Source organism: Azospirillum sp. UENF 312511, assembly GCF_058780635.1.
In genome coordinates, this window is the sequence record NZ_JBSNCG010000001.1 from 567,386 (window position 1) to 678,918 (window position 111,533).

The 111,533-nt window shown below is 69.6% G+C and carries 103 protein-coding genes and 1 riboswitch (2 of these 104 running past the window's edge); of the genes, 46 read left to right on the forward strand and 57 right to left on the reverse strand.

Annotated features, from left to right (window positions below):
- A protein-coding gene (locus ACWPN7_RS02520; RefSeq protein ID WP_492273104.1) for an MMPL family transporter crosses the window boundary here: on the reverse strand, window positions 1-277 show its 5' portion. 2,423 nt of this gene lie to the left of the window's left edge; 277 of the gene's 2,700 nt are visible here — the first part of the coding sequence; the start codon lies at window positions 275-277; the stop codon falls past the left edge of the window.
- Window positions 278-436: 159 nt separating this feature from the next.
- Between ACWPN7_RS02520 and shc the strand changes: the two genes are divergently transcribed.
- Genes shc through ACWPN7_RS02535 form a run of 3 tightly spaced genes read left to right on the forward strand, consistent with a single transcriptional unit; the run spans window position 437 to window position 3,504 of the window.
- Entirely contained in the window at window positions 437-2,368 is a 1,932-nt protein-coding gene (gene shc, locus ACWPN7_RS02525; protein ID WP_200776223.1) for a squalene--hopene cyclase, read from the forward strand.
- Window positions 2,369-2,392: 24 nt separating this feature from the next.
- Complete coding sequence (locus ACWPN7_RS02530; RefSeq protein ID WP_247887752.1) at window positions 2,393-2,788, forward strand: DUF2141 domain-containing protein; 396 nt, start codon at window positions 2,393-2,395, stop codon at window positions 2,786-2,788.
- Between the two features lie 11 nt (window positions 2,789-2,799).
- On the forward strand, window positions 2,800-3,504 hold the full coding sequence (locus ACWPN7_RS02535; protein ID WP_200776224.1) for a phosphorylase family protein: 705 nt from the start codon (window positions 2,800-2,802) through the stop codon (window positions 3,502-3,504).
- Here ACWPN7_RS02535 and hpnH read toward each other — a convergent pair.
- Together hpnH and ACWPN7_RS02545 are read right to left on the reverse strand one after the other, a co-directional pair.
- A complete protein-coding gene (gene hpnH, locus ACWPN7_RS02540; protein WP_200776225.1) occupies window positions 3,445-4,572 on the reverse strand; it encodes an adenosyl-hopene transferase HpnH in 1,128 nt (375 codons plus the stop codon). The two genes, ACWPN7_RS02535 and hpnH, sit on opposite strands and share 60 nt — an antisense overlap.
- A gap of 214 nt (window positions 4,573-4,786) precedes the next feature.
- Window positions 4,787-5,398 (reverse strand): hydrolase, encoded by a 612-nt coding sequence (locus tag ACWPN7_RS02545; protein WP_200776226.1) that lies wholly within the window; start codon window positions 5,396-5,398, stop codon window positions 4,787-4,789.
- A 295-nt stretch (window positions 5,399-5,693) separates the two neighbouring features.
- Between ACWPN7_RS02545 and ACWPN7_RS02550 the strand changes: the two genes are divergently transcribed.
- The 5 genes from ACWPN7_RS02550 (at window position 5,694) to ACWPN7_RS02570 (ending at window position 10,773) form a co-directional block, all read left to right on the forward strand.
- Window positions 5,694-6,128, forward strand: a complete 435-nt coding sequence (locus tag ACWPN7_RS02550; RefSeq protein WP_459197836.1) for a response regulator — start codon at window positions 5,694-5,696, stop codon at window positions 6,126-6,128.
- A gap of 128 nt (window positions 6,129-6,256) precedes the next feature.
- Window positions 6,257-7,369, forward strand: a complete 1,113-nt coding sequence (locus ACWPN7_RS02555) for a cobalamin B12-binding domain-containing protein (RefSeq protein ID WP_459197837.1) — start codon at window positions 6,257-6,259, stop codon at window positions 7,367-7,369.
- Between the two features lie 38 nt (window positions 7,370-7,407).
- A complete protein-coding gene (locus ACWPN7_RS02560; protein ID WP_051658278.1) occupies window positions 7,408-8,616 on the forward strand; it encodes a sensor histidine kinase in 1,209 nt (402 codons plus the stop codon).
- 133 nt (window positions 8,617-8,749) lie between these two features.
- Window positions 8,750-9,442, forward strand: coding sequence for an exopolysaccharide biosynthesis protein (locus ACWPN7_RS02565; protein ID WP_149650213.1), 693 nt, complete (start codon window positions 8,750-8,752; stop codon window positions 9,440-9,442).
- Between the two features lie 26 nt (window positions 9,443-9,468).
- A complete protein-coding gene (locus ACWPN7_RS02570) occupies window positions 9,469-10,773 on the forward strand; it encodes a hemolysin family protein (protein WP_040134484.1) in 1,305 nt (434 codons plus the stop codon).
- Window positions 10,774-10,795: 22 nt separating this feature from the next.
- Here the strand turns inward: ACWPN7_RS02570 and rodA are convergent, their stop codons facing one another.
- From rodA to argH, 7 genes are all read right to left on the reverse strand, one after another.
- Window positions 10,796-11,968, reverse strand: coding sequence for a rod shape-determining protein RodA (rodA, locus tag ACWPN7_RS02575; protein WP_459197838.1), 1,173 nt, complete (start codon window positions 11,966-11,968; stop codon window positions 10,796-10,798).
- A gap of 305 nt (window positions 11,969-12,273) precedes the next feature.
- Window positions 12,274-14,877, reverse strand: a complete 2,604-nt coding sequence (locus ACWPN7_RS02580; RefSeq protein WP_459197839.1) for a TIGR02302 family protein — start codon at window positions 14,875-14,877, stop codon at window positions 12,274-12,276.
- A 72-nt stretch (window positions 14,878-14,949) separates the two neighbouring features.
- Window positions 14,950-15,369 (reverse strand): bacteriohemerythrin, encoded by a 420-nt coding sequence (locus ACWPN7_RS02585; RefSeq protein WP_051658277.1) that lies wholly within the window; start codon window positions 15,367-15,369, stop codon window positions 14,950-14,952.
- A gap of 90 nt (window positions 15,370-15,459) precedes the next feature.
- Window positions 15,460-15,972 carry a hypothetical protein gene (locus ACWPN7_RS02590; RefSeq protein WP_459197840.1) on the reverse strand — a complete coding sequence of 171 codons (513 nt, stop codon included), beginning with the start codon at window positions 15,970-15,972 and terminating at the stop codon, window positions 15,460-15,462.
- 84 nt (window positions 15,973-16,056) lie between these two features.
- A complete protein-coding gene (lysA, locus tag ACWPN7_RS02595) occupies window positions 16,057-17,322 on the reverse strand; it encodes a diaminopimelate decarboxylase (RefSeq protein ID WP_459197841.1) in 1,266 nt (421 codons plus the stop codon).
- Window positions 17,319-17,504 carry a hypothetical protein gene (locus ACWPN7_RS02600; protein WP_459197842.1) on the reverse strand — a complete coding sequence of 62 codons (186 nt, stop codon included), beginning with the start codon at window positions 17,502-17,504 and terminating at the stop codon, window positions 17,319-17,321. Before ACWPN7_RS02600 ends, lysA begins: the two co-directional genes overlap by 4 nt.
- The gene (argH, locus tag ACWPN7_RS02605) at window positions 17,501-18,919 is read right to left on the reverse strand and encodes an argininosuccinate lyase (protein WP_459197843.1); all 1,419 of its coding nucleotides are present in this window, start codon (window positions 18,917-18,919) and stop codon (window positions 17,501-17,503) included. The genes ACWPN7_RS02600 and argH overlap by 4 nt, the downstream gene beginning before the upstream one ends.
- Window positions 18,920-18,958: 39 nt before the next feature.
- Here argH and ACWPN7_RS02610 point away from each other — a divergent pair, with 39 nt between their 5' ends.
- Window positions 18,959-19,606, forward strand: coding sequence for a TlpA family protein disulfide reductase (locus tag ACWPN7_RS02610; protein WP_103041294.1), 648 nt, complete (start codon window positions 18,959-18,961; stop codon window positions 19,604-19,606).
- Window positions 19,607-19,648: 42 nt separating this feature from the next.
- Here ACWPN7_RS02610 and ACWPN7_RS02615 read toward each other — a convergent pair whose 3' ends face one another.
- From ACWPN7_RS02615 to ACWPN7_RS02640, 6 genes are all read right to left on the reverse strand, one after another.
- Window positions 19,649-20,245 (reverse strand): DUF4142 domain-containing protein, encoded by a 597-nt coding sequence (locus ACWPN7_RS02615; protein ID WP_103041293.1) that lies wholly within the window; start codon window positions 20,243-20,245, stop codon window positions 19,649-19,651.
- A 130-nt stretch (window positions 20,246-20,375) separates the two neighbouring features.
- On the reverse strand, window positions 20,376-21,254 hold the full coding sequence (locus tag ACWPN7_RS02620; protein WP_449227098.1) for a 3-hydroxybutyryl-CoA dehydrogenase: 879 nt from the start codon (window positions 21,252-21,254) through the stop codon (window positions 20,376-20,378).
- 54 nt (window positions 21,255-21,308) lie between these two features.
- On the reverse strand, window positions 21,309-22,247 hold the full coding sequence (locus ACWPN7_RS02625) for an electron transfer flavoprotein subunit alpha/FixB family protein (RefSeq protein WP_492273105.1): 939 nt from the start codon (window positions 22,245-22,247) through the stop codon (window positions 21,309-21,311).
- Window positions 22,248-22,282: 35 nt separating this feature from the next.
- Window positions 22,283-23,032, reverse strand: coding sequence for an electron transfer flavoprotein subunit beta/FixA family protein (locus tag ACWPN7_RS02630; RefSeq protein ID WP_103041830.1), 750 nt, complete (start codon window positions 23,030-23,032; stop codon window positions 22,283-22,285).
- Window positions 23,033-23,177: 145 nt separating this feature from the next.
- The gene (locus ACWPN7_RS02635) at window positions 23,178-23,747 is read right to left on the reverse strand and encodes a cob(I)yrinic acid a,c-diamide adenosyltransferase (protein ID WP_459196617.1); all 570 of its coding nucleotides are present in this window, start codon (window positions 23,745-23,747) and stop codon (window positions 23,178-23,180) included.
- 21 nt (window positions 23,748-23,768) lie between these two features.
- The gene (locus tag ACWPN7_RS02640) at window positions 23,769-23,963 is read right to left on the reverse strand and encodes a twin transmembrane helix small protein (RefSeq protein ID WP_014197605.1); all 195 of its coding nucleotides are present in this window, start codon (window positions 23,961-23,963) and stop codon (window positions 23,769-23,771) included.
- A gap of 143 nt (window positions 23,964-24,106) precedes the next feature.
- Between ACWPN7_RS02640 and ACWPN7_RS02645 the strand changes: the two genes are divergently transcribed.
- Window positions 24,107-25,555 (forward strand): GH1 family beta-glucosidase, encoded by a 1,449-nt coding sequence (locus ACWPN7_RS02645; protein WP_040134472.1) that lies wholly within the window; start codon window positions 24,107-24,109, stop codon window positions 25,553-25,555.
- A gap of 33 nt (window positions 25,556-25,588) precedes the next feature.
- Window positions 25,589-26,029, forward strand: coding sequence for a hypothetical protein (locus tag ACWPN7_RS02650; protein WP_201043541.1), 441 nt, complete (start codon window positions 25,589-25,591; stop codon window positions 26,027-26,029).
- 7 nt (window positions 26,030-26,036) lie between these two features.
- Here the strand turns inward: ACWPN7_RS02650 and ACWPN7_RS02655 are convergent, their stop codons facing one another.
- Window positions 26,037-26,297: a hypothetical protein gene (locus ACWPN7_RS02655; RefSeq protein ID WP_040134470.1), complete on the reverse strand. Its 261-nt coding sequence runs from the start codon at window positions 26,295-26,297 to the stop codon at window positions 26,037-26,039.
- A 253-nt stretch (window positions 26,298-26,550) separates the two neighbouring features.
- On the opposite strand from ACWPN7_RS02655, the gene ACWPN7_RS02660 reads away from it, so the two are divergent.
- On the forward strand, window positions 26,551-27,447 hold the full coding sequence (locus ACWPN7_RS02660; protein ID WP_103041643.1) for a peptidoglycan-binding domain-containing protein: 897 nt from the start codon (window positions 26,551-26,553) through the stop codon (window positions 27,445-27,447).
- Window positions 27,448-27,474: 27 nt separating this feature from the next.
- Here the strand turns inward: ACWPN7_RS02660 and ACWPN7_RS02665 are convergent, their stop codons facing one another.
- The 3 genes from ACWPN7_RS02665 to ACWPN7_RS02675 form a co-directional block, all read right to left on the reverse strand.
- Complete coding sequence (locus ACWPN7_RS02665) at window positions 27,475-27,717, reverse strand: DUF1178 family protein (RefSeq protein ID WP_040134468.1); 243 nt, start codon at window positions 27,715-27,717, stop codon at window positions 27,475-27,477.
- A gap of 107 nt (window positions 27,718-27,824) precedes the next feature.
- A complete protein-coding gene (locus ACWPN7_RS02670; protein ID WP_137117093.1) occupies window positions 27,825-28,517 on the reverse strand; it encodes an endonuclease III domain-containing protein in 693 nt (230 codons plus the stop codon).
- Between the two features lie 207 nt (window positions 28,518-28,724).
- Complete coding sequence (locus ACWPN7_RS02675; protein ID WP_459196618.1) at window positions 28,725-30,131, reverse strand: tetratricopeptide repeat protein; 1,407 nt, start codon at window positions 30,129-30,131, stop codon at window positions 28,725-28,727.
- Window positions 30,132-30,278: 147 nt separating this feature from the next.
- Between ACWPN7_RS02675 and ACWPN7_RS02680 the strand changes: the two genes are divergently transcribed.
- Window positions 30,279-31,520 carry an ABC transporter substrate-binding protein gene (locus ACWPN7_RS02680; RefSeq protein ID WP_247874831.1) on the forward strand — a complete coding sequence of 414 codons (1,242 nt, stop codon included), beginning with the start codon at window positions 30,279-30,281 and terminating at the stop codon, window positions 31,518-31,520.
- Window positions 31,521-31,587: 67 nt separating this feature from the next.
- Here the strand turns inward: ACWPN7_RS02680 and ACWPN7_RS02685 are convergent, their stop codons facing one another.
- Window positions 31,588-33,393, reverse strand: a complete 1,806-nt coding sequence (locus tag ACWPN7_RS02685; protein ID WP_459196619.1) for a tetratricopeptide repeat protein — start codon at window positions 33,391-33,393, stop codon at window positions 31,588-31,590.
- A gap of 74 nt (window positions 33,394-33,467) precedes the next feature.
- Between ACWPN7_RS02685 and ACWPN7_RS02690 the strand changes: the two genes are divergently transcribed.
- From ACWPN7_RS02690 to ACWPN7_RS02725, 8 genes are all read left to right on the forward strand, one after another.
- Window positions 33,468-34,421, forward strand: coding sequence for a L,D-transpeptidase family protein (locus ACWPN7_RS02690; RefSeq protein WP_459196620.1), 954 nt, complete (start codon window positions 33,468-33,470; stop codon window positions 34,419-34,421).
- Between the two features lie 98 nt (window positions 34,422-34,519).
- Window positions 34,520-35,389, forward strand: coding sequence for a branched-chain amino acid ABC transporter permease (locus ACWPN7_RS02695; protein WP_040134463.1), 870 nt, complete (start codon window positions 34,520-34,522; stop codon window positions 35,387-35,389).
- Window positions 35,386-36,375 carry a branched-chain amino acid ABC transporter permease gene (locus ACWPN7_RS02700; RefSeq protein ID WP_137104805.1) on the forward strand — a complete coding sequence of 330 codons (990 nt, stop codon included), beginning with the start codon at window positions 35,386-35,388 and terminating at the stop codon, window positions 36,373-36,375. The genes ACWPN7_RS02695 and ACWPN7_RS02700 overlap by 4 nt, the downstream gene beginning before the upstream one ends.
- Entirely contained in the window at window positions 36,375-37,100 is a 726-nt protein-coding gene (locus ACWPN7_RS02705) for an ABC transporter ATP-binding protein (RefSeq protein WP_456525144.1), read from the forward strand. Before ACWPN7_RS02700 ends, ACWPN7_RS02705 begins: the two co-directional genes overlap by 1 nt.
- 152 nt (window positions 37,101-37,252) lie before the next feature.
- Complete coding sequence (locus ACWPN7_RS02710) at window positions 37,253-38,965, forward strand: methyl-accepting chemotaxis protein (protein ID WP_200475724.1); 1,713 nt, start codon at window positions 37,253-37,255, stop codon at window positions 38,963-38,965.
- Between the two features lie 134 nt (window positions 38,966-39,099).
- Entirely contained in the window at window positions 39,100-40,221 is a 1,122-nt protein-coding gene (gene lptF, locus ACWPN7_RS02715) for an LPS export ABC transporter permease LptF (RefSeq protein WP_040135625.1), read from the forward strand.
- A gap of 16 nt (window positions 40,222-40,237) precedes the next feature.
- A complete protein-coding gene (locus ACWPN7_RS02720) occupies window positions 40,238-41,236 on the forward strand; it encodes a glycosyltransferase family 9 protein (protein ID WP_459196621.1) in 999 nt (332 codons plus the stop codon).
- Window positions 41,237-41,328: 92 nt separating this feature from the next.
- Complete coding sequence (locus tag ACWPN7_RS02725; protein WP_103041648.1) at window positions 41,329-41,805, forward strand: flagellar biosynthesis regulator FlaF; 477 nt, start codon at window positions 41,329-41,331, stop codon at window positions 41,803-41,805.
- Between the two features lie 103 nt (window positions 41,806-41,908).
- Here the strand turns inward: ACWPN7_RS02725 and ACWPN7_RS02730 are convergent, their stop codons facing one another.
- The 3 genes from ACWPN7_RS02730 to ACWPN7_RS02740 form a co-directional block, all read right to left on the reverse strand.
- Window positions 41,909-43,975: a flagellin N-terminal helical domain-containing protein gene (locus tag ACWPN7_RS02730; RefSeq protein ID WP_459196622.1), complete on the reverse strand. Its 2,067-nt coding sequence runs from the start codon at window positions 43,973-43,975 to the stop codon at window positions 41,909-41,911.
- Entirely contained in the window at window positions 43,972-45,378 is a 1,407-nt protein-coding gene (gene flgK, locus ACWPN7_RS02735; protein ID WP_459196623.1) for a flagellar hook-associated protein FlgK, read from the reverse strand. The genes ACWPN7_RS02730 and flgK overlap by 4 nt, the downstream gene beginning before the upstream one ends.
- A 78-nt stretch (window positions 45,379-45,456) precedes the next feature.
- Window positions 45,457-48,882, reverse strand: a complete 3,426-nt coding sequence (locus ACWPN7_RS02740; RefSeq protein WP_459196624.1) for a flagellar hook-basal body complex protein — start codon at window positions 48,880-48,882, stop codon at window positions 45,457-45,459.
- A gap of 328 nt (window positions 48,883-49,210) precedes the next feature.
- On the opposite strand from ACWPN7_RS02740, the gene ACWPN7_RS02745 reads away from it, so the two are divergent.
- Entirely contained in the window at window positions 49,211-49,429 is a 219-nt protein-coding gene (locus ACWPN7_RS02745) for a hypothetical protein (protein WP_247887751.1), read from the forward strand.
- On the opposite strand, the gene ACWPN7_RS02750 is transcribed toward ACWPN7_RS02745, so the two are convergent.
- The gene (locus tag ACWPN7_RS02750; RefSeq protein WP_456525147.1) at window positions 49,402-50,856 is read right to left on the reverse strand and encodes a tetratricopeptide repeat protein; all 1,455 of its coding nucleotides are present in this window, start codon (window positions 50,854-50,856) and stop codon (window positions 49,402-49,404) included. The two genes, ACWPN7_RS02745 and ACWPN7_RS02750, sit on opposite strands and share 28 nt — an antisense overlap.
- Before the next feature lie 66 nt (window positions 50,857-50,922).
- Between ACWPN7_RS02750 and ACWPN7_RS02755 the strand changes: the two genes are divergently transcribed.
- Window positions 50,923-51,255, forward strand: coding sequence for a DUF1491 family protein (locus tag ACWPN7_RS02755; protein ID WP_014197577.1), 333 nt, complete (start codon window positions 50,923-50,925; stop codon window positions 51,253-51,255).
- Between the two features lie 25 nt (window positions 51,256-51,280).
- Here ACWPN7_RS02755 and ACWPN7_RS02760 read toward each other — a convergent pair whose 3' ends face one another.
- Together ACWPN7_RS02760 and ACWPN7_RS02765 are read right to left on the reverse strand one after the other, a co-directional pair.
- Window positions 51,281-53,752 (reverse strand): ATP-binding protein, encoded by a 2,472-nt coding sequence (locus tag ACWPN7_RS02760; protein ID WP_492273106.1) that lies wholly within the window; start codon window positions 53,750-53,752, stop codon window positions 51,281-51,283.
- 7 nt (window positions 53,753-53,759) lie between these two features.
- Window positions 53,760-55,295 carry a bifunctional metallophosphatase/5'-nucleotidase gene (locus ACWPN7_RS02765; RefSeq protein ID WP_459196626.1) on the reverse strand — a complete coding sequence of 512 codons (1,536 nt, stop codon included), beginning with the start codon at window positions 55,293-55,295 and terminating at the stop codon, window positions 53,760-53,762.
- Window positions 55,296-55,736: 441 nt separating this feature from the next.
- On the opposite strand from ACWPN7_RS02765, the gene pdxR reads away from it, so the two are divergent.
- Window positions 55,737-57,182 (forward strand): MocR-like pyridoxine biosynthesis transcription factor PdxR, encoded by a 1,446-nt coding sequence (pdxR, locus tag ACWPN7_RS02770; RefSeq protein WP_459196627.1) that lies wholly within the window; start codon window positions 55,737-55,739, stop codon window positions 57,180-57,182.
- 15 nt (window positions 57,183-57,197) lie between these two features.
- Here the strand turns inward: pdxR and ACWPN7_RS02775 are convergent, their stop codons facing one another.
- Both ACWPN7_RS02775 and ACWPN7_RS02780 read right to left on the reverse strand, forming a co-directional pair.
- Entirely contained in the window at window positions 57,198-57,647 is a 450-nt protein-coding gene (locus tag ACWPN7_RS02775; RefSeq protein ID WP_459196628.1) for a carboxymuconolactone decarboxylase family protein, read from the reverse strand.
- Window positions 57,648-57,773: 126 nt separating this feature from the next.
- The gene (locus ACWPN7_RS02780) at window positions 57,774-58,373 is read right to left on the reverse strand and encodes a TetR/AcrR family transcriptional regulator (protein WP_040134451.1); all 600 of its coding nucleotides are present in this window, start codon (window positions 58,371-58,373) and stop codon (window positions 57,774-57,776) included.
- Window positions 58,374-58,446: 73 nt separating this feature from the next.
- Here ACWPN7_RS02780 and bdcA point away from each other — a divergent pair, with 73 nt between their 5' ends.
- On the forward strand, window positions 58,447-59,160 hold the full coding sequence (gene bdcA / locus ACWPN7_RS02785; RefSeq protein ID WP_103039595.1) for an SDR family oxidoreductase: 714 nt from the start codon (window positions 58,447-58,449) through the stop codon (window positions 59,158-59,160).
- Window positions 59,161-59,170: 10 nt separating this feature from the next.
- On the opposite strand, the gene bluB is transcribed toward bdcA, so the two are convergent.
- From bluB to cobA, 3 genes are read right to left on the reverse strand one after another with little or no spacing between them, the layout of a single operon-like run.
- Window positions 59,171-59,830, reverse strand: a complete 660-nt coding sequence (gene bluB, locus ACWPN7_RS02790) for a 5,6-dimethylbenzimidazole synthase (RefSeq protein ID WP_459196629.1) — start codon at window positions 59,828-59,830, stop codon at window positions 59,171-59,173.
- Window positions 59,827-61,173: a cobyrinic acid a,c-diamide synthase CobB gene (locus tag ACWPN7_RS02795; RefSeq protein ID WP_459196630.1), complete on the reverse strand. Its 1,347-nt coding sequence runs from the start codon at window positions 61,171-61,173 to the stop codon at window positions 59,827-59,829. The genes bluB and ACWPN7_RS02795 overlap by 4 nt, the downstream gene beginning before the upstream one ends.
- Entirely contained in the window at window positions 61,166-61,972 is an 807-nt protein-coding gene (cobA, locus tag ACWPN7_RS02800) for a uroporphyrinogen-III C-methyltransferase (RefSeq protein WP_200776401.1), read from the reverse strand. The genes ACWPN7_RS02795 and cobA overlap by 8 nt, the downstream gene beginning before the upstream one ends.
- On the opposite strand from cobA, the gene ACWPN7_RS02805 reads away from it, so the two are divergent.
- Entirely contained in the window at window positions 61,971-63,122 is a 1,152-nt protein-coding gene (locus ACWPN7_RS02805) for a cobalt-precorrin-5B (C(1))-methyltransferase (RefSeq protein ID WP_459196631.1), read from the forward strand. The genes cobA and ACWPN7_RS02805 overlap by 2 nt on opposite strands.
- A 185-nt stretch (window positions 63,123-63,307) precedes the next feature.
- On the opposite strand, the gene cobM is transcribed toward ACWPN7_RS02805, so the two are convergent.
- From cobM to cbiE, 3 genes are read right to left on the reverse strand one after another with little or no spacing between them, the layout of a single operon-like run.
- Window positions 63,308-64,069: a precorrin-4 C(11)-methyltransferase gene (gene cobM, locus ACWPN7_RS02810; RefSeq protein WP_200776801.1), complete on the reverse strand. Its 762-nt coding sequence runs from the start codon at window positions 64,067-64,069 to the stop codon at window positions 63,308-63,310.
- A complete protein-coding gene (locus tag ACWPN7_RS02815) occupies window positions 64,066-64,476 on the reverse strand; it encodes a cobalamin biosynthesis protein (protein ID WP_149650191.1) in 411 nt (136 codons plus the stop codon). Before ACWPN7_RS02815 ends, cobM begins: the two co-directional genes overlap by 4 nt.
- Window positions 64,473-65,699, reverse strand: a complete 1,227-nt coding sequence (gene cbiE, locus ACWPN7_RS02820) for a precorrin-6y C5,15-methyltransferase (decarboxylating) subunit CbiE (RefSeq protein WP_456525157.1) — start codon at window positions 65,697-65,699, stop codon at window positions 64,473-64,475. Before cbiE ends, ACWPN7_RS02815 begins: the two co-directional genes overlap by 4 nt.
- Before the next feature lie 23 nt (window positions 65,700-65,722).
- On the opposite strand from cbiE, the gene ACWPN7_RS02825 reads away from it, so the two are divergent.
- A complete protein-coding gene (locus ACWPN7_RS02825) occupies window positions 65,723-66,457 on the forward strand; it encodes a cobalt-precorrin-6A reductase (RefSeq protein WP_459196632.1) in 735 nt (244 codons plus the stop codon).
- 104 nt (window positions 66,458-66,561) lie between these two features.
- Here the strand turns inward: ACWPN7_RS02825 and cobJ are convergent, their stop codons facing one another.
- The 6 genes from cobJ to cobW form a co-directional block, all read right to left on the reverse strand.
- Window positions 66,562-67,341: a precorrin-3B C(17)-methyltransferase gene (cobJ, locus tag ACWPN7_RS02830; RefSeq protein ID WP_459196633.1), complete on the reverse strand. Its 780-nt coding sequence runs from the start codon at window positions 67,339-67,341 to the stop codon at window positions 66,562-66,564.
- Window positions 67,338-68,078: a precorrin-2 C(20)-methyltransferase gene (locus ACWPN7_RS02835; RefSeq protein ID WP_040134443.1), complete on the reverse strand. Its 741-nt coding sequence runs from the start codon at window positions 68,076-68,078 to the stop codon at window positions 67,338-67,340. Before ACWPN7_RS02835 ends, cobJ begins: the two co-directional genes overlap by 4 nt.
- Window positions 68,078-68,719 carry a precorrin-8X methylmutase gene (locus ACWPN7_RS02840; protein ID WP_407825333.1) on the reverse strand — a complete coding sequence of 214 codons (642 nt, stop codon included), beginning with the start codon at window positions 68,717-68,719 and terminating at the stop codon, window positions 68,078-68,080. The genes ACWPN7_RS02835 and ACWPN7_RS02840 overlap by 1 nt, the downstream gene beginning before the upstream one ends.
- A complete protein-coding gene (cobG, locus tag ACWPN7_RS02845) occupies window positions 68,709-70,094 on the reverse strand; it encodes a precorrin-3B synthase (RefSeq protein ID WP_459196634.1) in 1,386 nt (461 codons plus the stop codon). The genes ACWPN7_RS02840 and cobG overlap by 11 nt, the downstream gene beginning before the upstream one ends.
- Entirely contained in the window at window positions 70,091-73,477 is a 3,387-nt protein-coding gene (cobN, locus tag ACWPN7_RS02850; RefSeq protein ID WP_459196635.1) for a cobaltochelatase subunit CobN, read from the reverse strand. The genes cobG and cobN overlap by 4 nt, the downstream gene beginning before the upstream one ends.
- Window positions 73,478-73,633: 156 nt before the next feature.
- Window positions 73,634-74,707 (reverse strand): cobalamin biosynthesis protein CobW, encoded by a 1,074-nt coding sequence (gene cobW / locus ACWPN7_RS02855; RefSeq protein WP_459196636.1) that lies wholly within the window; start codon window positions 74,705-74,707, stop codon window positions 73,634-73,636.
- Window positions 74,708-74,746: 39 nt separating this feature from the next.
- Window positions 74,747-74,962, reverse strand: a riboswitch (cobalamin riboswitch).
- Window positions 74,963-75,252: 290 nt separating this feature from the next.
- Here cobW and ACWPN7_RS02860 point away from each other — a divergent pair.
- The 7 genes from ACWPN7_RS02860 (at window position 75,253) to ACWPN7_RS02890 (ending at window position 82,878) form a co-directional block, all read left to right on the forward strand.
- Window positions 75,253-76,017 (forward strand): ABC transporter ATP-binding protein, encoded by a 765-nt coding sequence (locus ACWPN7_RS02860; protein WP_040134438.1) that lies wholly within the window; start codon window positions 75,253-75,255, stop codon window positions 76,015-76,017.
- A complete protein-coding gene (locus tag ACWPN7_RS02865; RefSeq protein WP_145690030.1) occupies window positions 76,010-76,732 on the forward strand; it encodes an ABC transporter ATP-binding protein in 723 nt (240 codons plus the stop codon). The genes ACWPN7_RS02860 and ACWPN7_RS02865 overlap by 8 nt, the downstream gene beginning before the upstream one ends.
- A 58-nt stretch (window positions 76,733-76,790) precedes the next feature.
- A complete protein-coding gene (locus ACWPN7_RS02870) occupies window positions 76,791-77,993 on the forward strand; it encodes an ABC transporter substrate-binding protein (protein WP_040134436.1) in 1,203 nt (400 codons plus the stop codon).
- A gap of 126 nt (window positions 77,994-78,119) precedes the next feature.
- Complete coding sequence (locus ACWPN7_RS02875) at window positions 78,120-79,007, forward strand: branched-chain amino acid ABC transporter permease (RefSeq protein WP_040134435.1); 888 nt, start codon at window positions 78,120-78,122, stop codon at window positions 79,005-79,007.
- Between the two features lie 3 nt (window positions 79,008-79,010).
- Entirely contained in the window at window positions 79,011-79,997 is a 987-nt protein-coding gene (locus ACWPN7_RS02880; RefSeq protein WP_040134434.1) for a branched-chain amino acid ABC transporter permease, read from the forward strand.
- 47 nt (window positions 79,998-80,044) lie between these two features.
- The gene (locus tag ACWPN7_RS02885; RefSeq protein ID WP_459196637.1) at window positions 80,045-82,024 is read left to right on the forward strand and encodes an acetoacetate--CoA ligase; all 1,980 of its coding nucleotides are present in this window, start codon (window positions 80,045-80,047) and stop codon (window positions 82,022-82,024) included.
- Between the two features lie 68 nt (window positions 82,025-82,092).
- A complete protein-coding gene (locus tag ACWPN7_RS02890; protein ID WP_456525163.1) occupies window positions 82,093-82,878 on the forward strand; it encodes a 3-hydroxybutyrate dehydrogenase in 786 nt (261 codons plus the stop codon).
- A gap of 127 nt (window positions 82,879-83,005) precedes the next feature.
- On the opposite strand, the gene ACWPN7_RS02895 is transcribed toward ACWPN7_RS02890, so the two are convergent.
- Window positions 83,006-83,707: a glutathione binding-like protein gene (locus ACWPN7_RS02895; RefSeq protein WP_103039589.1), complete on the reverse strand. Its 702-nt coding sequence runs from the start codon at window positions 83,705-83,707 to the stop codon at window positions 83,006-83,008.
- A 168-nt stretch (window positions 83,708-83,875) separates the two neighbouring features.
- On the opposite strand from ACWPN7_RS02895, the gene ACWPN7_RS02900 reads away from it, so the two are divergent.
- On the forward strand, window positions 83,876-84,052 hold the full coding sequence (locus tag ACWPN7_RS02900; protein WP_014197549.1) for a hypothetical protein: 177 nt from the start codon (window positions 83,876-83,878) through the stop codon (window positions 84,050-84,052).
- A 24-nt stretch (window positions 84,053-84,076) separates the two neighbouring features.
- Here ACWPN7_RS02900 and ACWPN7_RS02905 read toward each other — a convergent pair whose 3' ends face one another.
- Window positions 84,077-84,295 (reverse strand): hypothetical protein, encoded by a 219-nt coding sequence (locus tag ACWPN7_RS02905; RefSeq protein WP_103039588.1) that lies wholly within the window; start codon window positions 84,293-84,295, stop codon window positions 84,077-84,079.
- Between the two features lie 214 nt (window positions 84,296-84,509).
- Here ACWPN7_RS02905 and ACWPN7_RS02910 point away from each other — a divergent pair, with 214 nt between their 5' ends.
- Entirely contained in the window at window positions 84,510-84,995 is a 486-nt protein-coding gene (locus tag ACWPN7_RS02910; RefSeq protein ID WP_040134430.1) for a response regulator, read from the forward strand.
- Between the two features lie 66 nt (window positions 84,996-85,061).
- Here ACWPN7_RS02910 and ACWPN7_RS02915 read toward each other — a convergent pair whose 3' ends face one another.
- From ACWPN7_RS02915 to ACWPN7_RS02935, 5 genes are all read right to left on the reverse strand, one after another.
- Entirely contained in the window at window positions 85,062-85,220 is a 159-nt protein-coding gene (locus tag ACWPN7_RS02915; RefSeq protein ID WP_175429737.1) for a hypothetical protein, read from the reverse strand.
- Window positions 85,221-85,398: 178 nt separating this feature from the next.
- Window positions 85,399-85,878 (reverse strand): cupin domain-containing protein, encoded by a 480-nt coding sequence (locus tag ACWPN7_RS02920; protein WP_459196638.1) that lies wholly within the window; start codon window positions 85,876-85,878, stop codon window positions 85,399-85,401.
- A gap of 5 nt (window positions 85,879-85,883) precedes the next feature.
- Window positions 85,884-88,652: a malto-oligosyltrehalose synthase gene (gene treY, locus ACWPN7_RS02925; protein ID WP_492273107.1), complete on the reverse strand. Its 2,769-nt coding sequence runs from the start codon at window positions 88,650-88,652 to the stop codon at window positions 85,884-85,886.
- A gap of 98 nt (window positions 88,653-88,750) precedes the next feature.
- On the reverse strand, window positions 88,751-94,402 hold the full coding sequence (treZ, locus tag ACWPN7_RS02930) for a malto-oligosyltrehalose trehalohydrolase (RefSeq protein ID WP_459196640.1): 5,652 nt from the start codon (window positions 94,400-94,402) through the stop codon (window positions 88,751-88,753).
- 80 nt (window positions 94,403-94,482) lie between these two features.
- Entirely contained in the window at window positions 94,483-94,797 is a 315-nt protein-coding gene (locus ACWPN7_RS02935; protein WP_094303269.1) for a hypothetical protein, read from the reverse strand.
- Between the two features lie 352 nt (window positions 94,798-95,149).
- Here ACWPN7_RS02935 and ACWPN7_RS02940 point away from each other — a divergent pair, with 352 nt between their 5' ends.
- Together ACWPN7_RS02940 and ACWPN7_RS02945 are read left to right on the forward strand one after the other, a co-directional pair.
- A complete protein-coding gene (locus ACWPN7_RS02940) occupies window positions 95,150-95,584 on the forward strand; it encodes a DUF983 domain-containing protein (RefSeq protein ID WP_040134426.1) in 435 nt (144 codons plus the stop codon).
- A gap of 54 nt (window positions 95,585-95,638) precedes the next feature.
- The gene (locus ACWPN7_RS02945) at window positions 95,639-95,779 is read left to right on the forward strand and encodes a hypothetical protein (protein WP_175428789.1); all 141 of its coding nucleotides are present in this window, start codon (window positions 95,639-95,641) and stop codon (window positions 95,777-95,779) included.
- A gap of 47 nt (window positions 95,780-95,826) precedes the next feature.
- Here ACWPN7_RS02945 and ACWPN7_RS02950 read toward each other — a convergent pair whose 3' ends face one another.
- The 7 genes from ACWPN7_RS02950 to ACWPN7_RS02980 all read right to left on the reverse strand — a co-directional run bounded on the left by ACWPN7_RS02950 (window position 95,827) and on the right by ACWPN7_RS02980 (window position 102,417).
- A complete protein-coding gene (locus tag ACWPN7_RS02950; protein WP_040134425.1) occupies window positions 95,827-96,078 on the reverse strand; it encodes a hypothetical protein in 252 nt (83 codons plus the stop codon).
- A gap of 102 nt (window positions 96,079-96,180) precedes the next feature.
- Complete coding sequence (locus tag ACWPN7_RS02955; RefSeq protein ID WP_167555917.1) at window positions 96,181-96,336, reverse strand: hypothetical protein; 156 nt, start codon at window positions 96,334-96,336, stop codon at window positions 96,181-96,183.
- Between the two features lie 65 nt (window positions 96,337-96,401).
- Window positions 96,402-97,580 (reverse strand): NAD(P)/FAD-dependent oxidoreductase, encoded by a 1,179-nt coding sequence (locus ACWPN7_RS02960; protein ID WP_459196641.1) that lies wholly within the window; start codon window positions 97,578-97,580, stop codon window positions 96,402-96,404.
- An 89-nt stretch (window positions 97,581-97,669) separates the two neighbouring features.
- Window positions 97,670-98,002, reverse strand: a complete 333-nt coding sequence (locus ACWPN7_RS02965; protein WP_040134423.1) for an HNH endonuclease — start codon at window positions 98,000-98,002, stop codon at window positions 97,670-97,672.
- Between the two features lie 35 nt (window positions 98,003-98,037).
- Window positions 98,038-99,399, reverse strand: coding sequence for an ATP-binding protein (locus tag ACWPN7_RS02970; RefSeq protein WP_200475509.1), 1,362 nt, complete (start codon window positions 99,397-99,399; stop codon window positions 98,038-98,040).
- 30 nt (window positions 99,400-99,429) lie between these two features.
- Entirely contained in the window at window positions 99,430-100,128 is a 699-nt protein-coding gene (locus ACWPN7_RS02975) for a response regulator (RefSeq protein ID WP_035676932.1), read from the reverse strand.
- Window positions 100,129-100,227: 99 nt separating this feature from the next.
- Window positions 100,228-102,417 (reverse strand): ATP-binding protein, encoded by a 2,190-nt coding sequence (locus ACWPN7_RS02980; RefSeq protein WP_459196642.1) that lies wholly within the window; start codon window positions 102,415-102,417, stop codon window positions 100,228-100,230.
- A 324-nt stretch (window positions 102,418-102,741) separates the two neighbouring features.
- Here ACWPN7_RS02980 and ACWPN7_RS02985 point away from each other — a divergent pair, with 324 nt between their 5' ends.
- Both ACWPN7_RS02985 and ACWPN7_RS02990 read left to right on the forward strand, forming a co-directional pair.
- Window positions 102,742-102,948 (forward strand): cold-shock protein, encoded by a 207-nt coding sequence (locus ACWPN7_RS02985; RefSeq protein ID WP_014197503.1) that lies wholly within the window; start codon window positions 102,742-102,744, stop codon window positions 102,946-102,948.
- 168 nt (window positions 102,949-103,116) lie between these two features.
- On the forward strand, window positions 103,117-103,383 hold the full coding sequence (locus ACWPN7_RS02990; RefSeq protein ID WP_459196643.1) for a hypothetical protein: 267 nt from the start codon (window positions 103,117-103,119) through the stop codon (window positions 103,381-103,383).
- 56 nt (window positions 103,384-103,439) lie between these two features.
- On the opposite strand, the gene ACWPN7_RS02995 is transcribed toward ACWPN7_RS02990, so the two are convergent.
- Window positions 103,440-103,952, reverse strand: coding sequence for a MarR family winged helix-turn-helix transcriptional regulator (locus tag ACWPN7_RS02995; RefSeq protein WP_035676767.1), 513 nt, complete (start codon window positions 103,950-103,952; stop codon window positions 103,440-103,442).
- 140 nt (window positions 103,953-104,092) lie between these two features.
- Between ACWPN7_RS02995 and ACWPN7_RS03000 the strand changes: the two genes are divergently transcribed.
- Entirely contained in the window at window positions 104,093-104,965 is an 873-nt protein-coding gene (locus ACWPN7_RS03000; RefSeq protein ID WP_137117131.1) for a branched-chain amino acid aminotransferase, read from the forward strand.
- A 216-nt stretch (window positions 104,966-105,181) separates the two neighbouring features.
- Window positions 105,182-107,320, forward strand: a complete 2,139-nt coding sequence (gene uvrB, locus ACWPN7_RS03005) for an excinuclease ABC subunit UvrB (protein ID WP_407824198.1) — start codon at window positions 105,182-105,184, stop codon at window positions 107,318-107,320.
- A gap of 63 nt (window positions 107,321-107,383) precedes the next feature.
- Here the strand turns inward: uvrB and ACWPN7_RS03010 are convergent, their stop codons facing one another.
- Complete coding sequence (locus ACWPN7_RS03010) at window positions 107,384-107,884, reverse strand: hypothetical protein (protein ID WP_459196644.1); 501 nt, start codon at window positions 107,882-107,884, stop codon at window positions 107,384-107,386.
- Window positions 107,885-108,115: 231 nt separating this feature from the next.
- Here ACWPN7_RS03010 and ACWPN7_RS03015 point away from each other — a divergent pair, with 231 nt between their 5' ends.
- From ACWPN7_RS03015 to ACWPN7_RS03030, 4 genes are all read left to right on the forward strand, one after another.
- Window positions 108,116-108,355: a helix-turn-helix domain-containing protein gene (locus ACWPN7_RS03015; protein ID WP_103039584.1), complete on the forward strand. Its 240-nt coding sequence runs from the start codon at window positions 108,116-108,118 to the stop codon at window positions 108,353-108,355.
- A 125-nt stretch (window positions 108,356-108,480) separates the two neighbouring features.
- Entirely contained in the window at window positions 108,481-108,744 is a 264-nt protein-coding gene (locus ACWPN7_RS03020; RefSeq protein WP_051658266.1) for a hypothetical protein, read from the forward strand.
- Window positions 108,745-108,908: 164 nt separating this feature from the next.
- On the forward strand, window positions 108,909-110,024 hold the full coding sequence (spbR, locus tag ACWPN7_RS03025; protein WP_459196645.1) for a SpbR family protein: 1,116 nt from the start codon (window positions 108,909-108,911) through the stop codon (window positions 110,022-110,024).
- A gap of 218 nt (window positions 110,025-110,242) precedes the next feature.
- A protein-coding gene (locus ACWPN7_RS03030) for an MFS transporter (RefSeq protein ID WP_459196646.1) crosses the window boundary here: on the forward strand, window positions 110,243-111,533 show its 5' portion. It continues 26 nt past the right edge of the window; the window shows 1,291 of its 1,317 coding nt (coding positions 1-1,291); its start codon is at window positions 110,243-110,245; its stop codon lies off the right edge, out of view.

The window sequence follows — 111,533 nt, forward strand, 5'->3', positions numbered from 1 at the left end:
GGCTGTCCACCACCACGACTATCTGATCGTCGGAGAAGGAAAAAGCCTGCCGGTATTCCTCCGTGTGTTGGCGGTAGGCCGCCTGCGACGAGATCATGTCCGCCGTGCTGGTGCTCATGGTCAGATTTTCGGCGGAGTACCAGCCGGCCAGCACGGACAGCAGCACGCCGAGGGCGAGCGTCACCCCAGGCCACTGGCAGGACAGGGTGCCGAGACCCCCGATCATGGCGCGGCCAAAGTCCGCCATGCGGTCAAGGACCCCTTGCTTCTCCGTCACGCTGTACGTCTCCTTTGGCAGCGTGCGCAGTCTGACAGGACAACCTGTGGCACCCAACGTACGCTACTGTATGTTACTTCCAACCAATGGGCGAAGTACGGCACCACAATACTCTGATACCTCCGCGGTGGGGAAATGGGGGGCAGAGCGGGAGCGCCGATGCAAGACCACAACGCAAGCACAACCTTGCGGGTTCGCCAAGCCGAGCCTTCGGGCAAGGCCGTGGGCGATGCTGTGGCGGACGCCACGGACGCCCTGATCCGGCACCAGCAGGACGACGGACATTGGGTGTTCGAACTGGAGGCCGACGTCGCTATTCCGTCCGAGTATCTGCTGCTGCACCACATCCTGGACGAGATCGACTCTGAACTGGAGGCCGGGTTGGCGGCCTTCATACGGGGGCGGCAGGGGAAGGATGGTGGCTGGCCGCTGTTCTTCGGCGGTGCCATGGACATCAGCTGCAGCGTGAAGGCCTACTTCGCGCTGAAGGCCGCGGGGGACAGCCTCGACGCGCCGCACATGCGCCGCGCCCGCGAGGCGATCCTGGCGCGGGGCGGGGCCGCGCGCTGTAACGTCTTCACCCGCATCCTGCTGGCCCAGTTCGGACAGATACCCTGGCGGGCCGTGCCGGCCATGCCGGTGGAAATCATGAACCTGCCGCCCTGGTCGCCCTTCCACATTTCGCGCATCTCCTACTGGTCACGGACGGTGGTGGTGCCGCTGCTGGTCGTCATGGCGCACCGGCTGCGCGCCCGCAACCCGCGCGGCATCGACATTGCCGAGCTGTTCATCGAGCCGCCCGAGCGGGTGCGCAACTGGCACAGCAACAACAGCCGTGGCGGCTGGGCCACGCTGTTCCGCGCGCTCGACGCGGCGTTGCACGCGGTGGAGCCCCGCCTTCCGGCCAACGGGCGCCAGACGGCCATCGACCGCGCCGTGCGCTTCGTGACGGAGCGGCTGAACGGCGAGGACGGGCTGGGCGCCATCTTCCCGGCAATGGTCAACGCGGTGCTGATGTTCCATTGCCTGGGCATGCCGCCCGACCATCCCGACGCGGCGATGGCACGCCGCGCGCTGCGCGGGCTGGTGGTGCGGCAGCCGGGGCGGGTCTATTGCCAGCCCTGCCTGTCGCCGGTCTGGGACACCGCAATCATCTGCAACGCCCTGCTGGAGACCGGCAGCCCGCGGGCCCGCGCCGCGGCCCGGCGCGGGGCGGACTGGCTGATCGACCGGCAAATCCTGGACGTCGAGGGGGATTGGGCGTGGCAGCGGCCGGGGCTGGCCTCGGGCGGCTGGGCCTTCCAGTACAACAACGCCCATTACCCGGACACCGACGACACCGCCATGGTGGTGATGGCCTTGCAACGGCTGGACGCCGACCGCTACGGCGAGCCGATCCGCCGCGCGCGGGACTGGATCGTCGGCATGCAGAGCCGCAACGGCGGCTGGGGCGCCTTCGACGCCGAGAACCAGCACGACTTCCTCAACCACATCCCCTTCGCCGACCACGGCGCCTTGCTCGACCCGCCGACCTCCGACGTGACGGCGCGCTGCGTCATGATGCTGGCCCGGCTGGGCGAGGGGCGCGACACCGTGCCGACCCGCCGCGGCCTGACCTTCCTGGAGCGCGAGCAGGAGAGCGACGGCGCCTGGTTCGGGCGCTGGGGCACCAACTACGTCTACGGCACCTGGTCGGCGCTGGAGGCCCTGAACGCCGCCGGGGTGCCGCACTCCGCGGTGGCCGTGCAGCGCGCCGCCCAGTGGCTGCTGGCGCACCAGCGCGCGGACGGCGGCTGGGGCGAGGACGGCGCCAGCTATTGGGCCGGCAACCCGCGCGGCGAGGGGCCGGTCTCCACCGCCTCGCAGACCGCCTGGGCGCTGCTCGGGCTGATGGCCGCCGGCAAGGGCAACCACCCGGCGGTCGACCGCGGCGTCGAGTATCTGCTGTCGGCCCGCGACGCCGAAGGGCTGTGGAGCGAGGAACCCTTCACCGCCGTGGGCTTCCCGCGCGTCTTCTATCTGAAGTACCACGGCTACGCGGCGAGCTTTCCGCTGTGGGCGCTGGCCCGCTACCGGGCCCTGAGGGCATGATGGGGCGGGCATGATGGGGCGGATGTGAGGGCAGCGGCGGCGGTCTTGGCCGCGGCGCTGACCGTGACCGTCCAGGGCGTGCGCAACGGCGACGGGCTGATCGTCCTCGCCGTTTGCGAGGAAGCGGCCTACCCGGCTGGGCGCTGCGCCTTCCGGGTCACCGCCCCGGCGGCCGAGGGTTCGGTGCGCGTCACCGTGCCCGACGTGCCTCCGGGGACCTACGCCCTGCGCGCCTACCACGACGAGAACGGCAACGGGCAACTGGACCGCAACCTCCTCGGCGTGCCGCGGGAGGGCTTCGGTTTCGGCAACGACGCCTCGGTGCTCCTGGCCCCGCCGAGCTTCCGCGACGCCGCCGTGACGGTGGGGGAGGATGGCGTGGAGACGGCGTTGACGCTGCGTTACTGGTTATCGCCATAGGGAGGCGCGTGATGGCTGCCGCGATCCTCACCGGCATGGCGTTGGAGGCCCGGATCGCCCGGCGCGGCGGGCTGCCCGCCGCCTGCGCCACGGGGCACGCCGCCGCCATGGCGGCGGCGCATCGCTTGCTGGAGGGGGGCACCGGCGGGATTGTCAGCTTCGGCATCGCCGGCGGCTTGGCGCCCGACCTGCGGCCCGGTTCGCTGGTCCTGGCGAGCGCCGTCGTCGATGAGGACGGTGCCGTCCATGAAACCTGCCAGTCTTGGCGGAATCGCCTGCGCAACGCCTTGCCGCAGGCCCATTCCGGCATGGTGGTGGGGGCGCGGATGCCCGCGGCGACGGTCGGGGACAAGGCCCGGCTGCGCGCTCTGACCGGCGCCGCGGCGGTCGATCTTGAAAGCCTTGCCGTCGCGCGGGCCTGCCAAGCCTGGGGGCGGCCCTTCGCCGTGCTGCGCGCGGTTGCCGACCCGGCGTGGCGGGCGCTGCCCGCGGCGGCGTTGGCTGGGCTGGACGGGGAGGGGCGCATGGCCCCCGGCGCCGTGCTGGCGCGGCTGGCCGCCGACCCCCGCGAACTCGTCGCGCTGGGCCGGCTGGCCTGGGACCTCGGCAAAGCCCTGGCGTCGCTGCGCGGGGCCGCCCGAGCCATTCCGGTGGATTTACTCGGCGGCGGTCCGCTCGGCCTCGATCCGGCGCAGCGTGTCCGCGACGTGGCGTGAAAAGACCTCCTCCGCCGGGCGCTGGCGGTCCAGCGGGATCTCCGGTGCCATCGGCCCGTCCGTGCGCGGCCCGCGCAGGCTGACCGCCAGCGCCGAAAGGGGATTGCGCAGCGTGTCCTCCACCGCGGTCGGCTCATAGCCGCTGTGGACCATGCAGTCGGCGCACTTCTCGTAATTGCCGGTGCCGTAGGCGTCCCAGTCCGTCTCCTCCATCAGCGCCTTGAAGGTCGGGGCGTAGCCCTCGCCCAGCAGGTAGCAGGGGCGCTGCCAGCCGAAGACGTTGCGCGTCGGGTTGCCCCAGGGCGAGCAGCGGTAGGTGCGGTTGCCGGCCAGGAAATCCAGGAAGAGGGACGATTGCGAGAAGCGCCACTTCCGGCCCCGCCCCCGCGCGAAGACCTCGCGGAACAGTTCCTTGGTCTTGCGGCGGTTCAGGAAATGCTCCTGGTCCGGCGCGCGCTCGTAGGCGTAGCCGGGCGACACGGTGACGGCGTCGATGCCGGCGGCCATGGCCTCGTCGAAGAAGGCGGCAACCTTCTCCGGTTCCGCCCCGTCGAACAAAGTGCAATTGATGTTGACGCGAAAGCCGCGCGCCTTGGCGGCGCGGATCGCTGCGACGGCGCGGTCGTAGACGCCCGGCTGGCAGACCGCCTTGTCATGCTCCTCCCGCCCGCCGTCCAGATGGACCGACCAGGTGAAGAAAGGGCTGGGGGTGAAGCGGTCGAGCCGCTTTTCCATAAGCAGGGCGTTGGTGCAGAGATAGACGAACTTGCGCCGCGCCACGATGCCGGCGGCGATGGTGTGGATTTCGGGGTGCAGCAGCGGCTCCCCTCCGGCGATGGAGACCACCGGGGCGCCGCATTCGTCCACCGCGCCCAGGGCGTCCTCCACGGACAGGCGACGGCGCAGAATCGGGTCGGGATAGTCGATCTTGCCGCAACCCGCGCAGGCGAGGTTGCAGCGGAACAGCGGCTCCATCATCAGCACCAGCGGGAAGCGCCGGTTGCCCTTGAGGCGCTGGCGCAGCACATAGGCGCCGACCAGCGCCGCCTGGATCGCAGGAACGGCCATGGTTACGCCTCTCCCGGACCGTGGTGGATCGCCGTCTGGTGGATCGCCGTCATGGACTCATCCCTGAAATTGCATCGCGCTCCAGTTTGGAGCGTCCGGGGACGCACGGCAGGTAGATTACTGTATGATACTTGCCGCGGTCCGGCGGGCAGAGAGGATTTGCGGGACGTACAGGGTGTACGTGCGCCCTTTCGGTGCGGTCTTGGCGTGGTGTTCAGGGCTGCGGCTTGCGCCCGCTCCGCGCGACTTTGGCCTTCTTAGGTTTGGTTTGCGGCTGGGCGAGGTGCTTCAACTCCTCGTATCGGCTCAGAAAGAGTGCGTAGGCCCGATCGGGGCCGACCGGGACGATCCTGTCCGGGTGGGCGGGCGGCAGATGCCCCCAATCCAGCCAGGCGGGCGGCAACAGGTCGCGCAGTTCCGTCGCCATGCAGACGAGGTCGGCCTGCTTGATGGCCGGCACCTCGTCGTCGAAGCCGAACCAGCGGCGCAGCGCGTCCTTGACCGGATGAAGCCGCTGTTTGACGTAGTCGCGGTCCAGCATCACCTTCACCGGCGACGGCCAGTCGCCGAGAAACTCCTCGCAGTCGTGCATCAGGGCCGAGTAGGCCAGGGGCGGCGGCACCAGACGCGAGACCATCACCGAATGCTCGGCGACTGAGTACCAGGGCCGGGCCGCCCCGCCCCAACGCGGCTGGGACGACAGGCACTGGGCGATGTCCTCGATCGGCATGCCTGTGGCGTCCGGCGTCAGCAGGTCGAGAACGAAGCCGGACGGCATCAGGATGGCGGTGCGCCCGTCCGGTCTCTTGAGAAGATCGAGTTGCATGGTGGGGACCGTTCCAAACCGCGGGCGGGGTGCGGGGCCATGCTCAAGAGCTGGCCCCGGCCGTCGACCCGATCGCTCGATCGGGCTGCGCGGGTTTAGCAGATCGCGGACGGGGCGGACAACGGCCCCCGGCGCAAGGCCGCCATCGACCGTGACGGCGCCGCGCTCACCCTCGCCATGGGTTGCATAAGTTACAAATTTTGCATCATTTACAGGCTTCTCCGGTCGTTCCGGGCGATGTAACGTATGCCTGCGTTTCTCCAGTGCAACGACACGGATAGGGATGGCCGCGCCGATGCTGAACGAGCCTGCGAAGGATGGGGTGCTGAACCGCAGCATCAACGATCTGCGCGTCCTGCTGATCGAAGACGACGACTTCACCCGCCGGCTGGTGAGCCGCCTGCTGCAGGATCTGAAGGTCCGCCAAGTGTGGGAGGCGTCCGACGGCGTGTCGGCGCTGGCCATCCTGCGTGACCATCCCGAAAAGGTCGACCTCGCCATCTGCGATCTGGAGATGCCGCGGATGAGCGGGCTGGACCTGCTGCACGCCCTGCGGACGGCCACGGGCAATCCCCTGGCCGACCTTCCGGTGATCGTCCTGACCGGCCACCGCGAGGCGGACACCGTCAAGCGGGCCATCGCCTACGGCATCTCCGGCTATCTGGTGAAGCCGGTGTCGAAGACCGACCTCGTGAAGCGTCTGAGCTTCGTCCTTCAGAAAGGCCGGTGACAGGGCTTTCGCAATCATAAGGAGTGATCGGTCGGAAACTGACCCATTTGGTGCAGTCAGGCGTTGCGGGAACGGATGCGAGGGGGCACCTTCTTTCCGACCACCCCTTTGACCGGAGACGCCGTGCCATGCCGGGGACCGTCCGGCCCATTCCAGGTCCGCTGCGGATCGCCTCGAATCCCATCGTGGACCGCCGCGAGGAGTTGGCGCGCGCCGTCGTCGCCATCCAGTTCAAGCGCTGGCCGGCGCTCTACGCCCGTTACGGCGAGGCCGGTCGGGAACGTTGCGTCGAGGATGTCGGCTTTCACCTTCTGTATCTGGCGGAGGCGGTGGCGAGCGACAGCCCGGCGCTGTTCCGCGAGTATGTGGCCTGGGTCAAGATCCTCTTCGCCGGAATCGGCATTCCGGACGAGGAGCTGGGCGAAAGCCTGGAAATCCTCCGCGACGTGGTGGCCGTCCGGGTCGATCCCGCCACGGCGGCGCGCGCGCATGCCTGCGTGGAGGAGGGGCTGTCGGCGCTGCCCGGTCTGCCGCGGGAGGCGCCGCCCTTCGTCCGGCCGGACGCGCCGCTCGGCGCGCTCGCGCGCTCCTATGTGGATGCGCTGCTGGCCGGGGACCGGCGCCGGGCGGCGGCGCTGGTGACGGAGGCCACGGCCGCCGGGGCGACGGTGCCCGACCTTTACCTGCATGTGTTCCAACCGGCCCTGCGCGAGATCGGGCGGCTGTGGCAGACGCGGGCGATCACCGTGGCGCACGAGCATTTCGCCACCGCCGCCACCCAGGCGATCATGGGCCAGCTCTACCCGGCGATCTTCGCCGCCGAGCGGCGCGGCCTGTCCATGGTCGCCACCTGCGTCGGCGGGGAGCAGCACGAGATCGGCATCCGCATGGTCGCCGACTTCTTCGAGATGGCCGGCTGGGACAGCCACTATCTCGGCGCCAACACGCCCGCGAGCAGCATCGTCCACGCGCTGCGGGAGCGGAACGCCCAGATTCTGGCGGTATCGGCCACCATCACCGCCCATGTCGGACGGGTTGCCGCCCTCGTCGCCGCGGTGCGCGCCGAACCGTGGGAGCGGCCGCCGCAGGTGCTGGTCGGCGGCTACCCCTTCAACCTCGTCCCGGATTTGTGGAGGACGGTCGGCGCCGACGCCTTCGCCCCCGGCGCGCAGGAGGCCGTCGCCATCGCGGAGCGGCTGATCGGTCCGGCCGTCCCCGACCGCGCCGCCGGTGTTGCCTGATGAGTATCGCTTGATGAGCGTGGCGTGAAGGAGGGGACATGGACGGCTTGGTCCTGACCTGCGACCACGACGGGCGGCTGCGCGCCTTGCACCGGGTGGGGGCCGGACTGCCAGGATTGACCGGAAAGCCCGGCACGCCCTTTCCGGCCCTGTTCGGCCCGGACGCGGTGGCGGGGGCGCTGGACCTGTTCAGCGGCCTGCGGAAGTCGGGCCGGGCGCTCGATCATCCCGTGCCCAGCCGGCTCGACCCTGCCGGGGTGCTCCATGTCAGCGGACTGAGCGACGCGGAGGGCATGGTGCTGGCCGTGACGCGGGCGCCCGGCGGGTTCCCGGCGCTGACGGAAGCGCTGGACGCGCTCAATCCGCGGCTGGCCCGGCGGCTCGCCCCCCTCGGGTCGGCGGTTGCGACGCCGGAGCTTCCCGGCGCGGACGCGCTGTTCGACGAGATGACCCTCCTCAACAACGAACTCGCCAACGTCCAGCGGGCGCTCGCCAAGGCCAACGCCGAACTGGCCGCCAGCAACGAGCAGAAGAACCGGCTGATGGGCATGCTGGCCCACGATCTGCGCACGCCGCTCCAGGTCGTCGTCGGCTTCGCGGAGCTGTTGGAGCAGCGGCTGGACGGGCGGCTGGAGGCGACGGAGCGCGCCTGCCTGGAGCGTATCCGGGAATCCAGCCTGTCGATGCGCCACATGGTGGAGGACGCGCTGTCCCTGGCGGCGCTCCAGGCGGGGCGGCTGCGGCTGGCGCGGCGACCGTCCGATCTGGCGGCGCTGGTCCGGCGGAACGTCTCGATGAATCGCGTGTTGGCCGAGGGCAAATGCATCACCATTGAGCTGTCCGTGCCCGAACGCCCGTTGCCCATGGCCGACGTCGATCCGGCCAAGCTGGATCAGCTTCTCAACAACCTCCTGTCGAACGCCGTCAAATACTCCGACCGGGGCGGGCGGGTTCGCGTCGCCCTCAGCGAGGCCGCGGGGGAGGTGGGCGGCGAAGGGGGCGGCCGGGCGCGCTTGCGCGTGTCCGACGACGGGCGTGGCATTCCTCCGGCCGAGCTGGCGCAGCTTTTCCAGCCCTTCGCCCGCACCGGCCGGCTGGGCACCGAGGGGGAAGGGACGGTCGGCCTCGGCCTGTACATTTGCCGCTCCATCGTCGAGGGGCATGGCGGGCGCATCACCGCCGATTCGGCGCCGGGGCGCGGCTCGACCTTCACGGTGGACCTGCCGTTGGTGGCATCATCCCCTTGAGAGGCGGGGCATTCCACAGACGGGCTGGCGCGCCGACCGGCGATGCTGTAAAAGGAGCCCTTACGATGTTGCGACGCGAAAGGTCCATGGGTTTACCCTTCCGCCGTTTCGGGCGGCCTCCGTGGGGAGCGCCGTGAGCGACGGCCGACCTCCCGACACGTCCCCGGACCTTCGGCCTCCGGAGGGCGTCGACCGCGGCGATGCCGCGACCACCGGTTTCCCGCCGGTGAACCCCGCTTCGGCGGTGCTGGACGATTTCCTGAACCACGACCATGGCGCGCGGATCGCGCTGGGCGACCTCGTGGGCATTCTGGGCGACCGCGCCTTCGGCGCCCTGCTTCTGATCCTGTCCATTCCGAACATCCTGCCGGTGCCGGGCCTGTCCACGGCGACCGGCCTGCCGATGCTGCTGATCGGCGCCCAGATCGCCGCCGGGCGCGACCGCCCCTGGCTGCCGCGACGGCTGGCCGCCCTCACGCTCGACCGCGACGCCTTCCTGCGCGTGATCGCGAAGGCGAAGCCCCACGTCGACCGGCTGGAGCGGCATCTCCGCCCGCGCCTTCCGGCGATGACCGCCCCGACGGCGGAGCGCCTGCTCGGCGTGGCCGTGATGATCCTGGCCGGAATCCTGGCCCTTCCCATCGTTTTCGGCAACCAGCCGCCGGCCTTCGCCATCGCGCTGATCGCGCTGGGGCTGATCGAGAAGGATGGGGCCTTCGTCATCGCCGGCCTGATTGCCGGGCTGATCGCCATCGTCATCGTCGCCGCCGTCCTGTTCGGTTTCGGGCAGGCCGGCATGCTGATTTTCCACAAACTGTTTTCATAAAAGGGAGCGCCCACGGGCTCGCCGCCATGATCTGGGAAGTTCTGGTCATCATTTTGCTGATCCTGCTGAACGCCTTTTTCGCGATGTCGGAAATGGCGCTGGTGTCGTCGCGACGCGCGCGGCTTCAGCAGATGGCCGAGGAAACGCGCAGCAAGGGCGCCCGCGCCGCGCTGAAACTGTCGGAGGACCCCGGCAACTTCCTCTCCACCGTGCAGGTCGGCATCACGCTGATCGGCATCATCGCCGGCGCCTATGGCGGCGCGACCCTGGCCGACCGGCTTGGCACCGTCCTGGACGCCAACGTCTCCTGGATCGCCCCCTATGGGCAGCAGGTCGGCTTCGCGCTGGTCGTCGCCGCGATCACCTACCTGTCGCTGATCATCGGCGAACTGGTGCCCAAGCGCATGGCGCTGGTCAACGCGGAGCGCATCGCCGCCGGCGTGGCCGGTCCGATGAGCGTGCTGTCGCGCATCGCCATGCCGCTGGTCTGGCTGCTGGGCGTTTCGACCGAGGGCGTGATGAAGCTGCTGCGCCTGCCCACCGCGCGCGAGCAGACCGTCACCGAGGAGGAGGTCAAGAGCCTCATCAAGGAGGGCACCCAGAGCGGCGTCTTCGAACCCGCCGAGCGGCAGATGATCGAGGGCGTGTTCCGCCTGTCCGACCGCACCGCGCGGTCGATCATGACGCCGCGCCCGGACCTCGTGTGGATCGACCTCGACGACCCGCCCGACGCCATCGCCAAGGAAATCCAGGCCAGCGGCTATTCCCGCTTCCTGGTCTGCCGCGGCGACGTGGACGAGGTGCAGGGCATCGTGTCCAGCAAGGCGCTGCTCAACCAGGCGCTCCAGGGCCGCCGCTTCGACCTGCGCGAGGCCATGGTGGAGCCGCTGATCGTCCATGACGGCACCCCCGTCCTGCGGCTGCTGGAGCTGTTCAAGCAGGCCAGCATCCACATGGCCGTGGTGGTGGACGAGTACGGCAGCGTCGAGGGTATCGCCACCGTGACCGACATCATGGAGGCCATCGCCGGCGAGATGCCCGAACAAGGGCAGGAAGGCGACGGCTTCGCGGTCCAGCGCGAGGACGGCTCCTGGCTGGTGGATGGCATGACTCCGGTGGAGGAGGTGGAGTCGCTGGTCGGCGTGAGGGGGCTGAAGGGCGAGGGCGATTACCACACCATCGCCGGCTTCATGCTCGACCGGCTGGGCCATGTGCCCACCGCCGCGGAGAATTTCCACTGGAACGGCTTGCGCTTCGAGGTCGTCGATATGGACGGTCGTCGCATCGACAAGGTGCTGATCCAGGAGAACGGCGAAATCTCGGAGGGCTGACAGAGCGCTCCGAAGGGCAGCGTCACAACTCGGTGACGCCGCTCTTGGGGATGCGGACCTCGCGGTGGACCGACATGCTGAGCAGAAGCCCCACGCCGATCATCAGCGTCATCATCGCCGACCCGCCGTAGGACACCAGCGGCAGCGGGATGCCCACCACCGGGATCAGGCCGGTCACCATCGACACGTTGACCATCACGTAGAGGAAGAACTGCGCGGTCATGCCGACCGCCACCAGCCGGGCGAACTGGCTGCGGCAGCTCAGCGCGATGACCACGCCGTAGATGAACAGCATCAGGTAGAGCGCCAGCAGGATCAGCGCGCCGACCATCCCGAACTCCTCCGCCAGCACCACGAAGATGAAGTCGGTGTGCTTCTCCGGCAGGAACATCAGCTGGCTCTGCGAGCCGGACATGAAGCCCTTGCCGAACAGCCCACCGGACCCCAGGGCGATCTTCGACTGGAGGATGTTGTAGCCGGCGCCGAGCGGATCGGTCTCCGGGTCGAGGAAGGTGTAGACGCGCTGCTTCTGGTAATCGTGCAGGAATTCCCAGGCGACGGGGATCGCCGCCAGCCCGCCGCCGATGACCAGCAGGAACTTCCAGATCCTCACGCCCGCCGCGAAGAAGACGGCCCCGCTGCCCATGATCAGCAGCAGCGAGGTGCCCAGGTTCGGCTGCATCAGCACCAGCGCCACCGGGACGAAGACCAGCAGCAAGGGCGGGATCAGCAGCAGCGGGCGGCCGATCTGGTCCAGCGAGATGCCGTGGAAGTAACGGGCCAGCGCCAGGGTCAGGGCCGGCTTCATCAGCTCCGACGGCTGGAGCTGGAAGAAACCCAGGTCGATCCAGCGCTGGGCGCCCATGCCGATGCGGCCCATCAACTCCACCGCGACCAGCAGGCAGAGTACGATCAGGAAGATGGCGTAGGCCGACTTCATCAGATGCCGCACGTCGACCAGCGCGATCATCAGCATCAGGACGAGGCCGGGGACGGCGCGCACGAGTTGCGGCTGCGCCCAGGGCTTCCAGTTGCCGCCGGCGGCCGAGTAGAGCAGGGCCACCCCGACCGACGTGATGACGCAGACCAGGAGCACCAGCCCCCAGTTGATCATGCGGAACTTGCTGCCGAGCGTCAGTTCCGGGCGCTGCGGGGCCAGCCCGCCCGACCCGTGGTTCGAAAGGACCGCGACCATGAGGAAACGTTCGTTGTGTCCGGGGGCGTCCGTGCCGGAAGGGCAAGCGGCGACGCCTTGCGCGGCGGATACTGCACCAGCGTCGCCCTCCGGTAAAGCCGCCCGGTCCCCCGGCCCCGCAAAAGGCACGGGGTCTGCTTACCATGCGGGACGCCTTTGTCCTCGACATTCGGGCAATGACGCTTGGGCTTCGACTCTGCCCCCTCCCTAACCCTCCCCCTCTCCGAGGTGGAGGGGACGGACGCCGCTTCGCTTAAGGCACCCTCTCCCTCGAAGAGGGGGAGGGCCGGGGAGGGGGCACACCCTCAGAACTGCTTCAGCAGGCGGTCGATGTACTCGCGCTCCATCTGCGGGCGGCCGTACTGGCCGGAGCGGCGGCGCAGCTCGTCGAGGATTTCGCGGGCGCGCTGGAGTTCGGCCTCCTCGGGGATCTTCACGTCCTCGTTGTTGTAGTTGCCGAAGCCCGAGGGACGGCGGCCCAGCGGGTCGCGGTTGCGGCCCTGGCCCTGGCGCTGCTGCGCCTGTCCGGGCTGCTGCCCGCTCATCGCCGGACCCTGCTGGCCCATCATCTGCTGCATCATCTGCTCGGCCATCGCCTGCATGCCCTGCTGAAGCTCGTCCATCGCCTGGGTCTGCGACGGAACGGCGGAGCCGGGCTGTCCCTGCTGGAGCGCTTGGCCGGCGTCGCGCATGGCCCGCTCGGCGCGGCCCAGCGGGCGGGGGATCTCTCCGCCCTGCTGCTCGCCCATGCGGCGCATCAGCTCGCCGAGCTGGCGGCGCAGCGCTTCCTGCTGTTCGGCCTGCTGCTGCATCAGCGGGCTGCCGGACTGGCCCTGCTGGCCTTGCTGCCCCTGCTGCGGACGGCCCTGGCGGTTACGCGGCCCCTGCTGCTGGCCCTGCTGCCCGTCCTGCTGACCCATCTGCTCCTGCGACTGGCGGAAGGTCTGGTCGAGCAGCTGCTGCTGCCGCTGCGTCAGCTCCTGAAGCTCGCGCATCATTTGCGCCGCCTCGTTCTGGCCCTGCTGCTGCATCTGGGCCATGGCGCCGTTGCGCATCTGCTCCATCATCTGCTGGAGCTGGGACAGCATCTGCCGCGCCGCGTCGCGGGCGCCGGTCTCGGCCATCTGCCGCATCTGCTCCATCATGCGCTGAAGGTCCTGGCGGTCCATCATCTGGTCGGCCATTTCCGGCGGCACCATGGGGATTTGCTCGCCGCGCTCCAGCGCCTCGCGCATCTGCTGCTCCATGGCGTCGAGGAACTTGTCGAGCGCCGCCTGAAGCTCGTCCATCAGCTTCTTCAGCTCCTGGTCGTCGGCACCGCGCTCCAGCGCCTCGGCAAGGCGTTGCTCGGCGTCGCGCAGGTCGCGCTCGGCCAGCGACAGGCCGCCGTCCTCGATGCGCAGCGCGGTCTCCCACAGCAGTTGCTGGACGGCGGGGACGGAGGCCCCCTCCTCGTCGAGCAGCAGGCGGTTCACCGCGGTGCGCATCGCCAGGAAGGCCACCAGATCGCCGCCGAACTGGCTGGGCCGGGAGGAAATCTCGGCCAGGGCGCGGGCCACTTCGATGCGGAGCTGCTGCGGCCGCAGGGTCAGCTTCTTGCGCTCCTCCACGATGGCGCGGGCGACCGGGTGGTTGAAGACGCGCTCCGGCAGGACCATCGCCACGTCCTCCGTGCTGCCGGTCTGGCCGGCGCCGTCGAGGGCGGTCAGGCGGATGGTGACGTTCAGCCCGGCCCAGGGATGGGCGGTCAGGTCGTGGAAGGCGGCGTTGCGCGCCTCGCGCGGGCGGACGCCGGGCAGGGCCAGCGGCAGCTCCAGCGGGCTGCGGTCGAGCGCCGGGGCTTCGCCCTCCGGCAGGTCCAGCCGGACGACGGCCTTGGCCTCGGCCAGCCCGTAATCGTCCTGCGCGGTGTAGTCCAGCCGCAGCGCGCCGCGCTCCCCCTTGGCCGGGGGGCTGGCGTAGGCGATGGTCGGCGGGTTGTCCGGGATGATCCGCACATTCCAGCCGCCCAGCAGGGTGGACCCCTGGGTCACGGCGATGCGGTTGCCGTCCTCGATGGGCTGCTGGATCTGGAAGGTGGACGAGTCCACCGCCTCGAAGGACGCGGACTTGCTGCCGGCCTCCAACGATGGCGTGCCGCCGCCGCCGGTGACGCGGGCCAGCACGAGGCTGCCCTTGGGAACCGGCACGGGGTCGGCAAGGCTCGGCGTGTGGGCGGGGTTGGCCGACTTCAGGAAGACCGGTGGCAGGCCGGTGTATTCCGGCGGCGTCACCCAGAGGTCGAGCGTCGCGACGGACGCCGTCGCCGTTCCGCCGAAATGCGGGGTGATGGCGGCGGCCAGACGCGGCTTCCAGTCGCCCCAGGTCGCGCCGCCCGCGGCGACCAGCACGAGGGCGACCAGAGCGCGCAGGGCGTAGCGGTCCTGGGCGGCGAGGCCGTCCGACAGCGGCATGGCGACGCGCAGCCGCCGCATGGCGGCGCGCACCCGCTCCTGGTGCAGGCGCCACAGCTCCGCGGCGACGGGGTCGTTGCCGGAGGGCCTGTCGCGCAGCGCGTGGAGGGGACGGTGGGGCAGGCCGCTGTCGCGCTCCAGCCGGCGGCGGGCGGCGTCCTCGTCCGGCAGGCGGAAGGCGCGCAGCCCGCGCCACGCCGTCCAGCCGATGGCGGCGACGAACAGCAGCAGGACCAGCGCGTGCAGCCAGCCCGGCAGAAGCAGGAAGACGTTCAGCAGGGCCAAAGCGAGGAAGGCCCCGGCGATGGTGATGGGCGCCCAAAGCGCCGGCCACAGACGTTCCCAGAGCAGGGCGGCGCGGGCCTGCCCCATGCGGAGGCGGGGTTCCCGCGGAACAGGGGCGGGGGGCGCCTCCTTGCGCAGGGGGAACCGGAACCCGTCGTTGCTGTCGCTCATCCCGCACTCCCGTCCAGCCGGTTGCCGCAGTCCTGGTCCCGGCCTGGGGGAGAGGCGGCAGCCGGGGACCCGTCAGGATATAGGCTCTGCCGCGCCGGATTTCCCGGCCCGGCCATCGAGCCATTCACCAAACCACTTGTCCATGACCAGAATATGGCCGCAGAGCCACATCTCGACATAGCTCTGGAGGAACTGGACCTCCTCCAAATCGCGTTCTTCGGAGTCGGATTGCCGGCGGACGAAGTCGGCGAAGGTGTCGTGCATCTTCTTGTGCTTCGCGTAGTCGGGGTACCCGATGGCGTGCATCAGCCCTTCCTCGCGGCGGAAATGATAGGCCGAGTAATCGGCCAGCTCACGCAGGAAGCGGTTCGCGGATTCCCGGGTCTCGCCGGCGGCGATGGCCGCGCTGAACTGGTTGAACAGCTGAAACAGGCGCTGGTGGTCTCCGTCCACTGCGCTCTGGCCGATGGCATAGGCCGCGTCCCACTCCATGATCTTCCCCGCCCGTTTCTCGAACGGGGAATCATACGCCTTACGGGTGATTCTGTGCAGCGGTTATTGCGCGCTGCGGGCGCTCCCGGTTCAACCTCTGTGCCGGTCGGCCCACAGATAGACGTCGGCTTTGGCGATTCCCGTGAATTCCGCGATGGCGCCATAGGCCTGCGCGTCGATGCGGATGTCCTCCTGGTAGTAGGCGAGGAAGCAGATGCGCCAATCGTTGGCGGGCTTCGCCAGGACGAGCTGGCGCAGCTTGGACGAACAGCCCGGCGCCCAGGCGCCGCCGGCCATCTGCCGGGCCGGGGAGCGGTCCATGCAGGGACTCTTGGTCAGCAGGATTTCGACGGTGTCGGGTTCCAGCCCGTTGTTCTGCGCGACATAGCCGGCCCAGTTGACGATCAGCGCCTCCTCGGCGTGCGCCGCGCCGCCGCCGGGGACGGTGTTCTGGCCGTTGGGCAGGGAGTTGAGCGTCCAAAGGAGAGTGTCGTCCTCGTTCCAGCGCATGACCAGCGCGACGAGGTTGGGGTCCTGGGCGACGGCCAGGGTGATGTCGGCGACGGCGTTGCGGAAGGCGCCGTTCAGGCGGATGGATGTCATGGAAAGGGGCTCCCCTTGGGTTGGATGCCCCCTTCCTGACGGTCTTCGGCCGGTGTGCGTGAAGGGCCGGATTGAAAGGCCGGATCAGGCCTTAAGCCAATCCGGCACGCGGTCCAGCGCCAGCAGCTCCTCCACCGACACGCGCGGCCGGATGACGGAGAACCGGTCGCCGTTCACCAGCACCTCCGGGATCAGCGGGCGGGTGTTGTAGGTGGAGGACATGACCGCGCCATAGGCCCCCGCCGACAGGATCGCCACCAGCTCGTCCGGCGCCATGGCCGGCAGCGCGCGCTGGAGCGCGAAGGTGTCGCCGCTCTCGCAGACCGGACCGACGACGTCGTAGGGCTCGGTGGCGGCGCCCTTGGCGGGCTCGGTCACCGGGACGATGCCGTGGTAGGCCTCGTAGAGGGTGGGACGGATCAGGTCGTTCATCGCCGCGTCGAGGATGACGAAGCGGCGGTGCAGCCCCTGCTTCAGGTAGATCACCCGTGACACCAGGATGCCGGCGTTGCCGACCAGCGAGCGGCCCGGCTCCAGCGAGATGCGGCAGCCGAGGTTGCCGGTGATCGACTTCACCATGGCGGCGTAGTCGGCGATGTCCGGCGGCGCCTCGTGCTTGTAGACGATGCCCAGCCCGCCGCCGAGGTCGAGGCGGGTGATGTCGTGCCCGTCCTCGCGCAGGACATGGAGCAGCGCCGCCACCCGCTCGTAGGCGGCGCGGAAGGGGGCAAGGTCGGTCAGCTGCGACCCGATGTGCACGGCGATGGCCACCGGCTTGATCCCCGGCAGCTTGGCGGCCTGGGCGTAGACCTCCCGCGCGTGGTCGTAGTCGACGCCGAACTTGTTCTCCTTCTTGCCCGTCGCGATCTTGGCGTGGGTCTTGGCGTCCACGTCCGGATTTACGCGGAAGGCGATGGGCGCGGTGACGCCCAGGCTGACCGCGACCTCCGACAGGGCCTCCACCTCCGGGATGGATTCCACGTTGATCTGGTGGATTCCGGCCTCCAGCGCGGCGCGCATCTCCTCGCGCGTCTTGCCGACGCCGGAGAAGATGATCTTGCCCGCCGGGATGCCGCCGGCCAACGCCCGCTGCATCTCGCCGCCCGACACCACGTCGGCGCCGGCGCCGAGGCGGGCGAAGGCGCGGATGACGGCGAGGTTGGAGTTGGCCTTCACCGCGTAGCAGACGTCGGCGTCCTGGCCCGCGAAGGCCCCGGCATAGGCGCTGTAATGCGCCTCCAGCGCCGCCGTGGAATAGCAGTAGAAGGGCGTGCCGACCTCCGCCGCGATGGTGGACAGCGGCACGGACTCGGCGTGCATCACGCCGTTGCGGTAGGCGAAGGCGCTCATGGGAAGCGGGCTCCGGAGGACGGCTGACCGGGCTTGGGGTCGGTCTTCGGGTTCGGGTAGGTGCTGGGGAAGCGGTCGGCTTCCTTGCCCTGCGGGGGATCGACGAAGCTCGGCTTCTTGCCGCAGCCGGCCAGCGCCAGCGCGACGGCGGCGGTCGCCAGGATCAGCAGCGGGCGTCTCACAGGAAGCGCTCCCGCGCCGCCGCGACGGCCTCGCGCACGCGGACGGGGGAGGCGCCGCCGAAGCTGCGCCGGCTGTCCAGCGACGCCTCGATGCTCAGCGCCGGGAAGACGGATTCGGTGATGCGCGGCTCGATGGCCTGCAACTCCTCCAGCGTCAGGGCGGTCAGGCCGACGCGCTTGTCTTCCGCCGCCTTCACGGCGCGCCCGGTGATGTGGTGCGCCTCGCGGAAGGGGATGTTCAGCTCCCGCACCAGCCAGTCGGCGAGGTCGGTGGCGTTGAGGAAGCCGCGGTCGGTCGCCTCGCGCAGCGCCGGCACGTTCGGCTGCATGTCGCGCACCATGCCTTCCATGGCGGCGATGCACAGGGCCAGCGTGTCGTCGGCCTCGAAGACCGGCTCCTTGTCCTCCTGCATGTCCTTGGAATAGGCCAGCGGCAGGCCCTTCATGGCGACCAGCAGGCTGTTCAGGCTGCCGATCACCCGGCCGGCCTTGGCGCGCACCAGCTCCGCCGCGTCCGGGTTCTTCTTCTGCGGCATGATCGATGAGCCGGTGGTGAAGGCGTCCGTCAGCTTGATGAAGCGGAACTGGGCCGAGCACCACAGCACAATCTCCTCCGCGAAGCGGGAGAGGTGCATGCCGCAGATGCTGGCGGCGGCCAGATACTCCAGCGCGAAGTCGCGGTCGGACACGGCGTCCAGCGAGTTCGCCGTCGGCCGGTCGAAGCCCAGCGCCTTCGCCGTCATGAAGCGGTCGATGGGGTAGGGCGTGCCGGCCAGCGCGGCGGAGCCGAGCGGGCACTCGTTCAGCCGGGCGCGGGCGTCGCGCAGTCGGCCGCGGTCGCGCCCGAACATCTCCACATAGGCCAGCAGATGGTGGCCGAAGCTGACCGGCTGGGCGGCCTGGAGGTGGGTGAAGCCCGGCATTACGGTGTCGGTGTGCTTCTCCGCCAGATCGATGAGGGCGGCCTGGAGCGCCTTCAGCCCCTGGTCGGCGCGGTCGAGCGCGTCGCGCACCCACAGCTTGAAGTCGGTCGCCACCTGATCGTTGCGCGACCGCCCGGTGTGCAGGCGCTTGGCCGGCTCGCCGATCAGCTCGGCCAGCCGGGCCTCCACGTTCATGTGGATGTCCTCCAGCTCCACCTTGAAGGTGAAGGCTCCGGAGTCGATCTCTTCCTTGACCCGGTCCAGCCCATCGCGGATGGCATCGGCGTCGGCCTGGGTTATGATGCCCTGGCGCGCCAGCATGGCGGCGTGGGCCTTCGACCCGGCGATGTCCTGGTCGGCCAGCCGCTTGTCGAAGCCGATGGAGGCGTTGATCCTCTCCATGATGGCGGCGGGGCCGCGGGCGAAGCGGCCGCCCCACATCTGGCTGGCGGCGCGGTCTTGTGAGTTCGGCTTGGGCTGTTCGGCGCTCATGGCGGACACAATACGGATGGGAGGACGGGAAGCGTGAGTATGCGGACTTTGGCGGCCACCGCAATCTTTTGTGTGACGCTGGGCGGTGCCGGGCTGTGGATGGCGCTGGCCGGGCCGTCGGCCCCGCCGCCTCCCGCCGTGCTGACGCTGGACCAGCCCTCTCCCGGGGTGACGGCGGTGGGTCTCGACAAGTTCCGTTACATGGAGCCGCTGGCGCCGGTGCCGGAGCTGCCCTTCCTGGACGGCGAGGGGCGCCGGGTCGACCTGTCGGAGTTCAAGGACCGTCTGGTCCTGCTGAACCTCTGGGCGACGTGGTGCGCGCCCTGTGTGAAGGAGATGCCGGCGCTCGACCGCCTCCAGGCGCAGCTGGGTGGGCCGGGCTTCCAGGTGGTGGCGCTGTCGGTGGACCGCGGCGGCAAGGATCAGGTGCAGCCCTTCTACCAGCGGACCGGCGTGAAGAACCTCGCCCTCTACCTCGACCCGTCGAGCGCCTCCATGCAGACGCTGAAGCTGCGCGGCCTGCCGACGACCCTGCTGGTGGATCAGGAAGGCCGCGAGCTTGGCCGCATCGAGGGCGCGGTGGAGTGGGATTCGCCGGAGGTCATCGCCTTCCTGCGCAAGCACATGGGCCACGGCGGCGGCCCCAACCGCGACAGCCGCGGCGGGGTGGTGCGGACGGGCGGGTGATGCCGCCCAAGCTCCTTCTCCCAGAGGGGCGAGGAGATTTTATCACTCCGACGATCCGGACGTTCCCGGAGGCGCCTGGGTCTGCGGCGGGGCCGGACCGCGCGCCAACTCGGCCATGATGCCCCGCGCCTCCTCGAAATGGCTGTGCAGCATGGGCAGGGCGTCGCGGGCGAAATCGCCCGTCTCGCCGCCGCGTTCGGCCTGCGCCTCGTACAGCTTGATGGCGCGGGCATGGGTCTCCTCCTCCGCGGCCATGTAGCGGCGATCGAAGGCCTCCTCCGGCGTGTCGCGCAGGCTGGACATGTGGGCGCGAGCGGACAGGCCCAATTCGCGCGGGATGGGAATGCCGTGGCGCAGCGCCATGCCGGCCAGCCGGTCGGTCTTCAGCCCATGGTCGTCGGCCATGCGGCGGGCGAAGCGGCGGACCGGCTCCGTCTCGGCCCGGTCCTGGGCCAGCTTGCCCAGCGCCTGCTCGGCCATGCCGTCGGCCAGCGCCTCGGCAATGAAGTTGCGCTCCTGCCGGGACAGGGTGGAGGGCGACGCCGGGATGGAGCCCGGTGTCTGTGCCAGGGCCGGGCCGGAGAGACCGGCCGCCAGCGGGCCGACCACAAGCATCGCCGTCAGGAAGCCGCGCCGCATCGCCCCCGTCCTTTCCGCCGTTCCCCTGCGGGACGAACAGAGCGCGAGCGCAGCGGTTCCGCAAAAGAACGAAGCCCGCCCCGGTTTCCCGGAACGGGCTTCGCCAAAACGTCCGTTCGGAGCCGCCGCGTCAGCGGGTCGGGACCGGCGGGTTCTTGGAGTAGTCGTAGAAGCCGCGGCCGACCTTGCGGCCGACCCAGCCGGCCTCGACATACTTCACCAGCAGCGGGCAGGGGCGGTACTTGCTGTCGGCCAGACCCTCGTAGAGGACCTGCATGACCGCCAGACAGGTGTCCAGACCGATGAAGTCCGCCAGCTCCAGCGGGCCCATCGGGTGGTTGGCCCCCAGCTTCAGCGCCGTGTCGATGGCCTGGACGCCGCCCACCCCCTCGTAGAGGGTGTAGACCGCCTCGTTGATCATCGGCAGCAGGATGCGGTTGACAATGAAGGCCGGGAAGTCCTCGGCCACCGCCGCGGTCTTGCCGATGTTCGCCGTCAGCTCGGCGATCGCGTTGAAGGTCGCCTCGTCGGTCGCGATGCCGCGGATCAGCTCGACGAGCTGCATCACCGGCACCGGGTTCATGAAATGCATGCCCATGAACTTGGACGGGCGGTCCGTCGAGGCGGCGAGCCGGGTGATCGAGATCGACGAGGTGTTCGTCGCGATCAGCGCCTCGGGCTTCAGGTTGGGGACCAGCTTCTTGAAGATCTCGCGCTTGAGCGCTTCGTTCTCCGTCGCGGCCTCGACCACGAGATCGGCGTCATGGAACACGGACAGGTCGGACCCGGTGGAGATGCGGGCGATCGCCGCCGTCTTGTCGGCCTCCGTCAGCTTCCCCTTCTGAACCTGACGGTCCATGTTCTTGGAGATGGCGGCCACCGACTTCTGCAGAATCTCCGGGCTGATGTCGGAGATGACGACCTCGTACCCCGCCTGCGCGCAGACGTGGGCGATGCCGCTGCCCATCTGGCCGGCACCGATGATGCCAATCTTCTTGATCGTGGACATATGAGCTTTCCCGCTTGTCTTTGGGCCGCTGGTCTTGCGAAGAGGACTGGCCGGTTACGCCTTGTCCAGCGCGGCCGTCAGCTCCGGCACCGCCTTGAACAGGTCGGCGACGAGGCCGTAGTCGGCGACCTGGAAGATCGGCGCCTCCTCGTCCTTGTTGATGGCGACGATGACCTTGCTGTCCTTCATGCCGGCGAGGTGCTGGATCGCACCGGAGATGCCGACGGCGATGTACAGCTCGGGCGCCACGATCTTGCCGGTCTGGCCGACCTGGTAGTCGTTCGGCACGAAGCCGGCGTCCACCGCCGCCCGGCTGGCGCCGACCGCCGCACCGAGCTTGTCGGCCAGCGCCTCCAGCAGCTTGAAGTTCTCGCCCGACTGCATGCCGCGCCCGCCCGACACCACGATCTTGGCCTGGGTCAGCTCCGGACGCTCCGACTTGGTCAGCTCCTGGCCGACGAACTTGGCCGAACCGGCGTCGCCCGTCCCGGCGATGCTCTCGACCGTCGCCGAGCCGCCCGTGGCGGCGGCCGCCTCGAAGGCGGTGGTGCGCACCGTGACGACCTTGATCGGGTCGGCGGACTTCACCGTGGCGATGGCGTTGCCGGCGTAGATCGGCCGCTCGAACGTGTCGGCGGAGACCACCCCGGTGATGTCGGAGATCGCCGCGACGTCGAGCAGCGCGGCGACCCGCGGCAGCAGGTTCTTGCCCTCCGACGAGGCGGCGGCCAGCACATGGCCGTAGCCCTTGGCCAAGCCGACGACCAGCGGTGCGACGTTCTCCGGCAGCGGGTGGGCGTAGGCCGCGTCGTCGGCCAGCAGCACCTTGGCCACGCCGGCCACCTTGGCGGCGGCCTCGGCGACGGCCTGGGCACCCTGGCCGGCGACCAGCACGTGGATCTCTCCGCCGATCTTGGCAGCGGCGCTGACCGCGTTCAGCGTGGCCGCCTTCAGCGCGGCGTTGTCGTGTTCGGCGATGACGAGAATGGACATGTCAGATCACTTTCCCTTCAGAGCACGCTGGCCCTTCAGATCGCGCGGGCTTCGTTCTTCAGCTTGTCGACCAGGGCGGCGACGTCGGCGACCTTGACGCCGGCCTTGCGCTTGGCCGGCTCGGCGACCTTGAGCGTGGTCAGGCGCGGCGCCACGTCGACACCCAGCGCGTCGGGGGCCAGCGTCTCGATGGGCTTCTTCTTGGCCTTCATGATGTTGGGCAGCGAGGCGTAGCGCGGCTCGTTGAGGCGCAGGTCGGCGGTGACCACCGCCGGCAGCGTCAGCTGCACCGTCTCCAGCCCGCCGTCGATCTCGCGGGTCACGGTGACCGAGCCGTCGCCCGGCGCGACCTTGGAGGCGAAGGTGCCCTGCGGCCAGCCCAGCAGGGCGGCGAGCATCTGGCCGGTCTGGTTGCAGTCGTCGTCGATCGCCTGCTTGCCGAGGATGACCAGGGTCGGCCCCTCCTTGTCGACCAGCGCCTTGAGCACCTTGGCGACGGCCAGCGGCTGCGTCTCGGCGTCGGTCTGCACCAGGATGCCGCGGTCGGCGCCCATGGCGAGACCGGTGCGCAGGGTCTCCTGGGCGGCCGTCGGGCCGACGGTGACCACGATGACCTCGGTCGCCTTGCCGGCTTCCTTGAGGCGGACGGCCTCTTCGACGGCGATCTCGTCGAAGGGGTTCATGCTCATCTTCACGTTGGCGGTCTCAACGCCGGAACCGTCCGCCTTGACGCGGATCTTGACGTTGTAATCGACCACCCGCTTGACCGGGACGAGGACCTTCATATCCCACCCTTTTCTTGAATTATGCAGGCGCACCTTCGCCGCTGGCGCCGAATCGGGCAGCTTGTGACAGCGCTGCGACCATAGGAGTTGACGTTTTGGCTGTCAACGCCGCCTACGCCGCAAGCGCGAAGGAGGCGGAATTGCATCAACGGTTTGCGCCCGGAACCCACAGCACGTCGGCCGTTCCGTTGGCGTTCAGTTTCCGGCTCAGCACGAACAGGTGGTCGGACAGGCGGTTGGCGTATTTCACCGCCGCCGGGCTGACCGGTTCCACCTCCGCCAGCTCGGTCATCAGCCGCTCGGCCCGGCGCACCACGGTGCGGGCCAGATGCAGATGCGCCGCCGCCGGTGAGCCGCCGGGGAGAATGAAGGAGTTGAGCGGGGCGAGGTCGGCGTTCATCGCGTCGATCTCGGCCTCCAGCCGGTCCACCTGCGACTCCAGGATGCGCAACGGCGGGTAGGCCGGGTCCTCCGCCTCCGGCGTGCAGAGGTCGGCGCCCAGGTCGAACAGGTCGTTCTGGATTCGCGCCAGCATGGCGTCGGTCTCCGGCTGGTCCGCGGTGTGCAGGCGGACCAGCCCGATGACGGCGTTCGCCTCGTCCACCGTGCCGTAGGCGGTGACGCGGGGGTCATGCTTGGCCACGCGGCGCCCGTCGCCGAGCGAGGTCTGGCCGCGGTCCCCGCCGCGGGTGTAGATGCGGGTCAGCTTGACCATGATTCCTGTGGGTGTCCTCAATCAGCCGTGGGTCAGGATGGCGAGCAGGAACAGCACCAGCGCCACCCCCTGGAGCGCCACGCGCATCCGCATCGCCCGGTTCGATTTGCGCGAATCGCCCTGTCCACCGCGCGCCATGAAAAACAGCCCGGAGAACAGCGACGCCACGACGAGGCCGAGCGCCACGATCAGCAGAAACATGACGAGTCCGTTCATGGCGCCATCATACCTCACGGTCCAGGTTACGCCCACACCGGCCAAACCGGTTACATGGGCATTCCGATGCGAGGCGCCTGTTGCGCTGACGCCCGGTCTTCTTACATTGTCGCGGACGACCCGGACGGCGAGAGGAATTCGGTATGCGGCGGCGGAGTTTCCTGAAGGCGGCGGCGGCCACCGGTCTGGCGGCCTCGGCCGGGGCCTTTCTGACGACGCGCCGCGCCGCGGTGGCCCAGCCGTCGGAAGTGCTGGCCGCCTTCCCCGACAAGTTCGTTTGGGGCGCCTCGACCTCCTCCTACCAGATCGAGGGGGCGGTCACCGCCGGCGGGCGCGGCCCCAGCGTGTGGGACACCTTCAGCCATTCCTTCGGCAAGGTGGCGAACGGCGACACCGGCGACGTGGCCTGCGACCATTACAACCGCTACGCCGAGGATGTGGACCTGATGGCGAAGGCGGGGATGAACGCCTATCGTTTCTCCGTCGCCTGGCCGCGCGTCCAGCCGACCGGCACCGGCCCGGCCAACGCCGAGGGGCTGGACTTCTACGACCGGCTGACCGACGCGCTGCTGGCCAAGGGCATCGCGCCCTGGCCCTGCCTGTACCATTGGGACCTGCCCCAGGCGCTTCAGGACCGCGGCGGCTGGACCAACCGCGACATCGCCGGCTGGTTCACCGACTACGCCCAACTCGTCGCCGCGCGGATCGGTGACCGCGCCAAGCACTGGACCATGCTGAACGAGCCGTCCGTCCACGCCATCTTCGGCCACGGGCTGGGCGGGCACGCGCCGGGAATGACCGGCAAGGGCAACTACTTCAAGGCGATCCACCACCAGAACCTCGCCCAGGGCATGGCGCTGAAGGCTCTGCGCGCCGCAGGCGGGGCCAAGGGCTGGCAGCTCGGCACCGTGCTGTCGCTCCAGCCGGTCTGGCCGGTCGGCGGGCTGGACGCCAATTACGCGGCCTCGCTGATGTGGGACGCGGTGTGGAACCGCGCCTGCCTCGACCCGCTGCTGCGTGGGGAGTATCCGGAGCTTCTGCGCGACGGCTTCGCCCCGCTGGTCAAGGCCGGCGACCTGGAGGCGATCCGCCAGCCCATCGACTTCCTGGGCATCAACTACTACAGCCGGATGCACCAGCAGCCGGACCCGGCGGGCCTGTTCGGCACCGGCTACGGCTCCCCGCCGGAAGGCACGCCGACGACCGGGATGGGCTGGCCGGTGGAGCCCGACGGCATCGCCGAGATCCTGATCGAGCTGAAGCAGGAGTACGGCAACCCCCCGGTCTACGTGATGGAGAACGGTGCCGCCTATCCCGAGCAGATGGGGCCGAAGGGCTTCGTCCAGGACAACGACCGCATCAGCTATCTGCGCCGCCACATGCTGGCCGGTCATCAGGCGCTGGAGGAGGGGGTCGACCTGCGGGGCTGGTTCGTGTGGAGTCTGCTCGACAATTTCGAGTGGGCCGAGGGCTACCAGCGCCGCTTCGGCCTGATCGAAGTGGATCGCCAGACGCTGGAGCGCCGTCCCAAGGCCAGCTACCACTGGTACGCCGACGTGATCCGCAAGAAGGGCGTTCCGACCTCGGTGTAAAAGGGCCCGGCGTAAAGGGATGGGGTTGCGATCATGGCGCCTGTTGCCGCCGGCCAGCCGACGCGCTTCGCCATTCAGAAGGCGCGCGGCAAGGGCTGGAAGACGCTGGAGGTCGGGGAGGACCTCGACCACGCCCGCGCCCGCTTCAACCTGATGGTGCGGGTGAACCCGCGCGCCTATTTCCGCCTGATTCAACTCGACCACAACGCCGGAGCCGGCGGCGACGGCATCGAGTTCAACTGGAAGCTCATCGAGCTGCACGACCCGAACCAGGGAGGAACGGCCGGGGCGGGCCGGCAAGGCGTTCAGGCGAGGACGGCGCCCCGCTCCGCCGCCAGGGCCAGGACCGCGGCCAAGGGGCCGCAGCGGCGGGAGACGGTCCCGCTGCCCCTGAAATTCTACGCCGCGGTGGTGCTGGCCGGGCTGCTGATCGGCGGGGTGCTGTATCTGCGCTACGGCCTGCCGGGGCCATGACGGGCGCTCAATCCTCGGCGGTGTAGCCCTTGCGGCGCATGCACAGGGCGAAGATTTCCTTGCGGTAGCGGAACTGCGGCGTCTCAGGCAACGGGCGGTAGGGATAGCCGCGCAGGCGCATGGTGTTGTCCACCTGCTCGGTGCACTCGTCGTAGGCGGCGGTCGCCGTGGTCTCTGTGGCGGTCCACTCCCGGTAGGCCGGGGTGCTGCCGCAGGCCGCCAGCATCAGGATGCCGCCGGCCAGGATCGCGTGTCTCAGAGTCGCCATGCCATGGCCTCCCGCAAAGCGCCCCAGAAGGCACCGTGTGTGGATCTATACCACGTTTTTGCGCGCGCATCGGTTAACGGATGGGGAATCCGCCGCTCCTTCCGGGGGCACCAAGGGGAGGGGGACCTGATGCGGCCGCAACGCAGGCGCACAAAAATCGCGCCCGGAAATCCGCCGCAATCTGGTAACACGGTCGGGCATCCGCGATATTGGGCAAGTGATGTTCGGTTGGCGTCTCGGACGGAGGATGGTCATGACGGGTGGTTCGCACCGCGCGCGCCGCGCGGTCGCGTTGGCTGTGGTAATGCCGGTTCTGGCGACGGGTCTGCTGGCGGGCGCTCCAGTTCGGGCGCAATCGACCGCGGACATCCAATGGGCCCAGACCATCCTGAAGGACAAGGGCTACAACATTGGCGGGCGGGCCAACGGCCAGATGCACGCCGAGACGAAGGCCGCGCTCGGCAAGTATCAGGCTGCCCACGGACTGCCGGTGACCAACCAGCTCGACAAGGCGACCATCGCCAAGATGATGGGCGAGCGGGAGGGCAAGGCCCCCGCCACGGTCGGGAACCTCGCCCAGCAGAAGGTCGGCGGCGGCGGTCCCGGACAGGCGCCGCGCGAGCCGCAGCGCGAGGTGGTGCCCCGCGCCGCGCCCACCCAGCGGATCGACGGCGGGACGGGCAGCGTCGGCGGCGGCGCGCAGTTCAGCGCCGGCCCGCCCGTGACCAGCAGCAGTTCTTCGTCGGGCGGGGCCGGGGCTCCCGCTTCGTCGGCCCCCGCCACCTCCGCCACGGCGTCTTCACAGGGGCCGGTGCCGCAAGCCGCGCCGCGGGCCAGCGTCACCGCGACCACGCCGTCCGGTCAGCCGGTGCCGGTGGTCGAGGCGGCGGCGGACAGCGGGTCGATGCTGCCGGGCTGGGCCGCCAACGGCGCCCGCTACGGCGTGATGGGGGTGATCGGGGCGACGGTGCTCGGCATCGGCTTCGCGTGGTGGCGCAGCGGGCGGGCCAACGCCGCACGGCCGGCGCCGCGCAACGATGGCCCGCGCGATCAGCGCCGCGAGCCGAGCTTCGGCAGCGGCCGCCGCCGGGAGGAGCTGACCACCGGTGCCCTGCCGCCGCTCAGCAGCGGTGGGCGCGGCCGGCGGTAGGACTCCGTCTTCTCAGGCCATCTCGCTTCAGGCCATCTGCGACATCGGGCACATGGCGTTGCCGCAGCCGGACGGGTTGCAGGCGGGCATCGGCGCGGGCGACGGCTTGGACGCGCCGACGCGCGGCGCCATGATCGCCTTCGACACCTCGGTCCCGCCGCAGGACGGGCAGGGCAGGCCGTCGGCCTTGCGGGTGTCGTAATCGGCCATGTTCTTGAACCACTGCTCGAATTCGTGGCCGCAGGCGCAGCGCAGGGCGTACAGGATCATCGGCGGTCTTCCTTGGGTCGTCCTCGGGCGGGCCCGTTGCTGGACAGAAGGACGGAATCCCGCAAAGCGGCGCGATGATCTGCATCAAAGCCGCGGCCAACGGCCCCTCAGCGGTGGGTCGTCACCCCCACCTGCCGGCACATGGACAGCATGGCGCAGGTCGAGCAGCGCGGGCGGTCGCCGGTGCAGATCCATTTGCCGAAGGGCACCAGCCGCTCGTTGATCTCCACCCAGTAATGGCGGGGCAGCAACTCCATCAGCGCGACCATGGTGCGCTCTGGCGTCGGGGCGGCGACGAAGCCCCAGCGGTTGACGATCCGGTGCACATGCACGTCCACCGCCACCGCCGGAATGCCGAAACCGACCGCCAGGGTCAGCGCCGCGATCTTCGGGCCGACTCCGTGGAAGGCCATCAGGGCGTCCGGCGTGTCGGGAACCTCGCCGGCGTGCTCCGTGAGGATGCGGCGGGACAGCGCCCGGATGTCGCGGGCCTTCGGCTCAGGAAAGGTCGCGCCGTCGAGCAGACGGGTCAGCTCCTCCGGCGTCAGGGCGACCATCTGTTGCGGCGTGCGCGCCACCGCGAACAGCCGTTCGCACACCACGATGGTCGTCTCGTCGCGCGTCCGCGCGGAGATCAGGCTGCCGACCAGCTGCTCGAAGGGGCTGCCGTAGCCGCGGTCGCGCAGCGCGAACATGGCGGCCTTCGGGCGTCCGGCCACGGCTTGGCGCAGGCGCCGGAACGCCTCGTCGATGTCGAAGGGGTCCTTGTCGGCGAGAGGGGGCGCGGAGCGCAGAGGCATGATCGGTCGCTGGCATGGTGAAGGGAGCCACACCGAAACAGCGGGCAGGGCAGGGTTGCTCCCCTTTTCCCTTTGCGAGGCCGTACAATTTCAATGAATTAGAAAGTCTTAAATTAGAGGAAGTCGTGGGCATGGCGATGGAGGCGTTCGCCCAGTTTGCAGCGGACCAGTTCGCCTTGCACAAGGCCGGCTGACCGGCCCCCCTTCCTACCCGGCGCTGGAGAACAGCGGGCGGCGCAGGCGCCCGGCGGCGATCTCGGCGCGCAGCGCGTCGGCGTCCATGGCCTGGATGCGCTCCAGCTCCGCCTTGTTGGCGTCGATGAAGGGGTTCCGGTCGGTGGAGTTCTCCGGCCGCGCGTGCTCCAGATGGTAGAGCGGCCCGGGCACCCGCTCGACCCGCAGGCCCAGACGTCGCAGCCGCTCGACGATCTCGTCGTCCTCATAGCCCCAGGAGACGAAGCGCTCGTTGTAGCCGCCCGCCGCCAGCAGCACCGCCCGGTCGAAGAAGGCGCCGCCGCCCGGAGAATCGCGGTGCATCAGCGGGAAGCGCGGGCAGACCGCGTTCAGCGGCGCCGCCGACAGGGTGTGGCCGAAGCGGTGGACCTCCCGTCCCAGAATCCAGAAGAACAGCCCGTTGTAGGGAAAGGCCATGGCCGCCCCGCGGCGCACCGCGTCGCGGGCCAGCGCGTATTGCACGGGGTCGACCACGACGTCGGTGTCGTGCAGGGCGACGATGGGGGTCTCCGCCGCCTCGACCATGCGGTTGAGCAGGTGGGCCTTGTGCGTGAAGGGCGTGTCGTTGCCGGTCAGATGCAGGTGCCGGCAGCGGGCGGCCAACTCCGGCCCCAGCGCGTCGGCGACCTCGCTCGGCCCCGCCTTGTCCTCGCCGATCAGGACGGCGGTGTCGGCGTGCTTGAGGAGGAAGGAGACGATCCAGCGCAGGTTGCGCTTGCGGTCCTCGCTGTCGGCGCGGAAGGGGACCAGGATGGTGACGTCGCGCAGGTCCAGCCGCCCGTCCGGCCCGGCCCCGTCGAGGATCGCCCGGCGGGCGCGGTAGGCCGTGGCCTGCGCCGCCAGCCGGTCGCGCGACCCCTCGTCCCGCGGGTCGATGGCGAGGGCCATCTCGTAGAAGGACACGGCGGCGCCGGGGCGGCCGAGGTCGGCCTCGATGTCGCCCTTCTGCCGCCAGCCGGGCACGAAGTGCGGGTGGCGGGCCAGCAGCGCGTCCAGCACGTCCAGCGCCTCCCCGATGCGGCCGATGGCCTGCAGGGCCTCGCTCAGGTGATATTCGGCGTCGGGAAAGTCGGGGCGCAGCGCCAGCGCACGGCGGTAGGCGGCGATCGCCTCCTCCGTCCGCCAGGCGACGTGGAGCAGGGCGCCGAGGTTGAAGTGCGCGTCGGCGTCTCCGCCGTCCCGCTCCACCGAACGCGCGATCATCGCCATGCCGCGCTCCCGGTCGCCGTCCAGCGCGGCGAGCAGGCCCAGCCGGTGCAGTGCCTCCGGGTTGTCGGGATCGGCGTCCAGGATTCGCCCGTACAGGTCCATCGCCTCGGCCTGCCGCCCGGCCTTCAGATGGTCGAGCGCGATGCCGAGCGCCTCCTCGATGGTCGCCATTCGGTGGGGTCCGTTTCGTCCGTGTGTCGCCTTCCGGTGGATTCCACTTTGACACAAAGGCAATTGCGGGGAAATCATCCGCTCCGGGACCACGCCTCAGGGAAACACCCGATAATGAACGATCATCGCATCAGCAAGAATGGGTCCATGGGAGGACTCACCCGCCGTCAGTTCGGCACCGCCGCGGCCTCGGTCGCCCTCTCGGCCGGCGCGCTCGCCGCCTTCGGCCGGGCGCCGGCCTTTGCGCAGGGCACCGCGCTGAAGGTGGGCGTGCTGCTGCCCCGCTCCGGCCTGCTCGCCCAGGCGGGCCAAGCCTGCCAGCGCGGCGCCGAGATCGCGCCGGCCATCCTCGGCGAACTCGGCTACAAGGTCGAGATCCTGTCCGCCGACACCGAATCGAACGTGGACGTCGCCCGCTCGCGCGCCGAGAAGCTGATCAACGACGGCGCCAACGTCATCGTCGGCGCCTTCGACAGCGGCCAGACGGCTGCCGCAGCGCAGGTCTGCGAACAGCGCGGCGTGCCCCTGGTGATGAACATCGCCGCCGCCGACCGCCTGACCGAGCAGGGCTACAAGACCGTCTTCCGCAACTTTCCGACCTCCACCATGCTCGTCACCAACGGGCTGGCGCTGATGAAGGACCTGTTCGCGGTCAGCGGCGTCACCCCGAAGACGGCGGTGTTCCTGCACGCCAACGACACCTTCGGCATGGCGAACAAGCAGGCGATGGACGCCCTGTTCCCGAAGCTGGACATGCCCTTCGGCATCGTCGACAGCATCTCCTACGACCCCAAGGCCCAGGACCTCGCGGTCGAGGTGGCCAAGGCCAAGGCGACCGGCGCCGAACTCGCCATCGTCACCACCCGCGCCAACGACGCCATCATGCTGGTGCGTGAGATGGTCAAGCAGCGCTGGGAGCCCAAGGGCATCGTCTCTCCCGGCTCGCCCGGCCTGTATGACGAGCAGTTCTACAAGGTGCTGGGCAAGTACGCCGACTACGCCATCACCAACCTGCCCTGGTACGACCCCAAGGCGGAGCTGACCAAGCGCGTCGAGGCGGCCTTCAAGAAGCAGTATCCGAACGACCGCTTCGAGGGCTACGCCTTCAACGTCGCCTTCACGCTGGAGGCGATCCTGGTCGCCGCCGACGCCTTCAAGCGCGCCGGGACCGCGGAACCGGCCACCTTGCTGGAGGCGCTGCGCCAGACCAACCTGAAGGACAAGATGATGGTCGGCCCGGCCATCACCTTCGACGAGAAGGGGCAGAACACCCAACTCGTCTCCGCCTGCCTGCAGAACCGCAACCTGCGCCCGACCGTGGTCCTGCCCAAGGACTCGGCGGAGATGGACCCGGTGTTCCCGATGCCGGGCTGGGGCAAGCGCTCCTGATCGACGGGGAGTGAAAGGGGGGACGCGGTCGGAGCGGCCGCGTCCCCTTCGTTTTCATGCCGTTCCCTTACGCCGTCTGGGCTTCCAGCGCGTAGGCGAGCAGGCGCTCCACCGACGCGCGGCGGTCGCCGGCCTCGGCGAAGCGGGCGCGGGCCTCGGCCGACTGCCGGTCGCGGAAGGCCGGATCGCTCGCCAGAGCGGCGGCGCGCTCCAGATAGGCGTCGTCGTCGGACACCGTGAAGACCGGACCGGCCACGGCCGCCACGTCGCCCGCCGCGACGGTCACCACCGGTACCCCGTCGGCCAGCGCGAAGGCCGCGCTGCCGCCGCCGCCCTGCCGGCGCGGGTTCAGATAGGCGGTGGCGAGGCGGTGCAGCGCCCGCACGTCATCCACGTCACCCAGCGTGTGGACACGGTCGGCGTTGCGCAGGGCGGCGATCCGCTGCGGCAGCGATTCCACGCCGCCGGCGACGGCGATGCGGGCCTCCGACAGGCGGTCGAGCAGCGAATCGGCCAGCGCCAGGAACTCCGGCCCGGCCTCCTGGTCCAGGCGGTTGCCGACCACGATGAACAGCGGCCCGCCATCCGGACCGGCGTCGGGAAGGCCGAAATCGGCGCGGCTGCGCTCCGGTCCGGCGGGCGGCAGGGTCCAACCGAAGGAGAAGGGGCGGAAACGTTCCGCCATGTCCGCCGGCCAGCCCTGGGTGGTGTCGGCCTCGCCATAGCCCAGCACGAGCCGGGCCATCGACAGCGGCAAGCCGGAGGAGGTCGGCAGGCAGATCACCGGGCGCGCGCCGGAGAACAGGTCGGCCACCACGTTGGACCCGCCGAAGGCGACGATGACGTCGGGGTCGAAGCCGTCCACGTAATCGACGATGGCGTTCACCTTCTCCTCGTCGAAGCGCTTCTGCGGGAAGGACATCATGCGGACCCGCGCGCCGAAGGCGGCGATGACCTGCTCCCCCTCGTATTCCTCGGTGATGTTGTAGGTGTATTCGGGGACGAAGCCGTTTTCGCCGGTGATCGCCATGGCGTTGGGGTTGATGATGACCACCTCGCGCCCGAACTCGTCCTGCAGGCGGCGGGCGAAGTCGAAGGCGTCCGCGGTGGGCTGGTGCCCGGCGCCGAGCATCTGGTTGGTGATCAGGGCGATCCGCTTGACCTCTCCGCGCGGCGTGGCGCGCTTCATGCGGCGGCGCAGGTGGAAACGCAGCGCCGTCTCGTCCACCATCAGGCGGTAGTAGTCGGTGAAGTTCCCGGATTGGAACGCGCCGCCGTCGCCACGCCGCGCCGCGCCCTGGAACAGCTGCATCGCCATGCCCCAGAACGCGTAGTGGATCGACGGCACGGTGAAGCGCATCGGGTCTTCCAGGACGGCGTCCGTCAGCGCCGCGTAGTGGGCGATGTCACCGTCGAGCAGGAACAGCAGCGAATGGCGGCGCATCACGTCGCCCATGGCGTACGCCGCGTCGACCTCGGCGGCCGCGGCGCGGCGGGTCTCGTCGTCGTAGCGGCGGATCAGCCCGGTCAGCGCGCTGACGTTGCCCCAGCCTTCGCCCTCGTTGGTCAGCAGGGTCAGGGCGCGGGCGAAGCACAACGCCGCGTCGCGGGCCTGGCCGGTGGCGTGCAGGGCGTGGCCGAGATTGGCCTGCAGCAGGGGCGAGGTCGGGTCGCCGGCCACCGCCTGTCCGATCAGGTCCACCGCCTCCGCCGGACGACCGCCTTGCAGAGCGACAACGCCGAGCAGGTGCAGCGCGTCCGGATGGCCGGGCGACGCCGCCAGCACCTCCCGGTACAGGCGTTCCGCCTCCGTGGTGCGGCCGGCGCGGTGGTGTTCGGTCGCAACGGCCAGCGTCTGTTCGATGGTGTCCATGGTCGGCGTTCCTGCTGCTTGGTCCCTGACGGCATGTTTACGCGCTTTTAGGGCGGATGCGCTGAACTTTTCCCATGCAGCGCACCGCGACATTCTTGTGGCATCTTGTCCCGACGGCAACCCTGGCGATTGCCCTCGCGCTCGTTTCGCCTGGCGTCCCGCGCGCGCAGGATGCCGGCACCACCTCCGAAACCACCGCCGGGGTGGCTCCGCCGCGGCGAATCGTCATCAGCCTGACGGAGCGCCGGCTTCATCTGCTGGAGGAGGGGCGCCCGCCGCGCTCCTTCCCGGTCGCCATCGGACGGCCCGGCGTGGCGATTCCGCTGGGCGACAGCCGGGTTCTGCGCAAGCGGCGCAACCCGATTTGGCACCCCACCGCCAACCAGCGCCGGGAGAATCCGGCGTTGCCGGTGGCGGTGCCGCCGGGGCCATCCAACCCGCTGGGCAAGTTCGCGCTCGACCTCGGCTGGACGGCCATCGCCATCCACGGCACCAACGAGCCGGATTCGGTGGGCCGCCGGGCCAGCGGCGGCTGCTTCCGCATGCTGCCCGCCGACATCGCCGTCCTGTTCGAGATCGTGCCGGTCGGAACCCCTGTCCGAGTCGTCTCCGGGTCGGCCGTCCTCCCGTCGCCACAACCCGCCGTCGCGGTCGCCGCGGCGACTTCCTCGCCACCGATTCCGGCACCGCCGCCAAAGGTTGCGCCGCCGCTTCCAATCCTGCCCGATCCGCGCTGCGCCACGGCCGGCGCGCCGCTGCGCCGGATGATCTGCACGGTGCCGGACCTTGCCGCGCTGGACGGGCGGGCGCGCGGACTGCACCAGCGCCACCTCGCCGCCCTGCCGGCGGAGCGCCGCGACGCCGCGGCCTACGCGCTGCTCCAGGAGGAGCGCCGCTTCGACGACCGCATCACCGCCCGTTGCTGGGTCCGCCGCGGCATGGAGGAGGACCCGGCGGTCGCCGCCGCCGCGGAGGCGTGCCTGCGCGACGCCCTGAGCGTGCGACTGGAGGAGGCAAAGCGCCGCTGAGCGCCGCCCGATCCGCACAGGAAACTTGTCACGACTACGAAGGACTGCTACGCCGCTCAGGCTTGGCCATCCGGGGCTCTCCCAAGGGCGAATGATGCATGCCGTTTGACTATTACCTGAACATCGCCGCGTCGGGCCTGCTGACCGGACTGGTCTATGGGCTGGCGGCGCTCGGCCTGTCGGTCATCTTCGGCGTCGTGCGCGTGGTCAATTTCGCGCATGGCGAGATGATGGTCGCCGGCATGTACGGCGCCGTGCTGCTGGCCAGCCTGCTCGGGCTCGACCCGATCCTGGCGGCGCCCATCGTGGCGGCGGTGCTGTTCGCCTTCGGCTGGCTGCTCCAGCGCGGGCTGGTCAACCGCTTCGTGGAGCGGCCCGAGCACATGCAGTTCATCCTGCTGCTGGGCATCGCGACGATCATCCTGAACGCCATGCTGATGCTGTTCGGGCCGGATTCGCGCAACGTCATGGTGCCCTACAGCTTCGACACGGTGGAGATCGGGCCGCTGCTGCTCGACGCGGTGCGGCTGCGCGCCGGGGCCGGGGCGATCGTGGTGACGGTGGCGCTGTTCGCCTTCTTCCGCTTCAGCCGCACCGGCAAGGCCATCCGCGCCTGCGCCGACAACCCGCTGGGCGCCCGCGTCGTCGGGCTGAACATCGACGGGCTTTACGCGCTGACCTTCGGCATCGGCGCCGCGGTGGTGGGGATCGCCGGGGCGCTGATGACGCTGCTGGTCGACTCCCGGCCGCAGTTGGCGCCGGAGTACACGCTGCTGAGCTTCATCATCGTCATCGTCGGCGGGCTGGGCAGCCTTCCGGGCGCTTTGCTCGGCGGCATGCTGATCGGCTTTTCGGAGGCGATGGCCGGTTTCCTGCTGGACCCCTCGCTCAAATCCCTCTTCAGCTATGGTGTGCTGATCGTGGTGTTGCTGCTGCGCCCGCAGGGCCTGCTGGGGAAACGGTCGTGACGGGGCGCGGGATCGTCCTTCTGGCGCTGTGCGGCGCGCTGCTGCTGGCCGCGCCGATGATCGCCGACCGCTACGTCCTGTCGGTGCTGACCACGGTGCTGTGGTTCGCCTATGTCGGGCAGGCGTGGAACGTGATGATGGGCTTCTCCGGCCTGCTGTCGCTGGGCCACGCGCTCTATGTCGGGCTGGGGGCCTACGTCAGCGCGGCGCTGTTCGTGCATTTCGGGATCGGTCCCTGGGCAGGCATGTGGGTGGCCATGCTGGCGGCGACCGCTGCCGGTTGCTTCATCGGTTTCCTGGGCTTCCGCTTCGGTGTGCGCGGCGTGCATTTCGCGCTGCTGACCATCGCCTTCGCCGAGGTCGCGCGCATCGGCTTCGACCACCTGCAATGGTTCGGTGGCTCGGGCGGCTTCTTCATCCCGGTGGCCGGCGACGCCGGCAACGACGTGCTGAACCTGCGCGGCTCGCCGGAGCTGTTCTACTACGTGATCCTGGCGCTGGTGCTGGCCGCGCTGGCCCTGTCGCGGGTTCTGCTGCACAGCCGCCTCGGCTACCAGTGGCTGGCCGTGCGCGAGGAGCCCGAGGCGGCGGAGGCGGTCGGCGTCGACCTGTTCCGCGCCCGCATCGCGGCGGTGGCCGTGTCCTCCGCCCTGACGGCGCTGGGCGGGGTGTTCCAGGCCTTCTACTTCAACAACCTGTTCCCCGAGCAGGTCTTCTCCATGGGCCGCTCCATCGAGATCATCCTGCCGGCCATCGTCGGCGGCATCGGCACGCTGATCGGACCGATCCTCGGGGCCTTCATCCTGACCCCGCTGGGCGAGCTGCTGACCTTCCTGATCGAGGCGACCGGCTTCGACCTGCCGGGCCTGAAGCAGCTGTTCTACGGGGTGGCGCTGGTGGTGATCGTCGTCTACCGCCCGGACGGGGTGTGGCCATGGCTGGCCGACCGGCTTGGCCTCGTCCGCCGCCCCGGGGAGGATGCGTGATGGCCGGGCTTCTGGAGGTCGAGGGCCTGTCCAAGCGGTTCCGCGGGCTGAAGGCCGTCTCCAACGTCAGCTTTTCCGTGCCGGAGGGCCGGATCGTCGCGCTGATCGGCCCGAACGGCGCCGGCAAGACGACCACCTTCAACCTGATCGCCGGGGTCTTTCCGCCCGACGAGGGGAGGGTGCATCTGAAGGGCGCGCCGATCACCGGGCTGAAGCCCAACCGCATCTGCACGGCGGGCATTGGCCGGACCTTCCAGATCGTCAAGCCCTTCGGGCAGCTGTCGGTCGAGGAGAACGTGATCGTCGGCGCGCTGGCCCGCGAACGGTCCGTGACGGCGGCGCGCGACCACGCCCGGCGGGTGCTGGACCGGCTGGGGCTGGCCGATCAGGCCAACCGCCCGGCGCGCAGCCTGACCCTGCCGGACCGCAAGCGGCTGGAGGTCGCCCGCGCGCTCGCCACCCGCCCGATCCTGCTGCTGCTGGACGAGGTGCTGGCCGGCCTGCGCCCGACCGAGGTCGACCGCATGGTCGAGGTGCTGCGCGACCTGAACCGGCGCGAGGGCATGACGATCCTGATGATCGAGCATGTGATGCGCGCCGTGATGGCCCTGTCCGACCAAGTGGTCGTGCTGGACCACGGGGAGAAGATCGCCGACGGGTTGCCCGCTGAAGTTGTAGAGAATCCTAAGGTGATCGAATCCTACCTGGGCGCCGAGGATATCTGACCGGCCGTTCGCAACAGGCGGCTTCAGCGCTGGAAACACTCCTTTAATGTTTGTTGGCCCATCATTCGTTCCCAGATAAGGGCAACGACCGACACAGCAACGTCCGGTCGAGAAAACAAGCGTCCGACAAGGGTGCTGCACGGGAGGAACGAATGAAGGCACTCGGCAATCTGCGGATTGGCCAGCGGCTGTCCATCGGCTTCGCGGCGGTGATCGCGGTGCTGGTGGTGACGGTCGGCACCGGCCTGCTGCTGACCGACAACGGGAAGACGCTGAGCCGTCTGGTGGCCGATGTCCGCATGCCGACGGCGCTGGCCGGGCAGGGCATCGTCGCGTCCGTCACCGCCACCAACGCGGCCATGCAGGGCTATCTGCTGACCAACCGCGAGGACCTGAAGCAGGAACGCAACGTCGCCTGGGACCGCATCGACGCCCTGCGCCAGGAGATGGACGGCCTGTCGGCCCGCTGGTCCGATCCGCAGGTCCAGGCCACCTGGGACGCGGTGAAGCCGCTGCTCGACCATCTGCGCCGCGATCAGGACATGGCGGAGTCTCTGGGCACCATCGGCGACCAGATGGGGGCGCTGAACTCCCTGAACGACGACGCGATCCCGCGCGCCAACCAGGTGATGAGCCTGCTGGTCGGCGACGCCCGTTCCAACGACGCCAGCGGCCTGATCCCGCGCCAGCGCGCCCTGCTGCAGGCCGACACGGAGGGGATGATCCAGGGCGCCGACCGTCTGGTGATGATCCAGGCGGTTCTGCTGACCCTGGGTCTGCTGATCGCGGCGGCGGCGATCCTGCTGACCTCGCGCTCCATCGTGCGGCCGCTGGGCGCCATGACCGAGGCGATGCGGCGGCTGGCCGACGGCGACTCCGCGACTCCCGTGCCGGCCACCGGGCGGGGCGACGAGATCGGGCAGATGGCCAAGGCCGTGCTGGTCTTCAAGGACAACATGATCGCCGCGCGGCAGGCCGCGGAGCGCGAGCACGCGGAGCAGGACGTCCGCGCCCGCCGCGCCCGCGCCATCGAGGAGCTGACCGGCCGCTTCGACCGCGAGGCGGCGGCCGTGCTCGGCTCGGTCTCCGCCGCCGCGGTGCAGATGAAGGCGACGGCCAGCCAGCTCGCCGCCACGGCGGAGCAGACCACCCGCCAGTCGGTGACCGTGGCCGGCGCGTCGGAGCAGGCCAGCGCCAACGTCCAGACCGTCGCCACCGCGACGGAGGAACTGGCCGCCTCGGTGCAGGAGATCGGGCGGCAGGTCGCCAGCAGCACCGCAATCGCCGACGAGGCGGTTCACAAGGCCGAGCGCGCCGATCAGGCGATGCGCAGCCTCGCCACCGCCTCGGCGGAGATCGTCGCGGTGATCGACCTGATCACCCAGGTGGCCTCGCAGACCCGGCTGCTGGCGCTGAACGCCACCATCGAGGCGGCCCGGGCCGGCGAGATGGGCAAGGGCTTCGCCGTCGTGGCCGCGGAGGTGAAGGCGCTGGCCGACCAGACCACCCGTGCCACCGACGAGATCGCTGCGAAGATCGTCTCCGTCCGCAGCGAGACCGAGGGGGCGGTCGCCTCCATCGGCGACGTGATGGGCACCATCGGGCGAATCAGCGAGGTCGCCTCGACCATCGCCGCGGCGGTGGAGCAGCAGCAGGCGGCGACGCGGGAGATCGCCCGCAACATCCAGCAGGCCGCGGCCGGCACGCAGGACGTGACCTCCAACATCGCCGACGTGAACCGGGCGGCCAGCGAGACCGGCAGCGCCGCCCGCAACGTGCTGGAGGCCGCGGGATCGCTGTCCGACCAAGCGGATGGGCTACGCAGCAAGGTGGAGGTGTTCCTGTCGGCGGTGCGCACCGCCTGACGCGGGGGCCTGACGCGGGGGATGGTGCGCCGGGGCGCAAAAGTTCGGTGCGCCGGGTCGGTTTCCAGATCAGGGCTTGACCCGGACGCCCGAGCCCGTCAGCTTCTCGCCGGGCTCCCCCGTGACGCATGCACATGAACCGACTGCAACGCTATCTCTTCCGCAATCTTCTGATCGCCCTTCTCTATTCCACGGCCGGCCTGACCCTGACGATCTGGCTGAGCCAGTCCTTGCGGCTGATCGAGATGGTGGTGGAAGCCGGGGCGCCGATGCGGGTGTTCCTGTGGCTGCTCGTCCTGACGGTGCCGACTTTCCTCGGCATCGTGCTGCCGCTGGCGCTGGTCGGGGCGGTGCTGTTCACCTACAACCGGCTGGCGACCGACAGCGAACTGGTGGTGATGCGCGCCGCCGGCGTCGGCCCCTTCGCCCTGGCGGCGCCGGCGATGGTGCTGGCCTTCGGCGTGACGGTGGTCGTCTATGTGCTGAACCTGTGGCTGACGCCCGCCGCCCACCAGGAGCTGGTGCGCATGGAATACGCCGTGCGCAGCGACTATTCTCAGCTGTTCCTGCGCGAGGGCGTGTTCAACGAGGTGGGCGACCGCTTCAGCGTCTTCGTGCGCGAGCGCGACAGCGAGGCCAACCTGCACAACGTGATCATCCATGACGGGCGCGTTCCGGAGAAGCCGGTGACGATCATGGGTGAGCGGGCGGTGATGCTGACCGGGTCGGAGGGCGCGCGCTTCGTCGTCTACAACGGCAACCGGCAGGAGCTGGACCGCAAGACCAACCGGCTGTCCCAGCTCTTCTTCGAACGCTACGCGGTGGACCTGAAGGTGCTGAGCAGCGCCAGCGCCGAGCGTTATCCCGACGCCCGCGAACGCTCCACCGACGAGCTGCTGCACCCGTCGCCCCAGATGGCGGAGGACCCGAAGATGATGCGGGACCTGCTGGCGGAGCTGCACCACCGGCTGTCCTCGCCCCTGCTGGCGCTGGCCTACACCATGGTGGCGCTGGCCTGCCTGCTGTCGGGCGAATTCAACCGGCGCGGCCAGTCGGTGCGCGTGACCACCGCGGTGCTGGTGGTGATGGCCATCCAGTCGGCCGTCCTCGGCCTGTCCAGCCTTGCCGCCAAGGTGACCGTGCTGGTGCCGCTGATGTATGTTCTGCCGGTGGCGGCCCTGGCCCCGGCGGCCTGGATCCTGTCGCGCAACCTGCGGCGGCGCGTGCCGCCCGGTGGCGAAGCGGCGGCAGGCTGAGGGGGCGGGCCGGGTCTTGCGCATCCTGTTCATCACCTCCAACCGGCTGGGCGACGCGGTCCTCTCCACCGGCCTGCTGGCCCATCTGAGCGAACGGCATCCGGACGCCGCGCTGACCATCGCCTGCGGTCCCCTGCCGGCGCCGCTGTTCCGTTCCGTTCCGGGGCTGGAGCGGCTGATCCCCATGCCGAAGCGGGCCTGGGCGCGGCATTGGGTCGACCTGTGGCGGGCCTGCGTCGGCACGCGCTGGGATCTGGTGGTGGACCTGCGCAACTCCGCGGTCGGCCGGCTCGTCCTGGCGAAACGCCGGTTCTTCCACACCCGCGCCCCGCATCTCCACAAGGTGGAGGAGATCGGGCGGGTGCTCGGCCTGTCCCCGCCGCCGTCGCCCCGCCTGTGGATCGACCCGGCGGCCGAGGCCGAGGCCGACCGGCTGCTGCCCGGCGGCGCGGAGCCGTTCCTGGCGATCGGCCCAACCGCGAACTGGACCGGCAAGGAATGGCCGGCGGACCGCTTCGCCGACCTTGCAACGCGGCTGACCGGTCCCGGCGGCCGGCTGTCGGGCCGGCGTGTCGCCGTCCTGGCCGCCGGTCCGGAGCGCGAGCGCGCCCGGCCGGTCCTGGAGGCGCTGGGCGAGCGGGCCATCGACCTGACCGGGCGCACCGATCCGATGGCCGCGGCGGCCTCCGTGCGCCGGGCGGCGCTCTACATCGGCAACGATTCCGGGCTGATGCACATCGCCGCCGCCGCCGGCACGCCGACCGTCGGGCTGTTCGGGCCGGGCTTCCCGGAAACCTACGGCCCGTGGGGCGTGGCGGCGCGCACCGTGATCAGCCGGGTTCCGCGGTCCGAGCTTCTGGCCCGCCAGAAGGCCGATCCGCAGGCCACCGGCCTGATGGACGGAATTTCCGTGGACGCGGTCGAACAAGCGGCCGGTGAACTGCTTGGGCCGGCAGCGCCGGAACGGTGCGAAGTCGTGACAAATCCTTGCAAATCACCGGAGACAGGTCCCTAAAGTTGACAAGGATTGAAGGATCGCTGACAATCCTTTTGGTCCGGACCTGATTCAGCATTGCTCTGTCCGGCGGCCTGTCCCGAGGGTTTGGAATGAAGCCGACACCGACATACGCGAACAAGCCGACCTCCGACAATCCCCGCGATGTCGAGGCCTGGGCTTTGGCGGAGGCGTCGCGACGCCTGATCGATGCCGGGCGCAGCCCCGTGAACGAAGAGACGCTCCGCGGTGCCCTGCAATTGAACCAGCGCCTTTGGACGATCTTCCAGGCCGCGATGACCGAGGACGATTGCGGCCACCCGCCGGAGGTGCGGACCAACATCGCCGCCCTGTCGCTGCTGGTCGACCGCGAGACGATGGCCCGCCTGGTCGATCTCGACGTGTCGAAGCTGGACACGCTCATCAGCATCAACCGGTCGGTGGCCAGCGGTCTGACCGCCCGTCCCGACGCGCCCGTGCAGGGTCAGGCTGCGCCGGCTCCGCAGATGGCGGCGCGCGCGCCGATGGCTCCGCCGGTTTCCGCCCCGGACGGCCAGCCGCCGCGCCAGTCGCTGCGGATCTCGATCTGAGAGCCACGCGCTTCAAAAGAAAAACCGGCGCCCTTCGGGGCGCCGGTTTTTTGTTTGGCGGCCGTTCCCTCCCCTCGTCGAAGGGGAGGGAGCCATCGCCGCTTCAGGCGATGTAATTCAGCAGCGACAGCTTCTGGCGCTGGCCGGCAACCGTATAGGCGGCCTCCAGGGCGTTCATGGAGGTGCGCAGGCGGGCCGCCACCTCGGTCTCGTCAATGCCTTCGATGCCGGCGATGCGCTCGACCACCGTGGCCGAGGCGGTGGTGTGGGCGGTCTTCTTCTCCTCCAGCGTCGCGAGGTCGGAGGCCACCTTGGAGTGGACCGAGCGCACCTCGTCCTTGGCCTGGGCCATCAGCTCCCGCGACTTGGTGATGTACTCCTCGTACTTGCCGGGATTGGACGCGGCGACGTGGGCCATGCGGAAGGCGGCGACCAGCTTCTGGAAGGCGCGGTCGTCGCTGGTGACGCCGTAGGTCAGCGTCTGGCCGTCGTCGATGGTGACCGCCGCCTTGTCCCACGCCTTGCTGTTCTTCCGGTTCGACATGTATTCCGAATCGTAGAAGGGCAGGTCCGGCGGGTCCACGTAGGGCAGGTCGGTCAGGGCGTCGGCCTGCGACGGCAGGGTCGCGACCGAGATGGTGTTGTCGATCTGGCCGTTGACCGCCCGCACCGAGGTGGAGAACTGCTGCACGCGCGACGGATGGTTCGGGTCCATCGTGCTGTTGCTGGTCAACTGGATGGTCGATCCGTTGCCGGCGGGGTCGATGGTCACCGGCGGCACCGGGCTGGTCTTGGAGAATTCGGCGCGCAGCATGTCGGCCACCTTCGACACGTCGGTGACGCCGTTGTTGTAGTCCTTCTCGGTGACCGTGTAGCGGATCGTGTATTGCTGGTAGGGCGGCAGGTCCTCCGGCTCGTCCGGATGTTCCGAATAGTATTTCCGGTTGAAGGGGTCGTCCGGGTCGCCGACAACGACGTTGATCTCGTAGGTGTCGCCGATGTCCACGCCGTCGCCGGTCAGCGCGAAGCTGTCGATCTGCTTCAGCCCGGTGCCGGCGGGCGCCGGCAGGGTGGCCGCCTGGGTGGTGGTCGGCGCCGTCATCGAGTTGTCGATGCTCATCGAGTTCTGGACGCGCGCCGTCACGTCGAACTTCTGGCTCTGGTCCTCGCTGATCAGCGAGATGACGCCGTTGGCGGCGGAGGCGATGATCGGCAGCTTCGGGTTGGCCGACTGGATCAGGCTGTTCAGCGTGCTGGCGACGAAGGTGACGGTCTTCGGATCGCCCGGCTGAACTTGGTAGCCGAAGGGCTTGCCGTCGATCGACACCTCGAAGTAGTCGTCGGTGTTGACCATCGACCCGTTCAGCGTGATACGGGTGGACTGCGGCTGGGCCAGCAGGTCGCCGACCGGCTCGGTGCCGTAGCGCGATCCGGCGAACAGGTAGCGGTCGCCGAACTGCTCGTTCAGAAGCTGCTGGATGTCGCGCAGCGCGCCCTCGACCCGGTCGCGCATGTCGTTGGCCTGGGGCCAGCTCACGTTGAAGGTGCTGCTCGACGCCGCGGTGAGCTGGTCGAAGCTGAGGTTCAGCACCGCGCCCCCGCCGGGCCCGCCGTCGATCTTGAAGTTGTAGCCGCCGCCGTCGCTGGGGGGCACGGTTTTCAGATTGATGGTGCGGGTGGTCTTGCCGCCCAGCCCGTCGGTCACCGTCACGTCGAACGATCCGTTGACCCCGTCCTTCGAGGGGGTGGAGGTCACGGTGTAGCGGGCGTTCTGGGTGAAGGTGGATTTGTCGCCGTTGACCGTCAGCTTCAGCGCGTCGGGGTTGCTGTTGAAGGGTGAGGTGACGGTGGCCGGCCCCGGCTGGAACGGCATCAGGTTGCTGCTCTGCCAGTCCGTGGCGATCTTCTCCAGGCTGTTCAGCACCGTGTCGGCCGCCTTCACGCGCGGCGACGCGGTGTTGATGTTCTGGACGTAGGACTCGCGCTGGGTCAGCTCGGCGCGCAGAGCGAGCAGCTTCTGCGTCTCGGCCCCGTAGGCGTTCAGGTCGGTGGACTTCTTGCCGGTGGTCAACTGCTCCGAGAGCGTGTCCACCTTGTTCTGGCCGTTGGTCAGGTTGCGAACCAGGCCAAGATACTTGGCGTAGCTGCTGACTTGAGTGACGGAGCTCATCGGACGATCGCCTCCAGCGCGTCAAACATCGTATTGGCCACTTGCATGACCCGTGCCGACGCGGCGTAGGAGGTCTGGAGCTGCTGCAGATTCGCGATTTCCTCGTCGATGTTGACGCCGGTCGTCGCGTGGTAGCGCTCCTCCAGGATCTGGCGGGAGTCCTTGTCCAGCGAGGACTTGTCCATCGCCGTCTTGGCCGCGGACATCCAGCCGCCGGTGATGTTGCTGGTGATGGAGCTGAAGGACGCGCCCTCCAGCTTCAGCCCGTCGGACTGGAAGCTGCGGCCGGTGGCGCTGAGCGCCGTCACCACGTCCTTGACGGCCGCGCTTTTCAGTTTCTTGGTGTTGTTCAGCAGGTTCTCGTTCACGTGGATGGTGAAGCGGTCGTTGCCCATGAAGAACTGCGTGCCTTCCTCGCCCGGCACCGTCTTCGCCTGGTCGTAGGCGTCGCGGAAGCTGGTGGGCTCGCCCGGCTTGGTCGAACCGGTGAACATCTGCGCGTAGGCGTCGAGCTGCGAGCGCAGCTTGCGGATCACCTCGGTGGTCGGGTCGGCGCTGGCCGCCTGCGGCGGGTTGGTGGTGGAGCCGTCGGCGCGCAGGTTCATCAGCGCGGCGACCTTTCCCTCCTTCAGGTGCTGGTTGACGTTGGTGACTTGATTGCCCACCGTCAGGTTGATATTGCCGCCCTCGTAGGAAAGATTTGCCGCCTGGCTGTCGACCAGCGCCAGCCCCGTGGGGGTGAAGACGGCGATGCGGCCGTCCGGGCGGGCCATCGTGCGCACGCCGACATAGGTGCTCAGCTCGCGGATCAGCCCGTCGCGCTTGTCGGCCACCTCGTTGCCGGCCGAGCCGTAGCCCTGCAGCGACACGATGTTGTTGTTGATGCTCTCGATTTCCTTCAGCAGCCGGTTCACCTCGCCGACCGACTGGCTGAGGTCGCCCTGGATCTCCCGGTCCATGTCCTCGACGCCCTGGGACACGCGATTGATCTCGCGGGCGAAGGTGTCGGCGGCCTGGATCAGCTGGTACTGCGCGACCTCGCTTTCCGGGGAAGTCTCCACCGCCTTCCAGGCGGTCTGGAAGGCTTCGGCGTACTGGTTCAACTGCGGCTTGCCGCTGGTCGTGCGCAGCAGGTCGCCCAGCTGCTGCATGTAGGAGGATTTGGTGGCCGAGGAGCCCTCGCGCGCGGTCAGGTCCTGCACTTGGCTGAGCAGGGCGGAATCGACCTCGCGACGGTATTGGGAGGTGAGGACGAACCCGTTGGAATCCAGCACGTTCGACACGGTGTGCCGGGTGCGGGTGGGATCGTCGGCGCGGGCGACGTTGTCCGAGACCAGCTTCACCTGGGCCTGGACCGCACGGAGGCTGGCCGTCGCGCTGCCGAGGGCGCCGAAGAGGGACATGGTCGTTGGACCTTTCGTCTGCGGGATAGGCCGGGCTGGGCGCGGATCGGGCGCCCGCCCGCGTGGTCAGGACCGCGCTTAGCGCTTCAGGCCGAGGACTTCCTGGAGCATCTCGTCGGAGGTCGTGACGATCTTGGTGTTGGCGGAGTAGGTGCGCTGGGTGACGATCAGCTTGGTGAACTCGTCCGCGATGTCCACGTTGGAGGACTCCACGCTGTTCGCGACCACCGCGCCGGCCCCGTTGGTGTCAGGATCGTTGAAGTTCGGCCGGCCGCCGTCGTCCGTCTCGATGTAGACGCCGCCCGCCTCGCGCTGCAGGGCGTTGGGGTTGTTGAAGGTGACCACCGGGATGCGCCCGATGACGCGGCTGCGGCCGTTGTCGTAGTTCACGATCACGTCGCCGTTGTCGCCGTAGACCACCTCCTTGTACTGGCCGCGCGAGGCGCCGTCCTGCACCAGCTCGCGCACGTTGATCTCGTTGCCGGCGAACTGGGTGACGCCGCCCGACTTGCCGATCTGGCCGAGGTTCAGCGTGATCTGCTGCGGGCCGAAGCCGTAGTCCACCGTGAAGGTCACGTTGGCGTCCGCCCCAACCCCCTGGTTGGCCGAGGTCACCGCCGTGCCGGTGCCGACCTTCGCCGTGCTGACGCTGGCGATGGTGCCGACGTTGCCGGGATCGGTGCCGAAATTCAGCAGGACGTGCGCGGGTGTGGTGCCGGCCTGGGCGCTGACGTCCAGCCTGAACTTGTTGTCCGGGTCGCCGGTCGCAGTTTTGGCGACAAGCTTCAGCACGCTGCCCTCGGCACTGGCCGTCACTGGTAGGGAGGTGTTCTTGTTCACCAGATTGGCAAGGTTGGCCGCGATGGTTTCCATCGAGGTTTCCTCACCCGTTGTCTTGTAAGTGATGGGGGTATCGCTGATGGTCACCGTGTACTCGGCGCCCTTGTCGCCCGGTGTGCCGGTCAGCGTCACCGATTCCGACTGGCGCACACCCGCCACGTTGGACGTGCTGGTGGAGGCGGTCAGCGTGCCGGGGCTGCCGGTGGCGTTCTGGATGCTGGCCTTCGCCTCGAACTTGCCGGTGCTCGAGGTATTGTGGGTGAGGGTCAGCCGGCCGCCGGTCGCTGTGGCGACGACGTTCAGGTTGGCGGCGTTGACGCGGTTGGCCAGCTCCTGCAGGACGCCGTTGATATCCTGGAAATTGCCATAGTTCGACTTGTCCACCGTCACCGAGATCGGCGTGCCGTCGACCGACACCGAATAGACGTCGCCGATGTCGATCTGCGTCTGTGGATAGGAGAATTCCTGGCGCTGGCCGCGCGAGTCCGTCGGCGCGCTGGTCGTCGGGCCATTCACCTGATTGTTGGAGGCCGTGCCGTTGGAGAATTCCTGGTCGATCTTGAAGGGCGTGCCGGGGTTGCGGGCGGTGAGCTGCAGTTGCGAGTTTTCGACGGACGCGATGATCGGCGCCTGCGGCCGGGCCGAGTTGATCTGGGCGGCCAGCGCGTTGGCGACGCCGCCATAGGTCCCCATGGTCAGGATGTTGTCGCCGGTAACCGACACCGTGTAAGGAACGCCGTCCACCCGCACGGTGTAGCTGTCGCCCACCCGCACGTTGTCGGTGCCGGTGATGTCCAGACTGTTGGCGCTGGCGTTCAGCGCCGTGCCGTTCGTCGTACCGCTCAGCACCAGATCGCCCGCGGCGTTGCGCGAAGCGGATACCGCCAATCCGGCGGCGTTGATCTTCGTCACCAGATCATTCACGACGCCATCCATATCCTTCAGCGCGTTGATGTTCGCGTAGGAAATGGTGGTCTTGAACTCCTGGCCCAGCACATTGACGACATACTGGTCCGGCACCTTCAAGGTCGCTGCCGTCGGGAAGTCGACCTGGGTAATCTCAGGTTGAGTAGCGTTGGCAATCTGAACGGGGGCTGCTGTCAACGCGCTGTAGACCACCGGGGTGGAGGCGGTGATGCTGTTCTTGCGGCTATCAGCGTTGGTAACGCCATAGTTGGCCGTGAAGGTCTGGGTTGTGGCCGTACCGTCTAGCACGAGTTGGTTGGTGGTGCCGGCCGGAACCGTGGCAGTGCCGATCAGGGCGTTGATGCCCAGCGGTGGCACGGCGGTATTGATCTGGTTGGCCAGATTGGCAACCACGCCATTGATGTCCGCCAACGTGCCAATGTTGGCCGAGGTGACACGTGTCTTGAACTCCTTGCCCGCGACGGTGATGCGGAACTCGTCGCCCACGTCAATGGCCGCGGTGGAAAAAGTGAAAGTGCTGCGCTGGTCGCCACTGAGCGAGCCAGTTCCATTGGTCGAGGGGCCGCTGATTGTGCTGGTTTGTGGCGTGGTGTTGTTGAAAGTTCCGGAGACCTGCACCGGCGCGGGTGTGGCTCCCGTCGTTTCGACGATGATTCTACGACTGTCGTTGGTATCCAGCTTGGCTTGATAAAGGGCAGGAGACATCGCATTGATCTGGTCCATCAAGGCGGCTGCGACCTCTCCATAATTTGAAAGGGTCCCGATGTTCGCCGCGGTCACCGTGACCGTGGCAGATGTGCTGCCATTGATGTTCAGGGTGTAGGTGTCGCCAATTCGGATATTGTCCTGTGACGTGCCATCAGGATAATAGTTCGTGCGGCCACCGATGGTGACCGACGAAGCCGGCACGGAAGTCGTTCCGTCGACCCGCACCTGACTGACCTGGGCCACTGGGGTCACGCCGGATATTTGGCTGCCCGTCGCCATGGTGGCGGCGCCGCCGGCGAAGGAGCCGGCGACCGGCTGCATCGAGCTTCCCGGCGCGTCGATGCCCAGGCGCCATGCGTTGGCGGCGTCCTGGCGCCAGTTGAACTGGATGGTCCGGGCGTTGCCCTGGGTGTCGTAGACCTGGATGCTGGAGGACGGGATCGGCACGCCCGGCGTCGGGGTGGCCGGCAGGTTGGCGCCCAGCGTGATGCTGTTGGTCGACTGTGGCTTGTCGGTCAGGGTGTTGACCTGGAGCGGCTGCACCACGTCCTTCTTCAACTGGCCGGTCACGTCGTCGACGATCCATCCGTTCAGCGCGAAGCCGGCGCTGTTCACCAGATAGCGGTTCTTGTCCAGCTCGAAGTCGCCGACGCGGGTGTAGTAGACGTTGTCGGCGTTCAGCGTGCCGGTCTGGGTCTGCACCGTCTCGCCCTGCTGGCCGGGGCCGGTCAGGCCGCGGCTGAGCTTGGACACGCTGAAGAAGCCCTGGCCCTGGATGGCGGCATTGGTCGGGCTCTGCACCTGGGTCAGGTTGCCCTGGATGTTGTTCATGAAGACCGGCGCCGCCGTCACGCCGCCCGGCGCGTGCAACCGCTCGTTGGACTGGAGCACCAGCGTCTCGAAGGCCGTGTTGACCCGCTTGTAGCCGACCGTCGAGGCGTTGGCGATGTTGTCAGAGATGTGACCGAGGGCCTTCGACTGCGCGCTCAGGCCGAGGACGGCGGTGGTCATCGAACCGAAGATGCTCATGGCCAGGGATCTCCAAACGGAAAGGGCAGAATTCGTTGCCATTCGGGTAAGCAAGGACGATGCCAACTGCGTGACCGTCGTTAACGTGTTGTTTCGTATGAAAAAGGCCGATGAGGGAGCGCGCTGGACCCCTTTTTGCCGCGCGCTGGGAAAAATTGGCCTAGCGTCCCGGACGGGAAGAGGGAAGAAAGCTCCCGTCCAATCCGTCCAGCCAATCCATATGACCAAAAGATGGGGCGTGGCCGGTCGGGGGCTGCGGTAGAACGGGGGAGGGGAAACGGGATGCAGGCCGGCGGTGGCGCCGCCGGAGGAGGGCTGCTTGGACCGTGTGGAGCAACTTCTGATACCGTTGCTGGGGGCGGCCCTGCTGGGGCACGCGCTGAGCAACGCGCCGCTCCGCTTCGATCCGCCGGACCCGCGGCCCTTCGACGTGGCCACCTTCAACGCCACCCTGCTGGCGGCGGAGATGCCGGCGCTGCCCGTTGCAAGCTCCCGCCCGGCCTGGAGCGGGAATGATCCCTACGACTGCTTCTGCGGCGCCAACTGAGCGGCGGCGAACCGTTCCAGTTCCGTGGCGACGACGCGCAGGACGCTGTCCCAGTCGCCGGGGCGAGGCTGGCGGAACAGGCGCAGCGACGGGTACCAGGGGCTGTCCGCACGGTCGAGCAGCCAGCGCCAGTCTGGCGCGTAGGGCAGCAGCAGCCACGCCGGGACGCCGAGCGCGCCCGCCAGATGGATGGTCGCCGTGTCGACCGCGATGACGAGGTCGAGATTCGCCAGGATGGCCGCGCTGTCGGCGAAGTCGCGGATGCCCGCGGTCAGGTCGGGCAGGGCGGCGGGCCGGACCGCTTTGGTGTCGCCGGTCTGCAGGCTGAACAGACGGCGGCCCGGCGTGTCGAGCAGCGGGGCCAGCCGCTCGACGGGGATGGAGCGGTTGCGGTCGTTGCGGTGATTGGGGTTGCCCGCCCAGACGAGGCCGACGCGCGGTCCAAACCCCGTTGCCGTATCGACTTCGGCGATCCGGCGGCCCCAGCGCGCCACCTCGTCTGCCTCGGCGAAAAGGTAGGCGGGAGGGGCGGGAATGCTCGCCAGATCGGTGCCGAAGGCGCGCGGCAGGCTCATCAGCGGGCAGTGGAGATCGTGCGGCGCCGGGGCAGGCCCGCGCACCAGCACCTGAATCTCCGGTCCCAGCGAGCGCAGCAGACGAAACTGCAGCGGGTGCACGTCCAGGATCACCCGACCGCCGGCGCGCGCCACCAGCGGGGCATAGCGGGCGAACTGGATGGTGTCGCCGAACCCCTGCTCGGCGTGCAGCAGGATGCGCCGGCCCTCCAGCGGCTCGCCGGTCCAGGGCGGTGCGGGCAGGCGGCGCGGGCGCCACTCGAACTCGTCCCATCCGGCGCGCAGGTCGCCCCGCACCAACCGGCTGACGGCGCGCGCCAAGTGCGCGTCGGCGTGGTCGGGTCGTGCGGCCAGCAGGGCGTCCAGGCAGGCGTCGGACTCCGCGAAGTGGCGCGCGTCGCGCAGCACGACGCCACGGTTGAGCGCGGTGTCCGGATGGCCGGGCCGCAGCCGCTCCGCGCGCTCCAGCCACGCCAGCGCGGCGGGATGGTCGGCCAGGGTGTGGCGCACCGAACCCAGGTTGGTCAGGGCATCGGCCAAGGCCGGGTCGAGGGCCAGGGCGCGGGTCAGCGCGGCGTCGGCCCGCTCCGCGTCGCCCAGCACGCGCAGGGCGCCGCCGAGATTCGCCCAGGGCGCCGCCGCGTCGGGGCGGAGCCGCAGCGATCGGGTGATCAGCGCCGCCGCCGCGGCGTGGGCGCCGCGCTGGGCCTCCGCCACGCCGAGCAGATGCAGGGCGTCGGGCTGCGCCGGCTCCACATCCAGCACGACGCGGTAATCCTGCGCCGCCTCGGCGAGGCGCCCGGCCATGTGGTGGTTGACGGCGGCGTCGAGAACGTCCAGGAGTGTCGCCATGCCCGTTGTCTACACCGGGGCCATGCCGAAGGCGAGCCCCCGGACCTTCCCGGAACGAGGATTTCCATGGACGACCGTCTGCCGACGCACCTCTGGGTGATGGCGCACATCCGCGCCGCCGATGCCGAGGGCGTCACGATGATGGTTCTGCGCAAGGGGGACCCCAGCCGCGGCACGGTCATCCTGAAACTGAACCGGCTGGACCGGACCTTCAGCGTGCTGGTCCAGGTGCGCGACGAGGAACGGCTGCGCTGGTCGCGCGGCACCGGGGCCGAACCGGTGGACGAGGCCACCGCCGATGCCTACATCGCCCGCCAGACCCGCTACGACCCCGACGTCTGGGTGATCGAGGTCGAGGACCGCAAGGGCCGTCACTGGTTCGAGGGCGAGGTGCGCTGACCCCGCTCTCTAGAACGATGCCGGCTCACACCAACTCCGCCTTTCCCACCGTTGTCCCCGCGGTCGGGGTAACGCGCGGGAAGCGCAGGGTGAAGCGGGTGCCTTCGCCGGGGATGCTCTGCACCGTGATGGTGCCGCGCAGCGTGCCGGTGACGAGGTTGTAGACGATGTGCAGCCCCAGCCCGCTGCCCCCGCTGCCGCGGCGGGTGGTGAAGAAGGGGTCAAAGATCTTCGGCAGGATGTCCGACGGGATGCCAAGCCCGTCGTCGGCCACCGTCAGTTCCACTTGATCCTGCGGCAGCAGGCGGGCGGCGATGGTCAGCCGGCCCGGATGGTGCGGCGTGAAGGCGTGGGTCAGCGCGTTGAGGACGAGGTTGGTCAGGATCTGCGACAGCGCGCCGGGATAGCCGTCCAGTTCCAGCTCGTCGGGGCTGTCCACGCCGATGTCCAGACCGGCCACATCCTTGTAAACCGGGCGCAGGCTGCGCAGCAGTTCGCCGATGTAGGTCCTCAGCTCGAACCGGCGGCGCTCGTCGCTCGACTGGTCCACCGCGACCATCTTGAAGCTCTGCACCAGATCGGCGGCGCGCGTGCTGTTGGACAGGATCAGCCGGGCCATCTCCCCGCCGTCGGCCAGGAAGCGCTGGAACTCCGACTTCTTGATGGCCCCGGCGGCGAGCTGGCGGGTCAGCTCCTCGAACTGCAGGGCGAGCTGCGAGGCGCCCGTGATGGTGATGCCGATCGGCGTGTTGACCTCGTGCGCCACCCCGGCGACGAGCTGGCCGAGCGACGCCATCTTCTCCGCCTGGATCAGGCTGGCCTGGGTTTCCTTCAGCTCGCGCAGCGCCTGTTCCGCCGCGTCGCGCGACCGGCGCAGCGCCGCCTCCGCCTCGACCTCGCGCGTCACGTCGACGACGATGGACTGGACGGCGGTCTCGCCCTTCCAGTCGATGCGGCGGCTGGTCAGCTCGATCCAGCGCTCCGACCCGTCGAGCCGGCGGGCGCGCAGCCGCCGCCGTTCGCTGGGCAGGCCGGTGGCGACGATGTGCCGGTAGTTGTCCTCGACCAGCGGCCGGTTGTCCTCGGCGATGAAGTCGAGCACCGAGCGCACCCGCAGCGTCCGGTCCAGGCTGCCGCCCAGCATCTGCAGGAAGGCGTCGTTGGCGTAGAGCGGGCGGAAATCGCGGTGGATGATGATGCCCTGGATGGAGCCTTCGACGAGATCGCGGAAGCGCCGCTCGTTGTCGGCCAGATCCATCTGGCGCCGGTCGATCTCGTCGATGAAGTAGCGGATTGAGGCGGCGATGTCGGTGATCTCGTCGTTGCCTTCCACCGGCACCGTCGCGTCGCTGCCGGACAGGCGGGCCAGCACCGCGCCGTTCAGCGCGACCAGCCGCGAGGTCAGGAAGCGCCGGAAGAAGAGATGGACCAGGATCGCCAGCAGGATGGAGGCGCCGCCCAGCACCATCACCAGGCGCGAGCGCTCCTGGATCATCGCCGCCAGATCGCCGGTGCGGTCGGTGGACTGGTCGTGGATGGCGTCGAACAGGGCCAGGGTGAAGCGGTCCACCGTCTCCACCAGGACGCGCGACTGGCCGGACAGCGCCTGGGCGCGGTTGCGCGCCTGCAGCCGTTCGGCGGAGCTGTCGAACAGCGCCCCCGGCGCCACCAGGATCGTGGCGAGATCGGCCCGGATGCGCTCCATGGCGGAGCCCTCCGGCTCTGGCGTGGCGGCCGCCAGCCGGCCCAGCTCGGCCAGCGTGTTCTCCGCGTTGCGGCGCTCGACCCGCAGCCGGTTCAGATGGTCGGTCTGCATCGCCCCGGCGGCCCGCGCCATCAGCGCCCCCGCCCGCACCGCCCAGGCGCCCAGCATCCCGCCCCCGCCGGGTGCCGACACGGCCGGACCGGTTCCGGGCTCCGCCCCCGGCAGACGTTCCAGCGCGTCGGCGAGCTGGGCCAGCGCGCGGATCGCCTCCGCCTGACGGGCGCCGGCCTCGATCTGCCGCCCGACCTCGGCGTTCAGGTCGGCCACCGTCGCCGCCAGGATCAGCAGGGTGGACTGGGCCTGTTCCAGAAGCCGCAGCTCGTCGCTTTCGCCATCGCCGCCCGGCTCCCCTTGCTGGTGGAGGTCGCGCATGCGTTCCACCAGCTTCCTCAGGAACTCCAGTTCGCTGATGAGTTCGTCGTAGATGGCCCGGCGCTGCGGGGTGGTGGCCGCTCCCGCCAGGACGGGCAGGCGGGCGACCAGCTTCTGGAGCGAGCCGCGCAGCTCCGCGCTGGTGATGACCTTCGGCAGGGTGGTGGTGGACAGCACCGACACCTCCCCCCGGAACAGCTGGAAGGAGGACAGCGACACCACGCCGACCAGCAGGACCAGCATCGTCATGATGGTCAGGCCGATGGAGATGCGCAGCACGATGCCGACGCGCGCCCCACGGCGTCGGCGCAGGGGCGCGGCGGCATCGGTGTGGTCGGTGGAAGGCGGCGTGGCGTCCATTCCGCGGCTACCGCTGGACCGTCAGGCGGCCGTCGAGCCGCGGCGCGAAGCTGCCCGTGCGGGCGATCCGGCTGGCCAGGATGGTCGAGACGAAATCGGCGTCCCGGTCGTCCACCAGCCGCGGGGCGGTGGACAGCATCGCATAGCCGTCCCCGCCGTTGGCGAGGTAGCTGCCGGTGGCGAGCCGGAAACGGGCCATCGGCTCCACCGGCTTGCCGCCCACCGTCAGCGCCACCACCCGCTGGCCGGGCGGGCGCGATGCGTCGACGGTGACGCGGGCGTTGGACAGGTGCGGGAAGCGGCCCTGCAACTGCCCGATCCCGGAGAAGCCGAACTCCAGCGCGTCGCGGAGCTGCTGCCCGGTGACCTCGATCAGCACGGCGGTGTCGTGGAAGGGGAATTCGGTCTGGATGTCCCGGCGCGTCCACACCGTGCCCGCCGCGTAGGCGCGGTCGCCGCGGAAGGAGCCGCCGTTGATCAGCGCCACGTCTGCTTCCATCGCCTCGCGCAGCGAATCGGCGACGGTGTTGGCGAAGGCGTTCTCGCTGGCGCGCACCGCCTCGCGCCGCGTGTCGATGGCGGCATCCAGCCGGCCCACCTGCATGCCCAGCATGCTGTCCAGCCGCGCGCGGTAGGCCTTGGCCTGGGCGTCGAGGGCGGGGTCGGGAAGAACGGTGGCGGTGTCGATGGCGCGCACGCCGCTGCTCCACACGGTGCGCGTGGCGTCGCCCTTGGTCACCGTCTCGGCGGTGATGTCCAGGGCCAGCACCCAGGCGGCCTGCGGCTCGACCGTCGCGTTCAGGGTCTTGCCGTCGTAATCCACGGCGACCACCCGCCCGCGGTCCTGGTAGAGCACGATGTCGGCGGCGCCGGAGGCGATCACCTCGCGGTGGGTGCCGCCGGAATCGCCGGTCAGCGCCACCACCAGATCGGCGCCGGCGTTGCGCAGGTCCTTCGCCTTCTGGGCCAGCACCGGACCCGGCGGCAGGAAGTCGGTGCGCGGCGACCGGGTGATCTCCCCGGTCCGCGCCGGCGTCGCGGCCAGCACCCCGACGCGCACTGGCCCGGCGTTGAGCATCGCCCGGTCCTCCAGCCCGTCCAGCGGCTTGCCCGTCTGGCGGTCCACCGCGTTGGAGACGACCATGGGGAAGCTCGCCTCGAAGGCGCGGGTCATCAGCACGTCGTCGCCGTGATGGAATTCCCGGTTCAGCGCCGCCATGGCGTCGATGCCGACCCCGTTCAGCAGGTCGATGACGTGCGCCCCCTGGTCGTAGAAGGACAGGACGGAGGGGGCGAGCGCCTGCCCGCCGTGCAGGACCAGCACGGGGCCGCCCGCCGCCCGTTCCTGGCGGACCAGCGTGGCGAGCCGGGCGATGCCGCCGCGTCCCTGCACGTCCTCCAGCTCGGTCGTGCTGTGGGCGTAGAGGATGGTGAAGCGGGTGGGGTCCGCCCACGCGGGTCCGCCGGCCAAAATCCCGCTGGTCAGAATCCCGAAAACCAGCGCGACCACCGGGCGCAGCCAGACGCCCCTGCCGAATCCCATGCCGTCGTTCCCCATCCAGCGCCCGCACGGCCGTTGCCGCTGCGGGCCGCACCCCCAGTTCCGCGCCGGATTATGCGCGTTCGCGCGTCGGTGGTGAAGCTGTACCGAGGATGACAAATCGCCCCCGTTCCGCGACGGGACGGTACCCGGACGCCGCGGTGGAATGGAAATGCCAAAAGGCCATAGTATTTACAGGGAATTGTCGGCCTATGCGGGTGCTGCACCGCACCCATTCCAGATTGGTAATACCAGTTCGAAAGGGGTGCCCCTATTCTCCGCCAGCCCATTCTCGGGGCGTTTCCTCCCTAGACTCAAGGCCGGAGCGATTGCTCCGGCCTTTTTTTCGTCCGCGATGCGCCGGACGCCGAGAGTCGTCCGGCGGGAAATCGGGAAGGCTTGCGGTGGATTGCGGACGGTCAGGGTTGCGGTATCCTGCGGCCCATGCCCGCCCTGCCGCCTCCGGAAACTCTGGACATCGCCCTCAGTCGGACCGCGAAGGTTCCGCTGTCCGCACAAATCCACGCCGCCTTGCGCGACGCCATCCGCGATGGCCGGCTGGCCGGAGGGGCGCGGTTGCCGTCCTGGCGGGATCTGGCCGTGCAGCTCGGGGTGTCCCGCGGCACGGTGCGCGACGCCTATGAGCGGTTGATCGACGAACAGCTCGCGGTCGGCCTGGGCGCCGCGGGGACGCGGGTCGCCGAGGGGGCCATGGCGGGGCCGTCCCCCGACGGGCCGGTCAAGGCCCCGTCGGTCCTGGAGCTGTTCTCCAGTGTCGAGCGGGCGCCGCTGCCCTTCCAGATGGGCGTGCCGGCGCAAGACGCCTTCCCCTTTACCCTGTGGTCCCGGATCGTCGGGCGGGCGGCGCGGGCCGCGGCGGCGGCCCCCGTCGGCTATCCCGATCCTCGCGGCCATCCCGATCTGCGGCGCGAGATCGCCGCCGTGCTGGCCATCGCCCGCGGCATCCGCTGCACGCCGGAGCAGATTTTCGTCACGGCCGGCTATTCCGGCGCGCTCGGCCTGGTGATTCGGGCCTTGCGGCTGGATGGCGCCACCGCCTGGATGGAGGAGCCCGGCTTTCCCCTGACCCGCCGCGCCCTTCACCTCGCCGGCATGACCGTGGTGCCCGTGCCGGCGGACGCCGCCGGGATCGACGTGGATGCGGGACTCGCACGGGCGCCGGCGGCGGGCTTGGCCGTGGTGACGCCGGGCCAGCAGGCGCCGCTCGGTGTGACCATGACGTTGCAACGCCGCCTCGCCTTGCTGGACTGGGCGTCGCGGGCCGGGTCGTGGATCGTCGAGGACGACTATCTCAGCGAACTGCAACTGAAGGGCCGGGCCGCTCCGGCGCTGGCCTCCCTCGACCGGGATGGGCGGGTGCTGCACGCCGGCACCTTCAGCAAGACGATCACCCCGGCGCTGCGGCTCGGCTTCCTGATGGTGCCGCCGGGGCTGGCCGGCCTGTTCGGCGAGGTCGCCGCCTGCCTGTGCCCGGCCCCGACGGCGGCGATGCAGCGGGCGGTCGCCGACTTCATGGCGGGCGGGCATTATTTCCGGCACCTGCGCCGGATGAAGCGGCTCTACGCCGTCCGCCAGCAGGCGCTTCTGGCCGCCATGCGCGACACCGCGGGGGTGGGGTCGCCGATGGCCGTGGAGGCGTCGGGAAGCCTGTCGGTCCGGCTGGTCCTGCCACCGGGCAGCCGCGACATCGCCATCGCCGCGGCGGCGCAGGCGGACGGCCTCGCTCCGGTGCCGCTGTCGCCCTGGTACGCCGATGGCTCGGAAGCCGCTCGTCCCCGCGGCCTGCTGCTGGGCATCACCAACATCCTGGAACGGCGCCTGTCCGACGACTGCCGCCGGTTGGCCGAACTGGTGTCCCGGCATGGATGACGCAGCGGACCGCGCTCAGCGCGCCGCAGAGGGAACCGTGCGGAAGCTGATGGCGAGGCGGTTGTAGAGGTTCATCAGGCCGATGGCGATCGTCAGGTCGGCCACCTCCTTCTCGGAGAACTGAGCCGACACCGCCTGGAACTCCGCGTCCGGGACGGCGGTCTCGGCCACCCGCGTCACCGTCTCCGCCCAGCGCAGCGCGGCGCGCTCGCGGTCGGTGAACAGCGCTTCGGCCTCGTGCCAGACCGGCACCAGCACCAGCTTGTCGATGGTGACGCCGTTCTTCAGAAGATCGCGGCTGTGCAGGTCGACGCAATAGGCGCAGCCGTTGATTTGCGAAACGCGCAAATACACGAGGTCGATCAGCGTGACCGGAAGCCCGCACTGGCCGATGTAGCCATGCGCGCCGGCGAGGGCCTTCATGCCGGCGGGGGTGGTGGCGTGGTAGTCGAGACGCGGGGACATGGCGGTTGGTCCTCAATGGGGATGCGGGAAGTTCCCGGCTGCCGCTGATCCTGCATCGCCCGCCGGTCAGCCGTAAGGACCAAGACGTGACGGAAATCCTGTACCATCCTCCGCAGGGGGGACTGGTCAGGCGCCCGCCAACTCGCGGCGGAAGGCGCGGTCCATCATGGCGGCCACCCGCTCCAGCCTGTCCCGGTCCGCGCCGTCGCGGGCGGCGGCCGACATCCCCATCATCGCGACCACCACCAAGTCGGCCAGCGCGTCGGCGCGGTCCGGCGCTTCGGCGGCGATGAAGTCGCGAACCGCGGCGCGGCCTTCCCGTTTGGCCGCGTCGGCCAGGGCCTGAGCCTCGGGGTCGGCGCTGTTGCGCGCGCCGTCGAGCACGAGGCAGCCCGCCGTCCCATTCTGGCCAGGATAGAGCGCCGCGGCGAGCGCCAGCGTCCGTCCGATCACCGTCGCCACGTCGCCGCCCTCCGCCAGAGCCCGCGCGAAGATGTTCGCCTCGCCCGCCGCGTAGCGTCGCAGCGCCCGTTCGAACAGCCCGGCCTTGCTGCCGAAGGCGGCGTAGAAGCTCGGCGGCTTGATGCCCAGTTCGGCGCCCAGCTCGGCCACGCCGACCGCGTCGTAACCGCGGGCGTGGAACAGCCGCATCGCCGTCTCCACCGCCTCGTCCACGTCGAAGGAACGCCGCCGTCCACGCGGCTCCGATCTTTTTGTAGCGGTCACTATAAAAAATCCTTGCGCGATGCCCTGGAGAGATTTTATATAGCGGTCACTACATTAATTCAAGGAACCGATCATGAGCGACTTCGCGGGCAAGAACATCCTGGTACTGGGCGGCAGCCGGGGCATCGGCAAGGCCATCGTCCAGCGTTTCGCGGCGGGCGGCGGGCAGGTCGCCTTCACCTACGCCGGCTCGGCGGAGGCCGCCGCGGCGCTGGCCGCCGAGACCGGGTCCGAGGCGATCCGCACCGACAGCGCGGACCGCGACGCGGTGATTGCCACGGTGGCCGGGCGGGGCGCGCTGGACGTGCTGGTCGTCAACGCCGGGGTTGCCATGATCGGCGATCCGCTGACCTTCGACCCCGACGAGGTTGACCGCATGATCGACATCAACGTGCGCGGGCCCTACCACGCCGCGGTCGAGGCGGCGCGCCACATGACCGGGGCGGGGCGCATCATCGTCATCGGGTCGGTCAACGGCGACCGGATGCCCTTCGCGGGCGGGGCGGCCTACGCGCTCACCAAGGCGGCGGTCCAGGGAATGGTGCGTGGTCTGGCGCGCGACTTCGGCGACCGCGGGATCACCGTCAACGCCATCCAGCCGGGGCCGACCGACAGCGACATGAATCCGGCCGACGGCCCGATGGCCGCGGCCATGCACGGCTTCATGGCGATCAAGCGCCACGCCCACGCCAGCGAGGTCGCCGAACTGACCGCCTTCGTCGCCGGCCCGCACGGCGCGATGATCACCGGCTCGTTCCAGACCATCGACGGCGGTTTCGGGGCCTGACGGCCGCCCGTCAGGTCGTCTCGCCCCAGCGGTCGCGGAAGACGAGGTCCTCTAGGGGGAGCCGGCTGCGCCAGCCGGCTTTCTCCAGTTCCGGCGTCTCGTGGAAATGGGAGACGTAGCCGAGGCAGAGGTAGGCGACGGGGACGATCCGCTCCGGGATGCCCAGCGCCGCGCGCAGCTTGTCCTCGTGCAGAATGCTGACCCAGCCGACGCCCAGCCCTTCCGCCCGCGCGGCCAGCCAGAGATTCTGCACCGCGCAGACGCAGGAGTAGAGGTCCATGGTCGGAATGTGCGTCCGCCCCAGCACCACCGGGCCGGAGCGCTCCCGGTCGCAGGTGATGCACAGGTTGACCGGCGCCTCGCGGATGCCTTCCAGCTTCAGGCGGCTGTAGAGCGCCTTGCGCTCCCCGGTGAAGAGGGCGGCGGCCTCCTCGTTGGCCTGGGAGAAATCGGCGTGCACGCGGGCCTTCACCGCCGGGTCCTGGACGACGATGAAGTTCCAGGGCTGCATGAAGCCGACCGACGGCGCGTGGTGCGCGGCGGTCAGCACGCGGGTCAGCACCGCGTCGGGCACCGGGTCGGGGGCGAACTGCCCGCGCACGTCGCGGCGCGAGAAGATCGCCTTGTAGAGCGCGTCGCGCTCCTCCGGTGCGAAGGCGTGGTCGCTCATCGGTCTGCCGCTATGACGTGGAAGAACGAGGCGAAGACGCTGCCGCGCCGCCCACCGAGTGGGCCGAGGTCCGACCCGTCCGCCGCCGTGGCGGTGACCAGCGGCTCGTCGGCGCCGCGGTCGAGGATCGAGGCGTAGTGGAACTCGTGCCCGCGCAGCGCGGTGCCCGCCCGGCCCAGCGGCGTGTCGCCGAGCAGGACGGCGCGGCGGTATCCCAGATGCAGCTTGCGCTTGGCGAAGGAGGTCCGCACCCCGAGCAGTCCAAGCATCGGGTGGGTGGTGCCCGCCGCGTCTTCCAGCGACTCGCCCAGCGTCATGTAGCCGCCGCACTCGCCGTAGACCGGGCGCCCGAGGGTGGCGGCGCGGTGCATGCCGTCGCGGAAGCGTCCGGCGGCGGCGAGTCGTCCGGCGTGCAGTTCGGGATAGCCGCCGGGCAGATAGACGGCGTCTGCGTCGTCGGGTGGTGCCTCGTCGGCCAGCGGAGAGAAATGCGTCACCTCGGCGCCCGCGGCGCGCCAGCCCTCCAGCAGATGCGGGTAGACGAAGGTGAAGGCGGCGTCGCGCGCGATGGCGATGCGCTGGCCCAGCGGCGGCAGAGCGGGCGCGAAGCTCCCCTCCGGCGCGCGGGAAGGGGCGGCGAGGGCCGCCACCCGGTCGAGATCGACATGCTGCGCGATGAAGCGGCCCAGCGCCGCCAGACGCTCCTGAAGGTCCGCCGTCTCCTCCGCCTGGATCAGGCCGAGATGGCGTTCGGGCAGGATCACGTCGGGGGTGCGGGGAAGCGAACCGAGGACGGGGATGCCCAGCGCCTCGATGGCGCCGCCGGCCAAGGCGAGGTGGCGCGGGCTGGCGATGTTGTTCAGGATCACCCCGCCGATCCGCACATCGTCGCGGTAGGTGGCGAAGCCCTTGACCAGGGCGGCGGCGGACTGCGACTGGCCCTTGGCGTTGACCACCAGGATCACCGGCCAGCCGGTGCGCGCGGCCAGTTCCGACGTGGCCCCGGTGCCGGTCGCCCCGACGCCCGCCACCCCGTCGAACAGGCCCATCAGCGCCTCGCAGACCAGCAGATCGGTGCCCTCCCCGGCGCGGCGGGCCAGCGAGTCCAGCAGGTCCGGCCCCATCGCCCAATTGTCGAGGTTGACGCTGGGCCGCCCGGTCGCCGCCTGATGGAAGGCCGGGTCGATGTAGTCCGGCCCCGCCTTCACCGCGCCGACGCGCAGGCCGCGCGCCTTCAGGGCGACCAGCAGCCCCAGCGTGACGGTGGTCTTGCCGGTGCCCGACGCCGGCGCCCCGACGATCAGCCCGCGCGGTGCAGCCTCAGACATGGGGGCCTCAGCCATGGGGAAGCTCCTTGGGCAGCCAGTCGAGCACGGGGCGCAGCCGCACCACCTCGCCGATCACGATGATGGCCGGGGGCTCCATCCCGCTGGCCTCCAGATCGGCGACGCAGGCGCCGAGCGAGGTCACCAGCACGCGCTGCCGCTCGGTCGTCGCGTCGGTCACCACGCCGACCGGCGTGTCGGCCGACCGCCCGCCGTCCATCAGCGCGGCGGCGATGCCGGGCAGGCCCTTCCAGGCCATGTAGAGGATCAGCGGCGCGCCCGTCGCGGCCAGCGCCTTCCAGTCCGGCCCACCCGCGCAGGAATGGCCGGTCGCCAGGATCACCGCCTGATTGGCCGTGCGGTGGGTGGCCGGGATGCCGGCGTAGGCCGGACCGGCGATGCCCGCCGTGATGCCGGGGATGATGCGGAAGGGGATGCCCCGCTCGGCCAGTGCCTGGGCCTCCTCGCCGCCGCGCCCGAAGACGAAGGGGTCGCCGCCCTTCAGCCGCAGCACGCGGTGCCCCTCGCGCGCCAGCTCGATCAGGCGGTTGGTGATGTCGTCCTGGTGGGCGGAGGGCTTGCCACCGCGCTTGCCGGCGAACTCCAGCCTTGCCGAGGGCGCCGCCAGCGCCATGATCCGTTCACCGACCAGCGCGTCATGGACGATCACGTCGGCTTGCCTTAGACCTTGCAGGGCCAGCAGGGTCAGCAGGCCGGGATCGCCGGGACCGGCCCCCGCCAGCCACACGCTGCCGGGCCGGAAGTCGGCCAGTTCCAGAGGAAGAGAAAGGGAGTCGGGCGACGGCTCTGCGGTCATGGACGAGCACTCAGCGACGGAAAACGGTGTGGACGGCGGAGAGGGGAACGGAGACGGAAGTGGCGACGGCAAGGCGCTGCGACGGGGCTGGACGACGGGCGCCTGCGCCACCGCCGCCGCGCGGGCGGCCTGCGGGGCGCTGTTCTCCGGCGACTTCCCCGATCCGGTGACGGTAACCCTGCCCGGCGGCCAGACGCCAGCCTTCGCGCTCGCCTGGACGGCGCGCGGCGACGGCTGGGCGGCGGCGGGGGTGGTGAAGGACGCCGGCGACGACCCGGACGTCACCCACGGCGCGCTGATCCGCGCCCGTGTCAGCCGCGCCGAACCGGACCAGGGCGTCGTCTTCCGCGCGGGGGAGGGAGTGGGCATGGTGACCCGCCCCGGCCTGCCGGTCCCGGTCGGCGAACCGGCCATCAACCCGGTGCCCCGCGCCATGATCCGTCAAGCGGTCGCGGAGGCCGCGGCGCTGGCCGGGGAGGCTCCCGACGTCGTCGTCGAGGTCTCGGTCGAGAATGGGGAAGCGCTGGCCCGCCGCACCATGAATCCGCGGCTGGGCATCCTCGGCGGCCTGTCGATCCTGGGGACGACGGGGATCGTCGTGCCCTATTCCTGTGCTGCCTGGATCGCCTCCATCCAGCGCGGCGTCGATGTGGCACGGGCGGCCGGGCTGGACCACGTCGCGGCCTGCACCGGCGACACCTCGGAAAAGGCGGTGGTCGCGCGCTACGGCCTGCCGGAGCACGCGCTGCTCGACATGGGGGATTTCGCGGGCGGCACGCTGAAGTACCTGCGCCGCCACCCGATCCCGCGCCTGACCCTGTGCGGCGGCTTCGCCAAGTTCGGCAAGCTGGCGCGCGGCCTGCTCGACCTGCACTCCAAGCGCGGCAGCGTCGACCTCGACTGGCTGGCCGACCGCATGGCCGAGTTGGGGGCTGCCCCCGACACCGTGGCCGAGGCCCGCGCCGCCAACACCGCCGCGCAGGTCCTGTCCATCGCCAGGGAGGCCGGCCTGCCGCTGGCCGACCGCGTGGCGGCGTTGGCCCAGCGCACGGCGCTGGACACGCTCGACGGCGCCCCCGTGGCGGTCGAGGTGCTTGTCACCGACCGCCAGGGCACCATCGTCGGAACGTCCGGGTGGGGCGCCCCTTAATTCCCTCTCCCCTCCGGGGAGAGGGTTAGGGTGAGGGGGTTCAGGGGGGACCGGAACGTTCGGCAATCGCCGGACCCCCTCACCCCGCCCCTCTCCCCGCTTTCGGCGGACCGAAGGTCCGCCTGCCGCGTCAGCGCAAACTTCGTTTGCGCGTAAGCGGAGGGGAGAGGGAGAAAAGAGCCTCCTCACTCCCCCAGCCCCCGGTAGCGGCGCACGTGCGACCCGTCGTAGAGCGCGCTGCACCGGAAATCCTCCACCCCCAGCGCCGGGCCGACCAGGATCAGGGCGGCGCGCTCCATCGGCGAGTCCGCCACTTGGGCGGCGATGTCGGCCAGCGTGCCGCGCAGGACCCGTTCCTCCGGCCAGCTCGCCCGGTAGACCACCGCCGCCGGGCAGTCCGCGCCGTAGAGCGGGGTCAGCCGCTCCACCACCCGGTCGATGACGTGGATCGACAGGTGGATGGCCAGCGTCGCGCCCGACCGCCCCAGCACCTCCAGCGTCTCGTTCGCCGGCATGGCCGAGGCCCGGCCTTCCGTGCGTGTCAAAATCAGCGTCTGGCTGACCTCCGGCAGGGTCAGCTCCCGCCCCAGCGCGGCCGAGGCCGCGGCGAAGGCCGGCACGCCCGGCGTGATGTCGTAGGGGATGCCCAGCTCCCGCAGCGCCCGCGTCTGCTCGCCAAGCGCGCTGTAGACCGACAGGTCGCCGGAATGCAGCCGCGCCACGTCCTGCCCGGCCTCATCCGCTGCTTTGAACTCGGCGACGATCTGGTCGAGCGTCAGCGGGGCGGTGTCGATGATCCGGGCGCCCGGCGGGGCGTGTGCGATGATCTCCCTGGGCACCAGCGACCCGGCGTAGAGGCAGACCGGGCAGGACGCGATCAGGTCGCGCCCGCGCAGGGTCAGCAGGTCGGGCGCGCCCGGTCCGGCGCCGATGAAATGCACGGTCATGCGGAAACTTCCCCAGAAATCGCCAGCGCGCAGGTGGCGCGCGGGGTGGAACGGCGCGGCAGCAGAAGGGTGGAGCCCGGCCCGGCGGCGGCCAGAGCTGCGGCCTCGGCGACCGAGGCGACGCCCACAGCGGCCTCGACGCGGGCGGAGCGGGTCTGTGTCCGGTCCTGAACCGCTATCAACGCTGAATCGTCAACGAACCGGAGCGGCAGGGCGAGCAGGCGCGCCGCCTCCGCCATGCCGGCTTCGTTGCGCTTGCGCATCGGTGCCGCCAGTTGAACGGAGCGGCGAACGGCCTCGTCCAGTGTGGCTTCGTCGAAGGCGGCGCGGACCAGCCCGGCAATCTCGTCACCGGGGCACCCCACCCGGCAGCCGATGCCCGCCGCGATGAAACGATCCGCCGTCACAGCGGCTTCTCCGCCAGCCACAGCGTGACCGGCATCAGCGGGCGCCAGCCGGTGAAGCCACCGATGGGCGCGGCGCGGCTGACGGCGATCTGCGACAACTGCCCGCCCAGCCGCTTGTGGGTGGCGATCAGCATCGCCTCGCTCTCCAGCGTCACGGCGTTGGCGACGATCCTCCCGCCGGGCCTCAGCGCCGACCAGCAGGCGTCCAGCACCCCGTCGTTGGTCAGCCCGCCGCCGATGAACACGGCGTCCGGCGTCGGCAGCCCGCTCAGCGCCTCCGGCGCCTTGCCGCGCACCAGCTCCAGCCCCGGCACGCCGAAGGCGGCGGCGTTGGCCGGGATGCGGGCGGCGCGGTCGGCCTTGTGCTCCACGGCGATGGCGCGGTTCGTCGGGTCGCTCAGCATCCATTCGACGCCGATGGAACCGGAGCCGGCGCCGACGTCCCAGAGCAGTTCGCCGCGGCGTGGGGCCAGCCAGGACAGGGTGACGGCGCGGATTTCCCGCTTGGTGATCTGGCCGTCATGCTCGAACCAGTCGTCGGGCAGGCCCGGCGCGCGGGGCAGGGCGCGGGCGCCGGGCGCGGCGAGGCATTCCACGGCCAGCGTGTTCAGGTCGGCCACCCGCTCCGCCGACCACTCTTCCGCCGTCGCAACGATGCAGCGCTCGCGCGGTCCGCCCATGGATTCCAGGGCGGTCAGGCGCGACGGTCCGAAGCCGCGCGCCGTCAGCAGCGCCGCCAGCTTGGCCGGGGTCGTTCCGTCCCAGCACAGGACCAGCAGCCGCGCACCCGGTTGCAGATGCGGAATGATCAGCTCCAGCGGGCGTCCGTGCACCGTCAGGGTGCCGCAATCCTGCAGCGGCCACCCCAGGCGGGCGGCGGCAAGACTGAAGGAGGACGGAGCCGGAACGATCGACAGTTCCTCAGCCGGAACGAGTTTCGACAGGGTGGCGCCAATGCCGTACCAGGATGGATCGCCGCTCGCCAGAACGCAGACCCGTTGGCCGCGCCGCTCAAGCAGGGCGGGGTAGGCGTCCGACAGGGGGGAGGGCCAGGGCAGCCGCTCCTGTCCGCCCGTTTCCGGCACCAGCGCCAGATGGCGGGCACCGCCGGCCAGAAGCTCGGCGCTTTCGACAAGAGCGCGGGCGGCGGGTGACAGACCGTCCCACCCGTCCTCGCCGATGCCGACGACGCTCAGCCAGCGCCCCGGTCCTGTGCTAATCATGGCGCACCCCAAGGAGGACAAGCATGAAGGCGCTGATTCTGGGCGGCACCACCGAAGCCACGGCGTTGGCCCGCCTGCTCAGCGGCCACCCGCGCATCGACGCGGCGGTGTCGCTGGCCGGGCGCACCAAACAGCCGGTGCTGCCGCCCCTGCCGACCCGCATCGGCGGTTTCGGGGGCGTGGACGGCTTGGCCGCGCATCTCGTCGAGAACGGCATCGCGGCGGTGGTGGACGCCACGCATCCCTTCGCCGACCAGATCTCCGCCAACGCTGCGGCGGCCTGCGCGCGGGTGGGGGTGCCGCTGCTGGTGCTGACCCGCAAGCCGTGGGTTCCGGGCGAGGGCGACCGCTGGATCGGCGTGCCGGACATGGCCGCCGCCGCCGAGGCGCTGCGCCCGCTGGGCGGGAACGTCTTCCTGACCATCGGCCGGCAGGAGGTCGCGGTGTTCGAGGCGGTGCCGGACAAGCGCTACCTGATCCGCGCCGTCGACCCGCCGGAGCCGGCACCGACGCTGCCGGACCACCGCCTGATCCTCGACCGCGGCCCCTTCACGCTGGCGGGGGAGACCGCCTTGCTGGAGAAGCATCGGGTGGATGTCATCGTCAGCAAGAACAGCGGCGGGAGCGCCACGGAAGCGAAGCTGGAGGCGGCGCGGCGCCGGGGCATTCCCGTGGTGATGGTCGAGCGACCAAAGGGTAATGGCGTGGCTGAGGTGCACGATGCTGAGGCGGCACTCAGGTGGTTGGAAGGGCTGTAGAGTCGGGCCCCCCTCCCGACCTCCCCCCGCTTCGCAGGGGGAGGAGATTCCCTCCCCTGCGGAGCGGGGGAGGGTTAGGGTGGGGGCCCGTTTCGACACCGTCCTCACCCCCACACCCCATAGCTGCGCGGCGTGTAGACCCACGGCTGCGCACCCTCGCGGGGCACCAGCCGGGTGTGCGAGGCGCCGATGATGACGCAGGTCCGCATGTCGGCCTGCGCCGCGTCCACCGCACCCAGCGTCGTAACGGTCAACGCCTCGTCGGGGCGTCCGACCGCCTGGGCGAGGATCACCGGCGTCTCCGCCGAGCGGAGATCGCGCAGCGCGTCGAAGGCGGCGCCGAGTTGCCAGGGGCGGGCGCGGCTGATCGGGTTGTAGAGCGCGATCACGAAATCCGCCTCCGCCGCCAGACGCAGGCGCTTCAGCACCACCTCCCAAGGCTTCAGGTTGTCGGACAGCGAGATGGCGCAGAAATCGTGGCCGAGTGGCGCGCCGGCCCGCGCCGCTGCCGCCTGCATCGCGGAGATGCCGGGATCGACGGACAGCGGCACGCGGTGCCACGCCGCGGGCGCCGCCGGATCGTCCAGCGCCTCGAACACTGCGGCGGCCATGGCGAAGATTCCGGGGTCGCCGCCCGACACCACCGCCACCCGGCGGCCCTCCGCCGCCAGTTCAAGGGCGTGGCGGGCGCGGTCCAGCTCCACCCGGTTGTCGGAGGCGTGGCGCACCTGCGGCCCCGGCGGCACGCGGTCCACATAGGGGAAATAGCCGATGAGGTCGGTCGCCTCCGCCAGATCGCGCCGGGCCTCCGGGGTCAGCCAGTCCTCGGTGCCGGGGCCGAGCCCGACGACCTTCAACCATCCGGTTTGAGGATCGGCGGTCATCGCCGCAGCCCCTCGCCGGGGATGACGATCTGCGAGAAGTAGGGGGCGGTTTCCGGCGCCTCGCGGAAGGGCATGACGCGCTGGTCCGCCATGCTCGCCCGCTCGATGTACCAGGCGCGGTCGGCCAACCCGGCGGCCTCCACGGCGCGGCGGACCTTCGGCAGGTTCTGGCCCAGCTTCATGATCACCGCGGCGTCGGCGTTGCGCAGCGCGCGCAGCAGCGCCTCCTCCCCCAGCGTGCCGGGGATGACCGACAGCACGTCGTCGCGCAGCGTCAGCGGGCGCGGCAGCAGCGAGGCGCTGCACATCATCGACGTCACGCCCGGCACCACCTCCGTCGGGAAGCGCGAGGCCAGCCGCAGGAACAGATGCATGAAGCTGCCGTAGAAGAAGGCGTCGCCCTCGTTCAGCGCGGCGATGGAACGCCCGGCGGCGAGGTGCTCGGCCAGCCGTTCGGCGGACTCGTCGAAGAAGGCCTCGATCTGGCGGCCGTAGTCGGGGTGGCTGGGCGGCAGCTCGACCGTCACCGGATAGACCATCGGCAGCTCGATGTGCTCCGCCGTGATGCAGCCGTCGGCGATGCGCCGGGCCTGCCCGGAGGTGCCACGCTTGCAGAAATAGGCGACCACCGGGCAGGCGCCGATGGTGCGCATGGCGCGCACGGTCATCAGGTCTGGATCGCCGGGGCCGACGCTGACGCCGTAGAGGGTGCCGGTGGTCTTGGATGCGTTGCTCATTATTCCACGTCGCTCGCCAGGGCGTTGACCGCCGCCGCCGCCATGGCGCTGCCGCCGCGGCGGCCCTTGATCGCCAGGAAGGGCAGGCCAAAGGGCGCCTCGGCCAGCGCATCCTTGCTTTCCGCCGCACCCACGAAGCCCACCGGGAAGCCCAGCACCGCCGCCGGCTTCGGCGCGCCGTCGCGGATCATCTCCAGCAGCTTGAACAGGGCGGTCGGCGCGTTGCCGATGGCGACGACGGATCCGGCCAGCCGGGGCACCCACAGCTCCAGCGCGGCGGCAGAGCGGGTGTTTTCGACCTGTTTGGCAAGCTCCGGCACCGCCGGGTCGCGCAGCGTGCAGACGACGGCGTTGTCGGCCGGCAGACGCGCCCGCGTGATGCCGTGGGCGACCATCTCGCTGTCGCAGAGGATCGCCGCGCCATTACGCAGAGCCGTTCGCGCCGCCGTTCCCACATCGGGGGAGAACATCAGGTCGTTGGCCGCGTCCACCATGCCGCAGGCGTGGATGACGCGCACCGCCACCGCTTTCAGGTCGTCGGGGATCGCCGACAGGTCGGCCTCCGCCCGGATGGTGGCGAAGGACTGGCGGTAGATGGCCGCTCCATCGCGGATGTAGTCGTAAAGCGGCTCAGCGGACACGGAACAACTCCTCAACAGACAGATCGGCCACGGCGGTGACGGCCTCGGACGGTGTCAGGCCGGACCGCCAGGGCGTGCCGCCGGGGGCGGCGTTCAGCGCGACGTCGTAGACGCCTTCCCGTGCGGTGAGCGTGACATCCGCCGCGCCGGGATGGGCGCAGCCCTTAGCGCAGCCGGAGACATGCACCATCCGCACCGCCTCCAGCAAGCCCGCCGCGCGCTCCGCGATGGCGAGGCCGTCCGCGTGGGTGTCGGTGGTGCCGACGTCGCAGCCGGTGACCCCGCTGCAGGCGGTGAGCTTCAGGCGAATGTCGTGGTGGTCGAGGATACCGCCGAGGGCGGTGGCTGTCTCCTCGGCGCCGTCCTGGGGGGCGGCCAGCAGCAGCGCGCGCCAGGGCGTGATGCGGATTTCGTGGGTGTGGGCGGCCAGTGCCTCCAGCCGGTCGACGTCGAGGCGGCCGAAGGGGAAGGCGACGCCCAGCCAGAAGGGTTGGGGGCCGAGGAAGAGCCGGGTGGGCGATGTTGCCCCCTCCCTAACCCTCCCCCTCTGCGAGGGAGAGGGAACTGCCGCCGCCTCGCCCTCCACCGCCACCGGCGGGGGAGGGAGGGACCCGCGCGCCAGCGCGGGGGGGAGGGGGCCGGTCAGCATCCCCGCCACCCGTTCCCTCAACACCTCCACCCCCAGCGTCTTGACCAGCCCGGCCATGCGCCGCGGCGGCTCGGCCAGGGTCTGGCGAAGCTCCAGGAAGGCCCGCGCCAACGCCGCCGCAAGCTCGATCAGATCATCTGGACGGCAGTGCCCCAGCACCACCGCTCCCTCAAAAGTTCCCCCCAGCCCGACGCGGAACAGCGGCCCGTCCACCGCCTCTGCCACCGCGTCGAAGCGCACGTCGGTGCTGCTGTCGAACAGGGTGGCCTGCCCGCCGCCATCGACCAGCCAGCCGAACTTCGGCGGCAGCCGGTGGAGGTCCCGGTCGGCCGCCAGCCGGGCGTCGAGCGCCAGGGCGTAGGGGCGCACGTCCAGCACCGCCGTCCCGTCCAGGCCGGCAGTCGGGGAGGTCAGCACGTTGCGCACCGCCTCGCTCTCCGCGCCCTCCGAGACATAGCCGAGCGCGCGAAGTTCCTCGATCAGCGCGGCCATGTCCGTAGCGGCGACGCCGCGCAGTTGCAGGTTGCCGCGGTGGCTGAGGTCGACCAGACCGTTGCCGTAACGCCGCCCCAGCTCCGCGATCCGTTTCGCCGAGGCGGCGGGAAGCACCCCGGCGGGGACGCGCACGCGGACCAGCAGCCCGTCGCCGACCTCCATGGGGGCCAGAACGCCGGGGCACATGCCGCGCCGGCGCGGCGGGTTGCGGAGTTGGGTGATCGCGCTCATGCGGACATCTCCTTGCGGCGGCGCAGATCGTCGCCCGTCGAATTGCGGCGTGGGTGCCAGAGACCGCGCTCCAGGGCTTCGGTCAACCGGTCCAGGATATGCCGGGCGGCGGCCGGATTGGACTGCGCCAGGAAGTCCCACACCCGCTGGTTGTCCACATAGGCGTCGTACAACTGGTCGAAATGATGGGGCCGCACCGCCGTGGTGGTCGCGGCGAAGGCGAACAGAGTGTCGACGCTCGCCGCCAGCTCCCCGGCGCCGCGGTAGCCATGGCGCATCATGCCGTCGATCCAGCGCGGGTTGGCCGCCCGGCCGCGCAGCACGCGGGCGATCTCCTCCCCCAGTGTGCGGACGGTCACGCTCTCCGGCTCCGAGCTGTCGAGATGGTAGAGCGCCGGGTCGTTGTCGACCAGGGCGGCGGCGGCGGAGAAGCCGCCCTCATACTGCATGAAGCCGTCGGTGGAGAGGACGTCGTGCTCCCGCTGATCCTGGTGGTGGATGAGCGCGTCGGCCCCGCCGATGCGGCGGCGGAACAGGCTGGGCAGCGGAACGCCCTCCAGCCCCTTGCCGTAGGCGTGGCAGCTTCCCTCCAGATAGGCGGCGCCGAAGTCGGCCCGCACGCTCCAGTCTCCGCGCGCGATCATGCCGGGCAGCGCCGTGCCGTAGGCGCCGGGTGCGGCGCCGAAGACCCGCGCGCTGGCCCAGCGCTCGGCCTCCGCCGCCGGGGTGCCGCCGGCTTCCAGCTCGGCGCGGTCGGTGCGCAACGCGGCGGCGACGGGGTTCACGTCGTCGGGCTCGTCCTCCGCCATCACGGCGCGGACGGCCTGATCGAACAGGGCGATCTGCTGCGGGAACACGTCGCGGAACAGGCCGGAGATGCGCAGCGTCACGTCCACCCGCGGGCGGCCGAGGACGGAGGCCGGCATCACCTCGAAGCCGGTGACCCGGCCGGAGCCGTTCTCCCACAGTGGGCGCACGCCGAGCAGGGCCATGGCCTGGGCCAGTTCGTCGCCGCCGGTGCGCATGGCCGGTGTGCCCCAGCAATCGACCACCAGCCGCTTCGGCCAGTCGCCGTGGTCCTGCAGGTAGCGGGTGATCAGCGCGTCCGCCGCCTGCCAGCCCAGCGTCCAGGCGGTCGGCGTCGGCACGCCGCGTGGGTCGAGCGCGTAGAGGTTCCGCCCGGTGGGCAGCGTATCCGCCCGCCCCCGCGCGGGGGAGCCGCCGGGGCCGGGCTTCACGAAGCGCCCGTCCAGCCCGGCCAGCAGGGCGGCCATCTCCGCCTCGCCGCAGGCGTCCAGCGCCGGGGCGACGTCCTCGGCCGTGGCGAAGCGCGCGACGGCGGCGAGCAGGCGGGCGCGGCGCTCCGGCTCCGGCGTGGTGCCGAAGACGTGCAGACCGTCGCGGATTTGCATTTCCTTGATGTCGCAGAGATGGGCGTCGAGGCGGCTGAGGATGGCGTCGGGATCGTCGTCGGGCCGCAGGTTGCAGTCGGCGGCGACGCCGGATGTCCAGGCCAGATCGAGGATGGTCTGGCGCAGCGTGCCCAGCCGCCGCGGGTCCAGCCCGGTCGCCATCGAATATTCGTCGATGGCCGTTTCAAGTGCAGCGAGGTCGCCGTGCAGCCCGGCCTCGACCGGCGGCGGGGTCAGGTGGCCGATCAGGACCGCGCCCAACCGGCGGCGCGCCTGCACCCCCTCTCCGGGGTTGTTGACGATGAAGGGGTAGAGGCAGGGCAGGGGACCGGCGACGATCTCCGGCCAGCAGTCGGCGGACAGGGCGACGGCCTTGCCCGGCAGCCATTCCAGCGTCCCGTGCGCGCCCACCTGCACCAGCGCGTGGATGCCCAGGACATGGCGGAGCCAGAGGTGGAAGGCGAAGTAGCCGTGGCTGGGCGGCGTCTCCGGGTCGTGGTGCTGGGTGGTGGTCAGCGGACCGTGGCCGCGGCTCGGCTGCACCGCGATAGTGGCGTTGCCGCAGGTCAGCACGGTGAAGCGGAAGATGGTGCCGTCAGCCAGCGGGTCGGCCTGCTCGTCGCCCCAGCATTCTGTGATGCGGGCGCGGGCCTCGGCGGGGGCGAGGCGGCGGTAGTCGTCCAGGCTCAGCAGGGCGGTGGCGCCGCCGGTCAGCGCCTCCATCAGGGCGGCGGGGCCGGCGGGAAGCCCGTCCAGCGCGTAGCCCTCGGCGCGCAGCCGCTCCAGGATGCCGACGACGCTCGCCGGGGTGTCGAGGCCGACCGCATGGCCGATGCCGCCGCCCGGCCCCGGATAGTCGGACAGCACCAGCGCCAGCTTGCGCTCGGCCCGCGGCGTGGCGCCCAGCCGCACCCAGGCGGCGGCCAGATCGGCGGCGAAGGCCACCCGGTCGGGCACCGGGCGGATCAGCGTCGGAGCGAACTCCAGGTCGGGGTCCAGCGCCCCTTCGGCCTTGAAGGCGATGGCACGGGTCAGGATGCGCCCGTCCATCTCCGGCAGCACAACGTTCATGGCGAGGTCGGATGGCCCCATGCCGCGGGCGGAGCCGCGCCAGCCCTCCTCGGGCGTGGTGGACAGCACGGCCTGAAGCACCGGCGTGCCGTTGGCTTCCAGTGGCGACCCGTCCTCGCGCGCCGCCGAGAAGCCGGTCAGGTTCATCACGACGGCGGCGTTGCGGGCGGTCAGGGTGGCGCGCATCCAGGCGGCGCAGTCCGGTTCCTTCAGGCTCGCCACGAACAGCGGCAGCGGGGCGAGGCCGCGCGCGGCCAGCGCGTCGCACAGCGCGTGCACCGGCTCCAGGTCGCTGGCCAGCAGGTGGGAGCGGTAGAATACGACCGGCGCGCAGGGGCCGGTGACGTGGCCGGACCAGCCCTCATAGACGCCAAAGCGCGGCACCGGCGCCGGTTCGCGCCAAGGGCGGTCCTGCCCGGCCAGCGTGGCGGCGTAGGCCAGCAGGTTGGCCATGTTGTCCGGCCCGCCTTCGGTGAATCCACGCCACAGCCGTTGCGCCGCCTCGGCCGGAACGGTGCCGTAGCCCTCCAGGGCGGGGTTCGGCTGGGCGCAGCCGGGCAGCACGGCCAGCGCCACCCCGGACTCCCGGCAGGCGGCGGCGACATGGTCCAGCCCGTAGCGCCAGTAGCCCGCCCCGCCGAGCAGCCGCAGAACGACCAGCTTCGCCTTGCGGATCACGGACTCGACGTAAAGGTCCACTGACAGCGGGTGCCCCAGCCGCGCGAGATTCGCCAGCCGCAGGGTGGGCAACTCGTCACGGTGGCGCTTCCAGCAGGCGGCAAGCGCTGTCAGGTCGCTGTCGGAGAAGGACAGGACGACGAGGTCCGCCGGGCTCTGCCCCAGGTCCACGGCCTGGGGGCCGGCGTCGAGGTCTTCCTGGCGGGCGGCGAGTAGGTGCATGGCGAAAGTGCTTTACGAAAATCCCCTCTCCCCTCTGGGGAGAGGGTTAGGGTGAGGGGGTTGCGCGTGGCGGAACGCCCGGCGTAAGCGCAACCCCCTCACCGGCCCTGCGGGCCACCCTCTCCCCAGAGGGGAGAGGGTTGTGAAGGCTAAAAATCACCCCAGCGCCGCGGTCACGGCGTCACGGTCCAGGCCCGTCTCGCCGATCACCACCAGACGGCTGCGGCGCGGCTCGTCGGGCTTCCAGAAGCGGTCGAAATGGGTCTGGATGCGCGTTCCCACGCCCTGCACCAGAAGGCGCATCGGCTTGCCCGGCACGTCGATGAAACCTTTCAGGCGCAGCACGCCATGGGCGGCGGCGACCCGCTCCAGCGTCTTCGTCAGCGCCGCCGGGTCGGGCTGCGGGCCGAGTTCCACGACGAAGCTGGTGAAGTCGTCGTGGTCGTGGCCCTCCTCCTCGTCATGGTGGCTGGGGCGGTTGGCGAGGTCGTCCTCGGCCCCGGCGCCGACGCCCAGCAGAACCACCGGATCGACCTTGCCGTTGCTGGCGCGCAGGATCTTGGCCTCGCGCCCAGCCCCGCCCTCAGCCATGCCGCCCTCGGCCATGGCGGCGCGGATCAGGTCCTCGACCTTGGCCAGATCGGCGGCATCCACCAGATCGGTCTTGTTCACCACGATCAGATCGGCGCAGAGGAGCTGGTCCTCGAACACCTCCTCCACCGGGGTCTCGTGGTCGAGCTGCCCGGCCTCGGCGGCCTGGGCGGCCAAAGCCGCCGGATCGGGGGCGAAGCGGCCCTCCGCGGCGGCGGCGGCGTCGACCACCGCGACCACCCCGTCCACCGTCACCCGGGTCTTGATCGCCGGCCAGTGGAAGGCCTGGACGAGCGGCTTCGGCAGGGCGAGGCCGCTGGTCTCGATGATGATGTGTTCCGGCGGCTGCGGGCGGGACAGCAGCTTCTCGATGGCCGGGACGAAATCGTCGGCGACGGTGCAGCACAGGCAGCCGTTCGCCAGCTCGATCACGTCGTCCTCGGTGCAGGTCGGATCGCCGCAGGCGCGCAGGATCTCGCCGTCGATGCCGACATCGCCGAACTCGTTGATGATCAGCGCCAGACGACGCCCGCCGGCCTGCTCCAGCAGGCTGCGGATCAGCGTCGTCTTCCCGGCGCCGAGAAAGCCAGTGATGACGGTGGCCGGGGTCTTTCCGGCGGTCAGCGGGCCGGTGGTCATGATCTGGCTTCCTTGTCTCCGCCACACCCGGCGGATTAGATGAGTGTCGGTCCGGCGGCAGGTTTCCTGGCTTGCGGGTCGTCGTCGCGCCTCCCGCCTTCCCGGCCTGTCGGCCCGTGGCATGTCCGGAGGCCGACTCGCCGCACACAGTTGCGGGGGCAGCCGCGGCCTTGGACCCCATCCGGGTCCGCACCGCATTCCCTATTATCCCCGCGCCTTCACGGCGGCCGGGGCACCGTCGGAGGCGCAGAATTGCAGGCGGACCCCCGATTTGCAAGCGGCCATTTGGCGCCCGGAAACCGTGCCGCCGAACCCGGAGCGCTCCGCCCTTGCCGCCGTTGGTGTGTCGGAAGATCGGTACAGTCTGTCTGGAAAGCTGACACTCCGGACGGTATGGGGCACCCACAGTCTCATAGGGGGAAATAAACGATTTCAAGGGCTTGTTCGAATCTTCCGCAGTTGGCATGTTCTGTGCTTATATCAGCCTAACCAAAAACGCGGACCGGCAGACGACGCGGACGAACAGGGAGGGAAAAACGGCACCCATGGCCGACGACATCATTCTGGAAGCGCGTGGACTCTCGAAGGAGTTCAAGGGCTTCATCGCGGTGAAGGAGGTGAATCTCCAGGTCCGCCGCGGCACCATCCACGCGCTGATCGGCCCGAACGGCGCCGGCAAGAGCACGGTCTTCAATCTGCTGACCAAGTTCCTGACGCCGACGCGCGGCCAGATCCTCTACAAGGGACGCGACATCACCGCCATGAAGCCCGCCGACGTGGCGCTGCTCGGCATGGTGCGGTCGTTCCAGATTTCCGCGGTCTTCCCGCACCTCAGCGTGCTGGAGAATGTCCGCGTCGCGCTGCAGCGCCCGCGCGGCACCAGCTTCCATTTCTGGAAGCCGGAGGCCAGCCTGCACGACCTGCACGACCGCGCCGAGGAACTGATCGAGGCGGTAAACCTGACCCCCTGGGCCGGCCACACCGCCGCCGAGCTGCCCTACGGCCGCAAGCGCGCGCTGGAGATCGCCACCACGCTGGCGCTCGACCCGGAGGTGATGCTGCTCGACGAGCCGCTGGCCGGCATGGGCCACGAGGACATCGAAGGCACCGCCGCCCTGATCAAGCGCGTCTCCGCCGACCGCACCATCCTGATGGTGGAGCACAACCTGTCGGTCGTCGCCCACCTGTCGGACACCATCACCGTGCTTCGCCGCGGCGAAATCCTGGCGGAGGGCGCATACGACGTCGTATCGCGCAACCCGCAGGTCATGGAAGCCTACATGGGGACGGGTGAGGTGGGCCATGCCTGACGGCGCGACCGTGAAGACCGCGATGCTGGAGATCCGCGACCTCCAGGCCTTCTACGGCGAGAGCCACGTGCTGCACGGCGTCAACATCGACGTGCGCCAGGGCGAAGTGGTGACCCTGCTCGGCCGCAACGGCGCCGGCAAGACGACGACCATGCGCTCGATCATGGGCATCGTCGGCAAGCGCAACGGCTCGATCCGCTTCCAGGGCAAGGAGCTGATCGGCATGGCGCAGCACAAGATTCCCCGCCTCGGCATCGGCTACGTGCCGGAGGAGCGCGGCATCTTCGCCTCGCTCAGCGTGGACGAGAACCTGATGCTGCCGCCGGTGGTGAAGTCGGGCGGCATGACCGTGCCGCAGATCTACGAGCTGTTCCCGAACCTGCAGGGCCGCGGCACCACCCAGGGCACGCGCCTGTCGGGCGGCGAGCAGCAGATGCTGGCCATCGCGCGCATCCTGCGCACCGGCGCCGACCTGATCCTGCTCGACGAGCCGACCGAGGGGCTTGCCCCCGTCATCATCGAGCAGATCGGGGTGGCGGTGCGCAAGCTGAAGCAGCGCGGCTTCACCATCGTGCTGGTGGAGCAGAATTTCCGCTTCGCCGCGACCATCGCCGACCGCCATTACGTGATGGAGGAAGGCCATGTCGTCGACATGATCCCCAACGACCAGCTCGCCCAGAACATGGACAAGCTGCACACCTATCTGGGTGTCTGACCAAGTCACCCCCTCTGCCGAAAACACGCAAAACAAAGCCAATCGAAGGGAGTTCGAAATGCTCAAGACGTTGCTGTGCGGGACCGCATTGCTGGCGCTGACCGCCGGGGCCGCGCACGCCCAGGTCTCCAACAACGTGATCAAGATCGGCGTGATGAACGACCGGTCCGGCATCTACGCTGACCTCGCCGGCGAGGGTTCGGCCATCGCCGCCCGTCTGGCGGCCGAGGAGTTCGGCGGCAAGATCGCCGGCGCGCCGATCGAGATCGTCGTCGCCGATCACCAGAACAAGGCCGACATCGCCGCCAACACGGCGCGCGAGTGGATCGACGCCGGCAACGTGGACGTCATCGCCGACGTGCCGAACTCCGCCGCCGCGTTGGCCGTCCAGGGCATCACCAAGGACAAGAAGCGCATCTTCCTGATGTCCGGTCCGGGCTCGACCGACCTCAGCGGCAAGTCCTGCAGCCCCTACGGCTTCCAGTGGACCTACGACAACTACGCCATGGCCGCCGGCACCGCCCGCGCGCTGGTCGAGCAGGGCAAGAAGAACTGGTACTTCATCACCGCGGACTACGCCTTCGGCCACTCGCTGGAGGATGAGACCTCGAAGATGGTCAAGCAGCTCGACGGCAAGGTCGCGGGCAACGTCCGCCATCCGCTGGGCAACGCCGACTTCTCGTCCTACCTGCTCCAGGCCCAGGCCTCCAAGGCCGACGTGATCGGCCTCGCCAACGCGGGCGGCGACGCCACCAACGCCGTCAAGCAGGCGTCGGAGTTCGGCATCACCCAGTCGGGCCAGAGCCTCGCCGGCCTGCTGCTGTTCATCAGCGATGTCCACGCGCTGGGCCTCCAGGCCTCCCAGGGCCTGCTGCTGACCACCGGTTTCTACTGGGACATGGACGAGCAGACCCGCGAGTGGACGAAGAAGTTCGAGGCCAAGGCCGGCCGCAAGCCGACCATGGTCCAGGCTGGCGTCTACTCCGCCGTCCGCCACTACCTGAAGGCGGTCGAGGCGGTCGGCTCCGACGATCCGGACAAGGTCGCCGCCAAGATGCGCGAGACCCCGGTCGCCGACATGTTCACCAAGAACGGCAAGATCGCCGCCAACGGCCGCATGTTCCACGACATGTATCTGGCCCAGGTGAAGACCCCGGACGAGTCCAAGGCCCCCTGGGACTACTACAAGATCGTGAAGACGATCCCGGCCGAGCAGGCGTTCCTCGACCCGGCCAAGAGCGGCTGCGCGCTGGTGAAGTAAGGGTCTGAGTTTTTAGACGGGCACCCCTCCCGGCCTCCCCCCGCTTCGCAGGGGGAGGGTTGGGTGGGGGCCTCCTTCTGACATCAATCAAAAAATCAAAAGTCCGATACACAGGGAGGGACGGTCATGTTCGACTTGCTGGGGGTGCCGCCCCAGGTCCTGTTCGGCCAGCTTCTGCTCGGCCTCATCAACGGGTCCTTCTACGCGCTGCTCAGCCTTGGGCTGGCGGTCATCTTCGGCATGCTGAACGTCATCAACTTCGCCCACGGCGCGCTCTATATGATCGGCGCCTTCGTGGCGTGGCTGCTGCTGACGAAGCTCGGCCTCGGCTACTGGTGGGCGTTGGGCCTGTCGCCGCTGATCGTCGCGCTGCTGGGCGTGGTGCTGGAAAAAACCATGCTGTCGCGGCTCTACAAGCTCGACCATCTCTACGGCCTGCTGCTGACCTTCGGCCTCGCCCTGATCATGGAGGGCGCCTTCCGCCATTTCTACGGCGTGTCGGGCCAGCCCTATCCGATCCCGGACGCGCTCAAGGGCGGGCAGAACCTGGGCTTCATGTTCCTGCCCAACTACCGCGGCTGGGTCGTCGTCGCCTCGCTGATCGTCTGCTTCGGGACGTGGTTCGCCATCGAGCGGACGCGGCTCGGCGCCTATCTGCGGGCGGCCACCGAGAACCCGGTGCTGGTCCAGGCCTTCGGCATCAACGTGCCGGTGATGATCACCGCCACCTACGGCTTCGGCGTCGCGCTGGCCGGGCTGGCCGGCGTGCTCGCGGCACCCATTTATCAGGTGTCGCCCCTGATGGGCTCCAACCTGATCATCGTCGTCTTCGCGGTGGTGGTGATCGGCGGCATGGGCTCCATCCTCGGCGCCATCGTCACCGGCCTGGGGCTGGGTCTGCTGGAGGGCCTGACCAAGGTCTTCTACCCCGAAGCCTCCAACATCGTGGTGTTCGTCGTGATGGCGATCGTCCTTCTCATCAAGCCCGCGGGCCTCTTCGGACGGGAGCGCTGAGCCATGGCCGCCCAAATCAAGACGACCGACTCTCAGACGACGACCATCGCGCTGCGCCGTCCGGGGCAGGACAGCACCCGAAACGCCATCATCCTCGGCATCGGGCTGCTGATCGCGCTGGCCGCACCCTACGTGCTGTATCCCGTCTTCGTGATGAAGGTGCTGTGCTTCGCGCTGTTCGCCTGCGCCTTCAACCTGCTGATCGGTTTCGCCGGCCTGCTGAGCTTCGGCCACGCCGCCTTCTTCGGCGGGGCGGCCTACATCACCGCCCATTCCGCCAAGGTCTGGGGGCTGGGGCCGGAGGTCAGCATCCTGCTCGGCATGGGCTTCTCCGCCCTGCTGGGCCTCGCCTTCGGCGCGCTGGCGATCCGCCGGCAGGGCATCTATTTCGCCATGATCACGCTGGCGCTGTCGCAGATGGTCTTCTTCATGGCCCTGCAGCTCAAGTTCACCGGCGGCGAGGACGGCATCCAGGCGGTGCCGCGCGGGCATCTGTTCGGGGTGATCGACCTGAACAACTCGCTGTCCATGTATTACTTCGTGCTGGCGGTGTTCCTGGTCGGCTTCGCGGTGGTCTGGCGCGCGGTGCATTCGCCCTTCGGTCAGGTTCTGAAGGCGATCCGCGAGAACGAGCCGCGCGCCGTGTCGCTCGGCTACCGGACGGAGCGCTACAAGCTGCTGGCCTTCGTGCTGTCGGCGAGCCTCGCCGGGTTGGCCGGCGGCACCAAGGCGCTGGTCTTCCAGCTCGCCTCGCTGACCGACGTGACGTGGCAGATGTCGGGCGAGGTGGTGCTGATGACCCTTCTCGGCGGCATGGGCACGCTGCTCGGCCCGGTGGTGGGGGCGGCCATCGTCGTCACGCTGGAAAGCTATCTGGCGGCCACCAGCATGCCGGTTCCGGTGGTGATCGGCGCCATCTTCGTGGTCTGCGTGCTGGTCTTCCGCCGTGGCATCGTGGGCGAACTCCAGGCTCGCTTCGGCCGTCGCTGAACGTCAAGAACCGAACGGCATAAAAAGCCAACATCAGGAACCGCAAGATGGATCAACCGTCCCCTGGTCAATCGCTTTCTGATCAGCCGTTGTGGACCCCGTCGGAGGCGCGCGTGGCCGCCTCCAACCTGACGGCTTTCCGGCAGGCCGCGAGCGCCCGCTTCGGGCTGCGGCTGGACGATTACGATGCGCTCTACGACTGGTCGGTCGCCGGCAAGGAGGATTTCTGGCGCTTCCTGTGGGAGTGGGCCGGACTCAAGGGCGATCTCGGCGGCGTGGCCCTGGCCGATGGCGACAAGATGCCCGGTGCCCGCTGGTTTCCCGAGGCCAGCCTGAACTACGCCGAGAACATGCTCGCCAACGCGCCGGAAGGCGAGGCCGTCGTCTTCTGGGCCGAGGACAAGGTCAAGCGCCGCTGGTCGGGCACCGAGCTGAAGGCCGAGGTGTCCCGCCTCCAGCAGGCGCTCAAGGCCGCCGGCGTGGGCAAGGGCGACCGCGTCGCCGCCGTCGTGCCCAACATGCCCGAGACGCTGGCCGCCATGCTCGCCACGGCCAGCCTGGGGGCCATCTGGTCCTCCTGCTCGCCCGACTTCGGCGCCCAGGGCATCACCGACCGCTTCGGCCAGATCGAGCCGACCGTCCTCTTCGCCCCCGACGCCTACTGGTACAACGGCAAGAGCCACGACATCCGGGCCAAGATCGCCCAGGTGCTGACCGAGCTGCCCACCGTCAAGGCCGCGGTCATCATCCCCTACGTCAACGAGACGCCGGACGTCTCGGCCATCCGCGGCGGCGTCACCTGGGGCGACTTCATCGCCCCCTTCGCGGCGGCGGAACCGAGCTTCGAGCGGGTGGCCTTCAACCATCCGCTGTTCATTCTCTATTCGTCGGGAACCACCGGCAAGCCCAAGTGCATCGTCCACGGCACCGGCGGCACGCTGCTCCAGCACGTCAAGGAGCACCGGCTGCACAGCGACGTGAAGCCGGGCGACCGGGTGTTCTACTACACCACCTGCGGCTGGATGATGTGGAACTGGCTGGTCTCCGGGCTTGCGGCCGGGGCGACGCTGCTGCTTTACGACGGCTCGCCCTTCGCACCGGACGGCAACATCCTGTTCGATTACGCCGACGCCGAGGGCATGACCCTGTTCGGCACCTCGGCCAAATTCATCCAGCAGGCCGAGAAGTCGGGGCTGGAGCCGATCCGCACGCACCGGCTCGACACGCTGCGGGCGCTGGCCTCGACCGGCTCGCCGCTGATGCCGGAGAACTTCGCGTACGTCTACCGGGCCATCAAGACGGACATCCATCTGGCCTCGATCAGCGGCGGCACGGACATCGTGTCCTGCTTCGTGCTGGGCAACCCGACGGCCCCGGTGTGGGCGGGCGAGCTGCAGACGGCGGGGCTCGGCATGGCGGTGGCGGCCTTCGACGACTCCGGCCACGCGGTCAGCGGCGAGAAGGGCGAGCTGGTCTGCACGCGGCCCTTCCCCTGCATGCCGGTGGGCTTCTGGGCCGACCCGGACGGGGCCAAGTACCGCGCGGCTTATTTCGAGCGTTTCCCCAACGTGTGGACGCACGGAGATTTCATCGAGCGCACGGTGCATGGCGGCTGGGTGATCTACGGGCGCTCGGACGCGGTGCTCAACCCCGGCGGCGTGCGCATCGGCACGGCGGAGATCTACCGGCAGGTGGAGCAGCTTCCGGAGATCCTGGAGGCGGTGTGCATCGGCCAGGAGTGGGACGGCGACGTGCGCGTCATCCTGTTCGTGGTGCTGCGCGAGGGGCTGACGCTCGACAAGGCGCTGGAGGACACGATCCGCAAGCGCATCAAGGAGAACTGCTCGCCACGGCACGTCCCGGCGCGCATCGTGGCGGTCAAGGACATCCCGCGCACGCGCTCGGGCAAGATCACCGAACTGGCGGTGCGCGACGCGGTGCACGGCCGCCCGATCAAGAACACCGAGGCGCTGGCCAATCCCATGGCGCTCGACGAGTTCCGCGAGCGCCCGGAACTGGAAGGCTGACCGCCGTTCCGCCCTCTCCCCGGACGGGGGGAGGGCACCCAAACCAACACGACAACAGAGGATAAGCCATGACCTTGACTCAGAAGGTCGCGGTGGTCACCGGCTCGACCAGCGGGATCGGCTTGGGCATCGCGCGGGCGCTGGCCGGGGCCGGGGCGGACGTGGTGCTGAACGGCTTCGGCGACGCCGCCGCCATCGAGGAACTGCGCGCCGGTCTGGCGGCGGAGTTCGGCGTGCGCGTCGGCTATCACGGCGCCGACCTGTCCAAGCCGGCGGAGATCGCCGCGCTGATCGGCCACGCGGAGGAGACCTTCGGTTCCGTCGACGTGCTGGTGAACAACGCCGGCATCCAGCACGTCGCCCCGGTGGAGGACTTCCCGGCGGAGCGCTGGGACGCGGTGATCGCGCTCAACCTGTCCGCCGTCTTCCACGGCACCCACCACGCCCTGCCGGGCATGAAGCGGCGCGGCTGGGGGCGCATCCTGAACATCGCCTCGGTGCATGGCCATGTCGCGTCGGTCAACAAATCGGCCTACGTTGCGGCCAAGCACGGCGTGGTCGGGCTGACCAAGACGGTGGCGCTGGAGACGGCGGGCACCGGCGTCACCTGCAACGCCATCTGTCCGGGCTGGGTGCTGACCCCGCTGGTGCAGAAGCAGATCGACGCGATCGCCTCGACCAAGAACATCCCGGAGCCGCAGGCGAAGGCGGAGCTGCTCGGCGCCAAGCAGCCCTCCGGCGCCTTCGTGACGCCGGACGAGCTGGGCGGGCTGGCGGTTTTCCTGTGCTCCGACTCGGCGGCGCAGATGACCGGCGCCAGCCTGCTGATGGATGGCGGCTGGACCGCGCAGTAAGGGCTTTGCTGCCCTCTCCCACCTCGGGAGGATGAGGGTGCCAGCAAGGATCAGTGTCTTGATCCTCGCACGACCCTCACCCGGCCCTTCGGGCCACCCTCTCCCGGGACGGGAGAGGGATTCCAAATCACTTCTGGACGTTGGCGGCGGTCTGGCCGAACAGGATCTTCTTGCCCTCGTCGGTGACCGACGGGCGCTTGGCCAGTTCCGCACCCTTCTCATAGGCGCGGGCGGTCGCCGGGCGGGCCTGGATCGCTTCGAACCAGCGCTTCAGCTCGGGGAAGTCGGCGAGGTTCTGGCGCTGCCGCTCGTGCGGGACGACCCAGGGGTAGCAGGCCATGTCGGCGATGGTCAGCTCGTCCCCGGCGATGAAGGCGCGGCCGGCCAGACGCTTGTTCAGGACGCCGTAGAGCCGGTTGGTTTCCTTCACATAGCGGTCGATGGCGTAGGGGATCTGTTCGGGCGCGTACTGCACGAAATGGTGGTTCTGCCCGGCCATCGGGCCGAGGCCACCCACCTGCCAGAACAGCCACTCCAGAACCGTCTTGCGGCCCCGCAGGTCGGCGGGCAGGAACTTGCCGGTCTTCTCCGCCAGATAAATCAGGATCGCGCCCGATTCGAAGACGGACACCGGCTCCCCGCCATCGGCCGGAGCGCGGTCGACGATGGCCGGCATGCGGTTGTTCGGCGACATCGCCAGGAAGTCCGGCTTGAACTGGTCCCCGGCGGAGATGTCCACGGGATGAATCGTGTAATCCAGCCCGGCCTCTTCCAGGAACAGCGTGATCTTGTGCCCGTTAGGGGTCGGCCAATAGTGAAGGTCGATCATGGCGGTCCTTCCGGTTTGTCTCCAGCCCCGAAAAGTGATGGAGCAAACGGTTTCAGGCAACCCGCGCCGTGCGCGGATCAGCCCTCCGGAAGGGGCAGGCGACGGGCGCAACGTCGCAGCCCCCGAAATGTTGAATACGGTGAACCGACAATCATCATGAGGACCGTCATGAGCGACGACCGGACACCCGCCACCCAGCCCCAGCGCAAGGACGACCGGATCGACGAAGCCAGGGATGGCACCGTCAAGCCCGACCAGGGCGGCGAGGCCGAACTGACCGAAAAGGAGGAGCAGAAGCGCGGCGGCGCCAACAAGTCCACGCCCGGCCCGATCTACGACGTGTGAGGCCGGGCCCTGACGACCAACCGTTTACGAGACGAGCGCCAGGGTGGGGTCGGGCGGTATCGGCGTGGCGTCTTCCAGCGTCCGGGCCACCTCGTCCAGCGGGGCGGCGACCACCAGCGGTTCGGAGCGCCCGGCGAAGGTGATCTCGGTCCGCTCCCCCTCGGTGCCGCGCAGGTACAGAACGCCCGCGGCGTTGATCAGGACCGGCGCCCCGGCGTGGTCGGTGAATTCGATGAACTTCATGCAGGACTCCCACGGAGGTTGCATCACGCTTGGACTGTCTCAAACACGCAAAGAGGGCGGCGGGTTCGCTTCTCCGGATGGCACTGCCCGTTCGGTGCTCCCTCGGCTCGCTCCATTGCGCGCAATCAGCCCCTTGATTGATGCACCGCATCGACAAACATGGGCGCTGCGGGCCACGTCGGCCCGCGCCGTCCGCCAACAAGGAACAGATGCCGTGAAGTTGCTCGTCGTCGAAGACGACCCGTTGATCGGGCCCGCCATCAAGGCCGTGATGGAGAATGCCGGATACACGGTCGTTGGCCCTCTGCGCGACGCCGCCAAGGCGACGCGGCTGGGGGTCCGGGAACAGCCGGATCTTGCCCTGGTGGACGTCTATCTGGCCGGAGGCGAGAACGGGCTGACGCTGGCCCGCAAGCTGTGGGAGGAGCACAACATCCCCTCCCTGCTGATCACCGGTTTCGACCACCGCGGCGAGGAGGCGCGCGATTTCGCGGTCGGCCTGCTGCGCAAGCCGGTGATGCCCGACGCGCTGGTCGATGCGGTCGGGGCCGTCGGGGAAATCCTGGCGGGGCTGCGCCCGTCCTCCATCCCCCCGGCGCTGGAACTGTTCGGGCGGCCCGAGCGTGCGAACGCCGCACCGCAGCCGGCGCCGCAGACCGCACCCCAACCCGCGCAACAGCCCATGCGGCGGCAGGGCTGAGGCCCTGAGGCTCCGCCCTGCCGTTTTCGCATGCTTTAAACAGTATCCTTAGACAATGACCGTTGGTCAGCGGTCCGGAGTCTCTTCCGGACCGCCCGCCGCGGGGGATTCCGCCGGCTGAGCGGAGTTCTGCGCGGGGGCCGCGGCGGATGGACCGTCCTGCGGCTTGATGTTTTCGGAGCCGTTGCTGGGGTCCAGCTCGACCCACTGGCGATGATCGCTCATGACTTGTCTCCCGTCCGTCTGTGGTCGCGTCCCGTGGTGCAGGAATGGTCCGATGAGGCGCCTCTCGTTTCTCGGATCGGGCGCTTGTCCTTTGGAATAACGCGTGGCGAAGGGATTCGATCAATCCCGAGCGAAGAAATCGGGTATTTTGTGAGGCAACCCTGTCAAGGGGGTTCTTTTAAAAGCCGCCGCGGGCCAGGGCCGGCTCGCCCCGCCGCAACAGCCGCCGGGCCAGCGACAGCGGGGCGCGCAGCATCCGCTTCACGGCGGCGCGGGGACCGAGCGGCTTCTCGATCGCGTAGTATTTGCGGATCGTCTCCCGCACCTCCCAGACACCGGTGAAGCCCCTGGGAATGACGAAGGCGTCGCCCTCCCCATGCTCCTGCGGCGCGCCGTCCCGGGGGGTGATGACCACCCGCCCGGCCAGCAGCACGCAGAACTCCTCATAGGGCCAGTCGGTCATGGCGATGGTGCCCGGCGTGCATTGCCAGACCCCGCAGGCGAACCGCCCCCCGCCGCCGTCGTAGAGGTTCAGGAAACTTTCCTGAGGATCGCCGGACAGCACGGTCCCGAAGACGGCGGGCTTGCCAGGGTCGCTCCCGATCAGCCGCTGGTCGATGGGAACGAGCGCGCGGCGCGGCGGCAGGTTGCGGTCCATGGAAGTCACCCCTCCCGCACCAGCAGGGCGACGGGGAAGTCCCGGAAGAGGTCGGCGGCGGTCACCGCGTCCGCGGCCTCCAGCGTCCCGTCGGTCAGCGCGTTGCGCCAGCGCTGTCCGCGCGGCAGCGGGACGGAGGTGTCGCCCCAGTCCGGGGTCTCGCCCAGCGCGCCCACCAGACGCGGGGCGGCGACCACAACGGTGTCGTCGCCGAGGCGCCGGGCGAAGGCCACCACATGCTCCGCCCGTTCGCCCGTTGCCTCCAGCGGCAGGTACTCGCCCTTGGCGAACAGGTCGGGCATGGCCGCCCGCAGAGCCAGGGCGCGCCGGGTCAGGGAGAGCTTCACCGCGCCGTCCTGCCAGCGGCTCAGCAGGCTGCCGATCTCCGCCCCCTCAACCTCGTCGAGCAGGCGGCGGCGGGCGTCGTAGTCCACCGGGCGCCGGTTGTCGGGATCGACGAGGCTGAAGTTCCACAGTTCGCAGCCCTGATAGATGTCCGGCACGCCGGGGCTGGTCAGCTTCAGCAGGGTCTGGGTCAGCCCGTTGACCATGCCGATGCGGGCAAGCCGCGCCTGGAAGGGCAGGAAGGCGTCGAAGAAGGCGGTGCTGCGCGACACGTCCAGCGCGTCGTGGACGAAGCTGGTCATGGCGCTTTCATAGGCCTCGTCGGGAGCGGCCCAGGTGCTGTGGACCTTGGCCTCGCGCATCGACTTGGTCATGGCGCCGGCGAGGCGTTCCGCGAACTCCGTCATCGCCTGCGGGTCGAGGCTGGCGGGGTCCGCGCCGGTCAGCTCCGCCGGCCAGGCGCCGACGAGGAGCTGATAGAACAGATACTCGTCGTTGCGGTCGGGCGGGGCGGTGCCCTCCACGTCGCCGCGGCGGGCGCGCAGCAGGCGGCTCCAGGTCTGGATCTGCCGCTCCCACTCCTCCGGCATTTCCGACAGGGCGTAGAGGCGGGCGCGGGTGTCCTCGCCGCGCTTGGTGTCGTGGGTGGTGCTGCCCAGCATGGCGTGCGGCCAGCGCTCCGCCCGTTCGGAGTTGGCGTGGTGGAAGTTGGTGGTGCCGACCCCGAAATGCTCGGGATGCCCGCCCACCTCGTTCAGCGCGGCCAGCCGGTTGTAGCGGTAGAAGGCGGTGTCCTCCAGCCCCTTGGCCATCACCGGACCGCTGTACTGCTGGAAGCGCATGGCGAAGCGCAGCACCTGCTGGCGGCTGTAGCCGCTGCGCGGCTGGGCCACCAGATCGGTGGTCAGCAGCCTGTGCAGGAAATCATAGGCGGAGCCGTCGGTGTTCGGGTCGGCTTTGCGCGCCTGGGTGATCGCCCAGTCGATGCTCCGCCGGTCCAGTTCGCTGACGCCGCGCCAGTCCACATAGGTGCGGTAGACCGGGAAGCGGGCGATGGTTTCCTTCAGCGCCTGATGCAGGATGTTGGCGGTGAAGTCGGCGGTGTGCGGGTTGGCGCGGGCGATGCGCGAGGCCTGCCGGGCAAGCACGTGAAGCTCGCTGGCCATCTCGCTTTCCATGATGCGGATCTTGCTGGTCCGCACCACCTCGTCGAAGCTCTCGCGCCGCCCGGTGAAGTCGGCGTAGAGGCGGGTGAAGGCCTCCTCGCCCTGCGGGTCGACGAACAGCCCGCCCATCAGGTTGGCGAACTCGTAGCCGGTGGTGCCGTCGATCGGCCAGTCCTCGCGCAGCCGCTCGTGGCGGGCCAGGATCTTCTCGACCACCAGATAAAAGGGCCGCTCGGTTGCCTGGGCCAGCCGCTCGCAATAACCCTTGGGGTCGTAGAGGCCATCGATGTGATCGATGCGCAGCCCGTCCAGCGTGCCGTCGTCGACCAGCTTGAAGGCCAGCCGGTGGGCGACGTCGAACAGCTCCCGCTCCTCCATGCGCAGGCCGGCGAGTTCGTTGATGTTGAAGAAGCGGCGGTAGTTGATGTCGTCCGCCGCCACCTTGAAATAGGCGGCGCGCCAGTTCTGGGCGGCGATCAGCTCGGTCAGCCGGCGCCAGCTCTCCGGCTCGCCCTCCGCGCCACGGAAGCGCTTCAGCCGGCGCTCCACGGCCTCGGCGACATCGGGCTTCTCGGAGACCAGAGCGGCCAGCTCCGCCTTCAGGGCGTTGGCGCGGCGGATCTGGTGCGGGCGCACCTGATCGAGATGGCGGAAGGCGTCGCCGATGCGCTCCAGGTCCGGCTGGTCGTCGCCCAGGATCGTGCCGTAGTCGGCGGGCCGGATGGGCAGCTTGTGGGTGCCGTAGGCCCAGACGGCGAAGCCGCCGGCCTCCTTGTCGAAGCGCAGCTCCAGCCCGCCGGATTCCAGAACCGCGCCGAACTGGTCGCCGAGCAGCGGCACCAGCACCTTGCCGTGCAGGTAGCGGCGGTCGGGTTCCCACTCGATGTCGAAGTAGCCGGCGTAGGGGCTGTCTGGCCCCCATTCCAGCACGTCCAGCCACCAGCCGTTGTCGGCCCCGCCGACGCCCATGTGGTTCGGCACGAAGTCGAGGATCTGGCCCAGCCCGTTGCGCTTCAGCGCCTCGACCATGGCGTGGAAGGATTCCTCGCTGCCCAGCTCCGGGTTCAGGGCGTTGTGGTCGACGATGTCGTAGCCGTGGGTGCTGCCCGGCCGCGCCTTCATGTAGGGCGAGGCGTAGAGATGGCTGACCCCCAGCCGCGCCATGTAGTCGGCGATTCCGGCGGTGCGGTCGAAGCCGAACTCGGCGCGCAACTGCACGCGGTAGGTGGCCAGGGGGATCGGCTTATCGGCGTCCGCCGCCATGGGTTGGTCTCCTGATGGGTGTTCCCTCTCCCCCCTGGGGAGAGGGGAGGGTGAGGGGGTTGTGCGTGTGCCGGACGTTCGGGAGTTGCGGGACCCCCTCACCCCAACCCTCTCCCCGGAGGGGAGAGGGGGTTATCGTCGCGCCTCCCATCCGCCACCGCGGCCGGCCGGGCGGCGGCCATGATGGCGGCGATGGCGCCGGCCTGCGGGCAGTCGGCCATGTCCTCCAGTGCGAGGCGCAGCTTGCGGCGCCAGTTGGGATACTGGTCCACCGTGCCGGGCAGGTTCACCTGCTCCAGCTCGGCGGTCAGGTCGTCCATCTGGACCATGGCGATGGCCGAGCCGGTGCGGGCCAGGAAGGCGTGCACCGCGTGGCCCAGCGCCTCGCTGTAGGGGCTGTCGGGGCCGAAGCTGGCGGGCAGCGGCAGGAAGGCGTCGGCCAGAGCCTCCAGCAGGCGGGCGCGCTCGGCCATGCGGCGGTCGCGCTGGCGCTCCGCCTCGCCCTCTGCCGGGTACAGGCCGCGCTCCTCCTTCAGCGTGATGTCGTGCCCCTCCCACCAGCCGCGCAGCGTGGCGAGGTCGTGGCTGCCCACCGTGGCGAGCGCCGTGTAGGGGTAGTCGTCGGGGCCGCGGAACCCGCCGTCCTCGGTCCATTCGAAGAACATCACCCGGTAACTCAGGACACCCGCCTCCGCCATGCGTTCGCGGAATCCCTCGGGCACGGTGCCCAGATCCTCGCCGACCACGAGGCAACGGTTGCGCTGGCTCTCCAGGGCCAGGATTCCGAGGAGGTCGTCCATCGGGTAGGCGACGTAGGCCCCTTCGGAGGGCGGGTGCCCCTCCGGTATCCAGTAGACGTGCTGGAGCGCCATGGCGTGGTCGATGCGCAGCGCCCCGGCGTGGCGCATGTTGGCGCGCAGAAGCTCGATGAAGCGGGCGTAGCCGCCCTCGCGCAATGCGTGGGGGTGGAAGGGCGGCAGGCCCCAGTCCTGCCCGGCCGGGTTGAACAGGTCGGGCGGGGCGCCGACATGGGCCTGCGCCACCACCACATGCGGGTCGGCCCAGGTCTCCGCCCCGCCGCTGTCCGCCCCGACCGCGAGGTCGCGGAAGAAGCCGACGGCCATGCCGCGCTCCCGCGCCCGCTCCGCCGCCGCCCGCAACTGGCTGTCGGCCAGCCATTGCAGCCAGACGAAGAAGTCGATGCGCTCCCGCCGCTCCTCGGCGAAGCGGCGGACAGCGGGGGAGGTGGCGTCCCGATACTGCTCCGGCCAGCGGCGCCAGTCGGGCGTGCCGTCCTTGGCGAAACGCTCGCGCAGGGCCTGGAAGGTGCAGAAGCGCTCCAGCCCCTCGCCCAGCTCGGCCCGGAAGGCGGCGAGCGCCCGCCGCCGCTCCTCGCTGCCCTCGCTCTGGAAATGGGCGAACAGCCGTTCCAGGACCGGCAGCTTCAGCGCCGCCACGGCGGCGTAATCGACCAGCGGGGCGGTCCCCGCCGCCTGCACCGCGCCGAGGAAGCTCTCGTCCGCGATCCGGTCGCGGGTCTCGGCGCAGCCCATCAGTTCCGGCACCGCCAGCACGTCGATGTAGAGCGGGTTGAGGAACAGGCGGCTGGTCGGGGAATAGGGGCTGGCCTGATCGGGCTGGTCGAGGAACAGGGCGTGCAGCGGGTTCAGCCCGACGATGCCCGCGCCGCGCGCCGCCGCCATCTCCGCGACGTTGACGAGGTCGCCGAAGTCGCCGATCCCCCAATCCCCGGCGCAGCGCAGGGCGTAGAGCTGGACCGACAGGCCCCAGATCCGCTCGCCCATCTGGAGCGGGGCGGGCAGATGGCAGGTGGCGGGGGCGGCGATGACCGTCGTCTCCAGGCCGGGATGCTCCGCCCGCAGGCCGTCCACGTCCAGCCGCAGCCGGTGATAGCCGGGCGCCGGAGCCGCGCCGAGGTCGAGGCGGCGCACCTCGAAATGCTGGCCCTCGGCGCCCGCCTTGCGGACCAGCGGCAAGTCGCCGAAATCGGCCTCGCCGCTGCGGTCGCCCCCGCCCTCCAGCGTCAGGGTCCAGCGCAGCGTCCCGCTGCCTTCCGGCAGGGTGACGGTGACGGAGAAGGGCGGGCGGTCGATGCGCAGCACCGCCACCGGGGGCAGGGGACGGGCCAACTCGCGCCGCTCCAATGCCGCCAGCGCCTCTTCCGGATCGTCGGCGTCCACCTCCATGGCGGCGAGCAGGGCGCGGATGGTGCCCTCCGACGCCTGGACGGTCTCGCCCGACGCGCCGGTGTAGTGCGTCTCGATCCCCATCCGCTCGCCGAGCCGGTCGAGCGCCGTCGTCTCCTCGATGGTCCACAGGACGGACAGCGGCGCCATGGTTCCGCCATCAAGGCCCTTACCCTCGGTCCACAGGACGCGGCCCACGGCCTCGCCTATGCCCGTCACGGGGGCGTCGGACAGGTTGGCGAGCAGATGCAGGCGGCTGCCGTCGCCCAGCCGCCAGGAGACGCGGATGCCTCGCCCGTCGATCACCTCGTAGGCCGACGCACCGCCGGGCGCGTTCTCCAGCCGCGGCGCGATCTCCTTGCGGCGCACCGCCAGGATGCGGCGGTACCAGTCCAGCCATTCCCCGTGCTCGCCCGTCTCGCGGTCGTCCCAGTCGAGCTTGGCCGACTGGAAGGTCTCGGGCGCGGTCGGGTCGGGGATGCGGTCGCGCACCGCCGGGTCCTGGAATTCGGGGAACTTGGCGAACTCCTCCCGCCGGCCGTTGCGCACCGCCTCGGCCAGCTCGTCGGCGAAGTCGCAGAAGAAGGGGAAGGGACGGTCGGACGCCCACTCTTCGCCCATGAACAGCATCGGGATGCCCGGCCCCAGCAGATAGAGCGAACTCGCCGCCCGCACCGCTTCGGGCCGCGAGAAGCGGGTGATGCGGTCCCCGAAGGCGCGGTTGCCGATCTGGTCGTGGTTCTGGATGAAGGTGACGAAGGCGGTCGGCGGCAGGTGCGCCGACGGCTCGCCGCGCGCCTCGCCGCCGCGGTAGGAGGAGGCGTGCCCCTGGAAGGCGAAGCCCTCGGCCATGGCGCGGGCCAGCTTCACCGCGTCGCCGGCGTAGTCGGCGTAATAGCCGGCGTCCTCGCCGGACGCCCAGACGTGCAGGCAGTGGTGCAGGTCGTCGTTCCACTGCGCGGTGTGCCAGCGCGGGTCGCCCTCCGGATGGCGCTCCAGCAGGTGGGCTTCGTTCTCGTCGTTCTCCAGCACGAGATGGACGTGGCGGCGGCAGCGCACGGCGTCCTGCACGCGCTCCGCCAGCTCCTGGAGGAACAGCTTGTCGCTGTCGTCGAGGATGGCGTGGACCGCGTCGAAGCGCAGCCCGTCCATGTGGAACTCCTCGATCCAGTAGAGCGCGTTGTGGATGAAGTAGTCGCGCACCGTGGCGTTGCGCGGCCCGTCCACGTTGATGGCGTCGCCCCAGGGCGTCTTGTGCCGGTCGGTGAAGAAGGCCTTGGCGTAGGCGTGGAGGTAGTTCCCGTCCGGCCCGAAATGATTGTAGACGACGTCGAGGAAGACCATCAGCCCCTTGGCGTGGGCGGCGTCGACCAGCGCCTTCAGATCCTCCGGGCGGCCATAGGCGGCGTCCGGGGCGTAGGGCAGCACCCCGTCATAGCCCCAGTTGCGGGCGCCGGGGAAATCGGCCACCGGCAGAAGCTCGATGGCGGTGACGCCAAGCTCAACGAGGTGGTCGAGCTTGTCGATGGCGGCGCGGAAGGTGCCCTCCTCGGTGAAGGTGCCGACGTGAAGCTCGTACAGCACCGTCTCGTGCCAGGGGCGGCCGGTCCAGGCGGCGTCGGACCAGCGGAAGACGGTGGGGTCGATCACCTCGCTCGGCCCGTGCACGTCCTCCGGCTGGTGGCGGGAGGCCGGGTCGGGCACGCGCAGCCCGTCCGGAAGCTCGAACTGGTAGCGGGTGCCCGCTTGGGCCTGGGCGGTGGTCCATTCGAACCAGCCGTCGGCCCGCCGCACCATGGGCAGCAGGGCGTGGGTGTCCTCCAGCCACAGCGAGACCTGCTCGGTCCCCGGCGCCCACAGCGTGAAGCGGACGGAGCCGTCGGGCTGCACCTGCGCGCCGAAGGGCATGGCGTGGGCCCGCGCCTCGCCGAGGCGGGTGGCGCCGGGGGCGGCCAGCCCGACCGGGCCGGACGCGCGGTCGGCCACCTCCGGCCCGGCGTCGGCGCCCAGGATGCCGATGGCCCCGGCCAGCGGAATGGCCAGCCAGTCGGGCCGGTTCGCCAGCTCGTAGCCGATCTCGTAGAGCGCCTTCTCCAGCAGGAAGAGTTTCAAAAGCTGCGTGGCGGTGGCCGCGTCGGCGGGCCAGCCCGGGCAATCACCGATGGCCTCGCGGTAGCCGGCGACGAAGGCGGAAGCCGCCTCCCCCTCCCACCAGTTCAGCCAGGCGGTGCGGGCGCCGCGCGCCGTCTCGTCCAGGTCGTCGGGCAGGGCGGCCCGCGCCCCGGCGGCGGCGTAGGTGATGGAACGCAGCATCCCCGCCACGTCGCGCAGGATGCAGTGCTTGGCCCGCCGCTCGGCCAGAGGGCGCATCGGCTCGCCCTCGAAATCGACGATGAACAGGTCGTCCTTGCCAGCCAGCACCTGCCCCAGGTGATAGTCGCCGTGCAGGCGCATGGCGTGGAAGGTCCCGCGCGGCGGCGTCAGCGTCTCGATCTGCCGCATCACCGTCGCCTCGCTGTCGGCCAGCGACGCGGCGTAGGGGGCGAGGTCGGCGTCCAGCCGCGGGGCGGCCTCCCGCAGCTGGCCCAGAACGCGGCGGGCGAGGGTGCGCACCCCGTCCGCCCAGCCCGTCAGCATGGCCGGAGTCACCGGTTCGGGCGTGAAGGCGTCGCCGCCGCCGGGGGTGGCGAGCGCCCGATGCATCTCCGCCGTGCGACGGCCCAGCCGGCGCATGAAGGTCATCAGGGCGACGTCGTCCGCCGTGTCGTCGAAGCGTTCGACGCGCTCCGCCAAGCAGGCGGTGACGTGGCTCCAGGCGTCGCGGGCGTCGGGAACCAGCTCCTGCAGGATGCACAGGGTGGCGGCCTCGCCGTCGCCCGTGCGCTCCACCCAGCCGAGCAGCGCGGGGGTGTTGCGGAAGTTGGCGACCTCGGTCAGGAAGCGCCCGACCTCCAACTCCGGATGGGTGCCGGATTCCAGCTTGCGCAGCCCCTTCAGGATCGCGGCGTCGCCGACGCGGACGGAAGTGTTGGACTGCTCCACCCCCGTCCAGCGCAGCGGGGCGCCGCCGTCCAGCGCGCCCTTTACGGCGTCGAAGGCGCGGCTGCGGCCATAGCGCAGGCCGCCGTTCTCGCCGCCCTTGCGGATTCCGTTAAGCAGGGCGCGAACGACCTCCTCGTCCCCGTAGCCGTCGCGCAGGCTGCCCGGCCAGGGGAGCGCCTCCGGACCGGCGATGGTGAAGGGATCGGCGGTGTCGGCCTCGCCGTCGTCGCCTTGGCCGTCGCGGTTGAGCACCAGGGGAAGCTGGTAGAGCTGTGCCTCCCGCCCCGGTGCCTCCACCCGCAGCAGGCAGAGCTGGGCGGAACCGGAGGCCAGCGGAAGCGGCAGCGCATCGACGATGCGCACGGTGGGCGTGCCGGCGTCCTTGGCGGCGTACCAGCGCCGTCCGGTCAGGAAGCCGGGAAGCAGTTTGTCCTGAAGCAGGGACAGGGCCTCGCCCTCGATGGGGCTGGAAAAGACATTCGATTTGGGCGCTGTCGACAAGACACGTCTCCCCTGTTGGGCGGCACGGCTCGCACAACAACCGGGGCGGTGCGGTGTTCCTCCCGCCTAACCGTAGGTGGCTAGCCGTCGGACATGCGCGGATGGTGGGGCAGGCGGCCCAGCCGGCCGACCCGTTCGGCCAGTTGCAGCGCCTCGACCACGTCGTCGAGCCGCCCGCACTGCATCAGCGTGTGGGCGTGAGTGTTGAGCGCGGCGACGACCGCGCGTTCGTCGGACACACCGTCGGCCGGGCGCCCGTCGCGATCGAGGATGACCGCACCGAGCGCGGCCAGCGCCTCCGCCGACAGATTTACGGCGTCGAGCATCGCCGCGTCGTCCTTCTCCGCGGCGTTCAGCACGGGTTCCAGCACCTCGGCGAGCAACCGGGGATTCATGAAGGCACGCTCCTGACGGCATCTGTGCTTTAAAACACTGAAGATGGCCCGTTGTGCCGCCGCCGCAAGCCGATGCCCCGTCAACTGAACGGGAGGTAGAGGCGCTTGCGCTTCCCAAATTCCACCGCCCGGAGGGGAGAGGGACCCTGAAACATGTCTGGCGGCTGGGAAGGCGCAGGCAGGCCTGAACCGGCGCACAGCCGTTAGCCTTGTCCCCGGCCGCATCTCCCATTTTGTATGAATTCCGGCGGCGTATTGGATGCATTCAAATTGACATTGTCAGCCTTGATGGTGCATACGATCACGCATTGCATGCAGGCATTGCTTGCCATTGCCCTCGAAGGAACACGCGATGTCATCCGAACAGGAGTGGCCGCCTCTTCCCCCGTTCAGCACCGGCGCGCGTGGTCGCTGCCCACGCTGCGGCCAGGGTCATCTGTTCAACGGCTTCCTGGCGCTGCGCTCCCACTGCGAGGTCTGCGGTCTGGACCACTCCTACGCCGATCCGGCCGACGGCCCCGCCTTCTTCGTCATCTGCTTCGCCTCCATTCCCACGGTCATCCTGGCGCTCTGGATCGAGGTAAAGTTCGAGGCCCCTTACTGGGTGCACCTCGTCACGACCCTGCCGTTCCTGTTGCTGACCTGTGTGCCGCCCTTGCGGCCGTTGAAGGGGTGGCTGGTGGCCAGCCAGTACGTCTACAAGGCTGAGGAAGCCCGTTTCGTTGCCGCCCCACCAACCCACCCGTCTGCGGCTCCGCCCGCAGACAAAATCTCACGCTCGACCTGACTGTCGTCAGGTTTCCTTGACGATAGACGGTGTCATAGCCTGGAGATGTTCAAAATGTACGACTGGTTCCCTTTGGTCTTCTTCCCATTCAAAATTATCGTGTTGGGAACGGGCATGTTCTTCGCCATCAAGTGGCATCACGATAAGGCGAAGCAGGAGAAAGCGAAGAAGGACAACGAAGCCAACGCATCGTAGGCGCCCGCCGAAAACAGCGGCCGCCATCGCAAGGCATCGGACAGGACTTACGCCTCCAGGACGGATTCGACCTCGGACAGGTCGCTCAGGCGGCGGGCCAGCTTGTCCGTGCACTGGATTTCCAGGATGCCGAAGCCGGCGTTGGGCGCGATCGCGTGAAGATCGCCGGCCATGCCGTTCTGGCTGGCGAAGCGCTTGAGCCGCTCCACCATGGCGTCGCGCTCGGGCCGGCCCGGACGCAAGCCGGGCAAGGGGCGGGTGAACAGGACCTTGTAGCGTTTGAACATGGCGTGAGCCATGGGAGAGGCTCCCGACCTGCGGAATGGAGATGGACGCGCCAGGGGATGTGGCACGTCCGCTCCATCGCTGCAAGCCTTTCGGGCCGGGATCAGTCCCCAGCCTCAGTCCTTGCTCGGCTCCACATTCTCCGCGCCCTTGCGGGTGCCGCCGAAACGGTCGGCGCCCTTGGCGTCAGGGGCATCCGGCTTCTTGTGGTTGCCGGTGTTCTGCTGGTCGTCGGTGTGCTTGACGGTTTCTTCGGTGTGGGGCTGCTTCATCGCGGGGCCTCATGCTCCGTTCGGAATGGTCACCCCATCAACCGGTCAGGCTCGCGCCCGTTCCCTCAGATCACATTCGTCTCCAGCAGGGGGCGGTTCTCCACCAGACGGTCGTAGGCGAAGGCCGACAGGTTCAGGCTGCGGTAGGCGCCGGTCGCTATCAACTCCGCCAGCCCGCGCCCGGCGCCCGGCGCCTGTTGCAGGCCATGACCGCTGAAGCCGTTGCAGAACAGGAAGTTACAAAGTTCCGGATGCGGCCCGATGACGGCGTTCTGGTCGATCTCGTTGTATTCGTAGAAGCCGGCCCAGGCGTTGGTGACCTTGATCGCCTCGAAGGCGGGGACGCGTTCGGCCAGCGCCGGCCACATCATCTCCTCGAACAGGTCGTGCTCGACCGTCAGGTCGTCGGTGTCCGGGTCGCGGTCGGCGGGCGGCGGGGCGCCGCAGATGAACTGCTTGCCCTCGGGCCGGAACCACACGCCGGACGGATCGATGACCAGCGGACAGCCGGGAAGCTCTTCCCGGCAGTCGAACACGAAGACGCAGCGCTTGCGCGCCGCCACCGGCAGGTCCACCCCGGCCATGGTGGCGACGCGGCGGGCCTGCGGCCCGGCGGCGTTGACCGCCACCCCGCAGGACAGCCGCCGCCCGTCGGCCAGACGCACCGCGGTGACCTTGCCCTCGGCGGTGTCGATGCCCGCGACCTCCCCGGCGATCATGGCGACGCCCAGCGCCTTGGCCTTGCGGCGGAAGGCCTGCATCAGGCTGTAGCCGTCGAACCAGCCCTCCCCGGACAGGCCGAGCGAGCCGAGCGCGATCCCCTCCACCGACAGCCAGGGGAAGCGGGCGGTCAGGTCCTCCGGCGACAGCAGCGCCACGTCGGCGCCGCAGGACAGCTGGATGGCGTTGTTCCGGCGCAGGATGTCCGCTCCGGCCCCGGTCGCCAGATAGAGATAGCCCGGTTCGCGCAGGCCCAGATCCACCGGATCGCCGTCCACGGACAGATGTTCCGTCGCGTTGCGGATGAAGGACAGGCCGAACTGCGACAGCGCGATGTTCGCCGGCGTCGAGAACTGCTGGCGGATCGAGCTGGCCGACAGGGCGGAGGAGGCGCGCTGGTAGGTCGGGTCCCGCTCCACCACCGCCACGGTGCCGCCGAAGCCGGGGTCGTTCGCCAGGAAATAGGCGACCGCGCAGCCCATCACACCACCGCCGACGATCACGACGTCGTACCGATCCGCCATCGAACGCTCCCGAATTAACCTTGTTTATCGTTCCGGTGATCGGGCCAGAAGGCGGGGCCGCCGTCAAGAGGGCTCAGGAGGCCCAGCGCTCACAGCCCGGCGATGGCGCGGGCGACCGTCATCCACTCGTCGCCCGGCTCGGCGTCGCGCAGCGCCAGAAGCGGCGGCCAGACGCCCAGTTGGCTGCGGCGGCGTTGGGTGACGAAGCGGTCGATCTCCTCCGGCGTCGGCAGGCGGTCGGCCTTGCGCTGGTTGCAGCGGCGGTGCGCCAGCACGACGTTCGGCGCCGCGTCGAGTCCGCCGTAGGCCAGCGGAATCAGATGGTCGAAGGTCGCCTTGGCCCCCACCGGCTCTCCGCAATAGAAGCAGCACCCGCCCTGTTGAACGTCCATGAGGCGGTACTCGTCGGGGCTGACGGGCATGGCAGGGTCTCCAGGGTGGGGGCCTCCTGTAAGGCTTACACCGGCAGGCGGATCAGCACGCGCAGGCCGCCGTAGGGGCTGTCGCTGAGCGTGATGTCGCCGCCGTGGCTGCGGACGACGTCGCGGGCGATGGTCAGCCCCAGCCCGGCGCCGCCGGTCGCCTGGTTGCGGGAGCTGTCCAGCCGGAAAAAGGGTTTGAACACATCGTCGCGGGACGCCTGCGGGATGCCCGGCCCGTCGTCGTCCACCAGGATGTCGATGAAGCCGTGCTCCCGCTCCGCCCGCACCCAGATGCGGTCGCCGTGGCGCCGGGCGTTGGACAGCAGGTTGGCGAGGCAGCGCCGCGTCGCGTTGGGGCGCAGCGGCAGGGTCAGCCCGTCCGGTGCTGCCAACGCCACCTCCGCCCCCTCGCGGCGGACGCCGGAGACCACCTCGTTGAGGATGCGGGTCAGGTCGGTCGGCTGAACGGTCTCCGTCCCTTCGCCGCGGGCGAAGGCCAAGTAGCCCTCGATCATCATCTCCATCTCGGTGACGTCGGTCAGAAGCTCCTCGACCTCCGGCCCGTCGCCCAGCATGTCCAGCGCCAGCTTCATGCGGGTCAGCGGCGTGCGCAGGTCGTGGCTGACGCCGGCCAGCATTTCCGTGCGTTGGGTGATCTGGCGGTGGATGCGCTCGCGCATGCGCAGGAAGGCGACGGCGGCCTGCCGCACCTCGGTCGCGCCCTCCGGCTTGAAGTTGCGCACGTCGCGGCCCTTGCCCAGCGCGTCCGCGGCGGCGGCCAGCCGCTTGATGGGGCGGATCTGGTTGCGCATGAAGATGATGGCGACGGTGAACAGCACCAGGGCCGAGCCGACCATCCACAGGATGAAGATGTAGCTGGTCGGGCTGAACAGGCGGCGTTCCGGCGACATAACCGACAGCACGCCGTCGGGCATCTGCACGCGGATCTCGTACCATTCGCGGGTGATCCGGGTGTTGATGGCGAAGGGCCGCCGCACCCGCTCGTGCAGCGCCTTGCTGAGCGTGTTCTCCAGCATGCCGCGCAGCTTCGGCGGGTGGTCGGGCAGGGTGCTGCCGGGCTCCAGAGTCACGATCAGGTCGGTGCTGCGCGCGGTGGCGGCCAGCGTCCAGTTGCGCCCTTCCGGGGTCGGGTCGTGCTCCAGCATGCCGATGACCATGGCGATGTCGCCGGCCACCGCGAAGGCCAGCCGGTTCGTCATGGTGTCCCAGTGCCGGTCGTAGAAGATCCAGGTGGCCACCGCCTGGGCCAGGATGACCGGCGTCACGATGATCAGCAGCGAACGGCCGAACAGCGTCCGGGGCAGGAACCGCTTCAGCAGCCCCGTCTGCTCGCGGCGCGGCATCGGCATCGGTGCGGCGGCGGTGTCGGTGGTCATGGTCCTGGTCCTGGCTTTCCGGCGGTCCCGTTACGGGTCCGGCCTCAACACATAGCCCTCGCCGCGCACCGTGTGGAGGTAGCGCGGCTCCCGCGGGTCGGGTTCGATCTTGCGGCGCAGCCGGGTCACCTGCACGTCGATGGTGCGGGCGTTGCCGGCGACCTTGCTGCGCTCCGTCAGCTCCTCGCGCGAGAAGATGGTGCCGGGGGAGGCGGCGAGCACGCGCAGCAGCCCGGCCTCCGCAGTGGTCAGCCGGACCACCTCCTCGCCCGCCCGCAGCTCGTCGCGGTCGGGCAGGTAGATCATCGGGCCGAGCTTGACCGGCTGCGGCGGCACCGGGTCCGCCGGGCGGCTGGCCTGACGGCGCAGGATCGAATTGATGCGCAGCAGCAGCTCGCGCGGGTTGAACGGCTTGGCGAGGTAGTCGTCGGCCCCGGCCTCCAGCCCGGCGATGCGGTCGTCCGGCTCGCCCCGCGCGGTCAGCAGCAGGATGGGCAGGTCGCGCTCCCGCCGCAGCGATTCGGTCAGCTCCAGCCCGGTCTCGCCCGGCATCATGATGTCGAGAACCAGCAGGTCGAAGGCGAGCCCGGCCAGCTTGGCTCGCGCCTCCGCCGCGTCCTTCGCGGTGGCCACCAGGAAGCCGTTGCCGGCGAGATACTTGCGCAGCAGCTCGCGCAGGCGGGTGTCGTCATCGACGACCAGAATATGGGGCTGGTCTTCTTCGGTCATGGCGCGACTGTAGCGCAAGCGGGCGCCGTGCACCAAGGGAAGCGGCAGCGGCGGGACAGGGCATCGGGCCGCACGTCAGGCCCCGCTTCAGGCCCCGCTTCAGGCGGCCGCGTCGGCGCCCGCGGTCAGCTCCGCCAGGGTGGTCAGGATGCGGTTGGGCGGGGCGGGCTTGGTCAGCACGAGGCAGCCCGCGTCCTTGGCGGCGCGCACGAGGTCGGCGGAGAGTTCCCCGGTGAGCAGGATGGCCGGAACGTCCCGTCCCAACACGCCGCGAAGCGTCTGGATGCCGCTCAGCCCGTCGGTGCCGCCGGGCAACCGGTAATCGCTGAGGATCGCCGAGGGCGCCTGGAGGGTCGCCTGGGCGGCGGCGAGGGCGGAATCGAAGCTGTCGGCCGCCATCACACCGGCCCCGGCCTGCTCCAGCAGCAGGGTCAGGGAGCTGCGCTGCAACGGATCGTCCTCGACCACCAGCACCCGCCGTCCGGACAGGCGCCCGGGAGAGGGTTCGGCGGTGCGCTCCGGAGGGATGGGGGGCGCCGCGGGGGGCGTCAACTCCGGCCGGGAAACCTCCACGGCCGGCGGGACGGCGGGGGCCGCGACGCGGGGCAGGGTGACGGCGAAGACCGAGCCGCGGCCGACCCGCGACCGGACCTCCAGCGGATGGCCGAGCAGGCGGGCGGTGCGCTCGACGATGGAGAGGCCGAGGCCGGCGCCGCGCGACCCGTCGCGGGCGGAGTTGCCGATCTGGTAGAATTCCTCCCAGATCGTGCCCAGCTCCGCCTTGGCGATGCCCTGGCCGCTGTCCCAGATTTCCACCCGCAGGCGGTCGCCGTGCGGCCGCACCCCGACGACCACCCCGCCGCGCGCCGTGTATTTGACGGCGTTGGACAGCAGGTTGCGCAGGATCGGCTGAAGCCGCGCCGGATCGCTGCGCACCCAGGCGTTGGTGGGCATTACGGTCAGCCGCAGGCCCTTGCCCTCGGCCTCTGCCCGCAGTTCGGCGGCGAGCTGGTCGAGCAAGGGGGCGAGGGGGAAGGCGGCGACCTCCACCGGCACCACCCCGGCCTCCAGCCGCGACAGGGTCAGCAGATCGTCGAGCAGCCGCTGCCCGGCCTGGAGCGACGCCGAGGCCATGGCGCCCAACTGCTGGAGCGTCGGGTTCGGCGCCTCCTTCAACAGCAGTTCGTGGAAGGCGGCCAGACCTTGCAGGGGCTGGCGCAGGTCGTGGCTGACCGTCGCCAGCACCTTCATCTTGGCGAGGCTGGCCATCTCCGCGCTGCGCAGGGCCTTCTCCAGGTCCGCCGTGCGCTGGCGGACGCGCTCGTCCAGGCTCTGGTTGGCGCGCAGAAGCTCCGCCCGGACCGTCTCCTCCCGCCGGGCGCCGGCCAGGGCAAAGGCGAACAGCAGGGACGCGCCGGTCAGGATGCCGCCGCTGACCGCCGTGGTCCACAGGGCGCGCTCCCGCCAGGGGGCCAGCACCTCGGCCAGGGGGCGGCTCGCCACCACGACGATCGGGAAGCCGGTCAGCATCCGCGCGGCGGTGATCTGCGTGCCCTCGATGATCGCCGGGCCGTCCGGCGGGTCCCAGGGCTGGGGCCAAGCGGTGGTGGGGGGCTCGACGGCGCTGTTCGGCGGCCATTCCGCCAGCTTCTCCTTGGCGCTGGTGAACAGGGCCAGCCGGGCACCCTCGCCCCAGCCGGCCTCCCCATACATCTGCGAGAAATAGGTGTTCCGGATGCCCGCCACCGCGATCGCCTGGAGGATTCCCTCCTCGTCGCGCAGGGCGCGGCTGATGGTGAAACGCCCCTGGCTGATGCCGGGGCCAGGGATTTCGGGGCCGGGCAGGTGGGACCCGACATGGAGGCCCAGCGGCGGTCCCTGGTTGACGCCCAGATGGGCCTGGGCATAGTCCCGCTCCGACAGGTCGCGGGGCGGCGGCGGGTGTTCCGCGCTGTCGAGAAGCAGTCGGCCCCGCGCATCGAGCGCCCAGACGCCGCCGACCTGCGGCAGGCGTTCGGCGCGGGCGTGCATCGCCGCCTGGATGCGCCGCCCTTCGGCGGGGTCGCGGCGGTCCCACCGTTCCAGCGCGTCGAGCAGCATGCGCAGCTGGGCGTCCCCGGCTTCGATGGCGCGGCTGGCGTGTTCGTCGAGCAGATGGGCGGTCGCGGCGAACTCGCGGCGGGCCTGTTCCAGCGTGACGTGGCGGTCGCGCGACACCGACAGGGCGGACACGCCGACGCACAGAGCGGCAAAGGTCAGGAACGCGGCCACGAGATGGGCACGCTGCATGCCGCCGGCTCCTTCAGGAAAGCTAAGTCAAAAGAATCGGGTTGCCAAAATCATGGGCTAAGCAACAAGCCGGGGACAACTCCGCCGAAGGGCAGGGACGACACCGACGAACGAGGCAAGAGTCGTGAGTCGAAACAAGTGGGCGGGGCTTTGCCCGAAGGGTTCGGGTTGCATCCCGGCCTTTCGATCCCCACATGAAAAGAGTCGAATTTCTTTGGGTCTACGGTCCGCTTGCAGATCGCTGCGTCTGGTCCTTCCCCTCGGTGATTTGATGTGAACCCGTGGCACGAGCGCCATGGGAAACCTCGTTCAAGGAACTACCAGATGGCTACTGGAACCGTGAAATGGTTCAACACCACCAAGGGCTACGGCTTCATCCAGCCGGATGACGGGACGGCCGACGTGTTCGTCCACATCTCCGCCGTTGAGCGGTCGGGCATCAACATTCATGAAGGCCAGAAGCTGTCCTACGAACTCCAGCGCGACCCCAAGAAGGGCAAAAGCGCCGCGGCCAACCTGAAGGAGGCGTGATTTTCCGCTCCGATTTTTTCGGAGCCGCCCGTTCAGGGGCCGCCCGTTCAGAAACCGGTTGCCCCCAATCCTGTAACAGCCGCTTCACAAAAGAAACGCATGCTCCATGGACCGCCGGGACCGCCCGGATGGTGCTATGGGGCACGATGACGATCACAGGAGGCATGCATGGCATCCGATAACCGCAGCGCGGATCGGAATGATCTCGACTCCATGACCCGCGAGTTTCTTGCGAAGGGGGGTAAAATCGTTCAGTGCCCGCCGGGGTCCTCGGACAGCGTGGTGTACAAGCGCACGTCCTTCCGCCGCCGCGGCGCCACGAACGCCGCGGGCAAGGACGGGGCGGAGGGCGCCGCCGGCACACCGCCGGCGGATGCGGCTCCGGCCGCCGCCGCCGCCGCCGCCGAGCCGGCCCAGACCCCGGCCAAGGATTGAGTTGACCGGAGAGTGAGTTGGCCGGGGTTTGACCCGACGGGTTTCCGGTCCGGTTCCTACCGCTTCACGGCGGCGAGCCGGGCCGGCACCGGGGGTGCGAACTTCACCCGGTCCTCCTCGTCCATCATGCCCAGCATCACCTTGCGGAAGCCCTCCACGGCCTCCGCCCCGGCCATGCGGTAGGCGCGGGCGATCCGCTGCCGCTGCGTTTCGGAAAGCTGGCGTTCCAGCTCCACGCCCTTTTCCGTCAGTTCCAGCAGACGCTGCCGCCGGTCCCGCACGCCCGTCTGCTGCTGGATGAATTCCTGCCGGACCAGCTCCCCCAGCACGCGCGACAGGCTCTGCTTGGTGATCTTCAGGATCGCCAGAAGCTCCGATACGGTGATCTTCGGGTAGCGCCCGACGAAATAGATGACGCGGTGGTGCGCCCGGCCGAAGCCGATCTGCGCCAGGATCTCGTCCGGCTCCGCGGTGAATTCCCGATAGGCGTAGAACAGCAGCTCCATGCCCGTGCGAAGTTCCTCTTCGCGCAGGAAAAGCTGGTTCACGCCCGCTTTTATGTCAGCCATGTTGACGTGATCGGTGCGATTCGTTACAAATGGGTCAATAAGCCAGACATAAACGAACAAAGCCCGCGAGACAAGCGCGGCTTTCGACATTTCCATTCCAAGTCCCGAGCAACGGGCCAAAGACCAAGGTGGGAGCCGCCATGTCCATCCTTCCCTTCGACGACCGCGACGGCGTGATCTGGTACGACGGCGCGCTGGTGCCGTGGCGCGACGCGAATCTGCACGTCCTGTCGCACGGCCTGCATTACGCGAGCTGCGTGTTCGAAGGCGAGCGCGTCTACAACGGCACGGTGTTCAAGCTGACCGAGCACAGCGAGCGTCTGGCCGCCTCCGCCCGCATCCTGGGCTTCGAGCTTCCCTATTCGGTGGCGGAGATCGACGCGGCGACCAACGAGACGGTGAAGGCGATGGGCTTCACCGACGCCTATGTCCGCCCGGTGGCGTGGCGCGGCAGCGAGATGATGGGCGTTGCGGCGCAATCCAGCCGCATCCACGTCGCCATCGCCGTCTGGCAGTGGCCGAGCTATTTCAGCCCCGAGGCGAAGATGGCCGGCATCAAGCTGACTTGGTCGCGCTGGCGCCGCCCGGCCCCGGACATGGCGCCGACGGCGTCGAAGGCGGCGGGTCTCTACATGATCTGCACGCTCTCCAAGCACGAGGCGGAGGCCGAGGGCTACCAGGACGCGCTGATGCTCGACTACCGCGGTTATCTGGCCGAGGCGACCGGGGCGAACCTGTTCCTGGTGATGGACGGCAAGATCCACACGCCGAAGCCCGACTGCTTCCTGGACGGCATCACCCGCCGCACGGTGATCGACCTCGCCAAGGCCCGCGGCATCGAGGTCATCGAGCGCCACATCCAGCCCGACGAACTGGCGAACACCCAGGAAGTCTTCTTGACCGGCACCGCCGCGGAGGTGACCCCGGTCGGCCAGATCGGCGACCACCGCTTCACGCCGGGCCGCGTCTGCGAAACGCTGGTGAAGGACTACGACGCGCTGGTGCGCGGGTAAGGGGCACGCCCTTTTTCCCTCCCCTGCATAGCTCTCGCGCAAACCAAAGGTTTGCGCTGACGCGGCAGGCGGACCATAGGTCCGCCGAGAGCGGGGGAGGGCCAGGGAGGGGGGAAGCGCGAGCAGACACTCCGGACAAGCCCACGCTCGACAGCGGGGGTGGGGTGGGCCATATACTCGGTTCCCGTTCCGTACCCCTGGCGCGAGCGCATCCGCATGTCCCATCCCGTCCTGACCGCCCTCCCGCAGAAGTCCCTGCCCAAGCTGGAGGCCGGCAAGAAGTTCGAACTGGTGTCGGAGTTCAAACCCTCTGGCGACCAGCCGCGCGCCATCGGGGAGCTGACCGAGGGGCTGCGCGCCGGCGAGAAGGATCAGGTGCTGCTCGGCGTCACCGGGTCCGGCAAGACCTTCACCATGGCGCACGTCATCCAGCACGTCCAGCGCCCCACCCTGGTGCTCGCCCCGAACAAGACGCTGGCGGCGCAGCTCTATGGCGAGATGAAGTCCTTCTTCCCGAACAACGCGGTGGAATACTTCGTCTCCTACTACGACTACTATCAGCCGGAAGCCTACGTTCCGCGCACCGACACCTTCATCGAGAAGGAATCCTCGATCAACGAGCAGATCGACCGGATGCGCCACTCGGCGACGCGGGCGCTGCTGGAACGGGACGACGTCATCATCGTGGCGTCGGTGTCCTGCATTTACGGTATCGGTTCGGTCGAGACCTATTCGGAGATGACCGTCGATCTGCGCAAGGGCCAAGTCGTCGCCCAGCCCGACCTGCTGCGCAAGCTGACCGAGCTTCAGTACAAGCGCAACGACGCAGCCTTCGGGCGCGGCCTGTTCCGAGTGCGCGGCGACACGGTGGAGCTGTTCCCCGCCCACATGGAGGACCGCGCGTGGCGCATCTCGCTGTTCGGCGACGAGATCGAGGGCATCCACGAGATCGATCCGCTAACCGGCGAGAAGATCGCCTCGCTGGAGGCCGTGCGCATCTATCCCAACAGCCACTATGTGACGCCCAAGCCGACGCTCAATCAGGCCATCGAGCAGATCAAGCGCGAGCTGAAGCTCCGGCTGGAGGAGTTCAACGCCCAGGGCAAGCTGCTGGAGGCGCAGCGGCTGGAGCAGCGCACGACCTTCGACATTGAGATGATGGCGGCCACCGGCGCCTGCGCCGGCATTGAGAACTATTCCCGCTACCTGACCGGCCGCGCGGCGGGCGAGCCGCCGCCGACGCTGTTCGAGTATCTGCCGGGCGACGCGCTGCTGATCGTGGACGAAAGCCACGTCATGGTGCCGCAGATCGGCGGCATGTACCGTGGCGACCGGATGCGCAAGGAAACCTTGTCCGAATACGGCTTCCGCCTGCCCAGCGCCATGGACAACCGCCCGCTGAAGTTCGAGGAGTGGGAGGGCATGCGCCCGCAGACGGTCTTCGTCTCGGCCACCCCCGGCCCCTGGGAGATGGAGCGCACCGGCGGCGTCTTCGCCGAACAGGTGGTCCGCCCGACCGGCCTGATCGACCCGGAGGTGATCATCCGGCCCACCGAGACGCAGGTGGACGACCTGATCCACGAGTGCAAGGAGGTGGTGGCGAAGGGCAACCGCGTGCTGGTCACCACGCTGACCAAGAAGATGGCCGAGGCGCTGACCGAATACATGCACGAGGCGGGGCTGCGCGTGCGCTACATCCACTCCGACGTGGAGACGCTGGAGCGCATCGAGATCATCCGCGACCTGCGGCTCGGCGCCTACGACGTGCTGGTCGGCATCAACCTGCTGCGCGAGGGGCTGGATATTCCCGAATGCTCGCTGGTCGCCATCCTGGACGCCGACAAGGAAGGTTATCTGCGCTCCAAGACCTCGCTGATCCAGACCATCGGCCGCGCCGCGCGGAACGTCGAGGGGCGCGCGATCCTCTACGCCGACAAGATCACCGGCAGCATGCAGTACGCCATCGACGAGACGGCGCGCCGCCGCGAGAAGCAGCGGGCGTACAATCTGGAGCACGGCATCACGCCGGAATCCGTGAAGAAGGCGATCGGCGACATTCTGGAGAGCGTGTACGAGCGCGGCGACCACGTCACCGTGAAGACCGGCCTGAACACGTCGGAACTGGTCGGCCACAATCTGAAGTCCGTGATGGCCGACATGGAGAAGCGCATGAAGGCCGCCGCCGCGGACCTGGAGTTCGAGGAGGCCGCCCGCCTGCGCGACGAACTCCGCCGTTTGGAGGCGATGGACCTCGGGCTGGAGCAGCCGGGCAGCATCGGCATCAGCTCCGCCCGCCAGGGCCGCGGCATTCCCGAGGGCGCTCCGAAGAAGCAGGGCCGCCGGGGACGGCGCTGATCGCCACATCACCACCCTCTCCCTCCGTCGCGGGGGAGGGTGGGGCGAGGCTTTCCTCTTTCCCTAGGCCCCCGTCATGGTCTGCAAATCCTTCAGCGCCGCGCCGAGGATGGGCCAGGGAAACTCCGTCTCTTCCGCGCCGTAGGTTTCGCGGAGCGCCACCGCGACGGTGAGCTTCACCACGATCCCACGCAGGGAACGCGCCGGCACATGTTCGGCCCGTGCGGTCAGGGCATCCACCCGTTTCCATGCCGCGTCCTCCTCCCGTTCCATGACATCCAGCCCGAGCCGCTGAGCCTCCATGTCCCAGCGCTCCTGTTGTTGGTCGAGATCCGCCACCAGCCGGCCGTACCGCTCCTTCGCATCCGCCGCTCCGACGAGTGCCCGCGTCACGTCCCGCTCGGTCGTGGCGTAGACGTCTCTCCGCCCGCTGGCCCCGCGCGCGACCAGCACCCGCGGATAACCGAACCGGGCGACCATCTCCCGCTCGATCCGCCGCCGTTCCGTCTCCTTCGCCCGAGCGTCTTTGAGGGCAGTGCACCACTCCTGCCAGAGCGCCAGCATGGGGTCGTCCGAGTCCTGGTTGATTTGGTTTCGGATTGCATTGTCGATTGTTGGAATCGTCATTGGCGCAGACGTTGCGCCAGCCAGAAGGCGGCGACGGGAGAGTTTGGGCACCGCAAACCTCCGGAAAAAGTATTGAAAAACGATGTTTACATCATATTACGAAGCTTACAGCGGGCAAGCGAAAAAGGATGAATATACGGTTTTTCGAAGCCTTGGCAAAATGCGGCCATGATCACACCAGCCCAATGCCGAGCCGCTCGCGGCCTACTCGATTGGACCCAAGAGGAACTCGCAAAAGCCGCCCAGGTAAGTGCGATCACCATTCGCGGATTCGAGAAGGAGGCGTCGTCGCCACGCCGTGCAACCCTTGCCGCGTTGCGTCAGGCGTTGGAAGCGGCTGGGGTGGAATTTACCTTTGAGGGCGGAGTTCAACCGGGCGTTCGCCAACGAAAAATCGGCTCGATATGATGCTTCCTTTAATTGGGGGGTGTCTTTTCACTCTTGGACATCCTTCGGAATAATTTCCCCAAATCAGGCGTTCATCCTGCCAGTACGGCCCACTCGCCGGGCCGCGATCCCTGACAGGAACGCCCATGTCGACGCTCCGCTCGCTGTCCCTTCTGACCTTTGCCGCCCTTCTGCTGTCCGGCTGCTACGTCGCCGCCGGGACTCCCGGTCCCGTCTACGGCTACGGACACCGGTCCTATGGCTACGGCTATTACGAGCGCCCGCAGTATCGCTATTACGCGCCGCCGCCTGTCGTGTATGGCCGCCCCTATTACGGTGGCTATTACGGGGGGCATCGCGGCGGTCACCATGGCGGCCCTCGTCATCATCACCGGCACGGCGGCTGGTGATGGGGCGGCTGGTGAAGCGCGGCCCAGCCCAGCCCAGGGCAGGCAATCGTCGTTAACAAAGGCTCAATGCTTTGGTCCGATCATGACCTGAATACATTCGTTCTCGCTGATGCACGAATCCGAGGCGCAGGGAGCGAAGCAGGGCAGGAAAGGGTCCGGGACCCATGAGCGACCAACTCACCAAGGATGACGTGTCCCGGCTGTTGTCGGATCCGTCGCCGAACAGCCGTTCCGAACTGGCGGTCAAGATCGCCAAGCAGTTTTCCGCAACCACCTTGTCAGACAGCGAGCGCCGGCTCGCCGAAGACATCATCCGCTTCATGGCGCGCGACGCCGTGGTGCGCGTGCGCCAGTCGCTGGCCGAGAATCTGAAGGCCAACCCGGCGTTGCCGCGCGACGTCGCGCTGATGCTGGCGCGCGACGTGGAGGCCGTGGCGATCCCGGTGCTCAGCGTCTCCACGGTGCTGAACGACGCCGACCTCGTCGAGCTGGTGCGGACTGGAACGGACGCCAAGCACACCGCCATCGCACAGCGTCCGGCCCTGTCGGCCAGCGTCGCCGACGCGCTGATCGACACCGCGTCGGAGGGGGCCGTGGCGGTCCTGGTCGCCAATGAGAGCGCTGATCTCGGCGAGCAGACGCTCGGCCGGGTCATCGAGCGCTTCGCCGACAGCGAAACCGTGCAGGAACCGCTGGTCCAGCGCGCCCGCCTGCCGATCACCATCGCCGAACGGCTGGTCGCCGTGGTCTCGGAAAAGCTCCAGCAGCATCTGGTGACCAACCACGACCTTCCGGCCAAGGTCGCCGCCGACCTGATCCTGCAAAGCCGCGAACGCGCCACCGTCGCCCTCTTCTCCGGAGAAAGCGATGAGGGCGCGCTGGAGCGGCTGGTCGCGCAGCTGTCGCGCAGCGGCCGCCTGACGCCGTCGCTGCTGGTGCGGGCGCTGTGCATGGGCGACAGCGCCTTTTTCGAGACGGCGCTGTCCCATCTTGCCAACGTGCCGCTGACCAACGCCCGCCTGCTGATCCACGACGCCGGACGGCTGGGTCTGAAGTCCATCTACGACAAGGCGAAGCAGCCGTCGGCGTTGCTGCCGGCCTGCCGGATCGCCCTGGACGTGCTGAAGGAAACCCCTTACGACGGCGAGGCGCACGACATCGAACGCCACCGCCGCCGGGTGATCGAGCGCATCCTGACCCAGTACGAGGATCTGGCGGCGGAAGATTTGGACTACCTGCTCGACAAGCTGGGCGATCTCATGCGTATGGAAACGAGATAACGCCGGCAGCTTCGAAGATTGCGTAATGCGCTGTTTTCGGTTGCGATTGTAAGCGGTTCTGGCAACTTTTCATTTGCCGAAGCTTTGACGTGATCTGATCGCCCCGCCACGATCACCTTGAGCGAGCCACCCCGTGGTGCCGTTTTGCGGTGCCCGCTGTTCCTAACCTTTGCGTCTGGCCGCGGTCTTTCTGCCAGAACCTTGGAAGGGAGAGCGCGTTGCCTGCTGACGGACATGGAGGGGAGCCGGCGCCTTCGGGCGAATCCGGCCGGGGCTTCCGGCCGGCCTCGCTGGATGCCGTGAATTTCCTGCTGGCGGATGTGCGGGGGGCGCTCGGTCCCTACCTCAACGTCTTTCTGGTGACCCAGCAGCATTGGAGCCAGTCGGAAGTCGGTCTGGTGACGAGCTTGGCCGGCTGGCTCGGGCTTGCCGTGCAGACGCCGATCGGGGCGGCCATCGACGCCACCCACCGCAAGCGCGAGGCCATCGTCCTGGCGCTGGTCGTGCTGGGTGCGGGGGCGCTGTGCATCTACCTGTTCCCCAACTTCTGGCCGGTCCTGATCGCGAACACGTTGATTGCGGTGGTCGGGGACGTGTTCGGCCCGGCAGTGGCGGCCCTGACCCTCGGTCTCGTCCCGCAACGCCTGCTCGCCCGGCGGATGGGGCGCAACGCCGCCTTCGACCATGCGGGCAACGTCGCCGTGGCGGCGCTCGCCGGGCTGGTCGGCTGGCTGTTCTCCCAGCAGGCGGTGTTCCTACTGGTGCCGGTGTTCGCCGTCCTGTCGTCGCTCGCCGTCCTGTCGATCCCGGCCTCCGCCATCGACCAGCGCCGCGCCCGCGGGGTCGAGGCGTCGGCAGGCGGCGGGTCGGAAGGCGGTGCGGGCGACGGGGAGAAGGTCTCCGGCATGGGCATCCTGGTCCAGTGCCGGCCGCTGCTGATCTTCGGCAGTTGCGCCTTGCTGTTCCATTTCGCCAACGCCCCCCTGCTGCCGCTGGTCGGGCAGAAGCTGGCCGCGGCGCACCCGGAATGGGCGACGGTCATGATGTCGTCCTGCATCATCGCCGCCCAACTCGTCATGCTTCCCATCGCCATCCTGGTGGGACGGACGGCGGACTGTCTGGGCCGCAAGCCGATCCTGCTGGTCGGCTTCGCCATCCTGCCGTTGCGGGCCGTCCTCTACACCCTGTCGGACAACAGCGCCTGGCTGATCGGCGTCCAGCTTCTGGACGGGGTGGGCGCCGGGATCTTCACCGCCCTGACTCCGCTGGTGATCGCCGACCTGATGCGCGGAACCGGGCGCTACAACCTCGCCTTCGGGGCGGTCGCCACGATGCAGGGGGTGGGGGCTGCGACCAGCGGCTTCGTCACCGGCGTGATCGTGGACCGCTTCGGCTATTCCGCCGCCTTCCTCACCGCCGGGGCGATGGCGCTGATCGCGCTGGCCGCCCTGTTCCTGGGGCTGCCGGAAACCGCGCCGTCCAGCCCCGCCGAAGCCAAACCGGGAGCCT

Coding starts and splice junctions, on each gene's coding strand:
- shc (WP_200776223.1), top strand. CDS start 437: ATGCAAGACCACAACGCAAGCACAACCTTGCGGGTTCGCCAAGCCGAG.
- ACWPN7_RS02535 (WP_200776224.1), top strand. CDS start 2,800: ATGGCTGCCGCGATCCTCACCGGCATGGCGTTGGAGGCCCGGATCGCC.
- hpnH (WP_200776225.1), bottom strand. CDS start 4,572: ATGGCCGTTCCTGCGATCCAGGCGGCGCTGGTCGGCGCCTATGTGCTG.
- ACWPN7_RS02545 (WP_200776226.1), bottom strand. CDS start 5,398: ATGCAACTCGATCTTCTCAAGAGACCGGACGGGCGCACCGCCATCCTG.
- ACWPN7_RS02550 (WP_459197836.1), top strand. CDS start 5,694: ATGCTGAACGAGCCTGCGAAGGATGGGGTGCTGAACCGCAGCATCAAC.
- ACWPN7_RS02555 (WP_459197837.1), top strand. CDS start 6,257: ATGCCGGGGACCGTCCGGCCCATTCCAGGTCCGCTGCGGATCGCCTCG.
- ACWPN7_RS02560 (WP_051658278.1), top strand. CDS start 7,408: ATGGACGGCTTGGTCCTGACCTGCGACCACGACGGGCGGCTGCGCGCC.
- ACWPN7_RS02570 (WP_040134484.1), top strand. CDS start 9,469: ATGATCTGGGAAGTTCTGGTCATCATTTTGCTGATCCTGCTGAACGCC.
- rodA (WP_459197838.1), bottom strand. CDS start 11,968: ATGGTCGCGGTCCTTTCGAACCACGGGTCGGGCGGGCTGGCCCCGCAG.
- ACWPN7_RS02580 (WP_459197839.1), bottom strand. CDS start 14,877: ATGAGCGACAGCAACGACGGGTTCCGGTTCCCCCTGCGCAAGGAGGCG.
- ACWPN7_RS02585 (WP_051658277.1), bottom strand. CDS start 15,369: ATGGAGTGGGACGCGGCCTATGCCATCGGCCAGAGCGCAGTGGACGGA.
- ACWPN7_RS02590 (WP_459197840.1), bottom strand. CDS start 15,972: ATGACATCCATCCGCCTGAACGGCGCCTTCCGCAACGCCGTCGCCGAC.
- lysA (WP_459197841.1), bottom strand. CDS start 17,322: ATGAGCGCCTTCGCCTACCGCAACGGCGTGATGCACGCCGAGTCCGTG.
- argH (WP_459197843.1), bottom strand. CDS start 18,919: ATGAGCGCCGAACAGCCCAAGCCGAACTCACAAGACCGCGCCGCCAGC.
- ACWPN7_RS02610 (WP_103041294.1), top strand. CDS start 18,959: ATGCGGACTTTGGCGGCCACCGCAATCTTTTGTGTGACGCTGGGCGGT.
- ACWPN7_RS02615 (WP_103041293.1), bottom strand. CDS start 20,245: ATGCGGCGCGGCTTCCTGACGGCGATGCTTGTGGTCGGCCCGCTGGCG.
- ACWPN7_RS02620 (WP_449227098.1), bottom strand. CDS start 21,254: ATGTCCACGATCAAGAAGATTGGCATCATCGGTGCCGGCCAGATGGGC.
- ACWPN7_RS02625 (WP_492273105.1), bottom strand. CDS start 22,247: ATGTCCATTCTCGTCATCGCCGAACACGACAACGCCGCGCTGAAGGCG.
- ACWPN7_RS02630 (WP_103041830.1), bottom strand. CDS start 23,032: ATGAAGGTCCTCGTCCCGGTCAAGCGGGTGGTCGATTACAACGTCAAG.
- ACWPN7_RS02635 (WP_459196617.1), bottom strand. CDS start 23,747: ATGGTCAAGCTGACCCGCATCTACACCCGCGGCGGGGACCGCGGCCAG.
- ACWPN7_RS02640 (WP_014197605.1), bottom strand. CDS start 23,963: ATGAACGGACTCGTCATGTTTCTGCTGATCGTGGCGCTCGGCCTCGTC.
- ACWPN7_RS02645 (WP_040134472.1), top strand. CDS start 24,107: ATGCGGCGGCGGAGTTTCCTGAAGGCGGCGGCGGCCACCGGTCTGGCG.
- ACWPN7_RS02650 (WP_201043541.1), top strand. CDS start 25,589: ATGGCGCCTGTTGCCGCCGGCCAGCCGACGCGCTTCGCCATTCAGAAG.
- ACWPN7_RS02655 (WP_040134470.1), bottom strand. CDS start 26,297: ATGGCGACTCTGAGACACGCGATCCTGGCCGGCGGCATCCTGATGCTG.
- ACWPN7_RS02660 (WP_103041643.1), top strand. CDS start 26,551: ATGACGGGTGGTTCGCACCGCGCGCGCCGCGCGGTCGCGTTGGCTGTG.
- ACWPN7_RS02665 (WP_040134468.1), bottom strand. CDS start 27,717: ATGATCCTGTACGCCCTGCGCTGCGCCTGCGGCCACGAATTCGAGCAG.
- ACWPN7_RS02670 (WP_137117093.1), bottom strand. CDS start 28,517: ATGCCTCTGCGCTCCGCGCCCCCTCTCGCCGACAAGGACCCCTTCGAC.
- ACWPN7_RS02675 (WP_459196618.1), bottom strand. CDS start 30,131: ATGGCGACCATCGAGGAGGCGCTCGGCATCGCGCTCGACCATCTGAAG.
- ACWPN7_RS02680 (WP_247874831.1), top strand. CDS start 30,279: ATGGGAGGACTCACCCGCCGTCAGTTCGGCACCGCCGCGGCCTCGGTC.
- ACWPN7_RS02685 (WP_459196619.1), bottom strand. CDS start 33,393: ATGGACACCATCGAACAGACGCTGGCCGTTGCGACCGAACACCACCGC.
- ACWPN7_RS02690 (WP_459196620.1), top strand. CDS start 33,468: ATGCAGCGCACCGCGACATTCTTGTGGCATCTTGTCCCGACGGCAACC.
- ACWPN7_RS02695 (WP_040134463.1), top strand. CDS start 34,520: ATGCCGTTTGACTATTACCTGAACATCGCCGCGTCGGGCCTGCTGACC.
- ACWPN7_RS02705 (WP_456525144.1), top strand. CDS start 36,375: ATGGCCGGGCTTCTGGAGGTCGAGGGCCTGTCCAAGCGGTTCCGCGGG.
- ACWPN7_RS02710 (WP_200475724.1), top strand. CDS start 37,253: ATGAAGGCACTCGGCAATCTGCGGATTGGCCAGCGGCTGTCCATCGGC.
- lptF (WP_040135625.1), top strand. CDS start 39,100: ATGAACCGACTGCAACGCTATCTCTTCCGCAATCTTCTGATCGCCCTT.
- ACWPN7_RS02725 (WP_103041648.1), top strand. CDS start 41,329: ATGAAGCCGACACCGACATACGCGAACAAGCCGACCTCCGACAATCCC.
- ACWPN7_RS02730 (WP_459196622.1), bottom strand. CDS start 43,975: ATGAGCTCCGTCACTCAAGTCAGCAGCTACGCCAAGTATCTTGGCCTG.
- flgK (WP_459196623.1), bottom strand. CDS start 45,378: ATGTCCCTCTTCGGCGCCCTCGGCAGCGCGACGGCCAGCCTCCGTGCG.
- ACWPN7_RS02740 (WP_459196624.1), bottom strand. CDS start 48,882: ATGAGCATCTTCGGTTCGATGACCACCGCCGTCCTCGGCCTGAGCGCG.
- ACWPN7_RS02750 (WP_456525147.1), bottom strand. CDS start 50,856: ATGGCGACACTCCTGGACGTTCTCGACGCCGCCGTCAACCACCACATG.
- ACWPN7_RS02755 (WP_014197577.1), top strand. CDS start 50,923: ATGGACGACCGTCTGCCGACGCACCTCTGGGTGATGGCGCACATCCGC.
- ACWPN7_RS02760 (WP_492273106.1), bottom strand. CDS start 53,752: ATGGACGCCACGCCGCCTTCCACCGACCACACCGATGCCGCCGCGCCC.
- ACWPN7_RS02765 (WP_459196626.1), bottom strand. CDS start 55,295: ATGGGATTCGGCAGGGGCGTCTGGCTGCGCCCGGTGGTCGCGCTGGTT.
- pdxR (WP_459196627.1), top strand. CDS start 55,737: ATGCCCGCCCTGCCGCCTCCGGAAACTCTGGACATCGCCCTCAGTCGG.
- ACWPN7_RS02775 (WP_459196628.1), bottom strand. CDS start 57,647: ATGTCCCCGCGTCTCGACTACCACGCCACCACCCCCGCCGGCATGAAG.
- bdcA (WP_103039595.1), top strand. CDS start 58,447: ATGAGCGACTTCGCGGGCAAGAACATCCTGGTACTGGGCGGCAGCCGG.
- bluB (WP_459196629.1), bottom strand. CDS start 59,830: ATGAGCGACCACGCCTTCGCACCGGAGGAGCGCGACGCGCTCTACAAG.
- ACWPN7_RS02795 (WP_459196630.1), bottom strand. CDS start 61,173: ATGGCTGAGGCCCCCATGTCTGAGGCTGCACCGCGCGGGCTGATCGTC.
- ACWPN7_RS02805 (WP_459196631.1), top strand. CDS start 61,971: ATGGACGAGCACTCAGCGACGGAAAACGGTGTGGACGGCGGAGAGGGG.
- cobA (WP_200776401.1), bottom strand. CDS start 61,972: ATGACCGCAGAGCCGTCGCCCGACTCCCTTTCTCTTCCTCTGGAACTG.
- cobM (WP_200776801.1), bottom strand. CDS start 64,069: ATGACCGTGCATTTCATCGGCGCCGGACCGGGCGCGCCCGACCTGCTG.
- cbiE (WP_456525157.1), bottom strand. CDS start 65,699: ATGATTAGCACAGGACCGGGGCGCTGGCTGAGCGTCGTCGGCATCGGC.
- ACWPN7_RS02825 (WP_459196632.1), top strand. CDS start 65,723: ATGAAGGCGCTGATTCTGGGCGGCACCACCGAAGCCACGGCGTTGGCC.
- cobJ (WP_459196633.1), bottom strand. CDS start 67,341: ATGACCGCCGATCCTCAAACCGGATGGTTGAAGGTCGTCGGGCTCGGC.
- ACWPN7_RS02835 (WP_040134443.1), bottom strand. CDS start 68,078: ATGAGCAACGCATCCAAGACCACCGGCACCCTCTACGGCGTCAGCGTC.
- cobG (WP_459196634.1), bottom strand. CDS start 70,094: ATGAGCGCGATCACCCAACTCCGCAACCCGCCGCGCCGGCGCGGCATG.
- cobN (WP_459196635.1), bottom strand. CDS start 73,477: ATGCACCTACTCGCCGCCCGCCAGGAAGACCTCGACGCCGGCCCCCAG.
- cobW (WP_459196636.1), bottom strand. CDS start 74,707: ATGACCACCGGCCCGCTGACCGCCGGAAAGACCCCGGCCACCGTCATC.
- ACWPN7_RS02860 (WP_040134438.1), top strand. CDS start 75,253: ATGGCCGACGACATCATTCTGGAAGCGCGTGGACTCTCGAAGGAGTTC.
- ACWPN7_RS02865 (WP_145690030.1), top strand. CDS start 76,010: ATGCCTGACGGCGCGACCGTGAAGACCGCGATGCTGGAGATCCGCGAC.
- ACWPN7_RS02870 (WP_040134436.1), top strand. CDS start 76,791: ATGCTCAAGACGTTGCTGTGCGGGACCGCATTGCTGGCGCTGACCGCC.
- ACWPN7_RS02875 (WP_040134435.1), top strand. CDS start 78,120: ATGTTCGACTTGCTGGGGGTGCCGCCCCAGGTCCTGTTCGGCCAGCTT.
- ACWPN7_RS02880 (WP_040134434.1), top strand. CDS start 79,011: ATGGCCGCCCAAATCAAGACGACCGACTCTCAGACGACGACCATCGCG.
- ACWPN7_RS02885 (WP_459196637.1), top strand. CDS start 80,045: ATGGATCAACCGTCCCCTGGTCAATCGCTTTCTGATCAGCCGTTGTGG.
- ACWPN7_RS02890 (WP_456525163.1), top strand. CDS start 82,093: ATGACCTTGACTCAGAAGGTCGCGGTGGTCACCGGCTCGACCAGCGGG.
- ACWPN7_RS02895 (WP_103039589.1), bottom strand. CDS start 83,707: ATGATCGACCTTCACTATTGGCCGACCCCTAACGGGCACAAGATCACG.
- ACWPN7_RS02900 (WP_014197549.1), top strand. CDS start 83,876: ATGAGCGACGACCGGACACCCGCCACCCAGCCCCAGCGCAAGGACGAC.
- ACWPN7_RS02905 (WP_103039588.1), bottom strand. CDS start 84,295: ATGAAGTTCATCGAATTCACCGACCACGCCGGGGCGCCGGTCCTGATC.
- ACWPN7_RS02915 (WP_175429737.1), bottom strand. CDS start 85,220: ATGAGCGATCATCGCCAGTGGGTCGAGCTGGACCCCAGCAACGGCTCC.
- ACWPN7_RS02920 (WP_459196638.1), bottom strand. CDS start 85,878: ATGGACCGCAACCTGCCGCCGCGCCGCGCGCTCGTTCCCATCGACCAG.
- treY (WP_492273107.1), bottom strand. CDS start 88,652: ATGGCGGCGGACGCCGATAAGCCGATCCCCCTGGCCACCTACCGCGTG.
- ACWPN7_RS02935 (WP_094303269.1), bottom strand. CDS start 94,797: ATGAATCCCCGGTTGCTCGCCGAGGTGCTGGAACCCGTGCTGAACGCC.
- ACWPN7_RS02940 (WP_040134426.1), top strand. CDS start 95,150: ATGTCATCCGAACAGGAGTGGCCGCCTCTTCCCCCGTTCAGCACCGGC.
- ACWPN7_RS02945 (WP_175428789.1), top strand. CDS start 95,639: ATGTACGACTGGTTCCCTTTGGTCTTCTTCCCATTCAAAATTATCGTG.
- ACWPN7_RS02950 (WP_040134425.1), bottom strand. CDS start 96,078: ATGGCTCACGCCATGTTCAAACGCTACAAGGTCCTGTTCACCCGCCCC.
- ACWPN7_RS02955 (WP_167555917.1), bottom strand. CDS start 96,336: ATGAAGCAGCCCCACACCGAAGAAACCGTCAAGCACACCGACGACCAG.
- ACWPN7_RS02960 (WP_459196641.1), bottom strand. CDS start 97,580: ATGGCGGATCGGTACGACGTCGTGATCGTCGGCGGTGGTGTGATGGGC.
- ACWPN7_RS02965 (WP_040134423.1), bottom strand. CDS start 98,002: ATGCCCGTCAGCCCCGACGAGTACCGCCTCATGGACGTTCAACAGGGC.
- ACWPN7_RS02970 (WP_200475509.1), bottom strand. CDS start 99,399: ATGACCACCGACACCGCCGCCGCACCGATGCCGATGCCGCGCCGCGAG.
- ACWPN7_RS02975 (WP_035676932.1), bottom strand. CDS start 100,128: ATGACCGAAGAAGACCAGCCCCATATTCTGGTCGTCGATGACGACACC.
- ACWPN7_RS02980 (WP_459196642.1), bottom strand. CDS start 102,417: ATGCAGCGTGCCCATCTCGTGGCCGCGTTCCTGACCTTTGCCGCTCTG.
- ACWPN7_RS02985 (WP_014197503.1), top strand. CDS start 102,742: ATGGCTACTGGAACCGTGAAATGGTTCAACACCACCAAGGGCTACGGC.
- ACWPN7_RS02990 (WP_459196643.1), top strand. CDS start 103,117: ATGGCATCCGATAACCGCAGCGCGGATCGGAATGATCTCGACTCCATG.
- ACWPN7_RS02995 (WP_035676767.1), bottom strand. CDS start 103,952: ATGGCTGACATAAAAGCGGGCGTGAACCAGCTTTTCCTGCGCGAAGAG.
- ACWPN7_RS03000 (WP_137117131.1), top strand. CDS start 104,093: ATGTCCATCCTTCCCTTCGACGACCGCGACGGCGTGATCTGGTACGAC.
- uvrB (WP_407824198.1), top strand. CDS start 105,182: ATGTCCCATCCCGTCCTGACCGCCCTCCCGCAGAAGTCCCTGCCCAAG.
- ACWPN7_RS03010 (WP_459196644.1), bottom strand. CDS start 107,884: ATGCTGGCGCTCTGGCAGGAGTGGTGCACTGCCCTCAAAGACGCTCGG.
- ACWPN7_RS03015 (WP_103039584.1), top strand. CDS start 108,116: ATGATCACACCAGCCCAATGCCGAGCCGCTCGCGGCCTACTCGATTGG.
- ACWPN7_RS03020 (WP_051658266.1), top strand. CDS start 108,481: ATGTCGACGCTCCGCTCGCTGTCCCTTCTGACCTTTGCCGCCCTTCTG.
- spbR (WP_459196645.1), top strand. CDS start 108,909: ATGAGCGACCAACTCACCAAGGATGACGTGTCCCGGCTGTTGTCGGAT.